This is a genomic window from Luteimonas sp. e5 (genome assembly GCF_054031035.1).
This window is the reverse complement of record NZ_JBSTRX010000001.1, coordinates 760,435-872,461: the sequence shown is the minus strand read 5'-3', so window position 1 is coordinate 872,461 and position 112,027 is coordinate 760,435. Positions and strand designations below refer to the sequence as shown.

The following is a 112,027-nucleotide window of genomic DNA, read 5'->3' as shown; positions in this document are numbered from 1 at the left end:
CGGCGATGTCGTAGTCGATCAGGTTTCCGTCGGCATCGTGAACGTTGCCCGGCACCTGATTGCCGCTGGCATCGCGCGGACCGACGCCGGACAGGAACAGCAGCTCGCCGACCCGGCGCGCATGCGGATAGCGCCCCACCGGTCTGGGGGCGCGTTCGGCCTTGATCGCGTCGTCCTGCGTCATCTCAGCGGTCCTCGTGGTCGGCGCCGATGCGGGTCAGCGCGGCGCTGTATTGCGGCGCGAACTCATCGCCACGGGTCACGTCCATGCCCAGGTCATGCACGCGGCCATCGCGCAGGCTGTACACCCAGCCATGCACCGCGAGTTCCTGGCCGCGTTCCCAGGCATCGCGCACCACCGTGGTCTTGCAGATGTTGGCGACCTGCTCCAGCACGTTCAACTCGCACAGGCGGTCGTGCTTCAGGGTGTGGTTTTCCATCCGCTGCAGGATCGCCTCGTGCTTGAAGGCGACGTCGGTGACGTGGCGGATCCAGTTGTCGACCAGCCCCAGGCGCATCTTGTCGAGGCCGGCGAGCACGCCGCCGCAGCCGTAGTGGCCGACCACCAGGATGTGCTTGACCTTGAGCACGTCCACCGCGAACTGGATCACCGACAGGCAGTTGAGGTCGGTATGCACCACCAGGTTGGCGATATTGCGATGCACGAACACCTCGCCCGGGGCGAGGTCCACCACCTGGTTGGCCGGCACCCGCGAATCCGAGCAGCCGATCCACAGGTATTCCGGCGATTGCTGCGCCGACAGGCGCTCGAAGAAGGTCGGGTCCTCGGCCTGGACGCGCTCGGCCCAGGCACTGTTGTTGCGCAGCAGATCGGCGATGCTGGTCATGGGACTCCTTGCGCGGGCGGCGTGCCCGCCGCGGGCCCGAAGCATACCGGCTCGGGCCGCGGTTGGTGTCGAGCGTTGAGCGACCGGATGGCTCGCCGTGCATCGGATGTCGTCCGCCGGGCAGCGGACAAAGACGTGTGCGGCAGCTTCATCGGTTCACTCCGGTCAGCATGGAAACCCCACCGATTTCGCTTCGGTGAAGAAGCGCATCGCTTCCAGTCCGCCTTCGCGGCCATGGCCGGACTGGCCGGTGCCGCCGAACGGGGTGCGCAGGTCGCGCAGCAGCCAGGTGTTGATCCACACCATGCCGACCCTGAGGCACGCCGCCAGCCGATGCGCGCGGGCGAAGTCGCCGGTCCAGACCGAGGCGGCGAGACCGTAGTCGCCGGCATTGGCGAGCGCGAGGGCATGTGCCTCGTCGTCGAACGGTTGCAGGGTCAGTACCGGGCCGAAGATTTCCTCACGGTTGGTGGCGCAGTCCGGGCCGAGGCCCTCGATGATCGTCGGTGCCACGTACCAGCCCGGCGGCTCCAGCGCGTGGCCGCCGGTGAGTACGCGGCCGCCTTCGGTGCGGGCACGCGCGATCGCCGCCATCACCTTGTCGAAATGTGCCTGCGAAACCAGCGGGCCGACGCGGGTGGCCGGGTCCATCGGGTCGCCGACCGGCAGCGCCTGCGTGGCTTCGACCAGTGCATCGCGCACCTCGGCGTAAATCCGGCGCTCGATCAGCATGCGCGAGCCGCACAGGCAGATCTGGCCACTGTTCTGAAACGCGCTGCGCAGCAGGGTATCGAGTTGTGCGCGCCAATCGCTGTCGGCGAACACCAGCGAGGCGTTCTTGCCGCCCAGCTCCAGCGACACCTTTTTCAACATCGGCGCGGCCTGGCGGTGGATGTGACGACCGACCGAAGTGGAGCCGGTAAACGAGATCGCGCGCACCTCGGGCGCGTTCACCAGTGGCTCGCCGACCTCGGGGCCGAGGCCGTGCACCACGTTGAGCACACCGGCGGGCAGGCCGATTTCGCCGGCGAGCTGCGCCAGCATCGTCGCGGTCAACGGCGTCACTTCGGAGGGCTTGGCTACCACCGTGTTGCCGGCAGCCAGTGCCGGCGCGATCTTCCAGGTGAACAGGTACAGCGGCAGATTCCATGGCGAGATGGTGCCGACCACGCCCAGCGGCTGGCGCAGGGTGTAGTGCAGGCCGGCTTCGCCGTGGTGGAACTCGCTGCTGAACTGGGTCGCGGCGTGAGCGAAGAAGCGCAGATTCTGCACCGCACGCGGAACTTCCGCCTTCGCTGCGAGGCCGATCGGCTTGCCGCCATCGAGCGCCTCGGCCTCGGCGAAGGTTTCGATGCGTGCTTCCAGCGCGCTGGCGAGCTTCTCCAGCCAATGCGCGCGCGTACTCGCCGGCAGGCTCGACCAGGCGGGGAACGCGGCCTGCGCGGCGGCGATCGCGGCCTGCACGTCATCGGCATCGCCGGCGGCGACTTCGGCATGGACATCGCCGCTGGCCGGCGCGTGTACCGGCAGCCAGCGGCCGCCAAGCGGCGCGCGGGCCTCGCCATCGATCCAGTGGGACAGGCGCTTCATCGCCCCAGTTTAGCCACTGCGTGCGGCTGGAGCGTGCTCAGATCGACTGCATGCGCCCGCCATCGACCGCGATCGACTGCCCGGTGATGTAGCCGGCCGCGGGACTGCACAGGAAGCCGATCAGGGCCGCGGTTTCCTCCGGCCTCGCAAAGCGTCCGGCCGGCACCGTGGCCAGCATCGCTGCGCGGACTTGCTCCGGCGTCTTGCCTTCCTTCTGGCTGCGATCGGCGACGATGGCCTCGATGCGACCGGTTTCGGTGAAGCCCGGCAGCACGTTGTTGACGGTGATGCCGTCGGCGGCCAGCTCGCGGGACAGGGTCTTGGCCCAGCTGGCGACCGCGCCACGGGTGGTGTTGGACACGCCGAGGTTGGGGATCGGCTCGTACACCGAAGTCGAGATCACGTTGACGATGCGCCCGTAACCGGCTTCGCGCATGCCCGGTACCAGCGTCTGTGCCAGCACCTGGTTGGCCAGCAGGTGCTGGCGCAGGGCGGCGAGGTAATCGTCGAGCCCGGCATCGATCGCGCGGCCACCGGGTGGGCCGCCGGAGTTGTTGATCAGTACCTGCACCGGCGCGGAGGCCGCCAGTGCGGTGACTGCGTCGCGCAGGGCGTCGCTGTCGCCGGCGTCCACGGCAAGCACGCCGTGCGGCTGGCCGTGCGCGGCCGGCAACGACGCGATCAGTTCGCGCAGCACGGCTTCGCGCCGTGCCAGCACGGTGACGCGTGCGCCGAGCCCGGCCAACTGGATGGCGGCGGCACGCCCGATGCCTTCGGAGGCGCCACAGACCAGTGCGTGCCGGCCGGAAAGATCAAGGTTCATCATTGACGTGCTCCCGGTTTCTGCACCATGCGTGCGAGCAGTTGCGCATCGCTGCCCTCGGGCGGCGCGAGTTCGGCAAGGGAAAAGCCGCGCGCCAGCGCATCGTCTTCGTCAAGGCCGTCAAAAGCCACGAATTCGGCATCCATCAGCGCCGCCCGCGCGCTGTCCGGGCTGTCATAGGGCAGGGTGGCGCCATCGGCATCGAAGACCTCGGCGGTGCCGGCCGGACGCACGCGCAGCCGCGCCCAGATCACGGTGTCGCCAAGCGTGGCCAGCCACCATTCCTCGCGCGGGGCGTCGTTCGCGTATTCGTCATTCATGCGCCAATCTCCGGGAACAGGATCGACCACAGCCACAGCAGGCCAGAGAGCGCCAGCGCGACCAGGATCGTGACCAGCGCCACCCAGGCCGGGCTGGCAAGGCCGGTGAAGGCGCGATCGCGCACTTCGCGATAGCGCAGGCTGAGCAGCCACCAGGTCACCCGCGGATCGAAAAAGGCGGCATCACCCAGGCGTGCGCGCACCTCGGGATGGCGGTCGCGCAGATGCACCAGCGCCAGCGGCCAGAAGATCAGGAACGCGCAGGCACCGGCGATGGCGATACCGACGAAGCAGAGGGCGAGGAACAGGATCATGAGAGCGAGGAACGAGTGGAGAGGAACGAGGAACGAGAGAAGAGCGGATGACGGGCGGTGTCACCATGCAGATGATGGCACGTCGCACTCGTTCCTCGCTTTTCCCCTACTCGTTCCTCGTTCCTCTCCACTCGTTCCTAGAATTCAGCGTTGCCCGGTGCGCGCGGGTAGGCGATGGCGTCGCGGATGTTGGTCAGGCCGCAGACATACACCACCAGGCGCTCGAAGCCGAGACCGAAGCCGGCATGCGGCACCGTGCCGTAGCGGCGGAAATCGCGGTACCAGGCGTACAGTTCGGGGTCGAGGCCGAATTGCGCCATGCGCGTATCGAGCATGTCCAGCCGCTCTTCGCGCTGGCTGCCGCCGATGATCTCGCCGATGCCCGGCGCCAGCACGTCCATCGCCGCCACCGTGCGGCCATCCTCGTTGAGGCGCATGTAGAAGGCCTTGATCGCCTCCGGGTAGTTGACCACCACCACCGGGCGGCCGACGTGCTGCTCGGTCAGCCAGCGCTCGTGCTCGGTCTGCAGGTCCAGGCCCCATTCGGCGGGGAACTCGAACTTGCGCCCGCTGGCCTGCAGCAGACGCACCGCCTCGCCGTAATCGATGCGCTCGAACGGGGCATTGACGAAGTTTTCCAGCCGGCTGATGGCCTGTTTCTCGACGCGCTCGGCGATGAACGCCATGTCGTCGGCGCGCTCGTCCAGCACCGCGCGGAACAGGTACTTGAGGAACTCCTCGGCCAGGGTGGCGATGTCGTCGAGATCGGCGAAGGCCACTTCCGGCTCCACCATCCAGAACTCGGCCAGGTGGCGCGTGGTGTGGCTGTTCTCGGCGCGGAAGGTGGGGCCGAAGGTGTAGACCTTGGACAGTGCCAGCGCATAGGCCTCGACGTTGAGCTGGCCGGACACGGTGAGGAAGGTTTCGCGGCCGAAGAAGTCGCGGCTGAAATCGATCTCGCCATCGGCGCCGCGCGGCAGGTTGGCCATGTCGAGGGTGGAGACGCGGAACATCTGCCCCGCGCCCTCGGCATCACTCGTGGTGATGATCGGGGTCGAGATCCAGTAGAAGCCGCGCTCGTGGAAGAAGCGGTGCACCGCCATCGCCAGACAATGACGAATGCGCGTGACCGCGCCGAACAGATTGGTGCGCGGACGCAGGTGCGCGACCTCGCGCAGGAACTCCGGTGACATCGGCTTGGGCTGGATCGGATAGGTCAGCGGGTCTTCCACCCAGCCGACCACCTCGATCGCGTCGGCTTGGATCTCGAAGCTTTGCCCCTTGCCCTGCGATTTCACCAGTTCCCCGCTGGCGATCACTGCGCAACCGGGAGTCAGGCGCTTGACCTCGTCGAAATTGGCCAGGTCCTTGCCGGCCACCACCTGGATCGGCGCAAAGCCCGAACCGTCGCTGACATTGACGAAGGCCAGTGCCGCCGAACCGCGCACGGTGCGCACCCAGCCCTTGACCGTTACCCGGCCGCCTTCGGGAAAATGGCCGGCCAGAGCGGCGGCCACGGAAGTGGTGGTCATCTTGAATCCTGCGCTTCGCGCATCCATATGGAAGAGCAAGTTTAATCGACCGGGTATCATTCACGAATGGCCGTCACCCTTGCTCCCGCTGCGCTCGAGCGCGTCCGCCACTACCTTGCTGCCGAACCGGACAAGGCCGGCCTGCGCTTCGGCGTGAAACGCACCGGCTGTTCGGGCTGGGGCTATGTCATCGGCTTGGCCGACGACACCGATGAAGGCGACAGCGTGTTCGAGCAGGACGGCGTGCGCGTACTGGTCGATGCCGACAGCCTGTCGCTGGTGGACGGCACCGAGATCGACTTCATCAAGCAGGGCCTCGGCGAGCAGTTCGTGTTCCGCAACCCCAACGTCAAGGGCGAGTGCGGCTGCGGCGAAAGCTTCACCACCGATCCCGAACACGCGGACTGAGCCACCAAAGCGGCAGGACTTCCGGCACAGGCCGGCAGCGGCGCCCAGCGCCGACACTGACCACTGCCCCAATTGCGGAGTGCGGTGATGTCGCGTCGTCTTCTGTCGGGCCTGCGCCTGCCGGCCATGATCCTGTTGCTGGCCACGGCCGGCACGGCCTTGGCGCAAGCCGCCAATCCGGAACGAACCGAACAAACCCGGCGTTTGCATGCGTTCTTCGATGCGCAGTGGGAGCGCGGCCTTGCCGAACGCCCGGAGCGCGCCAGCCTCAATGGTGACCGCCGCTTCAACGACCGCTGGAGCGACCTCAGCGCCGAGGCCATCGCCGCACGCCATCAGGCCAACCAGCAGGCATTGACCGAGCTGGACGCGATCGACCGCGATGCGCTGTCGGCCGCCGACAAGCTCAATTACGACGTGATGCAGTGGCAACTGCAGCGCAGCATCCAGCGGCATCGTTTCGGCGAGCACCTGCAGCCGGTCAGCCATCGCGGCGGGCCGCAGACCCTGGGCCAGATCGCCGAAAGCCTGCAATTCCGGGAGCTTCGCGATTACCAGGACTGGCTGGCGCGGATGCGCGCGGTGCCCACGCGGCTTGAGCAGACCACCGCGCTGATGCGCCAGGGCATGGCCAACGGCCACGTGCCGCCACGGGTGTTGATGCAGCGGGTGCCGGCGCAGCTGGCGCTGCAGGTGGTCGATGATCCGGAGCAAAGCCAGTTCTACCGACCCTTCCAGCGCATGCCCGAATCGATCCCCGCCGCCCAGCAGCAACGCCTGCAGGCCGAGGCGCGGCAGCTCATCGCAGAGTCGATCGTGCCCGCCTACCGCCGCTTCGCCGCATTCTTCAACGACGAATACCTGCCCGCCACCCGTACCGGCACCGCCGCGGCCGAGCTGCCCGAGGGCAAGGCCTATTACGACTTCCTCGCCGAAACCTTCACCACCACCGATCTGGACGCCGAGCAGATCCACCAGATCGGCCTGCGTGAAGTGGCGCGGATTCGCGCGGAGATGGAAAAGATCCGCGAGGAAGTCGGCTTCCAGGGGGATCTGGCGGCGTTCTTCGAACACCTGCGCACCGATCCGAAGTTCTTCCACGACAGTCCCGAAGACCTGCTGCAGGCGTATCTGGCGATTTCCAAGCGGATCGACCCGGAAGTGGTCAAGATCGCCCGCACCCTGCCGCGCATGCCCTACGGCGTGCGCCCGATTCCGGACAACATCGCCCCGGACACCACCACCGCCTACTACCAGTCGCCGGCGCTGGATGGCAGCCGCGCCGGCTTCTATTACGTCAACCTGTACCGGCCCGAGGTGCGGCCGAGCTGGGAAATGATGGCGCTGAGCCTGCACGAGGCGGTGCCCGGCCACCACTTCCAGATCGCCCGCGCGCAGGAGCTGGGCGATCTGCCGAAGTTCCGCCGCATCGGCGGCTTCACCGCCTATGTCGAAGGATGGGGCCTGTACGCCGAGCGTCTGGGCTACGACATGGGCCTGTACGACGATCCCTACGACCGCATGGGCCAGCTGGCCTACGACATGTGGCGCGCGGTGCGGCTGGTGGTGGATACCGGCCTGCATGCCAAGGGCTGGAGCCGGCAGCAGGCGATCGATTTCTTCATGGCCAATGCGCCCAAGACCGAGGCCGACATCACCAACGAGATCGACCGCTACATCGGCAACCCGGGGCAGGCGCTGGCCTACAAGATCGGCCAGCTGAAGATTTCCGAGCTGCGCCAGCGTGCCGAGCAGGCGCTGGGCGAGCGCTTCGACATCCGCGACTTCAACGACGCGGTGCTCGAAACCGGCGCCGTGCCGCTGCAGGTGCTGGAGGCGCATATCGACGCGTGGATTGCCGCGCGTCGAGGCTGAGCCCGCGCCCTGCGCTTGCGGCGCGATCCCCGGCAGGGCATAATTTCCGGCTCCCTGCCGTCCGGTGGGGAGTGCTTGCTCCACGGCGCCGCCTGCGGTGTCCGGGGGCTGTCGGGCCAGGCAATCCCGCCGGGTCGATATCCACAAGGAAAATCCGATGCGTCATTATGAAGTCGTGTTCCTGGTCCACCCGGACCAGAGCGAACAGGTGCCGGGCATGCTCGAGCGCTACCAGGGCCTGATCGAAAATGCCGGTGGCAAGCTGCACCGGGTCGAGGATTGGGGCCGTCGCATGCTGGCCTATCCGATCAATGATCTGGTCAAGGCCCACTACGCCATGTTCAACATGGAGTGCGGCCAGGCCGCGCTGGACGAGCTGGTCGACAGCTTCCGTTTCAACGATGCGATCCTGCGCCACCTGATCATCAAGCGTGACGAGGCGGTCACCGAACAGTCCCTGATCATGAAGAACAAGGACGAGAAGGGCGACAAGCCCGAGCGCAGCGAGCGCCGCCGCCGCGATGACGACGAGTCCGCCGAAGACGCGTCCAGCGACACCACCGACAACGACGCCGGCGACGACAACGCCGAAGCCGCCTGAGGAGCCGCCCCATGTCCAAGTTCTTCCGTCGTCGCAAGTTCTGCAAGTTCACCGCCGAGGGCGTGACCGAGATCGATTACAAGGATCTCAACACCCTGCGCCAGTACATCACCGAGACCGGCAAGATCGTGCCCAGCCGCATCACCGGCACCAAGTCGCGCTACCAGCGCCAGCTGGCGACCGCGGTCAAGCGCGCGCGCTACCTCGCGCTGCTGCCGTACACCGACAACCACGACATCTGATTGCGTCGCTGGCCGGGCGTGGCGCTTCCGCCACGCCTCGCCGGTCATGCAGTCCGCGTCGCGGATCCGATTCCCCGTCCATCCGGACAACTCATCAGCTGCGGGTCCGCCCGCTAACGGAGACACACCATGAAACTGATCCTGCTGCAGAAAGTGCAGAACCTCGGCGGCCTCGGCGACACCGTGACGGTGAAGCCCGGCTACGGTCGCAACTATCTGGTGCCGCAGGGCAAGGCGGTGCCGGCCACCGCCGCCAACCTGGCCGAGTTCGAAGCGCGCCGCGCCGAGTACGAAGCCAAGGCCAAGGCGCTGCATGACGAGGCCGAGGCCCGTCGCGCCAAGCTCGAAGGCGCCAGCGTGACCATCCGCGCGCACGCCTCGGGCGAAGGCAAGCTGTACGGCTCGGTCAGCCCGCGCGACATCGCCGAGGCGTTCACCGCCGCCGGCTTCCCGCTCAACAAGAGCGAGGTGGTGATGGGCGAAGGCCCGCTGCGCAACACCGGCGAGTTCGAGGTGATGGCGCACCTGGCCGCGGAAGTGGAAACCCCGCTCAAGGTGATCATCGAAGCCGAACAGCCCTGATCACGCCGGCGCGGCTTGCCGCGCCCGCCATGGCTGCTGCACGGGCGTCCTTCGGGGCGCCCGTGTCGTTTTCGCGGCCAGTGCGCATTCAGCCGCGTCGCAGGCGGTGAGACGCGCCCGCGGCAGAGTTGTCCACAGGCAATCCCCAGGCTATGCCATCGCGGCTCCACAGGCCGAGGCCGTAGCATGGAACTCGTCCGCCATTCGCGCGCATTGCGCACCCCGCCAAAGGAGGCCACCCGACGATGTCGAGCATCCCCGCCGATTTCCCCGCCCATGCCCGCAGCGCGGAGCGTTTCGGCGACAGCCGGGTGCAGCAGTTGCGCCTGCCGCCGCAGTCGGTGGAGGCCGAACAGGCGGTGCTGGGTGGCCTGATGCTGGCACCGGATGCGTTCGACCTGGTTTCCGACATCGTCAATGAAGGCGATTTCTATCGCCACGACCACCAGCTGATCTTCCGCGCGATCCGTGAACTGGCCGAGCGCAACCGGCCGTTCGATGCGGTGACCCTGGGCGAGTGGTTCGAGTCGCAGGGCAAAGCCGACGAGGTCGCCGGCGGCGCCTATCTGATCGAGCTCGCCAGCACCACGCCCTCGGCCGCCAACATCCGTGCCTATGCCGAGATCGTGCGCGACAAGGCGGTGATGCGGCAGTTGATCGACGTCGGCACCGGCATCGTCAACGATGCCTTCCAGCCCGAGGGGCGCAGTTCCGGCGAATTGCTGCAGAAGGCGGAGAAGGAGGTGTTCGCGATCGCCGAAGCCGGCGCGCGCGGGCGTCAGGACTTCGTCGCCGTGACCGAGGCGATGCGCGAGGCGGTGGCGGTGCTGCAGGATCGCTTCGATGCCGGCGGCACCATCACCGGCCTGCCCACCGGCTACACCGAGTTCGACGAGATGACCGCCGGTCTGCAGCCGACGGATCTGCTGATCCTCGCCGCGCGCCCGTCGATGGGCAAGACCACGCTGGCGGTCAACATGGCCGAATACGCCGCGCTGAAGTCGAAGAAGGCGGTGGCGGTGTTCTCCATGGAAATGTCGGCCAGCCAGCTGGCGCTGCGCCTGATTTCCTCGGTCGGTCGGGTCAATGCCGGGCGCCTGCGCACCGGCCAGCTGGAGGAGGAGGACTGGAGCCGGGTGTCGAGCGCGGTGCGCATGCTGCGCGACGTCAAGATCTTCATCGACGACACGCCGGCGCTCTCGCCCGACGCGCTGCGCTCCAAGTCGCGCCGGCTCAAGCGCGAGCACGACCTTGGCCTCATCGTGATCGACTATCTGCAGCTGATGCAGGTGCCCGGCAACAACGAGAACCGCGCTACCGAGATTTCCGAAATCTCGCGCTCGCTCAAGGCGCTGGCCAAGGAGCTCAACGTGCCGGTGATCGCGCTCTCGCAGCTCAACCGCTCGCTGGAAACGCGCACCGACAAGCGTCCGGTGATGGCCGACCTGCGTGAATCCGGCGCCATCGAGCAGGACGCCGACGTGATCGTGTTCATCTACCGCGACGAGTACTACAACAAGGAGAACTCGCCGGACAAAGGCTTGGCCGAAATCATCATCGGCAAGCAGCGCAACGGCCCCACCGGCAGCTTCAAGCTGAAGTTCTTCGGCGAGTACACCCGCTTCGACAACCTCGCCAATGACAGCCTGGGCAGCTTCGAGTAGCCGCAGGCTGCCCGCGGCGACGTAGAATCGCTGCCGATGACCCGTTCCGCCTGCCTGCGCCCCTCGCATATCGAAGTCGACCTGGATGCCTTCGCCGGCAACCTGGCGGCAATCCGTGCGCATGCCGGCGTGCCGGTGATGGCCATCGTCAAGGCCAATGCCTACGGCCACGGCCTGGTGCCGATGGCCTGGCAGGCGGTGCTGAGCGGCGCCGCGCAATTGGGTGTTGCGTTCGTCGAAGAGGGCGTGGCACTGCGCCAGGCCGGCATCCGCATTCCGATCCTGGTGCTGGGCGGCTTGTTTTCCGACCAGCTGGTGCGCTACTTCGCCAACGACCTCGAAATCACCGTGCCCTCGCTGGACAAGCTGCGCCTGGTGGTGGCTGCGGCCGAAGCGCATGGCAGGCGCGCGGTGGTGCACCTGAAGATCGACACCGGCATGCAGCGCCTGGGCGTGGACAGCGCGCAGGCCGGTGCGCTGATCGAAGCCGCCTGCGCCTCGCCCTGGATCGAGGTCAAGGGCGTGTTCTCGCACCTGGCCTGCGCCGATGAGCCGGATGCACCAATGACCGCGCAGCAGGTGGAGCGCTTCCACCAGGCCTGTGCGCATTTCGAGCGCATCGGTGCACCGATGCCGATCCGGCACCTGGCGAACTCGGCCGGGGTGGTCAACTTCCCTGACACCTGGCTCGACATGGTGCGGCCGGGCATCCTGCTTTATGGCGTGTCGCCGGGCCCGGCGACGCCGCCGTTGCCGGGCGTGCGTCCGGTGCTGTCGCTGAAATCGCGGGTGGTGTTCTTCAAGGTCATTCCCGCCGGGGCCACGGTCAGCTATGGCGCGACCTGGCGCGCCGAACGCGAAACCCGCATCGTCACCGTGCCGATCGGTTATGGCGATGGCTGGTCGCGTGCGCTGTCATCGCGCGGCGAAGTGCTGATCGGCGGACGACGCCATCGCATCGCCGGGCGCGTGTGCATGGACCAGTTCATGGTCGACATCGGCGAAGGCAGTGCCTGGGACGAGGACGAAGTGGTGCTGATCGGCCAACAGGGCGATGACGCCATCCGCGCCGAGGAGGTGGCCGGGCTGGCCGGCACCATCGGCTACGAATTGCTGGTCGGCTTGAGCGCACGCCTGCCGCGGCGTTACATCGGCGGCAGCGCCATCACGCCGCGGTGATTTCCACCGCCGTCGACTGAACGTGGATTCACCCATTCATCTTTCCTGCACCCGTGCGCCGCCAAACTTGGCAGCGTGTCTTCCCCATCACGGAGCAAACAGATGAATCCCGGACTCAAGATCGGCCTTTCCGCAGCCATCGCCGGCGCCATGCTGGCCGGCTGCGCCACCTACACCGGCCAGACCACCGACCCGAATGATCCCAACCGCACCCGTCAGGGCGCGCTGATCGGTGCCGGCATCGGCGCGGTGGCCGGCCTGCTCGCCGGCAAGGACGCCACCGATCGCCGGCAGAAGGCGATGGTGGGCGCCGGCATCGGCGGGCTTGCCGGCGCCGGCATCGGTGCCTACCAGGATCGCCAGGAGGCCGAACTGCGCCGCCAGACCGCCGGCACCGGCGTGGAAGTGGAGCGCGAGGGCGACATCATCAAGCTCAACCTGCCTGATGGCGTGACCTTCGACTTCAACCGTACCGAGGTCAAGCCGCAGTTCTACCCGGCACTCAACAACATCGCCGCGACCATCCGCCAGTACGACCAGACCATCGTCGAGATCAACGGTCATACCGACAACAAGGGCACGCTGGCGGTGAATCAGCGCATCTCCGAGGAGCGTGCGCGCTCGGTCGGCGCCTACCTGCAGGGGCAGGGCGTGCAGGCGGTGCGCATGGAAATGCACGGCTACAACTACCAGTACCCGGTGGCCAGCAATGACACCGAGCAGGGCCGTGCGCTCAACCGCCGCGTGGAGATCCGCCTGATCCCGCTGCGCGCCGAGGGCTGATCCCCGGCCAGCCTGCACTGCTGCGTCAGGCATGCACACGACAAGGGCCGCATATGCGGCCCTTGTTGATTCCGTCAGGTGAGCGAACCGATGGATATCGAGGCCGGAATGGGCGGATGCGGACGCGGCGGCGATGCCCGGCAAAGCCGCATCGGAACACGTGCGGATACGGCTCAATCGTGCGCGTGCCACAGTTCGTGGCTGTCGACCAGCACACGCAGGCGGGCTTCCTCGGCAGCGATGCGCGCCTGCGTCTCGGCCAGCGCAATCGCGGCACGCGTGCGCTCGGCCAGCAGCCAATCCGCCAGTGCGAGTTCGCCCAGTTGCCAGCCGCGATGGATGCGCTGGCTGGCGCGGGTGCTGGCTTCCAGTGCCTCACGTTGTGCCTGCCAATGCGCACGACTGACCTCGGCCTGATGCACCGCGAGCTCGGCTTCCTGGCGTGTCTGGCGCACGATTCCCAACGCCTCGGCATGCAATGCGGCGGCATTGGCCGCTTCGGCATCGGCCAAGGCGGCGCGATGGCGTCCACCCAATGGCAGTTCCACCACCAGGCCGAGCGCCTTTTCCACGCCATCGCGATCACTGATCCAGCGCAGGCCGAAGCTGGGATCGGCGCGGCGCTCGGCCCGCGCGCGCGCGGCGAGGGCGTCGGCCTGCCGTGCATCCGCCCGGGCCGCACCGATTTCGTGGCTGCGCCCTTCGATCAGCCCGATCCACTCCTGTGCCGTGCCCGGCAGCGCTTGCGGTTCGGGCAATGGCGGTGGCGTCTGCGGCAACGGCAGCTCGGGAAAGTCGCGGGCAAGTGCGGCGCGTGCATTCACGGCGGCGCCTTGCGCGGACACGGTGGCAGCCTGTGCCTGCGCCAGCTCCACGTCCAGCAATTCCAGATCCTTGAGCGCGGCATCACCCAGTTGCACGCGCCGCTGCATGGCCTGGCGTTCGCGCGCGTAGGAATCGCCCTGCAGGCGTGCGGCATCGGCCTCGCCGGCAGCACGCAACCAGTCCATCCAGCGCTGCAGCAACAGGCGCGCGGCGGCATGGCGTGCATCGTCGAGCCGCAATTGCGCGGCTTCGATGCCGTGCATGCCGATTTCCCGATCCAGCGCCGCCTTGCCCGGCAAGCGCAGGCCGCGATTGATCTGCATCTCGTATTCGCGGTACCGCTGCGCAAAGCCGGCTTCGTCCATGCGCCGCTGCTGCGCGATGCCCTGCAGCCGCCATTCGTGCGGCCCGGCCTCGCGCGCCGCGGCCTGCGCCTGCGCCAGCTGCAGCCGGCTGCGCGCGGCGGCGACCTGCGGTTGGGCGTTGATCGCGCGCTCCACCGCCTCCGCTGGCGGCAGCCACGCGTCGGCCCGTGCGAAGGGCGTGGCCAGCATCAAGGCCAGCGCGAGCATGCCTGCGCGGATCATCCCATCCTCCCCATTTCAAGCACCGGCTCGGTCCACCAGTGCAGTTCGCGCGAGTCGACCCCGGTGGCGAGCACGTCCAGCACCGCCTGCTTGAGTTCGAGCGGAACCAGCATCCAGATCAGTCGCCGCTCGACCCGGCCGCGTACCTGTTCCCCTGCCGAAGCCAGGGCGAAATCACTGCTGTGGCCCTCGGCCCTGAGCAGGGTGAAGCCGGGCATGCGCGGATCGCTGCTCAGCGCCTCGCATACCGTGGTTTCCAGATGCGCCGGAAAGGACAGATTGATGCGCAGCCAGTCGCTCATTGCCGTGCTCTCCGCGCGGATGGCGCCACGCCCCAGCGCCGGTACAGCAGCGGCATCAGCAGCAGGGTCAGGGCGGTGGCAGTGACCAGCCCGCCGATCACCACGGTAGCCAGCGGGCGCTGGATTTCCGAGCCCGGCCCGCTGGCGAGCAGCAAGGGCAGCAGGCCGAGTGCGGCGATGCTTGCGGTCATCAGCACCGGGCGCATGCGCGCGTGGGCGCCGGCACGCACCACCTGTTCGATGTCCAGCCCCTGGTCATGCAACTGGTTGAACCGGGTGACCAGCACCAGACCGTTGAGCAGGGCGATGCCGAGCAGGGCGATGAAGCCGACCGAGGCCGGCACCGACAGGTACTGCCCGGACAGCCACAGCGCGATGGTGCCGCCGACCAGTGCGAACGGGATGTTGCACAGGATCAGCAGCGCCTGGCGCAGCGAGCCGAAGGTCATGAACAGGACGATGAAGATCAGCGCCAGCGCCACCGGCACCACCAGCGCGAGGCGTGCGGCGGCGCGTTGCTGGTTCTCGAACTGGCCACCCCATTGCAGGCGATAACCGGCTGGCAACGCGATCTCGCGCTCGATCACCTCGCGTGCTTCGGCGACGAAGCCGACCAGATCACGCCCCTCGACATTGGCCTGGATCAGCGCATGACGTGCGCCGTTCTCGCGATCCACCTTGACCGGGCCCTGGCCCGGCTGCAGGCGGGCGATGCTGGCCAGCGGCACCGAACCCCCGTCTGCAAGCGGAATGGAAATGCGCGCGAAGCGCTCCGCGGACAGGCGGATGGCCTCGCCGCCACGCACCAGGATCGGCGTGCGCCGCTCGGCCTCGATCACCAGCCCGGCCTCGATGCCTTCCAGCTGCGCGCGCAACTCGTCCTGCACCTCGGCCACCGACAGGCCATGGCGTCCGGCGGCGACCGCGTTGATGCGTACCTGCAGGTAATCCACGCCTTCCGCGGTCTGCGTCAGCACGTCCTGCGCGCCGTCGATGGCCTCCACGCGCTCGGCGATGCGTTGCGCCAGATCACCCAGTTGCTGCAGGTCGGGGCCGAACAGCTTGATCGCCAGGTCGCCGCGGCTGCCGGTGAGCATTTCATCCACGCGCATCTCGATCGGCTGGGTGAAGCCGTAGTCCAGGCCGGGGAACTGCTGCAGCACCGTGCGCAGTTCGGCCACCAGCCATTCCTTGTCCGCGCGCCGCCATTCGCGCTTGGGCTTGAGCTTGAGGAACATGTCGCTCTCGTTCAGCCCCATCGGATCGAGGCCAAGTTCGTCGGAGCCGACCCGCGACACGATGTGTTCGACTTCCGGCACCTCGCGCAGGATCGCGCGTTCCACCGCCAGATCCGATTGCAGCGATTGATCCAGTGAAATGGAGGGGGATTTCATCAGCTGGATCAGCACGTCGCCCTCGTCCATGGTCGGCATGAAGCTCTTGCCGACGCCGAGGTAGGCGGTGAACCCGAGCACCAGCACGATGCCGGCCGCGACCAGCGCGGTACGCGGGCGGGCCAGCGTGTGTTCCAGCAGCGGCCGGTAGCGCTTGCCGATCTGGCGCAGCAGCCATGGCTCGCCGTGGCTCGACTCCTTCAGCAAATAGGAGCTCGCCACCGGCACGAAGGTCAGCGACAACAGCAGGGACGCGCCAAGTGCGAACACCATGGTCAGCGCCACCGGCGAAAACAGCTTGCCTTCCAGCCCTTCGAGGGTGAGCAGGGGGAGGAAGGTGAGGGCGATGATCAGCATGCCCGAGGCGACCGGGGTCGCCACTTCGCGGGTGGCGGCATAGATCCGGTGCAGGCGCGGCATCTGTGCGCCGGGGGCTTCGGGGTCGAGCCGGGTGACGGCGTTTTCCACCACCACCACCGCGGCATCGACCAGCAGGCCGATGGCGATGGCGAGCCCGCCCAGGCTCATCAGGTTCGCGCTCTGCCCACTGATGCGCATCATCAGGAACGTGGCCAGCACCGCGAACGGCAGCATCAGCGCGACCACCAGCGCCGCGCGCACCTCGCCGAGGAACAGCAGCAACAGCAGCAGCACCAGCACGGTGGCTTCCAGCAGCGCATTGCGCACTGTGCCCACCGCGCGCTCGATCAACTGGCTGCGGTTGTAGAACGGCTCGATGCGCACCCCGGGAGGCAGCGTGGTGGCCAGTTCCTGCAGACGCGCCTCGACCTCGTGCACCAGCCGCGCCGCGTCGGCGCCGCGCAGCGCGACCACGATGCCCTGCACGGCCTCGCCTTCACCGTCGCGACTGACCGCGCCATAGCGGGTCAGGCCTTCGGTGCGCACTTCGGCGACATCGCGGACGCGCAGCGGTGGCATGCCCGGACGGATCACCACCTCGCCGATGTCCGCGGCGGTCGCCAGCGCGCCCTCGACGCGCACGATCAATGCGGATTCGCCGCTGCGCAGGCGGCCGGCACCGTCGTTGCGGTTGTTGCGTTCCAGGGCTTCGGCAAGGTCGTGCAATTGCAGGCCGTTGACGGCCAGGCGCGCGCGGTCGGGGATCACCACCAGGCTGCGCACGTGACCGCCAAGCACGTTGACGTCGGCCACCCCGGGCACGGTGCGCAGTGCCGGGCGCAGGGTCCAGTCGAGCAGGGTGCGGCGTTCGGTCAGGTCCAGGCCGCCGCCTTCGATGGTGAACATGAAGACGTCCGAAAGCGGAGTCGAGATCGGCGCCAGGCCGCCACTGACGCCCTCGGGCAGGTCGGGCATCACCGCGGCGAAGCGCTCGCCGACCTGCTGCCGCGCCCAGTAGATGTCGGTGCCTTCGCTGAAATCCAGGGTGATGTCGGCGATGGCGTATTTGGCGGTGGAGCGCAGCATCACCGCATTCGGCACCCCGAGCAGTTCCATCTCCAGGGGTGCGATCACCCGCGCCTCGACTTCCTCCGGCGTCATGCCCGGCGCCTTGAGGATCATCTTGACCTGGGCCGGGGAAATCTCCGGGTAGGCATCCACCGGCAGGCGGTTGAAGGCGAGCAGGCCGGCGCCGGCGATGCCGATGCTGGCCAGCAGCACCAGCAGGCGCTGGCGCAGGGAAAACTCGATCAGGCGAGCCAGCATCGCTTACTCCACCGGCGGCAGCAGCGTGCGCAGGATGCTGGTGCCGCTGTCCACCACGCGTGTGCCGGCCTGCAGCCCGGGGCCGCGCACCACCGCGTTGTCGGCATCACCGCCGAGGTGCTCGACGCGCACCGCTCGCAGCGCCTCGCCGTCATCAAGGTAGAGCACGCCGTGCCCGTCCTGATTGACCAGTGCGCTGGCCGGCACCGCCACCGCGTCGGCTGGCGCCGGCAGGTGCAGGGTCAGTTCGAACTGCTGCCCGGCGATCAGGCTGGCGTCCTCGCTGCGCGCACGCACGCGCAGGGTCTGGCTGAGAGTGTCGGTGTCGGCGCCCACCGCCACCACCTCGCCGCGCGCACCATCGGGCAATTCGATGGCGAGCCCGGGGCGCAGTTGTGCACGCAGCGCCAACGGCACGTCGAAGCGGATATCCACCGCTTCGCCCTCGACGATCATGAACACCGGCGCCAGCGCGTCCAGTGCCTGCCCGGTGCTGGCCTGGCGGCGCAGGACGCGTCCGCTGCGCGGAGCCAGCAGGTCGAATTCACCCGGTGCACCACCCGGCGCCCGGCGCAGTTGCGACAGCAGGGCCGTGGCCTCGCCCAGACTGGCGCTGGCCGTCGCCGCGCGCGCCGCGCTTTCCTCCTGGCGCGCGCGCGGGATCAACCCCTCGCTCACCAGTTGCCGGTCGCGTCGTGCCTGTTGCTGCGCCGCGCCGGCTTCGGCACGCGCACGCGCCAGCTCGCCCTGCACCGCGATCAGCTCGCGGCTTTGCAAGCGCAGCAACGGCTGGCCACGACGTACCTGCTGGCCTTCATCCACCCACAGGCGGGTGACCACGGCGGGGTAGGGCACGCTGACCTGGCTGCTGGCATCCAGCGGCGCCACCGCTTCGGCGGGCAGGCCGACCAGCGGGATCACCCCGGTGGCCTGCGCTTCGACGCTGCGGATACCCAGTGCACGACGTTGCCCGGCATCCAGCCGCAGGCGTCCCTCGGCATCGGCCACCGGGGTGGGCTCGGCTGTAGTTTCCTCACCACCGTTGCCGCGCAGGAACCACCACGCGGCCAATGCCAAGACCACGGCCGCGAGGCCGCTGATGATGACGGGCTTGGCTCGAATGCTGGACATGCGGATCCTGTGCGCTCCGTGGCGGTATGAACCCATTCTGCCCTGCCAGCCTTGGGGCTGGCTTAAGCCGCGGTTGCAGCGGCATTACAAGGGCACGAATGGCCCCAGCCGCGCATGCAGGCGCTCGTTCGCCAGTTCAAAGCGCAAGTGCAGCCCGAGGGCGTCGGCCAGGGCCAGCGACAGCGCGAGACCGAGACCGGCATGGCGGGCATCGGCATCTTCGCCGCCGGCGCGCCAGTAGCGTTCGCCCAAGCGTGCCACATCGTCATCACGCAGTTGCCCGGCGTGGTTGATGATCTCCAGCCAGACCCCGTCCGCGGCCGTGTCGATGCCGACCTCGATGGGCGTCTCGCGCGGGCTGTATTCGCAGGCGTTGTGCAGCAGGTTGGCGGCGATGCGCTCGAGCATGGCGATGTCCGAATGCACCCACAATGCATCGGGCAACGCGAAGCGGAAGCGTGTTTCGAGCGCGAAGCCCTCGACCTGGGCCAGGCTCATCGCCTGCTGTCGTACAAGTGCCACCAGATCCAGCGGATCGGGCTCGGGGGCGATCTGTCCGGACTCATGGCGTGCCAATGCCAGCAGCGCATGGATGCCGCGCTCCATGCGTGAATTGGCGGCCAATACTGTTTCCAGCCCCGTGCGCAAGGCCGCCGGGTCATCGGCCTGCAAAGCGGATTCCGCGCTCGCGCGCACCTCGCTGACCGGAGTGCGCAACTCGTGGGCGACGTTGCGCGAGAAACGGCGCTCGCGCTCGGCCGCATCCAGCAAACGTTGCAGGGCCTGGCTCACTGCACGCGCATAGGGCTGCAGTTCCAGCGGCAGGTGCGCGGTCGGTGGCGTGGCGTGTGCATCGGGCTGCAGTTGCAACAGGCGCTGGCGCTCGATGCGCATGCGTGCGAACACCTGGCGCAACAGCCACAGGCACAGCAGCACGGCCAGCACGATGGTGAGCAGGATGCCGCCGGCGAGCACGCCGTGCATCACGCGCTCGGTGCGGTCCCAGCTTTCACGCTCGGTGGCCATCACCAGCCAGCCCTCGAACTCGCCCTGCAGGCGCAATGCCACCGCGCGCCCGCGGTGGCCATCGGGCAGGCGCGTGTCATGCAGATCGGGTGAGGCGCCGCCGGGCGGCAAGGGCAATGCGCCGGCCTCGCTGTTGGCGGAGGCCAGGCGCAGGCGGCCATGCCGGTCGTAGAGCGCGAAGAACTCGGTATGCCCGGCCAGGTCATAGGCCGGGAGCAGGGCACGCACGTGCTCATGGTCATGCTCGGCCAACTGCTCGGCAAAAGCCTGGGCGCGTGCCAGCAGGAACTGATCCAGACGCTCGTACATCGCGCGATCCACCAGCACGTCGAGCAGGACGAACAGCGCGCCGAGCAACAGGCCAATGCCGAGCGTCAGGCGCCAGGCCAGGCGCCGCTGCATCGACCAGGCACGGGTGGGCGACTCAGTCGATGACATAGCCGAACCCGCGCCGGGTCTGGATGACATCGTTCGCGCCGGCAGCAGCCAGCTTGCTGCGCAGGGTGCTGACGATGACCTCGACCACCTTGTCCGAAGCCTCGCTTTCGCTGTGGTACAGGCGCGCGAAGATCTGCGGCCGCGACAGCACGCGGCCACGTTCACGCAGCAGCAGTTCGAGCAGGGCGTATTCCTTCGGCGTCAGCATCAGGTCGCGACCCTGCCACAGTGCACGGCGCGCATGCAGATCCACCACCAGTTCGCCATGCTCCAGCCGTGCATCGCCCGAGTCATGCGGACGCCGCGCCAGTGCGCGCAGGCGGGCCAGCAACTCGCTGAGCGCGAACGGCTTGACCAGATAATCGTCGGCGCCGGCATCCAGCGCACTGACGCGATCCTCCACCTGATCGCGGGCCGAGAGCATCAGCACGCGGGCATGTCCGCCGTTGCGGCGCAGCTCGCGCAGCAGATCGATGCCGTCGCGACGCGGCAGCATCCAGTCCAGCACCACCAGGTCATAGTCGTGGTCACGCAGGAACGCGGCGGCATGCAGGCCGTCGGCGGCATGGTCGCAGCTGTAGCCCTCGCGGCTCAGGCTGGCCTTGAGCGCATCGGCCAGTACCGGCGAGTCCTCGACGATCAACAGGCGCATGCCACGCACTCCGTGCTTGCCGCGCAGTCAGCGGCACCGCACAGTGTAGGCAGGAAGGCTTTGCCCAGGCTTGGGATCGCCCGTGCAGCCGGGGCGTGGATGAACGCAGGGCATCGGCCATGCCCGCGCCTGCGCCACGGCGCGCATCAGCGCCTATACTGGGCGCGTCGGATGACAACGAGATTCCCGGGGGTGCACTGGCTTCGACGGGGGTAGCGAAATCGTCTGGCGCATGCCGAGGGGGCAGCTTTCCTCGTTAATCCAGCGGCAAAAACCATAGTTGCCAACGACGACAACTACGCTCTGGCCGCTTAAGGCCTAGCCCCGAAAGCGCTTGTGCCCGTGCTCGCGCCGTAGGGTCATCATCACGGGATCGGCCGTGGCGGCGACCCGCCAACCGCGGCTCAAATCAAGCGGGTGTGTCCTGCGGTGTGCTTCGCACGTCGTGTTGCCGCAGGCCGAGAACGAACGGCGAGCTAAGCATGTAGTGCCGGGCATGGAGCGCCTTCGGACGGCGGTTCGACTCCGCCCACCTCCACCATAATGTGAAATCCCAACCCTTATCCGGTTGGGATTTTTTTTGCCCGTTCCCCCCGTGTTGGCGCGGTTTCGCGCCTCGGCCTCTTGAGCACGTCCCTCCGGAAGTCGCCGTTCCAGGCGCGCTTTCCGTCGTTTTTCTCTCTCTGTTCTCTGCTGCCCTCTTGAGCATTCAAGGCCTGATGTCGAGTGTTGGCGCGGGTTTGCGGGCCATTGGTTTGCTTCTTCGCTTGCTCGGGAGCGCGCGACCGAGACAGCGAAAGGCCCAAAAAAACCGCCTTGCGGCGGCGTGTCGCTGCGCACGGACGTCAGCGCGAGCCTGCCACCAGCGCCTCGCGTTGCGCCTGCCAGGACGCCGACAACTTGCCGCGCAGCAACTGGCTGACGCCCACCTCGAGGCGTCCCAGGGCGATGGCTTCGATCAGGTCGGGGGCCAGTTGCGCCAGTCGGCTCATCTTGCTGGCTTGACCGAGGTCGATGCCTTCGGCCGCTGCGATCTCGGTCATCGAACTGAACCGTCCTTCGTCCAGCAGGCGCTGCCAGTGGTGCGCGAGGCCGAGCGCCCGCATCAGGGACGTGTCCTGCGCCATCTCGCGCACCTGCCGCTCACGGCGGGCCTCGTCCAGGAACTCCTGCGGCGCGTCCAGCGGCGTGATGACCTGCTTCTTCAAACCCCTGCGCACCAACGTCCAGGGCAGGAAGGTTTCCATCTGCACGCCGCCAGCAGGCAGCGGCGTCTGATACGTCACTGGGTCGCCCTTGGCGTGGCCGCGATGCTTCTTGCTCACACATCCTCCTCAAAACTGGCCATGAGCTGGCGCTGGGCCTGCCAGTCGACCATCAGGCGGTTTCGCTGAAACCACATCAGCGTCAACCGCCGTGGCTGCTTGCCCGCCATGAACTGCTCGATGATGTCCGGGGCCAGCAGGGTCAGGCGCAGCAGTTCGTTGACTACCGAGTGGTGCAGCTTTTCGGCGCGAGCGATAGCCGACCCGCTCTGCATCGCGCCGGTGTCCAGCAGGTGCTGCCAGTAGAAGGCCCGTGCCACACCGTCGAGCAGGGTCACGTCGTGGACGCTGCGCTCGTCGGCAGCCACGCGTTGGACGCCTCGGCGGCGAAACGTCAGGGGCACAAAGGTTTCCATCGACTCGTCCATCAGGCTTCGACCTCCAGCAGTTCAGCACCAATGCTGTCCGGGGCGAACTCCGCGATGAGCGCGTTCCAACCTACGTCACGCCACTTCACCTTGATCCCCTGCACCTCGCCCGCGTGGACGAGGTCGATGCGCTCGATCATCAGATTGGCGATGCGGTGGCGCTCGACCGGGAACAGCTGATCCCACACGTTGTTGAGGCGTCCCATCGCCATCACGGTGGTGGCCTCGTCGATCTGGGCCCCGTTGCGTTGGATGTGCCGCACCACCGACGCCACCGTTTCCGGGCTGGTCAGCACCGTTCGGATCTGGGCCACCACCGCCCCCTCGATCTCCGGCGCGGGCAGGCGCTCGTAGCCTTTGCCCGGCGCGCCGAACCGCGCTTCCGACTTGGACACGTAGTAGTGGTACTTGCGCCCGTTCTTGCGCGAGTAGGTCGGGTACATCCGCTCGCCCGATGGCGCGTATAGCAGGCCGCGCAGCAAGGCGTCGGTGCGCGACCTGATCTTGGTTTCGACCGACCGGGTGTGACCGTCCTTGGCCAGCACCTCGTGAACCCGCCCCCACAGACCGGGATCGATGATGGCTTGATGCACGCCGGGGTACCAGCTGCCCTTGTGCGACAACTCCCCGAGGTAGATGCGGTTGCGCAGCAGCTTGTGCAGGTACTTCTTGTCGATGCGCGTGCCCGCCCGCGTCTGGCCGTCCTGCGTCGTCCACGCCTTGGTCGTGATGCCATCCAGCGTCAGGTTGGCGGCAATCTGGGTGGGCGAGCCGATGGTCAGCATCTCCTCGAAGATGCGCCGCACCACCGCAGCCTCGGTTTCGTTGATGACCAGCAGGCGGTTCTCGACGTCGTAGCCCAGGGGTGGTACGCCGCCCATCCACATCCCTTTGCGTTTGCTGGCGGCGATCTTGTCGCGGATGCGCTCGCCGGTGACCTCGCGCTCGAACTGGGCGAAGGACAGCAGCACGTTGAGCATCAGCCGTCCCATTGACGTGGTGGTGTTGAACTGCTGCGTGACCGACACAAACGACACGCCGTGGCGCTCGAACACCTCGACCATCTTGGAGAAGTCGGCGAGGCTGCGCGTCAGGCGGTCGATCTTGTAGACCACCACTATGTCGATCTGGCCGCGCTCGATGTCCGCCATCAGGCGTTTCAGCCCGGGTCGATCCGTGTTGCCGCCGGAGAAGCCGGGGTCGTCGTAGTCGTCGGCCACCGGAATCCAGCCCTCGGCGCGCTGGCTGGCGACGTAGGCGTGGCCAGCCTCCTTCTGGGCATCGATGGAGTTGAACTCCTGGTCAAGGCGCTCGTCCGACGACACCCGGCAGTAGACCGCGCAGCGCTTGCGTGCCTTGGGCGAGGCAATCTGTGCAGCGTCGCTCATTGCGCACCTGCCTTGCCGGTCAGGCCGAAGAACAGCGGGCCCGACCAGTGCGTGCCGGTGATCTGGCGGGCCACGGCGGTCAGGCTCTTGAACGTGCTGCCCTCGTACTCGAACAGGCCGTCGGCGGTCACCGCCACCTTGTGCTCGCGGTCGCCCCATTCGCGCAGCAGCACGGTGCCGGGCGCGAAGTTGATGTCGCGCGGACGGGCCCGCAGCTTGATCTTGGAGTGCTTGGCACCGATGGCCTCCAGTCGCTGGCGGGTGTTGTGTGCCAGACCGCCGAAGACCTCCTCCTGCATCTTGTAGGCGATCCGCGACTCGATGAAGGCGCGGTTGGGGTTGATGGGGCGGCTGCTGAAGTACCGATCCCACACCGGCCACAGCTCGGCGATGGGCAGACTGGACAGCGCCGCGATCTGCGCGGCGACGGATGCTTGTTTCTCGTTCATCACAACTTCTCCTGTGGATAGGGGGTTGGATGAACGCGCTGGTCGGGCAGGAAGCCAAGGCCAACTTCTCTCTGTTTTGGCGCTTCTGCGACGACGGTGCGGACGATGGCGGCCGCAAGGATGGCGGTAATTTCGCCAGCACGGGCGCTGGCGGACATCTCCGAGGGAGATGCGAGTTCGAGGTTCTTCATGACGGCTCCGGGGAATAGCAACCGTCAGGGATAGTGAGCCTCATCTTCCGAAGCGGATGGCAACGTAGGGCAATTCCGTTGCGTTCCACATTTCGCAAGACTTTCTTGCGCACAGGCGTTAGCAAGAGTAGAATGACGTTTTCCGGAGGTGCCAACCCATGCTCGACAAGACCTCGCACAAGCTGATCGGCTTCCGCGTGAAGGCGGCGCGCGAGGCCAAGGGCTGGACGCAGGATCAGCTCACCGAAGGCCTCGGCCTGAACGACCGCCAGTCGGTTTCCGACATCGAAAACGGAAAGCGCATGCTGCGGGCGGAGGAGATGCTCGCCCTGACCGATCTGCTGGATCGGGACATCGAGTTCTTCATCGACCCCTTCGCCGTCGCGGGCGAGGCGCAATTCAACTGGCGAGCCGATCCCGGCGTGTCGGAGGACAGCCTGGACGGCTTCGAACTGAAGGCTGGCCAATGGATCGGGCTGCTGCGCTGGCTGCGCGAACAGCGCGACAGCCGGGCCAGCGTGCTCAAGCGCGCCCTGCGCCTGTCCACCCAGTCGTCCTACGAGGATGCGCAGGAGCGCGCGGAAAGCCTGGCAGCAGAGCTCGACCTGGGCGTCATTCCTGCCGAGACCCTGATCGACAAGGTCGAGCGCGAACTGGACATTCCGGTGCTGTTCGTGGACACGGTCGAGACTGCAGACGGCAAGTCGATCTCCGGTGCGACCTGCCATCTGGAGGAGATGGGCGTCATCCTCATCAACCGCAACGAAAGCGAGGCTCGGCGCTTCTTCGATCTCGCCCACGAACTTTTCCACGCGCTGACGTGGGATGCGATGAAGCCCGAGCATCGGGAGTCGAACTCCTTCGAGGAGCGCACCAAGGGCAAACGCGTCGAGCAGCTAGCCAACAGCTTCGCGGCTGCGCTGCTGATGCCGCGTGCCTCGCTCGACAAACTCATCGACAAGGAACGCGTCAACGACATCGCGCATCTGTGCGAGGTCGCGGCCTTGCTGCGGGTCGCGCCCGTGGCGCTGGCGTGGCGGCTGTTCAACCTCAAGCTCATCGGTGACGACACTCGGCAAAGCCTCTCTCAAGAGAAGCAGCGGCCCTCCGTGTCCGGGCCACCCAAGCGGTTCTCTGCGTCCTTCGTGAAGATGCTTCACGAGGCGCTGGAGAACGGACGGCTTTCGGCGCGCAAGGCCGCCAAAGCCATCGGCATTGGCCTTGGCGGACTGACCGAACTGTTCGGCCAGTACGACCTGCCCGCTCCGTTCGAGCTTTGAGGTGAATACCGTATGCCTCAAGTGCGCGTATTCGCTGACACGAACGTCATCCTCGAAGCATTTCGCTCACGGTGCTGGACAGCCATCACAACGCACTTCGCCGTCGAAACGGTCGAGAAATGCGTCGAGGAAACGCTGACCGGCGACCCCACCGATCCTCGCCATGTGGCGGTTGCGCCCGCTGAACTGCACGCGGGCCTCACCGCCCGGTATCCCGTCACTCGCAAGGAACTGGCCGCGTTGGTCACCAGCCAGCCTGGCTGCATGACGCTGGACGACGGCGAAAAACACCTGTTCGCGTGGCTGCATGCCAGCAAGCTCCTGCCCAGCAACGTCATCGTCGTGACCACTGCCGACAAGGCGGCCCTGGTGGCATCGAATGGACTGGGCTGGCTCAACAGCATGACCTCGCTGGAAGACCTCGCCCGAAAGGCTGGCGTCGGTCGCGTCAACCTCGACGCCTTGGCCTTGCAGTACCGCGAGGACTGGCTGTCCAGCATCAAGACCAAGATCATGTTGGGAATCATCCCGTGAATGTCGAGCCGCGCTGACGGTGCCGACGCAAGGGAGGCCACTCAGCATCAATCCAAGGAGCATCGAGTGGCCCAGAAGTCTCACAAGAACAACAAGCACATCGCCGAACTGATCGAATCGGCAACCGTCACCGCGCTCCAGCTTCTGGCGCAGGTCGACAAGTTCGCCATGCTCGGCGGCATCGATGCGTCTCTGCCTGATGATCAGGCGCGCGCGGCGCTGCGCGAGCACATCCTCAAGATCAGGCGCGAGGACATCACCATTGCCGATCAGGAGGCCGTGCGACTTCTCCAGCTCGTCCGATTCCGTACCGAGGAGATGCTGGAGCACGCCTATCGGGAACTGGAGTTCGAGCAGCACGCGGAGATCGCCACCTTCGACAAGTCGGCGGATGCGATGACCCGGCTGATCTGGTTGCACGTCAAGGCGTCGCGCGTTTTCGACCAGATCGAGACCATCTACCTGACCCACCATTTCCACGGGCACAAGAAGTTCCTGGGGTTCACGGTGCGCGATGGCGACGGGCGTGACTTCCAGTGGACGCCGGAAGTCGAGAAGAAGCTGCACGAAGGCGTGGGCGAAATCCTCGAGCTGGACGACGAGGCCAAGCAGAACTGCGAGCTGATTCACTTCGAGATGGACGAAGGCGATGCGGACGCCAAGCGACGCATGCACTATCTGGTCGTCTATCACCCCGGGAAGATGAAGCTGCTGCGGCAGATGAAGGATCGTCGCCGTGATCTCCTAGTCTTCACACCCGCACTGGAAGCGACGCTGGTGTACGACCCGGCAGCGAACAAGGTGCATGTGCTCTCGGACAAGCGCGGCACGGCGCAACGCCTCGCGGATCGCTTCGTCGCCGTCGGCTTCGACAAACCGCTCTCGAAGCAGCCCGTCGGGGCCATCAGCTACGAGCTGGGTATGTTCAAGAGCTCGGTCAACCTGCGCACCGCAACCGCCAAGGGTGCGGTGATCCTGGACGCATGGATTTCGTCGATCACCGTGACCCTCGGGCATACACGGCACAGCGTCACTTTTGCGATGGCGAACAGCGACAGCGTCTGGAGCGTGTCCGACAGGCATTTCGGCGACCACAACCCCTTGTCCAGCTGCCGTTCCGTGATCGAGGTGAAGCTCTCGTTCTCGATCCGTTTCGACGGCGAGCAGGATTCGCGCGCGCTGGACATCACGGTCGATCACCGGGGCTCGTGCAATCTGCTGAATCTGCCTGATCCACGCCTGCGCCAATGCGGTGAAGACATCCTGACTTCGCTGGGCGTGATGAAGCGAGTCGAACCGGCGAAGGTCGGTGCCGACCTTGCTCTGTTCCGAGCCGAGATGAAGTTGCTCGATCTTGCGGGCCACGAGGCGGATGGACACCTGCTGACAGCGCTTGGTCTGACCGCCACCGATCTGGTGAGCAAGGGTCTGCTCAAGCAGAAGGCTCCGGGCGACTACATCACCGTCCCCGTTGAGGATGCCGACGGCCAGCAGGGGTTCCGCCGACTGAAGGTCATGTTCAACAGCACCAGCACATCGGCAGTTGATGACGTCACCGGCGAACGCTTCGACCTGGCTGAAGGCGACCTTTGCCGATACGACATCAGCAAGGGCTACCTGCGTGAGCGTCTCGACGAGCTGCTCCGTCCCCAACTGGTCGACATGCCGTTGACCGTGGACGAAGAGGAGCCCTATGTGCTCGGCAACTACCGGTTGGGCGATCAGCGCATTCCGGTCGCGCTGGTGTCCCGGCTGTGGGAGCCCAAGCACGCAGACAAACTCGACACAAAGCTGCGGCAGTCGAATCTCGGCCTCACCATCGTGTTGTCGACGACGGCGGGCCAGCCGCGCCGCTACCTTGGGCCCGGCATCGTTGTCTCACTGGACGCGCTCGCCAAGGACGTCAACGGGAAGGTGTCGATTGATCTCGCGCCGGTCGATGCTGAGATTCGTCGTCGGCAATCCGAAGCGTCCGTGATCGACACGCCGCGTTTGATCAAGGACGACGCACGCAGCGGCACGCTGCACGGGCCGTGGCCCGATCCGTGGACGCTGACCAAGAAGGAGTGGCTCGATGTGGTCGAGGTGTTCGTCAATGGCTGGACATCCGGGCGGCGCAAGTGGTCAAAGGCTCAGATCGAGTCTGCGTCGGGCGTTTCATTTCGCACGATGGCCGAACTGTTCCGAGGCGCACCGGAATGGCAGACGTATTTCCGTGGCGCAGATGGCAATGCCAAACCCCGAGTTTGGGAACTGAACATCGGCACGCCCGACTATCTGGGCTCCTCGCAAGCCACTGGCGACCAGCCAGCGGAATCCGAAATGGCTTGAGGGACACGCCCTTGTAATTTCCGCGCGATTTCTGCGTGAAGGCTGCGAAATATCGCAAGCCTTGCGGCAAGAAAGTAGGAGCACCCCAACGAAAGGAGTGCTCCTCATGCAAAACGAAGTCCCTTCCATTCAATCCAGCCGGTATCCCAACCGGCCCAAACCGGACGGTGCCACGCGCATCGCCCTTGACGAAAACGAACTGGCCATCCGCTGGGGACTTTCCGTCAAGACCCTGCGCCGCTGGCGGCAGGAACAGCTCGGCCCGGTCTTCTGCAAGCTCGGTGCCCGCGTCACCTACCTGATCTCCGAGATCGAAGCCTTCGAGCGTCGCGTTTCGCGGCACTCGACCTTCACTCGCGTGTACCAGTGAGGAGGACGGCCATGAGCGATCTGACCATCTTCCCCGCCGATCTGGCGGCCATGAGCATCGCCCAGCTGGTGGCGCTGCCGATCAACGATTTCGTCGCTGCCGAGCGCAATGTCGACGAGGCCACTGCTTACCTCAAGCAGCTGCGCGTCAAGCTGGATGCTGCCAAGCTCCAGCGCTACGGCGAGCAGGCCCGTAGCGCGCTACGGGATTCCGGCCGCGACTTCGGCACCGCCCACGTCAGCGACGGTGCGCTGCACGTCAAGTACGAGCTCCCCAAAAAGGTGACCTGGAGCCAGACCATCCTCAAGGAGATGGCCGAGCGCATTGTCGCCTCGGGCGACAAGGTCGAGGACTACATCGACTTCAAGTTGTCGGTATCCGAGTCCCGCTACACCAATTGGCCCACCGCGCTGCAGGAGCAGTTCGCCGCCGCGCGCACCGTCGAGGAAGGCAAGCCGACCATCACCCTGACGCTCGATGGGGGTGCCGCATGAAAATGCTCCCCATTGTGTCCGCCGTCGAGCGGATGGCCGAGCGCAAGGGCGTGAAGTTGCTGATGCTGGGCAAGTCCGGCATCGGCAAGACCACGCGACTCAAAGACCTCGACCCTGCCACCACGCTGTTCCTCGACATCGAGGCCGGTGACTTGGCGGTGGCCGACTGGCCGGGTGACACCATCCGTCCGGACTCGTGGCCAGAGAGCCGCGACTTCTTCGTGTTCCTTGCGGGCCCGGACAAGTCGCTGCCGCCGGAGAGCGCCTTCTCGCAGGCGCACTACGACCACGTCATCGAGAAGTTTGGCGACCCGGCGCAACTCGACCGCTACCAAACCTTCTTCCTCGACTCGATCACCCAGCTGTCCCGCCAGTGCTTCGCGTGGTGCAAGACGCAGCCGGGTGCCGTCAGCGACCGCTCCGGTAAGCCCGACCTGCGCGCGGCCTATGGCCTGCTCGGCCAGGAAATGATCAGCGCATTGACCCACTTGCAGCACGCACGCGGCAAGAACGTGGTGTTCGTGGCGATCCTCGACGAACGCCTCGATGACTACAACCGCAAGGTGTTCGTCCCGCAGATCGAAGGCAGCAAAACCAGCCTGGAGCTGCCCGGCATCGTGGATGAGGTCGTGACGCTGGCCGAGATCAAGGCCGAGGACGGCAGTACCTACCGCGCCTTCGTCACCCACACCGTCAACCCCTACGGCTTTCCGGCCAAAGACCGCAGCGGTCGTCTCGACCTGCTGGAGCCGCCGCATCTCGGCGCGCTCATCGCCAAGTGCGCGGGCGCATCCGCCGCGCCCACCGCCTCGACCGCCCCCGCACAAACCGAATCTCAGGAGTAATCGCCATGAACAGCCAATCCACCAGCAGCAACTGGAACGACTTCAACGACGCCGAATCGCAGCAGTCCGGCTTTGATCTGATCCCCAAGGGCACTGTTGTTCCGGTGCGCATGACCCTCAAGCCAGGCGGGTATGACGATCCGTCGCAGGGCTGGGGCGGCGGCTACGCCACTGAGTCCTTCGAAACAGGCTCGGTCTACCTCGCCGCCGAATTCGTGGTCACCGCTGGCGACCACGCCAAACGCAAGATGTGGTCGAACATTGGCCTGCACTCCAAGAAGGGCCCGACCTGGGGTCAGATGGGGCGCAGCTTCATCCGCGCCGCGCTCAACAGCGCTCGCAACGTCCACCCACAGGACAACAGCCCGCAGGCTGCGGCAGCGCGCCGCATCCAAGGCTTCCACGAACTGGATGGCCTTGAGTTCCTCGCCCGCGTCGACATCGAGAAGGACGGCAAGGGCCAGGACCGCAACGTGGTCAAAGTGGCGGTCGAGCCCGATCACCCCGACTACGCCAAGTTGATGGGCGTGCCGACCAAGGCTTCAGGCGGCGGCACTTCCGGCGCACCGACGCAGGCAGCACCCGCTTACCAGGCCCCGGCTCAGCAACGCGCACCCGTGACGGGCAAACCGTCGTGGGCGCAGTGAGGGAGGTCGCCATGAATGCATCCATCCTCACTGCCAGCCACTACGGCGTTGTGCGATTCGGCGACCTGCAATGCGAGGCCGTCGTCCTGAATGGCGGCGAGCGCGGCTATGTCCGTCGCCAGCTCATGAAGTTGCTGGGTTTTGCCGAGCGCCAAAGGGGTGACCGTTTTGCCGGTTTTCTGCGGGAAATCGCGCCTAACTCATTGTCATCATTGAATAAACAAGAGGCGACAATTCTGCTGCCGTCGGGCCAAAAGGCTCAGTTCTTCCCCGCCGGCATCATTGCCGACGTCGCATCGGCGGTCGTCAACGCCGCCATCGACGGCACGCTGCACAAAGCACGGCGGGGCATCGTCCCCAACTGCATGAAGATCATGCGGGCGCTGGCTACCACCGGCGAGGTCGCGCTGATCGACGAGGCCACTGGCTACCAGCACCACCGCGCACCGGATGCGCTGCAGGAGCTGATCTCCAAGTTGCTGCGCCAGTCCTGCGCATCGTGGGAGCGCCGTTTCCACCCGGACTACTACCGCGCCATCTATCGGTTGTTCGGCTGGAAGTACCAGGGCCACGACCAGAACCCTCCGCACGTCGTCGGCCAGATCACACTGCGCTGGGTCTACGGGCCGGTGCTGCCAGAAGACTTGCTGGGCGAGATCCGCAATCGCAAGGGCATCTCGCAGAAGCACCACCAGTGGCTGTCCGATCAGGGACTCGCGCATTTGGAATCGCAGATTCACGCGGTCACGGCGATTGCGCGCAGTTCGATGAGCTATCCCGACTTCAAGCGCCGCTGCGAGGCCGCCTTTGCTGGCGCTGCCCTGCAGTTGGGCCTGCTGCTCGATGAACTCGAGGAGGGGGCGTGAAATGCTGGGTCTGCAAACGACAGGCTCGGGGCTACGGCCACACCGACAACCGCCACGGTGTGGGCGATCCCCGGCGTTACCCCATCGACTGGGTGTTCTGTTCGCGTCGCTGCCAGGAGGCGTTTCACGCGCTGTACGGCAACTGGCAACGGGCCAAGGAAGGTCGCATCGACAAGATGGAGGTCGCCATGATCGATCCGTCTGATGTCGAACTGGCCGCAATGCGCCATTGCCTCAAAGCCTTCGGTGAGGCAGCGGGCGAGATCGGTTTCACCAAGCCGCTGGGCTACTACTCAGAAACCGAGGCCCTGCGGGTGATCGATGCCATCGTCACCTGCTGGTCGGACGCGATGGTCGCGCACCACGAGGCTACCAAGTACCCGCCGGTGCGGGGGATGACCCCTGCACCCGATCCGCTGGCACCCGACGTCGCCAATCCGTTCGCGGATCTGGAGGACGACCTGCCCTGGGAAGAGCCGAAGGGGAAGAAGCCATGATGGACTTCAACTCCACTTCAAGCATCTCGGGTCAGATCACTGCGCTGGTCGACGCGGGGATGCACAGGGCTCGCGCCCAGCAGTCCGAGCGCCAGTACCTCGGGGCCTCGCGTCTCGGCGTGGCCTGCGAGCGCGCGCTGCAGTTCGAGTACGCCAAGGCGCCTATCGACTACGGACGGGATATTCCGGGCCGGATGCTGCGCATCTTCGAGCGTGGCCACGTCATGGAGGACTGCATGGTCACGTGGCTTCGGGACGCAGGTTTTGACCTGCGCACCCGAAAGGCCGACGGCGAGCAGTTCGGATTCTCGGTGGCCGATGGTCGCCTGCAGGGCCACGTCGACGGCGTCATTGTAGGGGGTCCGGAGGGCTTCGCTTACCCCGCGCTCTGGGAATGCAAGTGCCTTGGCAACAAGTCCTGGAGCGACCTTGAGAAAAAGGGCTTGGCCATCTCCAAGCCCATCTACGCCGCGCAAGTGGCGATCTACCAAGCCTATCTCGAACTGCACGAGCACCCGGCGATCTTCACGGCGCTCAACGCCGACACGATGGAGATCTACACCGAGCTCGTGCCATTTGACGCGGCGCTTGCCCAGCGCATGTCGGATCGGGCGGTGAAGGTCATCACGGCGACCGAGGCAGGCGAACTGCTACCACGCGCCTTCCACGACTCGACCCACTTCGAATGCCGGATGTGCGCTTGGCAAGACCGCTGCTGGAGGACGACATGAGCAACGACACGCAATTCATCGGATGTGTCGAACCAATGATCGACGCCAAGCAGGCCGCTGCCGCACTACGCCTGCCGTACTACTGGTTCGCCGACCCGCAGATGCGCAGCAAGTACAAGATTCCCCACTACCTGATGGGCGGTCTGGTGCGCTATCGGCCATCCGAACTGTCTGCGTGGGCAGCCCGCAGCACCGCCGCGCAAGGGCGCACCGGTAACGCCGATGGTGAGGAGGCCGAATGACTCTCGACTTCAACGACGTCGCGCCACTGCCCGACCCCAACCGCCGCACCCTCAGCGATGCCGAACGCGAAGAACTGCGTGCTGAACTGCTCGCGCGTCTTGAATCCGTTCTGATCACCTTGTTTCCTGAGGGCAAGAAGCGCCGGGGCAAGTTCCTGATCGGCGACGTGCTGGGCAGTCCCGGCGACAGCCTCGAGGTGGTGCTCGATGGCGAGAAGGCCGGACTGTGGACGGATCGAGCCACTGGCGATGGCGGCGACATCTATGCACTGATCGCCGCGCACCTTGGTATCGACGTGCTGAACGACTTTCCGCGCGTGCTCGACGCCGCAGCCGATCTGCTCGGACGCTCGCGTTCCGCACCAGTACGCAAGGCCAGCAAGAAGGACGTGCCGGTCGACGAACTCGGCCCCGCCACCGCGAAGTGGGACTATCTCGACGCCCAAGGCCATCTCATCGCCGTTGTCTACCGCTATGACCCGCCCGGGCAGAAGAAGCAGTTCCGGCCCTGGGATGCCAAGCGGCGCAAGATGGCACCGCCCGACCCGCGTCCGCTCTACAACCAGCCAGGGATGACCAGTGCCGCGCAGGTGGTGCTGGTCGAGGGCGAGAAATGCGCGCAGGCCCTGATCGACGCGGGCATCGTGGCCACCACGGCAATGCACGGGGCGAACGCTCCGGTCGATAAAACCGACTGGTCACCGCTGTCCGGCAAGGCTGTGCTGATCTGGCCCGACCGCGACAAACCGGGCTGGGAGTACGCCACGCAGGCGGCACAGGCGATCTTGTCGGCGGGAGCCAAATCCTGCCGCGTCCTCTATCCGCCCGAAGAAGCCGCCGAGGGCTGGGACGTGGCGGACGCCATCGCCGAGGGCTTCGATGTCGCCACCTTCCTCACCCACGGCCCACGTTTGCAGATGCACGACGTGGCCGATGACGTTGATCCGGTCGTCAGCAGCGACGAATCCGTCTGGGGTACGGAGGACGCGCTGGCGCTGTCCTTCACGCGCCGCTACCACCGCGACTGGCGCTACGTGGCTGGCTGGGGAAAGTGGCTGGTGTGGGACGGGCAACGCTGGCGCACCGAGGATACGCTGGCGGCCACGGACTTGATCCGTAGCGTCTGCCGCCAGACGGCTGTGCGCGCCGACAACCCCAAGGTTGCTGCCAAATTGGCCAGCGCAGGAACGGTCGGCGGTGTGGAACGCCTGGCGCGCGCTGACCGCAGGCACGCGGCCACCACCGACGAATGGGATGCAGATCCGTGGCTGCTCAACACGCCAGGCGGTGTGGTCGATCTCAAGACAGGCCGGATGCGCCCGCACGAGCGCGCCGACCGGATGACCAAGATCACCACAGCCACGCCCAGCGGCGACTGCCCGACCTGGAGGCAGTTCATCGACGAGGTCACTGGTGGCGACAAGGAGCTGCAGTCCTACCTGCAACGGATGGTCGGTTACGCGCTGACCGGGTCGACGCAAGAGCACGCGCTGTTTTTCCTGTACGGCACAGGCGCTAACGGCAAGTCGGTGTTCGTCAACACGCTGGCCACCATCCTGGGTGATTACGCGACCAACGCGCCGATGGACACGTTCATGGAAACGCGCACCGACCGGCACCCGACCGATATGGCGGCACTGCGCGGCGCGCGCTTCGTGGCGGCCATCGAAACTGAACAGGGAAAACGTTGGGCCGAGTCCAAGCTCAAGAACCTCACCGGTGGCGACAAGATCTCAGCGCGCTTCATGCGCCAGGACTTCTTCGAGTTCTTCCCGCAGTTCAAGTTGTTCGTGGCGGGCAACCACAAGCCCGCCATTCGCAATATCGACGAGGCGATGAAACGCAGGCTGCACCTGATCCCTTTCACGATCACCGTGCCGCCCGAGCGCCGCGACAAGAACCTGCAACAGAAGCTCCAGGCCGAACGTGACGGCATCCTCGCGTGGGCCGTGCAGGGCTGTCTCGACTGGCAGCGCCACGGACGACTCTCTCCACCGCAGCGCGTGGTGGACGCCACCGAGGAGTATTTCGAAGCCGAGGACGCCCTGGGCCGCTGGCTCGATGAGCGCTGCGTGCGCGAGGCCAACGCTAAGTCGCTGACCGCCGAGTTGTTCAACGACTGGAAACAGTGGGCGGAAGCCGCTGGCGAGTTTGTCGGCGCACAACGCCGCTTTTCCGATCTGCTCATCACGCGCGGGTTGGACAAATGGCGCAACGGAATGGGCGTGCGCGGGTTTCAGGGCATTGGCCTCAAGCACCCACCGACCCCTGCCTACACCCCTTACGCGGACGACTGACCCCATGAAAACCACGCGGTCTGACGCAGCTGACGCAGTTTGTCGTAACTCCTACGCGTGCGCGTGTGCGCGCGCCTCATGGGGAGTTTCGTCACGAAGTGTCAGCTGCGTCAGATCTGCACCGGATAAGGACTGACACCATGACCACGAGCATCCTCGCCCTCGATCTGGGCACCACCACCGGCTGGGCACTGCGCGGCAGCGACGGCCATATCACGAGCGGCTCCGAGAGCTTCCGGCCGCAGCGCTTCGAAGGCGGCGGAATGCGCTTCCTGCGCTTCAAACGCTGGCTCACCGAACTGAAGGCCGTCACCAGCGGCATCGACTACCTGCACTTCGAGGAGGTACGTCGCCACGTCTCGACCGATGCTGCCCACGCCTACGGCGGTTTCCTTGCCACGCTCACCGCCTGGTGCGAACACCACCAGATCCCGTACCAAGGCGTGCCCGTCGGCACAATCAAGAAGCACGCCACGGGCAAGGGCAACGCTGGCAAGGACGATGTGATCGCTTCTGTCACCGCGCGCGGGCACGCGCCTGTCGACGACAACGAGGCCGATGCCCTGGCGCTGCTGCACTGGGCGATCCAGCATCACGACGACGTCCAGGAGGTGTGACGTGAAAGTTCCCACACCCCAGTACCGCTGCCCCCTCGGGCGGCTGCAACCCCAGGCCACCGATCTGGACGCCATCAAGGAACGTGGCTGGCGTGATCAGCACATCCTGGTGGTCAACGCATCCGATGAACGTCTGGACTTCATCGAGCGAGAGATCGTGCGCCGCATTGGCGAACGTTTGTACGGAGGGGCTCGTCATGGCTGAATGGACGATTGAGGATGTGGCGGCCCGCTTCGAGGAGGCCGCCAGCACCGGACGACGCCTGCCCCCTGTGCGTGTGCAGGGCTACTTCAACACGTGGCCTGTCATCGTGCGCAAGGAGTGGGAGACGTTCGCAGCCGACGAGCACGTCTATCGACCGTTCCCACCGACACCCGACGCCATCGACCGGATGCTGGAGACTATGAAGTGGGTGCAGTGGTTGGAGATCGAGCAGCGCCACCTTGTGTGGATGCGCGCCAAGCGCTACGGCTGGCGAGACATCACGATCCGCTTTGCCTGCGACCGCACGACGGCGTGGCGTCGCTGGCAGCGGGCGCTGGAAATCGTGGCCGAGAAGCTCAACAGCGAAGGCATCCGTGCGCCTTCCAAAATCGTAGGCCAAGCAGGGTAATGCTTGCCGCGTTTGTCCTTCGTTTCCTGCGTTTGTCCCTTTTGACGCTGGCCGAGGCTGCAACAAATCACCCCGGTCAGGCGTAGTATTTCAGCTATCTTCTGGACAGCGGTGACGGTTGAGGAAGTGGCCCAAGGCAAAAGGGGTCCTTCCTGGCCAAAACCCAATGCGGGGGGCGACAGCGCGACGCTTTTTTAGCGTCAGGGTGCGAACCAAGGTTCGCACGGTTCGCAGTTCGCACCCCGTCAGTTCGCACCAACCACACCAACCCGCCCACGGTTTTCCGTCGGCGGGTTTTCCATTTCTGGGACGCCAATTTTGAACACACTCAACGTCGAGTACCGCAAGGTCGAGGCGCTGATTCCCTACGCCCGCAATCCGCGCACGCATACCGAGGCTCAGGTGGCCAAGATCGCCGCCAGCATCGTCGAGTACGGCTGGACGAACCCGGTACTGGTGGACGGCGACAACGGGATCATCGCGGGTCATGGTCGTCTGGCCGCCGCGCGCAAGCTGGGTCTGGATCAGGTGCCGATCATCGAACTGGCCCATCTGTCGCCGACGCAGAAGCGCGCCTACGTCATCTCCGATAACCGGCTGGCGCTCGACGCGGGTTGGAATGAGGAACTGCTGGCGTTGGAGCTGGCCGAGTTGTCCGAGGCTGGGTACGACCTTGCTCTGACGGGATTCGAGGATGCCGAGATCGATGCATTGCTCGCAGACGGCGTGGTTTCCGATGACGCAGACCAGGGGCAGGATGCAGACGACACGGACACTACTGATGACGTGCCCGATGCGCCGGTCGTCCCGGTGTCGCGCATCGGCGATGTCTGGGCCATTGGTCAGCACCGCCTGATCTGCGGCGATGCTACTGATTCGTCCGTCGTCGCCACGCTGATGCAAGGCGACGCGGCACGGCTCTGCTTCACCTCACCGCCTTACGGCAACCAGCGCGACTACACCTCCGGCGGCGTCAAGGATTGGGATGGCCTGATGCGCGGCGTGTTCGGCCTTGTGCCGATGGCCGACGACGGCCAGGTACTGGTCAACCTCGGGCTGATCCATCGCGACAACGAAGTCATCGCGTATTGGGATGGCTGGCTCGACTGGATGCGCACCCAAGGCTGGCGGCGCTTCGCGTGGTACGTCTGGGATCAGGGGCCGGGGATGCCCGGCGACTGGCAAGGGCGACTGGCTCCGAGCTTCGAGTTTGTTTTTCACTTCAACCGCGCCAGCCTCAAACCCAACAAGATCGTGCCCTGCAAGCACGCGGGGCTGGAATCGCATCTGCGCGCCGATGGCTCGTCCACGGCGATGCGTGGCAAGGACGGTGAAGTCGGCGGCTGGACACACAAGGGCCAGCCGACGCAGGACACACGGATTCCAGACTCGGTGATCCGCGTGATGCGCCACAAGGGCAAGATCGGTCAGGACATCGACCACCCCGCCGTGTTCCCGGTAGCGCTGCCGGAGTTCGTGATCGAGGCCTATACGGACACGGGCGACCTCGTGTTCGAACCTTTCGGCGGCAGCGGTACGACGATGCTGGCCGCGCAGCGCACTGGTCGCGTCTGCCGCACAGTCGAGATCGCACCGGAGTACGTGGACGTCGCCATCAAACGCTTCCAGCAGAACCACCCCGGTGTGCCTGTCACTTTGCTGGCCACGGGTCAGTCCTTCGACGACGTGGCCGACGACCGTCTGGTCACCACGGAGGCTGCGCAATGAACGCCTCGTGGTTTGCCGACAAGATCGAGCAATGGCCGACAGCCAAACTGCTGCCCTATGCTCGCAACGCCCGCACCCACTCGGATGATCAGGTGGCGCAGATTGCAGCATCGATTGCCGAGTTTGGATTCACCAATCCGATCCTGGCCGGTAGCGACGGCATCATCGTCGCCGGACACGGGCGGCTCGCCGCCGCTCAGAAACTCGGGTTGGATGTGGTGCCGGTGGTCGTGCTCGACCATCTGAGCGCCACGCAGCGCCGGGCGCTGGTGATCGCGGACAACCGCATCGCCGAGAACGCGGGCTGGGACGACGCCATGCTGCGCATCGAGATTGCAACCCTGCAGGACGATGACTTCGACGTGTCGCTCACCGGCTTCGATGTCGATGCGCTGGCCGAACTGATGGCGGGCGATGAGCCGGACAACGATGGCCAGAGCGACGAGGATGCGGTGCCGGAGGTTGGTGAGACGCCGATCTCCCGCCCGGGTGATGTCTGGATCATGGGGTCGCACCGCCTACTGTGCGGCGACTCGACCGTGGCCGAGAGCTACGACGTTTTGCTGCAGGGCTCGCCGGTGGACATGGTGTTCACCGATCCGCCGTACAACGTGAACTACGCCAACAGCGCCAAGGACAAGATGCGCGGCAAGGATCGCGCGATCCTCAACGACAACCTGGGCGACGGGTTCTACGACTTCCTGCTGGCGGCATTGACGCCCACCGTGGCGCATTGCCGGGGCGGTATCTACGTGGCGATGTCTTCCAGCGAACTGGATGTGCTGCAGGCCGCCTTCCGCGCAGCCGGTGGCAAGTGGTCGACCTTCATCATCTGGGCCAAGAACACCTTCACGCTGGGCCGCGCCGACTACCAGCGCCAGTACGAGCCGATCCTGTACGGTTGGCCCGAGGGCGCGCAACGCCACTGGTGTGGCGACCGCGATCAGGGCGATGTGTGGGCTATCAAGAAGCCGCAGAAGAACGATCTACATCCGACGATGAAGCCGGTGGAGCTGGTCGAGCGAGCCATCCGCAATTCGAGCCGCCCGGGTAACGTGGTGCTCGATCCGTTCGGTGGTTCTGGCACAACGTTGATTGCGGCCGAAAAGTCGGGGCGCGTCGCGCGGCTGATCGAACTCGATCCAAAGTACGTGGATGTGATCGTGCGCCGGTGGGAGGACTTCACCGGCCAGACGGCTGTCCGCGAGGCAGCAGACCAGGAATTGTGCGCCAGTTGAATGGCTGGCCGGGCTGCTTGGCCTCTTCTTCCTCGGCGATGCGCCGTAGGATTTGCAGGGTGGTGAGATCGCGCGGCAGTGCCATGCACATGACGCGCACAGCCTGCTCGATGGAGATGTCTGGACGCCGGTTGGCAATCAGCCAACGCAGTGCCTGCTCCCGTTCGGTGGCGAGCGCTTTCATCAGGCAGCCATCTCTTCGCAGATTTCGCAGTGGATCACAAAGCCTGTCAGGTAAGGCAGGCCGCGCGGGGTGCCGTACTGCTTACTGGTCTGGCGGCCAATCGTCCAGCCCATCCAACGTTGGGTGGCGGCGTTGATCGCATCCTGCAAGGCTTGGCCTTGGTACAAGCCGTTCTGGACGTCGTCGGCAAAGTGGCGTCCGTGGCGACTGTCGAGGAAGGTCCGCACCGATTCGAGGGGCTGGTGGGTGGCGTCCGAAATGGCGTTCATGGCCAGGGGCCATGCGGCGCTGGCGTGTTCGTTCATCGTGCCCCAAAAACCCCAGGCTTCGTTCTGGGTGGTGGGGATCTGGTTGGTGGTCATGATGTCTTCTCCGGGTTGATCGTTGCGACACCTGTAGTAACGCGCTGTTCGATTGAGAAGCCAAGCTGTTCCTGGCTTCTTTCTCGATCAATTTTGCTTACCCGAGACGGGCTACGTAGCGGGCGTAATCACCGCCCTCGGGATTGACGTAGAGGTAAGGACGTCCGGGAGCAGTGACCTCGACGCAGAGGTAGCCGTCGCCAGTGCCGCCACCCTTGCCACGCAGCCAGTCGCGTGAAACCAGCAGGCTGAGCCCAAAGGCGTCGAATTCGGCAGGGGTGAGCTCCTTGGTCTCGGTGACGTAGACCTTGTGCTGGTCGCTCCCGCCCAGTTCGCCGAGGTCGGCAGGTTTGCGTGCAAACGGCAGGCGGATGCTCAACTCTTCGACCTGGAGGCTTTGGCCTGCGAACTGCAGAGTGCGTGGGGTGCGTTCGATGGTGATGGTCATGGTGCTCATGGCGGTTTTCCTGGTATGGCGTCGTCAATCACGACATCTGTATGAACGCGCTGGTGGGGAGAGAAGCCAAGCTATTCATGGCTCCTCTCGCCATCTTTTCAGGTGATGCGGTACACCCGCTCACCGCCCTGCGGTTTGTCCGACACGATGGTCAGGCCAAGTTTTTTCTTGAAGGCTCCGGCGAAGGTGCCGCGCACCGTGTGCGCCTGCCAACCGGTGGCGGTGCAGATCTGGTCGATGGTTGCGCCCTCGGGGCGTTGCAGCATCCGGATCACTTCGGCCTGCTTGCTGTTCTCGCGGGTACGCGGCTTGACCCACGTGGCTTCGGCGGCGGTTACGGCCGCTTCCAGTTCGGGATCGCTCGCGGCCGCAGGCGCGCCTTCAGCGTTGGCGATGATCCGGTCGAGATTGGCTTCGAACTGACCGATGCCCTTCCTGTTCACGTCGGGACGCGAAATGCCCAGGGCGTCGTAGCCCTCCGCAGCGACAAGCCAGTCGGTGCCATCGGTGGTGATCAGTGCGCGGTTGAAAAGTCCGTCGAGCACCTTCTTGCGTGCGCCGCCTTTGATGTTGTCGGGGAACCAGTCGATCTTGCCGCTGGTGTGTTCAACCGCGTGGGCCAGGATCGCTTGCTGGGCAGGGGTCAGTTGAGTGGTGGTCATGTTTTGCTCCTTCGATGTGGTGGACGGTGATGTGATGAACGCGCTGTTCTCAAGTGAAGCCAAGCGCTTTCTGCTTGGCTTCTTCGCTTCGCAATCAGGTGTTGGCCTTGTCTGACGGGTTGGCATTGCGCCCCTGCTCGAGACCCGCGTTGAAGGCGGCTTCAAGCGCATCGCGTAGGCACCAGACCGCCACATCGTGGAAATCGAGGCTGTCCGAGCGGCGGGTTTCCAGGGTTTCGATGCCCAGCTTGTTTTGCGCGATCTGGGTCAGGAGTTGTTCGAGCTTGCTCATGTCCGTGTCCTTTCATGGTGTTGATGACGAACGTATGAACGCGCTGTTCCAGATGGAAGCCAAGCTCAATCCGCAGGAATGACGAACAAATGATTGAAGGTGCCCCGAAGGGGAAATATGGGTATTTCGATTCGTGCCTACGCACGCCACCGAGGGGTGTCCGATGCGGCGGTGCGCAAGGCCATCGCTGCGGGGCGCGTCACACCGGAGGCAGACGGAACGATTGATGCCGAGCGCGTCGACCGGGAATGGGCACGCAATTCCGATGCGCCGCGCAACGGAACGGCCACCCGCGCCGTCAAGGTCGCCGTCCAGGAATCCAGCGGGGCCACAGGAGACGGGCAAGCAGCCTCATTGGCAACATCCGCAGCAGGTGGCACGTCCTTGCTCCAAGCGCGGACGGTCAACGAAGTGGTCAAGGCGCAAACCAACAAGGTGCGTCTGGCCCGCCTCAAGGGCGAGCTGGTGGATCGGCCACAGGCCATCGCCCATGTTTTCAAGCTGGCGCGCTCCGAACGCGATGCGTGGCTGAACTGGCCCGCACGCATCTCGGCACAAATGGCAGCCAAGCTCGGCGTCGATCCCCACACGATGCACATCGCCTTGGAGGCGGCGGTGCGTGAGCACCTGCAGGAACTGGGCGAGATGCGCCCGAGGGTGGATTGATGGACATGGACTACGAAGGCGCTGCCGAGATTGAACGCGCGTGGCGCGAAGGACTGACTCCCGACCCGCTGCTCACCGTGTCCGAATGGTCAGATCGCCACCGGATGCTCTCCAGCAAAGCCTCTGCCGAACCGGGTCGCTGGCGCACCAGCCGCACGCCTTACCTGAAAGCAATCATGGATTGCCTGTCGCCGACCTCGCCGGTCGAGCGCGTGGTGTTCATGAAAGCGGCACAGCTTGGCGCGACCGAGATGGGATCAAACTGGATCGGCTATGTGATCCATCACGCACCCGGGCCAATGATGGCGGTGTGGCCGACAGTGGAGATGGCTAAGCGCAACTCCAAGCAGCGCATCGATCCGCTGATTGAGGAGTCGTCCGCACTGGCTGAACTGATTGCACCGGCGCGCAGCCGGGATTCCGGCAACACCATCCTGGCCAAGGAGTTCAGGGGTGGCGTGCTGGTGATGACCGGGGCCAACAGCGCGGTCGGACTGCGCTCGATGCCGGTGCGCTACCTGTTTCTCGACGAGGTCGACGGCTACCCGCTGGACGTCGAGGGTGAAGGCGACGCGATCTCGCTGGCCGAGGCGCGCACGCGCACCTTCGCGCGACGCAAGATTTTCATCGTCTCGACGCCGACGATCTCGGGCGCAAGCGCCATCGAGCGCGAGTACGAAGCCAGCGATCAGCGCCGGTACTTCGTGCCGTGCCCACATTGCTCGCATCGGCAGTGGCTGCGCTTCGAGCAGCTGCGTTGGGACAAGGGCCAACCGGAAACCGCCGCCTACATCTGCGAGTCGTGCGATACCGCGATTGCCGAGCACCACAAGACCTGGATGCTGGAGCACGGTGAGTGGCGGGCGATGATCACCGATGGCCAGGGAAAGACGGCGGGGTTTCACCTGTCGTCGCTGTACAGCCCGGTGGGCTGGCGTGCTTGGCGCGAGATTGCCGCTGCGTGGGAGAGCGCAGTCAGCAAGGAATCCGGCTCGGCGGCTGCCATCAAAACCTTCAAGAACACCGAATTGGGCGAGTCTTGGGTCGAGGAAGGCGAAGCACCGGACTGGCAACGGCTGGTCGAGCGCCGCGAGGATTACCGGATTGGCTCCGTGCCACCGGGCGGATTACTGCTGGTGGGCGCAGCCGACGTGCAGAAGGATCGCATCGAGGCGTCGGTCTGGGCCTTCGGGCGCGGCAAGGAATCCTGGTTGGTCGAGCACCGGGTGCTGATGGGCGACACCGCCCGCGACACGGTATGGAAACGCCTCGCTGAAATGGTGGCCGAGAACTGGACGCACGCCTCGGGCGCATCGATGCCGCTGGCGCGCTTTGCGCTGGACACCGGCTTTGCCACGCAGGAGGCCTATGCCTTTGTGCGGGCCTGCCGCGATCCACGCGTGATGGCGGTCAAGGGCGTGGCTCGTGGCGCGGCGCTGATCGGCACGCCAACCGCCATCGATGTCTCACAGGGCGGCAAGAAGCTGCGCCGGGGCATCAAGGTGTTCTCGGTCGCCGGTGGCATCGCCAAGCTGGAGTTCTACAACAACCTGCGCAAGAGCGCGGATGTCGGCGAGGACGGGCTGACCACGGTGTTTCCAGCCGGGTTCGTCCACCTGCCCAAGATCGACGCCGAGTTCATCCAGCAGCTCTGCGCCGAGCAGTTGATCACCCGCCGCGACCGCAACGGCTTTCCGGTGCGCGAGTGGCAAAAGATGCGCGAGCGCAATGAGGCGCTCGACTGTTACGTCTACGCCCGCGCGGCCGCTTCGGCGGCGGGACTGGATCGTTTCGAGGAACGCCACTGGCGGGAACTGGAGCGACAACTGGGGTTGGCAAGTCCGTCACCTCCAGAACAACCAATCGAATCAAGCAACGAGGCCACCCAACGCGGTGGCCTCGCTGTTTCTGGCACCACCCCACGTCGGCGCGTCATCAAGAGCCGCTGGCTGTCCTGACCTTCAAAGGAGATTTTTATGAGTCTTGCTACCCGTATCGAAAGCCTGGTCATTCGCGTCGCGCAGGAGTTCAACGACGTCCGCGCCAAGGCAGGCAACCTTGCCAACCTCACCACCACCGACAAGTCGAATCTGGTCGCGGCCATCAACGAACTGCAGGCTGCTGTGGTGTCCTCTGCGGTAATTGATGATGCGCAGATCGCAACGACCAGCACTTACTCGTCCAACAAGATCGTCTCGCTGCTTGATGCGCTCAAGACTGAAATCTTGGGCGGTGCCGATGCGGCCTACGACACGCTGGTGGAAATCCAACAACTGCTGCAGAACGGCACCAGTGGTCTGGACGCTTTGCTCGCCGCCGTCAACAACCGCGTGCGCTTCGATGCCGCACAGTCGCTGACGGTTGCCGAACAACTTCAGGCCCGCAGCAACATCGGCGCTGTCGCAGCCAGCGATGTCGGCAACACCGACACCGACTTCGTCGCGGTCTTTGTGGGTGCGCTGGTCTGATGAGCCTCGCATCGCGGATCAGTGTGCTGGCCAGCCGTGTCGGAATCGAGGTCAAGACCAAGATCGACGCTACCCATCCCGGCTTGGCCCGCGCGTGGGTGTGCTTCGGCTATGTCGGCTCGCAAATCGTCGTGCGCGCATCGCACAACGTGGCCAGCGTCACCCGATTGGGGTCAGGCCGCTACCGCGTGACCTTCGCCACTGCCATGCCGGACGCCAACTACTGCTGGACGGCGCTCGCCCGCAGCAGCACCAACACCGGCACGCAGCGCATCGCCATCGTGCGATCCACCACCGACCAGAAGACCGCCCAGTACGTCGACATCAGTTGTGCCACCACGTCCGCATCCTTCGACGACTCCTCCGAAATCAACCTCACGGTGTACCGCTGATGGCCTACACACAAGCACACCTTGATGCATTGGAAGCGGCTCTGGTCAAAGGCGAAAAGCGCGTGACCTTTGGTGACAAGACCGTCGAGTACCGCAGCGTCGATGAACTCAAGGCCGCCATCGCGGTGGTCAAGCGCGACATCTTTGAACAGGCCGCCGCCACCGGCCTATGGCCTGGTGCGCCGCGCCAGATCCGTGTCACCACGGGCAAGGGGTTCTGATGGCCTGGTATTCCAAAATCCGCAGCCTGTTCGGCCAATCTCCCATCCACGAAGCAGCAGGTCGCGGACGGCGATCCCTTGCGTGGATGCCGGGCAATCCCGGTGCCGTGGCGGCCATGCTCGCCACATCCAACGAGTTGCGCGTCAAATCCCGCGACCTTGTTCGCCGCAATGCGTGGGCCAATGCCGGTATCGAGGCCTTCGTCTCCAACGCGGTCGGCACCGGCATCAAGCCGCAGGCGATGGCCAAGGACGAAGCCTTTCGTGCTGACGTGCAAGCACTGTGGCGCGACTGGACGGAACAGGCTGACGCCACCGGGCAGACCGATTTCTACGGCTTGCAGGCGTTGGCTGCCCGCGCGATGTGCGAGGGCGGCGAATGTCTGATTCGGTTGCGTCCCCGTCGCCCCGAGGATGGTCTGGTCGTTCCCCTGCAATTGCAGTTGCTCGAGGCCGAACACCTGCCGCTGAATCTAAACACGGAACTGCCGTCCGGCAATGTCGTGCGCTCGGGCATCGAGTTCGATTCGATGGGGCGACGCGTGGCCTACCACCTGTACCGCTCGCACCCCGAGGATGGCCGACTGGCACCGATGTCCGGGCAAGGTGGCATGGACACCGTGCGCATCGACGCGCGGGAGATCATCCATCTGTACCGCGTCCTGCGCCCCGGACAGATTCGCGGCGAGCCGTGGTTGGCCCGTGCCTTGGTCAAGCTAAACGAGCTGGATCAGTACGACGATGCCGAACTGGTGCGCAAGAAAACCGCCGCGATGTTTGCAGGCTTCGTCACGCGACTCTCACCCGAGGACAACCTGCTCGGTGAGGGAATCCCGGATGACGCCGGTGTGGCGATGGCTGGTCTGGAACCCGGCACGATGCAAATCCTGGAGCCCGGCGAGGACGTGAAGTTCTCCGACCCCGCCGATGTCGGCGGCAGCTACGCCGAGTTTCTGCGTGCGCAATTTCGGGCCGTGGCTGCGGCCATCGGAATCACCTACGAGCAGCTGACAGGCGATCTCTCCGGGGTCAATTACTCGTCCATCCGGGCCGGGATGCTGGAGTTTCGCCGTCGCACCGAAGCCATCCAGCACGGTGTGCTGGTGCATCAGCTCTGCCGCCCCGTCTGGAATGCGTGGCTCGATCAGGCAGTGCTGGCCGGTGCGCTGACGGCACCGGGCTATGCCCGCCGCCGCCGCGAGTACGCCGCCTGCAAATGGATTCCGCAGGGTTGGCAATGGGTCGATCCGGAGAAGGAATTCAAGGCGATGTTGCTGGCGATCCGCGCCGGTCTGATGAGCCGTTCTGAAGCGATTTCGGCCTTCGGCTACGACGCCGAGGACGTCGACCGCGAAATCGCCGCCGACAACCAACGAGCCGATGACCTCGGCCTGATTTTCGACTCCGATCCGCGCCGCACTTCCAAGGATGGCGGCAGCGCTGAACCCAACTCGCAGGCCACCGACAGCAACGCTTCGTCCGCCTGAAGGAATCCCAATGACACTGCTACCGCATATGGCGGCGCGCATCTTTGGCGCGCCGCTGCTGATCCATCGGCCAAAACTCGAAGTCATCCTCGCCGTCCTGGGGCCACGCATCGGCTTGTCTGAGAACGGCACGCCGATTCCGTCACCCACCACGCGCCGCCCGCCAGTCGCAGGCGGCAGCATCGCCGTGTTGCCGATCTACGGCACCTTGGTGCGGCGAACCGTGGGGTTGGAGGCGGCATCCGGGCTGACCAGTTACCAGGACATCGCCGCACAGATCGATACCGCCATCGCCGATCCGGCAGTGGCCGCCATCGTGCTCGACATCGACAGCCCGGGCGGCGAGTCCGGTGGTGTGTTCGATCTGGCCGACCGCGTTCGCGCAGCGGCGCAGGTCAAGCCGGTCTGGGCGCTGGCCAATGACATGGCGTATTCGGCGGCTTACGCCATCGGTTCGGCCGCCAGCCGCTTCTTTGTCACCCGCACGGGTGGTGTCGGATCGATTGGCGTCATTGCCATGCACGCCGACCAATCGGTGCGTGATGCGCAGGATGGCGTCCGCTACACGACCGTCTTTGCCGGAGCGCGCAAGAACGATCTCAACCCGCACGAGCCGATCTCGGACGAGGCACACGCCTTTCTCAAAAGCGAGGTGGATCGGATTTACGGACTGTTCGTCGACACGGTCGCCAGCTACCGCAGCCTGAGCAGCGAAGCAGTGCGCGCAACCGAGGCGGGCGTGTTCTTTGGCAATGACGCTGTCGCGGCGGGCCTGGCCGATGCCGTCGGCAATTTCGACGATGTGCTGAACGAGCTCGTCGCATCACTTTCACCACCACCTGCGCTGTCGGCAGCGGCTGCGGCGCTGGGCAATCTTCACCAACCACGACTGGAGCATTTCATGAATGAACCCGGAACCACTGCTGACCCTGGGGTTGGCGCTGATCCTGATCGCGATCCTGTGTCGCCCGCGCCAATGACCATCGACGACGCGCAAGAAGTCGCCGAGCTTTGCGCTCTGGCGGGCTGCCCCGACCGCATTGCCGGTTTTCTGGCGGCACGCACTCCGGCCACCAAGGTGCGCAGCCAGCTGCTGGTCGCTCGCGCCAGCGGTCAGGAGATCAGCAGCCTGATCACTCCGAGCGCCGCCACGTCGGCAACGCAATCCCTCAACGACAACCCCTTGGTGCTGGCGGCTCGCGCCCGCGCCGGACAGGAGAAATGACATGCCCGCTATGACTGAAGGCCTCAATCTCGGCGACCTCTTGAAGTACGAAGCACCGAATCTCTACTCGCGTGATCAGGTCACGGTCGGCGCAGGCCAGAGCCTCCTGCTCGGTACGGTGGTCGGTCTTGTGACGGCCACCGCGAAGCTCAAGCAGATCGATCCGTCGGCCACCGACGGCAGCCAGTACGCCGCTGGTGTGCTGATGCAAGGCGTGGACGCCACCCTCATTGACCGCGATGACGGACTGATGCTGGCCCGCCACGCCATCGTCGCCGATCACGCGCTGGCGTGGCCCGCCGCCATCACCACCGCCGAGAAGCAAGCTGCCATCGCGCAGCTCAAGAGCCTCGGCATCCTCGTTCGCAAAGGAGTCTGACCATGAACAATGTTTTCGAGAATCCCGCTTTCTCGATGTCGGCGCTGACCGCTGCCATCAACATCCTGCCCAACAACTACGGGCTGATGGAGAGCATGGGGCTGTTTCCGCCCAAGCCGGTGCGCTTCCGTTCGGTGGCCGTAGAAGAAAAGAACGGCATCCTGACGCTGCTGCCAACGATGCCGGTCGGCTCTCCCGGTACGGTAGGTGTACGCGGCAAACGCAAGCTGCGCTCCTTTGCCATTCCGCACATTCCGCACGACGACGTGGTGCTGCCAGAGGAAGTGCAAGGCATCCGCGCCTTCGGTTCGGAAACCGAAGTGCAGACTGTTGCAGCGGTCATGGCCGAGCACCTGCAAACCATGCGCAACAAGCACGCCATCACGCTGGAGCATTTGCGTGTTGGTGCGCTCAAGGGCGTCATCCTCGATGCTGACGGATCGGATCTCTACAACCTGTTCGATCTGTTCGAAATTACACCGAAGGTCGTCAATTTCCAGCTCGGAAGCGCGGGCACCGATATCAAGAAGAAGTGTCTCGACCTCAAGCGCTACCTGGAGAAGAACCTCAAGGGCGAGCGGATGACAGGGGTTCACTGTCTGGTATCGCCAGAGTTCTTCGACGCGTTCACCAGCCACGAGAAGGTCATCGAGGCTTATCACCGCTGGCAGGACGGTCAGGTCTTGCGCACCGATATGCGCTCGGGCTTCCCGTTCGCAGGCATCACCTTCGAGGAGTACGCGGGCGAAGCCAGTGATGGCGACGACAACGTGCGTCGCTTCATCGAGGCAGGCGAAGGCCACGCCTTCCCACTGGGTACGGTGGACACCTTCGCCACCTACTTTGCGCCCGCCGATTTCAATGAAACGGCGAACACGCTGGGACAACCCTTGTACGCCAAGCAGGAGCCGCGCAAGTTCGACCGGGGCACCGATGTCCACACCCAATCCAACCCGCTGCCGATGTGCCATCGGCCTGCCGTGCTGGTGAAGGTTCTGGCGACCTGATGCTGGCCATCGAGTCGTTCTACGAAGCGGCGCGACGATCTGGACTGCTGACGGCGGTCACGGTGGGCACTGCCACCGTGTATTGCGCCTTCCGCGCCCCGGACGAAACCGTGCTCGATGGCTTTGCGCTGTCACGCGACTACCAGATCGACTACCCGGCGGTGTGGCTGACGCTCGCTGCGGGTGACACCGTCGAAATTGCGGGCAGCAGCTATCAGGTGCGCGACGTGCGTGCCATCGGCGACGGCACCGAGCGGCGCGCCTCACTCTCCCAACTCTAAGGACATCGCCATGAACTCCGTCCGCGAGCGCGTCTTGCGGGAGGTCGTCGCACGCCTGTCATCTGCGATTGCACCCGTTCCAGTGCTACGCATGCCAGCCGTGCCGGTCACCCGCGAGGCCAGTCCTGCGCTGCTGCTATTCGTCGATGGCGACAGCATCACCGCCCACGCCAACCACCTCGTCGACCGGCTGTTGATCGTCCGAGTCGCTGTGGTGGCGCGCGGTGCGGACGCCTTCGACGTTGCCGACCTCGCGCTGGTGGCGGCGCACGCAGCCTTGCTGGCCGACCCGAATCTGGGCGGTCTGGCCATCGCCGTGCGCGAGATCGACTGCGAGTGGGAGTTCGACGACGCCGACGCCGGGGCCGTCGCACTCCCAGCCCGCTACGAAATCCGCTACCGCACCCACGCCATTGATCTAACCCAAACAGGATGAACCCATGCACATCGAACTACTGAAACCCCACACCCATGCAGGCAAGCGCCTCGCCGTGGGTGATCGCCTTGATCTTCCCGATGCCAGTGGACGCTGGCTGATCGCGCAGGGCGTGGCCAAGGCTGCTACGGCGTCCGCCACACCCGCCACTGATGCCAAACCCACCCGCCGTGATGCCACGTCCGGCACCACCATCCAAGGAGACTGAACATGGCTTACTTTTCCGGACAAGGCCGCGTCTACATCGGCGCACGTGATGAACTCGGCAACCCGGCCGGACTGACCTTCGTCGGTAACGTGCCCGAGCTGAAGGTGTCGCTGTCGGTGGACACCATCGAGCACCAGGAAGCGCAGTCGGGCCAGCGCCTGACCGACCTGCAACTCATCAAGACCAAGAAGGGCGAGTTCGCCTGCACGCTGGAAGAACTGATCGCCACCAATCTGGCGCTCGCGCTCTACGGCACCACGACCACCATCACCCCTGGCACCGTCACTGGCGAGTTGCTGCCCAACCCGGTCACGCCGGGCAGTCTGTACCCGCTGGCCATGCAAAACGTGTCCGCCGTGCAGGTGCAGGACTCCGATGCCACGCCCCAGACGCTGCCTGCGAGCCAGTACAGCGTCAACGCCAAGCACGGCTCGCTGGTGGTGCTGGATGCCACGTCGGGTGGCCCGTACACCGAGCCGTTCACCGTCGATTACGCCTATGGCGCAGCGCAGAGCACGGCGATGTTCACTCAGCCGCTGCCCGAGCGCTGGATTCGCTTCGAGGGGCTCAACACCGCCGATGGCAACCGCGAGGTGGTGATCGACCTCTACCGCGTGGCCATCAACCCGGCCAAGGAACTGTCGATCATCACCGACGAACTGCTGAAGTTTGAGCTATCGGGCCAAGTGCTGGCGGATCTGACCAAGCCGGTCGGTGGTGATCTCGGTCAATTCGGCCGTCTGGTGCTGCTGTGATGGATGACTTCAAAACCTTCCCACCCGCACCGGTGGTCGTGACGCTGTCCGGTGTCGCGCTGGAACTGACGCCGATCCGGCTGGGCGAGTTGCCACGGCTGCTGGCCGTGGTGCGCCCGCTGGCCGAGGAGATCACCATCGATCCGGACTGGATGGCGCTGCTGGGGCGGCACGGTGATGCCGTGCTCGATCTGCTGGCGATCACTACCCGGCGTGAGCGCGCGTGGATCAACGACTTGTCGCTGGAGGACGCCGTTCTTCTGGCCGCTGCCGTGTTCGAGGTGAACGCGGATTTTTTCGTGGCGCACGTCGTTCCGGCGGTTCAGGGCGCGGCCGAGCGCCTCTCCCCGACGCTGCGCTCGCTGACGAACTCGGATGGGACTGTGCCGTCGCCCGCCTGATCCGCGCCGGTCACCGCCTGGGCGACGTGATGGCCTACACGCTCACGCAGGCGCAAGCCTTTCTGGATGCCGACGGACAGATCGAACGGCAGCAACTTGCCCAGCTGCTCGGCATTCATGCCGTGGCAGCCCAGGGCGAGAAGCGTGGCATCGAACAACTGCAACGCGATCTGCTCAAGGACTGATCCATGCGTCTCTCGCTCACCACCACCGGTCTGCTGGACCCCCGCCAGTTGGCGGCGTGGAGCGCCGAGCGGCGTCGCGCCATCCACACCGCCGTCGCCAAAGGCATGCAATCGGGTGGGCGCGAGGTACGTGATGCGGCGCGATCCGAGGTGCGCAGCGCCTTCACCGTCAAGCGCAATAGCTTCATCTCCTCGATGGGTGTGAAGGTGTTCGACAAGAAGCCCGAGCAACTGCCCGCCTTGCTGGTGGGCAGCAAGATTCCGTGGCTTGGCATGCACGAAAAAGGCGGCACGGTGAGCGGCAATCTGCTGATTCCGCTGCTGCCCGGTCGCATCGGCCCCAAACGCTTCAAGGCGGTCATCGATGGCCTGATGCGCTCGGGCAATGCCTTCTTTATCGAGAAGAACGGCCGCGTGCTGCTGATGGCCGAGAACATCAAAGAGAACGCCGGGCAACTGGGCCGCTTCAAGCGCGCCGAGCGTGGACGTACCGGGGCCAAGCAGATCAAGCGCGGCCAGGAAATTCCGATTGCCGTGCTGGTTAAGCGCGTCGATCTCAAGCGCCGACTCAATCTGGCCGGTGGCGTGCAACGCGCGCTGCCTGCCCTGGCTCGGGCGATTCAACAAGAACTGGACAAAGTCTGATGGCAAGCAATCGTGCCCAAATCCTGATCAGCGCTGTCGACCAGACCAAGACCGCATTCGACTCGATCAAGCGGGGCTTGGGCGGCCTCACTGACACCGCCAAGAGTGTCAACGGCGTGCTGGCCAACCTTGGCGTTGGCGTTTCGTTGGCGGGCATCGGCGCCATGATCAAGTCCAGCATCGACTCAGCCGATGCACTGGACGAGATGGCGCAGCGTACTGGCATCGCCGTCGAATCGCTGTCGCTGCTGGTGCCTGCCGCCGAGTTGTCGGCGGTTTCCACCGAAAAGTTCGAAGCCGCGCTCAAGAGGTTGGCCACCGGCATGCTGGAGGCCGCCACCGGCTCGGAAACGTCCGCGCAGAAGTTCGGTGCGCTGGGCGTGGCGGTCCAGAACCAGGATGGCACCTTGCGCGACAGCGAACAGGTACTGCTGGATCTGGCCGATCGCTTCAAGGCCATGCCGGATGGCGCGGAGAAGGCGGCGCTGGCGGTCGATATCTTCGGCAAGGCCGGTGCCGAAATGATCCCCTTCCTCAACCAAGGACGGGATGGCATCGGTGCGCTGAAGCAGGAAGCCGCTGAACTCGGGCTGCAGTTGTCTGCGGACACCGCCGCGCAGGCAGGCAACTTCAACGACGCGCTCGACAAGCTGAAACTGGCGACCCAGAGCATTGGCAACCAGATCATCGCGTCCTTGCTGCCCGCCCTGAACGACATGGCCGGTGGCATGGTCGAGTCAGCCAAGCAAGGCGGCACATTGCGCACGATTCTGGATGGCGTGGTGCTGGTGCTCAAGACCCTGGCGCTCGGTGTCGCCACGGTTGGCAAGGCCTTCGTCGCCTTGGGTGAAGCGATTGGTGGCGGTGTCGCTGCGGCGGTCGAAGCGCTCAAGGGCAACACCGACGGGGCCAAGGCCATCATTGCCGACCTCAAAGGCAGCCTGATCCAGCGGCTCGATGAGCTGGCGTCCTTCCGCGACAGCCTGTTCGACCCCAAACCCATCGAGGTCAAGGCACCCCGAATTCAGGCCGATCCGGAACTGTTGCAGCGGCTGACCAAACCCAAAGCGGGCAAGGCTGCGCAGGACTCCACTGGCGCGCAGACCACGCTGATGAAAGCGCAGCTGGACGCCGAGTTCGCGCTGCTCAAGGACGGACTGGCGCGGCAACAAACCGCGCTGGATGCAGCGCTTGAGGATCGTCTGATCTCGGTGCGCGACTACTACACGCAGAAAACGGCCATCGAGCAGCGCGAGGTCGACGCCGAGATCGCCCGCAAGCAGCAGGAGCTGGCCCGCAGTCAGCAGATCGCCACCAACGGCAAGTCGGAAAACGACCGCCTGCGTGCCAAGGCCGAAGTGGCCAAGGCGGAAGCGGACCTCATCACGCTCAATAACCGGCGCACGGACATTGAGCAGGCCAATGCGCGCAAGGCCGCGCAAGCCGAGCGTGAGCTGGCCGATGCCTTGGCGCAGGCGCGTGAGGAACTGGCACAGATCACAGGCACGGCTACAGATGCCGACCGGCAAGCTGCCATCGAGCGCAGTTACCGGGATCTGCGGGCACGTCTCGCTGCAGAAAGTGATGCCGACGGCGTGTCGCTCGTTGACCGACTGATCAACGTGAAGGCGGCGCAAGCGAACCTATCCGCACTGGAAACCCAATGGCGGCAGGTCACCGAGCGTCTGCGCAATGCGCAGGAGGCCCTTCAGACCCAGCAGCAGGCCGGGCTGCTAACCGAAGCACAGGCGCGCCAACAGATCGTGACCTTGCAGCAGCAATCGGCCACCGAGATGGAGCGCCTGCTGCCGACCATGCAACAGGCGGCGCAGGCCATCGGGCCGGATGCTGTGATCCGCGTGCAGGCGTGGCGCAATGAACTGGAGCGCACCCGGCTCACGGTCGATGAAATGACCCCGCTGTGGAACCGCATCGGCGAGAGTTTTGGAGGCGCGCTCAACGGGATGATCACCGGCGCGCAGACCTGGCGCAGCGCGATGGCCAGCCTGTTCCAGCAGGTGGCCGACGCCTTCCTGCAGCAGATCGTGATTCAGCCTTTCCAGCAATGGATCGCCATGCAGGCGCGGATGCTGGCGCTCAAGCTCGGTTTCATCCAGCAGGAGCAAACCGTCGATGCGGCGGCCAGCGCGGCCAAAGTCGCGCAAAAGACCACCGAAACCACCGCCGTGGTGTCGATGGATGCCGCCAAGGCCGGTGCTGGTGCCGCAGCGTCGCAAGCCTCCGTGCCCATCGTTGGCCCGGGGCTGGCCATTGCCGCAATGGTGGCGATGGTGGCCGCTGTAATGGCGCTGCTGGGCGGTATCAAGAAATTCGCGGGTGGTGGCTTGGTCTCCGGCCCGGGTAGTGCCACCTCGGACTCGATCCCGGCGCGCCTGTCCGCAGGTGAATACGTGGTGCGGGCGGCCGCCGTGCGCCAGGTCGGCGTGGCCTTCCTCGACTCGCTCAACGGTTTGTCCGTCGGCCCGCGTTTTAAAGGCGGCGAGCTGGCCTTTGCTGCCGGTGGTCTGGTGCCGGAGGTCAAAGTGCCACCCGCACAGCCCCAGATGAATCAAGCGGTGCGCATCGTCAACGCCATCGATCCCGGCGTGACCCACGACCACCTGCAGTCGCCTGCCGGAGAGCGGGTCATCGTCAACATCATCGGGCGCAACGCGCGGGCCATCCGCTCGGCGCTCCAAAGCTGAATTTTGAGGGGAAAGTCCACATGGCACTTTTGTTCATCGATGGTTTCGACCACTACGACCCGCAGGCTGTGGACAGCTTTGGCGACCCGTGGCTGGCGCGAGGCAAGGCGGCGTATCTGTCGCCGCAGGCCACCCGCATCAATGGCCGTCGCCCGTCCTCCTATGCCCTGCGTTTGCCGGAAGGCTCGGGCGGTGGCTACGTCAAGAACCTCGACGCCACCAAGACCAGCCTGATCGTGGGGGCGTCCATTCGCGTGGTGCCGTACCAGAACACCTACACCGAGCCCTTGCTGCTGGGCGTGCGCGATGCCAACGCGCAGGTCGCCCACCTCGTCAAAATCGGCGAGGACGGGCGGCTCAAGCTCTACCGCTGGCAATACGGCTACGACCAGTTGATCTCGACCTCGGTCGCCAGCGCCCCGGCGCGCGGCTGGCACTACATCGAGCTGCAGGTCACGCAAGGCACCAGCAACGGCGTGCTGTCGGTGCGCATCAACGGCATCCTGGCCATTCAGATGACCGCGCAGAACACCCTCCAGGGTGGTGGCCAACTGGTCACCGCATTCGTGGGTGCGGTTCCGGGCCAGTCGTGCCCGCTGACCATCGACGTCGATGACTTCTACATCGCCGACACCACCGGCACGATCAACAACACCTTCCTGGGCGATGTGCGTGTCGATGCTTTGCAGGCACAGGCCGATGGCAGCCTGAACCAGTGGACAGCCAGTCCGGTTGGTACTGCCGCATGGGAAGCCGTGAGCGACGAGGACGAGGACACGGCGATCAGCGCGTCCAGTGCAGGACTGCGCCAGTCCTTTGATGTCGAGCCGCTGCCGGCGATGGCCACGCCCGCCATCTACGGCGTGCAACTCACGATGCTGGCGCGCAAGACCGATGGGGGTCTGGGCAAGGTCAAAGGCTTCGTGGTCAGTGGCGCGCAAACCGCCACCAGCGCCGACATCATCCTGCAGGAGCAACTGGCGTGGCAGAGCACGCTTTTCGAACGCAACCCGAACGGCAACGTGCAATGGACGGAGGCCGCCTTCAATGCCGCTGAGTTCGGCGTGGAGTCGGCATGACGGATCGCGTCATCGCTCGAAACCTCGCGGAGGTCTCCAGCAGGCCGACGCCCGGAAGTGAACTGCCGGAATTTCAGGGCGAAGTGCTGTCGCGTGCATCGTTCGGAGCCCGTGCGGCTACCTTCACGCCCGAAACCGCCATTGCACCGGTTCCGCCCAACTTGGCTGCGACTTGGCTTGCTGAGTCTCTGGCGCACCCGTGGCCGCCCATCGATGCCCCGGTATTCCTCGTCGAGGTGCTGCGCCGGGACACCGCATCCAGCGCCATCGTCGCCACTGGCATGGACGCCTTCGGGGATCAACCCTGGCCGGATGCGCAACGCGGTGTGTTTGCCTTCCGCCACGACTGGACCGAGCCCTTGGTCGAACGGCTGGAGTGGCAGACCAGCGTCACACGGCTGGCCAGCGGCAACGAATCCCGGCAAGCACGCCGCCGCGTTCCTCGGCGCTGGCTCACCTACAAGGTGGGCAATGCCCGCCCGACCGACGCACTGGTCGCCGACTGGCTGGCCGATCATCAGGGCCAAACCGCATGGTGGCCGCTATCACAGTACGCCGTCCACCTCGTCGAAAACGCTGAGGAGGGCGCGCTGACCCTGGCGGTATCGGAGGCCGCCTGGCGGCGCTTTGCCCCTCCGGCTGCTGCGCTGCGCTTGACCTACGACGGCGTGCAAGGCTGGGAGGGCAGCGAACGCTGGGCTTTGATCATTGCGCCCGAGGGCTGGCAAGTTGCCCAACTCAGCGACGTGGAAGCCGATCTGCTATGGCTGGCCGATCCGCTGGCCCGCAAAGCGGCGGCTGGTAGCGCCGTGCTGCCGCTGGTGTGGGGCAAGGCCATTGATCCGGCCGATCTCACCCAATGGGTGCCGGGGATGGTCGGCGGCAGCGTCACCGCGAGCGTCACGCCCGAACAAACGCCGGACATGGATGTCCTTGATGACCCGTGGCTGGACGAGATCCCGGTCTGGCCCGATGGCAACTGGCGCGACGATCCCACGGCCAGCGCGCAGGCGACGATCACGCGCCAGGATTTCTCACCCGCAGATCCGTGGGTGCGGCGTGACGATCCGTGGGCGACGACGACTTACCAGCGCCGCTATCTGGCCAGCTCGCTTGATGAAGTCGACATCTGGCGGGCGCGGCTGTGGCGCACTCAAGGCCGTCTGGAAGCCTTCTGGCTGCCCGATGGCTTGGCCCCGATCCTGTGGGTGAGCGTCGAAGCTGATCCCGATGACGGTTTCCTGCGCGTCGATGGCCAAGACCTCTCGGCATTCTGGCATCGCCCCGCCGCCTGTTTGATCGTGCATCCGGACGGCTATCGGCAGTACGCCCTGACCGCTACCTGCCATCTGGATCAGGGCGGTGTGCTGGTGCTGCGCTCGGGCCTCGACGACTGGGTGCCCGCAGGCAGCCGGATTGTTCGCCTTGCGCGCTGCCGCCTCGACCACGACGCCATCGACGTGTACTGGCACAGCCCGCAGTTGGCGGAGATCACCCTGACCGCGCGCCAGTTGCCCGAGCCACGCGGCAACGGCCGAGAAACGTATGGAGAGTACGCCGTATGAGCCAGCAAGCGCTGATGGAAGTCGAGCTCTACGCCTTCGCCAGCAGCAGCGCGAATTTCTACCTGACCCCGCACGAATTCGACGTCGATCTCGACGGCACGCTGTACACCAGCCTGTCCATCGAGCGCAACGAACTGGCGCTGGGGGCCGAAGCGGCCAAGTCAGCGCTGGATCTCAAGCTGCCACCCGACTGTGAACTTGTGCGCCACCTGCTGGCCACGTCGCTCACCGGCGACACCACCTCAGTCACCTTGCGCATCGGGCGGCGCGATACCTGGGGCGATTACTGGTGGTTGTCGGGCACCCGCTGGATGGGCCGGGTGCTGGGTGTGGAAATCGACGCCGATGCCGCCCGCATCCGCTGCGAATCGGCACAGGTCAGTTTGAAGCGCATCGGCCTGCGCAGGCTCTACAGCCGCAACTGTTCCCACGTTCTGTACTCCAGTGCCTGTGGGGCGTCGCCCATTTCCGAGAGTGCCTTCGTCTATGAAGCTTATGGCCGCAGTGTCGATCTCGATGGCGGTGTACCGGGTGGCGTCAGCGGTAGCTTGGCCGGTGGCTGGCTGCAAACGCCGGATGGAGCACGCCACATGATCATCCGCGACTACGGCAGTGGCGTCGAGCTGCTCTATCCAGCGGCCATTGAGCCGGGCACGCAAGTGTTGTTGACGGTCGGCTGCGATCACAGCACGCAAACGTGCGCCTCGCGCTTCGGCAACCTCGACAACTACGGCGGCTTTCCCGCCATCCCGAGCAAAAACCCGTTTTCGACGGGCGTGTTCTGACCCTTCCGGAGAATTTCCATGTGGTACCTCGTCGTCATCGTGGTGGCGGCGCTGGTTTCGGTCGCGCTCGCACCAAAACCGCCCGAGCCCAAACCCGCATCGCTGTCCGACGTCGATGCACCCACAGCAGAAGAAGGCCGACCGATTCCAGTCGTGTTCGGCACCGTGCTGCTGCGCGGGGCCAACGTCGTCTGGTACGGCGATCTGGAAGCCGAACCGATCCGCAAAAAAGGAGGCAAGAAATGAGCACGGATGTAACCGTCACCATCGACGATGTGCGCGCCGTTGGCCTGTGCGTGAACGGCACGCGGGTCTGGTTCGCGCGCCACGACCTGGACTTCCGCGCGTTTCTGCGTGACGGCTGCGCTGCCGACACCTTGCTGGACACCGGCGACGCGATGGCCTTGCGGGTGGTCGAGCACGCCCGTGCGCACACCCGGCAGGAGCAGCACTGATGGGTGGCAGCAGCAAAAAGCAAACCGTCGGCTACCGCTACCGGATGGGACTGCACCTGGTGCTGTGCCAAGGGCCTGTGGATGCCGTGCAGGAAATCCAGATGGGCGACCGTACCGCGTGGGGCGATGCCGACCGGGGGCCGCTGTCCAGCGGGCACGGCCTGACCACCCTCGGTATCCACAAGCCCACGCTGTTTGGCGGTGACGAGCGTGAAGGTGGTGTGGTCGGCAACATCGATGTGCTGCCCGGAGGCCCCGGCCAGGGGCGCAACGACTACCTGATGAGCCGCCTTGGACCAGCCATTCCAGCCTTCCGGGGCGTGCTGTCACTGGTGGCGCGCAAGATTCTGTTTGCGGCCAACAACCCTTACATCAAGCCGTGGGCCGTGCGCGTGCGTCGTTTCACGGCGGGCTGGCACGGTTATCCGTGGATGGAGTGGAACGCTGAAGTCCGCGCCTGGGATGACAGCCAAGGCCGCGAGATCAGTGTCGGCATGAACCCGGCTCACATCCTGGTGCAATGCCTGACCGACCCGCACTGGGGCATGGGCTACCCGCAGGACAGCATCGGCTGGAGCTTCTGGAATGCGGCGTGGGCCCTGTCGGATGAGGGCTTCGGCCTGAATCTGATCTGGACGCGCCAGCAGCCCATCGAGAGCTTCATCAGTCAGGTCATCGACCACATCGGCGGCATTCTCTACACCGATCCGGAGCAAGGCACCTTCGAGCTGAAGCTGCTGCGCGACGACTACTGGGTCAATGACCTGCCGCAACTGGGGCCGGACGAGATCGTGCGGCTGGAGCGTTTCGAGCGCGCGCAGTGGGGTGAGCTGCCCAACGAGCTGACCGTGGTCTACGCCGACTGGCAAACCGGCGGCGACACCACCGTCACTGTGGAAAACCTTGCCGCAATTCAGTTGCAAGGCGGCGTAATCAACCAGCGCCGTGACTACCCGGGCGTCAACTACGGGCCGCTGGCCGCGCGTCTGGCGCTGCGGGATCTGCGCGCCCTGGGTTCGCCCCTGGCACGGATGAGCCTGACCGTGGCACGCGACACGCTGGAACGCGCACCGCTGCCCGGTGACGTATTCCTGCTCAACTGGCCGCGTTTGGGTATCGACCAGATGATGGTGCGCGTGACCGGCATCGATACCGGCACCTTGGGCGCGGCCGAGTGGCGCATCGAAGCGATGGAGGATGTGTTCGGGCTGGACAACGCCGTGCTGGCACCGACGCCGCCCATCATCGACGAGCCAACCCTGGAGCCGTTGCCACCTGCATTGGTGCTGGCGATGGAAATTCCGTACTGGGAACTGGCGCGCAGCTTGTCGCGTGCCGAACTGGATTACCTGACCGACACCGATGCAGCGGTGGGTGCATTGGCCGCTGTGGGCGGTGCGGGCCAGCTCAACTGGCAGCTCGCCACCGGTGCCTCGGCAGGCGAGATCGGCAGCGTTGCCAGCGAGGACTACGCGCCACTGCTCACGCTTGATGCGGGCTTGCCAGCCAGCGAGGCCGATGCCATGAGCGTGCCGGTGACCGCCGTCAGCCAGCCGGAAAGGCTGACCGTGGGCGACTACGCCTATCTGGTCGATGCCAGCGGGGAGATCTGTGAAGCCGTCGCCGTCCTGGGCTTCAATACCGCTGCGCCCACGGTTGACCTTGCACGCGGCGTGCTCGACACCACACCGCAATCGCACCGGGTCGGAACCCGCCTCATTGGCGTGGGCGAGTGGCTGGCATCGGAAGGCGCGGAGCGCGCCCCGGGTGAATCGGTGTTCGTGGGAGCCATCCCGCGCACCTCAACCGATCAAGGCGAAGCGGAACTGGCCAGCAATGGCCAGCCGATGGTACTGACCGGGCGACAGGCCTTGCCGTATCCACCGGGGCGCATCCGCCTCAATGGCCAGACCGAGCCTGCCGTGGTCGCCGGTGACCTCAGCATCGCGTGGGCCCATCGCGACCGCACCCAGCAGACCGCCTACCTCGTGCAGCAGGGCGAAGCCGACATCGGGCCAGAACCGGGGGTGAGCTACACGGTGCGCATCCGAGATCGCAACGACGCGCTGGTGCATACGGCGTCCGGCATCACCGGAGCGAATTTCGTGTGGGATGTGGCGACGGCTGCGGCTGATGCCGGTGCGCTGGGCGACCGCATCACGTTGGAGCTCAACGCCGTGCGTGACGGGCTGGAAAGCTGGCAACCGCAGGTGCGCGCTGCGGATCGTGCGGGATACGGCCTGCGCTGGGGTCAGTATTGGGGAGGTGTTTGATGGAGCCGCGCATCGATGTTCATCTGCTCACCTTGAACGAACCTGCCGAATGGCGCGAGACCTGCATCGCCAGTCTCGAAGGCGCACCGATCCAGTTGCACATGCTGCCGGGCATCCCGGGCCGCATCGGCGAAGCGCGCGCTGCCGGTTACGCGCAGGGCAATTTGCCGCTGGTGTCCTTCGTCGATCCCGACGATCTGTACGAAGCCAGTGCCTTCACGCAACTGGCCGATGCGCTGGATGCCTGCCCGCAGGCCGTGATGGCGTACACCGACGAAGCGTTGACCGACGAAAACGGCCGCGACATCGCGGTGCGGCGTCTGGCCTACAGCCGCTGGCAGCACGCCAACAGCGCCAGCCATGTGCATGGCTTGATCGTGATGCGCCGGTCTGCCGTGGAAGTCGCGCTTGCGGAAACCACCGACCTCAACAACTTCGCCGACTGGCTGCTGACCCTGCTCGTGGCCAAGCGTGGCGGCGTGCTGTACCTGCCCATCGTTGGGCGTCATTGGCGACAGCACCCGCAGCAAAGCCATCGCATCGGCGACCCCGGCGCTGTCCGACGCATACGTCAGACCATCGGCCAAGCATCGAATCCTTGGAGATAAACCATGTCATCAACCGATCCGAACCTTGGACTCAACTACGGCTGGACGCTCGGCGAGAGCGGCTGGGACACCGGCATGGACGCCAACCTCAAACGCCTCGGCGTAGTGGTCGGCCTGTCCGTGAAAGACCGCGACCTGACCACGCCACCGACCAGCCCCGCCAATGGCGACCGCTACATCGTCCCCACCGCTGCCACCGGCGTGTGGGCAGGCAAGACCAACCAGATCGCCGTGCGCATCGATGGCACGTGGGAGTTCCATCCGCCCAAGGTGGGCTGGCTTTGCTACATCGAAGACGAGGCCAAGCTCTCAGCCTACAAGTCCACCGGCTGGAGCGCAGGCATCGCCATCTGATTTCCCATCTTCGTACCCACCAGAAACCCGCCCACGAGGCGGGTTTCGCATTTCTGGAGACTGCTATGACCGAACCCGAACAACAGCCTGCGCTCGTCGAGAACATGCTCCTGCTGCGACGCGAGGACTTCGACGAACTACTCGACCGCGCCGCAGAACGCGGAGCCGAGCGTGTGCTGGCGCACCTTGGCCTCGAAAACGGCCACGCAGCCCGCGACATCCGTGAACTGCGCGACCTGCTGGAAGCGTGGCGCGATGCCCGCCGCACGGCGTGGCAGACCACCATCAAGGTCGTGACCACCGGCATCCTGGCCGCGCTGCTGGTGGGGGCCGCCATCAAGTTGAAGCTGATGGGAGGCGTGCAATGACCGCCAAGCCGAAGATCTGCCTTCTGGACGACTGGCGGCGCGTGCTGCGACGGGCCTGGAGCATTCGCTTCTCGCTGCTGGCCGCTGCCTTCACGGCAGCGGAAGTGGTGGTGCCGCTGTTCGGGGACGTACTGCCGCGCGGCGCGTTTATGCTGCTGGCCTTTGCCGCCAGCATCGGCGCGACCGTCGCGCGCATCGTGGCGCAGCCGGAGATGCACCGATGACCCGGCCACCATCACCAGCGATGCGCAGGACGGTGGCCGGACTGACGCTGTCCGCCGCCGCCCTGGTCGGTATCGTGCTGCACGAGGGCTACACCGACCGCGCAGTGATCCCCGTCAAGGGCGATGTGCCAACCATCGGCTTCGGCACCACCACCGGGGTGAAGCTGGGCGACACCACCACGCCGCCGAAGGCGCTGGCCCGCGCGCTCACCGATGTGCAGCAGTTCGAGGGGGCGCTCAAGCAATGCGTGACCGTGCCCCTGGCGCAGCACGAGTATGACGCGCTGGTGAGCTTCTCCTACAACGTCGGCAGCCGGGCGTTCTGCCAGTCCACGCTGGTCAGGAAACTCAATGCCGGTGACTACGCCGGGGCGTGCTCCGAACTGCGGCGCTGGCGCTTCTTCCAGGGCAAGGACTGCGCGCTGCCTGCCAACGCACGGCTGTGCGGCGGGCTGGCTACACGGCGTGAATCCGAATACCAGCAGTGCATCGGGGAGGCGTCGTGAGCGTGATTCCCTGGCCGTACCGGCTGCTGGCCCTCGCGGCGCTCGGCGCAGCCCTGATCGGATCTGGCTGGATCAAGGGCGCGAGTCAAGTTCAAGCGCAGTGGGATGCCGCCGTCCAGCAACAAACCCTGCAGGCCGCAGTCGCCCGCGAGCGGCAGGCGCAAACCACCGTCAAGGTCGTCACCGAGTACGTCGACCGCGTCCGCGTCGTCCGCGAGAAGGGCGACACCATCATCAAGGAGGTTCCCGTCTATGTGCCCGTTCAAGCCGATGCTGCTTGCACTATCAACCGTGGCTTTGTGCGCCTGCACGACGCTGCCGCCGCCGGTGAACTGCCCGAGCCCGCCCGAGATGCTGATGCGGCGGCCGCAGGCATTGCGCTCTCTGCCATCGCCGGAACCCTTGCCGCCAACTACCAGACCTGCCACGAAAACGCCGAGCAACTGAGGGCGTTGCAGACGTGGATCGTCGAAATGACACCGAACGTCAGGTAAGGATCGAGTGCCAGCTACCAGCCCGGTGGTGGATCGCAGCTACCGTGGACTGCACGTCCAACCTCGGGGCCGGGCGGCTGCAGACGTCGACGCTGCGACGGCGGATTAATCAGCGGGACTGGGTCGCAGCCGCGTCAGAGCTACGCCGATGGGTCTATGGCGGCAGAAGAGTGCAGCCTGGTCTAGTCACGCGTAGGAAAGCTGAGATCACACTAATGCTTTCATGCTAGTCGGGCAGGCCAGCTTGATTGACCATCTGACACGCTGCTTGTATAAAGAGTGATTGTCAAGCCCATCTGGGCTTTTTCTGTTCAAGCTCGGGATCCTATGGCCAAGAAAAAACCAAAATATGGCGACGCAACATTTTTGGAATATGCGCAAAAAATAGTCAACCACCCAAATTATGCCGGCATGCCTGACACGATTGGCGAGCGCGGCGAAATTCAGTGGGAAGCTCCATCAAATCGAAAATCCGGAAAATTCAAAGACACCCATCACAAACGGCGCGAGTGGTGGAGGCTAAAAGCACTTTCCATCGGAATTGATCCGAATACCGATAGCACGTGGATTAGCAAAACAGCAAAAGCAATTCACCCTTTCGGGGTAAAGCCCTGTAAGACTTGCGGAAAAGAGCTTCAGATCGCGTACGCATATCCGAATGAGCACCTATTTGCCAGGATTCGCAAGCTGCCCTACATAGACGATACGTTTGAGCTATCTGAAGTGGAGCACGTCTGCGATCTTTTAGCGCGTCTAGATGAGCGCTTTGGGTCGAAATTGTACGATGATCTTCCAAAGCTCTTCGCAACAACATCTATTAACATCCCACCTCTGGCAAAGACGTTTGATGCTTGGGAGCAATTCTTACGGGAAACGTACATCCCACAAGAACCACGAATGCTCAGCCCTGGTGCGATGTCAAACCCTCCTGACCGGCTCGACGGATTTCACTCATTTAACCGCTGCTGTCGTTCTACAGCTGATACAGGCCGGTCCAAGGAAAATTTAAAGTCGTATGTAACTGATCGGCGGGTTTTTGAATATTGGGTAGATGGGGATTGGGTTGCCGCAGATCGCCTGATGGGCCAAGTGAGATCCAACCCAATTTTCGAGCAAGAAAATTGCTTTAATGCGGTGCAAGGCGGCGTTCATCCCAAGCCATGCCAAGCTGACCACATCGGTCCGATATCACTCGGATTCACGCATCGCCCACAATTTCAACTTCTGTGCAAAACCTGCAACAGCGGAAAAAACAATCGCATGTACGCCAGTGATGTGAGATTGCTGATTGGCGTCGAGGCGGCTGGAGAGAGTGTCATCTCGTGGTTTGCCAAAGAGATCTGGGATCGCCGAAAGAATTCTGTTGGCGATGCTGAAACCGCGCTGCGCCTCAGCAAACTGCTTCGGGACAACCGCCATACATATATGTCCCTCCTGAAAGCACTCTTGGATCGTGGCTATTACACATTCCTCGCTAGCCTTTTGCATCTGGAAGCAGCGGATTTCGACCCTGAATTCGTTGGATTAAGTGCTATCAATCACCTTACGCATTTCAATTCCATAACAAGAAATCCACGAACCACAAAGTACGCGACAGAACAGAAAGCTAGGCGGATTCGAATCGCATTCACATCTCTGATCGACTACCACAGAAAGGAGAATCGAAGCGCATTTGTTATATCAAACGATCGCTCCGAAGCGGAGTTCTCGGCAGGGTTTACGGATTTAGAGAGACTGAAATCCCTGACAAACGATCTCGATAAAAAAATTGCCGAAATCGTGGGTGAATCCAAGGTGTCCGAGGCGGATCTTCGGGCGTTGGCAAACTCACTTCCCGATATTCTTTCAGATAACAATGCCGCATTTGCAGCGGTTCGAGAACACTTCGCACGAGGCATGTATGAGGTTGGCAAGGAACTAGACAGCATGTGGGGTGCCGACCGTTATGTGCGGTCGGCTCCTGGCGAAGTTATCGAGTGACCTTCTCCAAATATTGCGCGGCTGAAATTTCGCCGCGCATTAGTGCCTGATATGGCGTGGTGGGCGCGTGGCGATAACCAAGGTCACCGCCATCCTGTCCGGGTTTTAGGGCGGGCAGGTCGTCTAGCGCTTCCTTTACCGACGGCGGTTGCGGCAAATCGCAAATCAAGTCTCTTGCAGACAGAGTCGAAATCATTGGCGGGGGAGACTCAGGAACTTTTCCAGTGTTATCGCCAACGATGATCACTCTGCTGCGCCGCTGTGGAATTGCATAGTTTTCGGAGTGCAGCTTCCACACGATAAGTCTCTTCGCGTGCTTTGACAATTCGTCTTTAACCATTTCGAAAACGCGCCCGCCCTCCATATTGAGTAGGCCTGTGACGTTTTCAAATACAAAGACATCGGGCTTAAGTGCTGCAAGCAGCCCGCAGTAATCTCTAAAGAGCCAGTTTCTCTCGTCCTCCATAGAGCGTTTGTTACCTGCGGTCGAAAATCCTTGACATGGCGGACCTCCAAGAACACAAAGAGGCAAATCTTTATTTCTGGCCCCCTTCGCCTCCGTCAGAATCTGCTTTTTAATGCTGTCATCTGTGACGTCCCCCACTACGATGTTCGAGTGAACATTCGTTCGATAAGTCTCGGCGAAACTTGCCTCTAATTCATTTCCGACAAGCGTTTCCCATCCTGCCCATCCAAATCCTAAGCCAAGTCCGCCAGCACCGGCAAAAAGGTCTACGGCTTGTCCGACGATGTTCAAATGCCGAGCGACCTGATATGCCAGCAAGGGAGGGACGGCATTTCCAATTTGCGTAGTGACCGAACCTTTGTTGCCTTTGAATATAAAGTTGTCAGGAAAGGATTGCAGTCGAGCGGCCTCTCGATGAGAAAGGGTTCTATGCTGCTCGTTGCTGTAATCGTAGTGGATATGGCACCCATTTCCTGGCCTGGTGAAGTAGGTGTTGATCGTGTACGAAGGCCTGTCCGGGTGCAATCGTCCATAGTATGTTGATCGGCTTCCTTCTCCTTTGGCGAAACTGATTCTGATGTTCTTTATTCGCTCGGAAGGAATGTCCTCAGGGATATCTTTCCAGTTCCCTCCGGGTGGAACGGAACGACAGATGCGCAAATCAAGCTCACTAAGTGTCGCGGCGTAATGATTTTCAATGCGTATCGTTTCATTTTTTGATTTCTGCTGGCGAACTGCCATTGTTCTTTTAATCTCCGAAACGTCATTGGGGGAGTGCCGTTCGAGCATTGTCAATAAGTCCAAATAGATGTCATCGGGCAACCCATACCAGCTCGCCACCTCAACATCTATCTGGGCGGAGTACGACTCGGAGGGTTCTCGTAGCTGTTTCTCAACCAGTTTTGATACTCGTTCTACATGCGTTCTGGATGATAAATCTGGCACCCTTATCCGTCGGATCGCACCTACTGATAAGTGATTTGTGCTGATTGATGCCCGCACTTGCGCTTCAAATATGACTGAGTTAAATACGCCAAGGACAGCAAGCAACGCTTCATAGGGCATTCTCTTTGGTATAAGGACATTGAGTGAGTTCCCTGTCACTACACCAGGAGGAATGATTGTCGCTATTACTCGACGAGCTGAGCTTTGTCTTGCAACGTCTCTCCAAACTAGGCGATGCAAATCTGAAGATGATGGAGGTGTGATCGTCCCTTTCAAAAATGCCGCTTCGCCACCGACCGCAGAGTAGCGAGTGATCTGCCTACCTTTGGCAAATCGATAACTACCTGTGTCCGATAGCTTGCTCGCAATCCCTGTTTCGTCTAGCTCTCGCCCCAATTTGAAAAGGATATCCGCTCCGGTTTCGTAGTCACCTAGCTTTGGCAGATCAGCGAGAAAAGGCATCGCTTTTGCGATTTCTGGCGAGCTACTAAACCCAATCGCATAGTGATTTTCTACTAGAGAAGAAATCGATATTTCCAAGATGGGTGGCTGCGCCTCCTGCTCTTTCTCAAAGTGCTGTATCACCTCGAGTGGCCTTTTATTTTTTTGACCTATGCCCCTGTGGCCAACAAAATATACTGCTGACTGGTCAACGCCTTCAAAAAGCCTTGCTTCTGCAGGATAGTGATGAACTGTATCTACGGTATTTTGTGAAAATAACCAAGAACGCAAAGGCGCAGAAATTTGATCACCGAGAATAGTGGCGGGCGCAACAATGGCAAAGTATCCTCCCGGCGCGATCAATCGCACAGAAGCTTCGATGCCGCAACGAGCCAAGTTGGCGCCCCAACCAGAAAACTTCCTAGTTGGCTTGGAGTATGGATAAGCCTTTTCGAGTCGAAATACTTTCTCTTTTAAGAGTGAAACGTATGCTTCTTTGTCTTCTTGCTCAAGCTCGGCTAGTTCTCTGCTATCGGGCTTAATCGTTTCCCAGGGTGGGTTTGTTACACAGATATCAAAGGACTGCTGATTTTTTAACGCATACTCGAATGAATCAATTGTTTGTGCGTCTACGCGTGCGACAGAGATATCAAGGGTTTCAATTCTCTGTGAGATTGCCTTTTGGGCGGTTTTGATCGCCGATTGGTCGCAATCCCAGGCAGCGATTTCAAGAGATTTCGACGGAATTTTTCCTTGTTCGTGCAGGGCGTCAATGAGCCAGCACAGCAGTCTTCCATCACCACAAAACGGGTCAATAATCTTTAGGCTTTCAGAAGCCTCAAGGCGCTTGGCGACATCAATCGCCATTGCCTTTCCAATTCTGGCATGCGTATAGAACCTGCCGGTTAATCGCTGCTCCAAGCTTTTTCCAACTTTGTATGTAGTTTCCACTCCTGAGGTGGCTTCAAGGAGCTGATTTAAATTCGAAGCAAACATATTCATGCCTAAGGTGTGTTCTTCGTCTGATCAGCCGACTTGACGTCGGAAGTCAAATCTAGAGGCATTTGTGCCGTGGTTTTCATGTAGTTTTGCGCTTCACGCAAGAACCAATCCTTCAGGGTCATACCTTCCCGTGCGAGGGTTGAGTAGAGCTGTCTTTTGACCTCGGGCTCAACCTCGATGACTATCCTGCCGCTGCTGCCGATGCTCATAGGGAACTCGTGACAATGTAATGTGATGGATGTTACATTACATCAGGGAGAGGCGAAAGCCAAGGCCAATCTTGGCTGTTGCTGGCGATGGAGCTTGGCAACCTACGCTTGGGAAGTGCATCGGTCAGCGCTTTCTGCCTACGAACGTCAATTGAGGATGCTATGGCCCGCTATTCAGAACACGACACAACCAAAATCTACCAAGCGGCTGATGCATTCCGGACCAACTGCCTCCTGAACGACGGCTCACTGCTGTTCGCCGACGCTTCCGTTTGGCGGCCTGACGTTCTGGATCGCATCCACAAGGCCTTCGTTGCAACTCCTGACGAAGGCGATCGCACGTTTATCGACAAGTTCCGAGATCAGGTTGGCAAGGCCGGGCAGGATGTGTCACGCCTTGCAGCAGAGATCTTGAGCGTGTACTTCCTGTTCCCCTCCAGTGTCGGAGGCGTACGCAAGCGACAGGTCGTGAGCGAGGTGCTCGGGTGGGGCGGTGACAGCCTGCCGGAGTCACACCCTGTGTCAGCAGCCTTCGCCAACGGGATCGGCAGTGGCGGCCAGGGCTACAACACCCGTCGTCCCTTCGAAATCGCCTTTCTGATCGAGCTCGCCATCGCATGGAAAAAGTTACCGCAGGACCGGCAGGCACAGGTGGCCGCCGATCCGTGGCTCTTTCAAGAGATTGTTGACAGCATAGAAGATGCCGAGTCGAAGCAGCTTCGGCACATGCTCCTCCACCTCCTGTTTCCCGAGCACTTCGAGCGCATAGCAAGTGGCAATCACAAGCGCAGAGTCATCAAGGCTTTCTCGGGACTGGTCACTGCCGAAGCAGAGGATGATGACCGGGCGATCTTGGCCATTCGCCAGGAGCTCGAAAAGCTGCTTCCCAACCAGGAGCTGGACTTTTACTGGTCGCCGCTTGTCGAGGCTTGGTACGACGACAGCGAGGGCGCATCTGAAGGTGCGCCGCTGGAGATCATCCAGCACAAGAAGCAGATCGTCCTCTACGGACCGCCGGGTACTGGCAAGACTTTTCGCGCCAAGAAGCTGGCTGAGCGTGTCATCCGATCTGCGGCACTGAGCCAAATGGGCCCGGCTCGCTACTTCCAGTCGCAATCTGCTATCGAATCCGCGATCCGCGACAACGTGCATCGACTGCAGCTGCACCCGGCCTACAGCTACGAGGACTTCATTCGCGCACTCCACATTTCGAATGGCGGTGGCACGGAATATCGATCTGGCTACCTTCCAAAGCTGATTGAGGACATCGAGCAGAAGCCACGCGCTGAACGTCTGCCGCACATCCTGATCCTGGATGAAATGAATCGGACGGACCTGAGTCGGATGCTCGGCGAGTGCTTTTCCTTGCTTGAGGATCGCAATCAGACGATTGAGCTTCCGGCACGCAATGGTGACGGGGCGGCAATGAAGCTGCGCATCCCCGACGATCTGTACGTGATCGGCACCATGAACCTGATTGACCAGTCCATCGAGCAGATCGACTTCGCGCTGCGCCGCCGTTTCCTGTGGCTACTTTGCCCGTTTGACGCCGAGGCTCTGGTGGGTGCCGCCGAATCGAAGTGGAAGGATCTGGAATCGGGCTTGGAGTGGGATCGTATCGAACCGGACTTCCGCAAATTGGCGGCAGCTGCGGCGGCGTTGAACAAGCAGATCCACGACAGCCCGCTGCTTGGCTCGCAGTACGAGATCGGGCACACCTATCTGCTTGACGTGGTCGTGTTCCTGCGCAATTTCCTCGGTGCTCGACCTTCGCGTAAACAGAACTACCTTTGGAACAAGAAGGGTGAAGCGCTGGAGCCCGTTGTGCAGGTGTGGAACCTATCTCTTCGCCCACTATTGGAGCAGTACCTCGCTGGGCTGGACGCTAACGCACGCAATACCGAGCTCGACCGGCTATCCAAGGTCTTGCTCAAGCCGTCGGTGGCAGAGTGAAACTAGTTGCGCGTGACTGCTCGCCGCTTGTCCCGCCACCGACAGCGGCGGAGGCGAACTGGCTCCGTAAGCTTGCAACCAATGTCCAAGCCTCGAGCCTTGTCGTGCCCATTTCCGGCGAAAGGGACGAGGACGAACCAATCGTCTACTGCGCATGGGACGGCACTTGGTGGGCTGGCCGGTACGTTGGCTCAATTTCCTTCGAGGGGCACAGCCTGACCATCGAGCCACGTTTTGGCCTGGCCACGCTTCGGAATTGGCTTTTTGAAGCAACGTCGGTCGTGCTGACCGACGCGCCCGGGAAGCTCAGGGAGGACGAATCGTTTATTGCCCAACTCCTCGCGTCCGTTTGGGCCCATGGTTTCATCGAGGCGGCACGGCATGGGCTGCCTGCGCTTCGCCGTGAAGTGGCTACGAAAGGCGCGACTGTCAGGGGACGGCTTGATGTCCCTGCATCTCTGCGCTTGATCGCCGCTGGTGGTGGGCAGGTTGTTTCCATCCGTTCAGAGCGAACGCTAGATCACGCTGCATCTGACGCCATCGTCGCTGCCTACGAAGTGCTGCGGCGGTGGCTTGGGGTGCCGGGCGAAAAATGGCTTCCGAAGCGTGCCAAGGAACTCCTGCCCCATCTGATGGCTGTCACCGGGGCGCGACCACGCGTACCGACGAAGGCTGAACTGGATCGGATTCGATATACGCCGATGACCGCAGGCTTTGCGCCTATCGCTGAGTTGTCGCGGCAGATTGCAAACCGAAGGGGGCTTGCTGCTGATATTGATGCCAGTGGCGAAACGAAAGGTGTGCTGCTCGACGTTGCCGAGCTGTGGGAAATGTATGTGCTCAGTATTTTGCGGAAAGCTGCTGCACCGTTGACCGTGACTCACGGCACCCGAGATAAGTCTGCCACCAAGAAGCTGCTCCACAGCGAAGTCTCGGGCCGAGGTTTGGGCACATTGATACCCGACGCCATCCTGCTTTCAGGCTCCACCATCAGGGGCGTTGTTGACGCCAAATACAAGTCCCTTCATCCGTCTGCCAGCTCACCAAATGGGCCGCAGCGCGACGACCTGTACCAGATGGCCGCCTATCTGGGACGCTTTCAAGCTCCTGAAGGACTGTTGACCTGGGGACTCTTGGCATATCCCTTCGACCCATCCAAACCTGACACCCCCCATGCCGAGCAGAACAGCCCATGGCACCTTGATGGCGTAAAAAAAATCAGCTTCGCCACGCTGCCCCATGATCCCGTCGATGCAGTGGCCAAGTTGCGCTCCTTAGTCGCCCATGTCGCCACGCCTACCCCTTGGGTAGAACGAGCTTGAAGTTCCGGTTGTCATGGGTTTGCTCTATGCCCACGCGCATTTGGCCAAGTCGTCGAATCGAAGGACTCAGGAGCCATGCGTTACTATCTGGTTCTGAAAGCGGACGCGGGTTCAGTTCCGTGTTCCACCACCAATGACAAAACCCCGACCGCAAGGCCGGGGTTTTTTCTTGCTTTCGCGCCTTGGTCACCTGGGCGACGACGCGAACACGCATGCCCGCCATCGGAGCGCCTCTCGCTGCCGATAAACTGGGTGCATGAGCGAGATCGATTACGCGCGGTATGACCAGGTGCGCCCGTTGCGCTGGAGTGGCGAGGCGCTGGAGTTGCTGGATCAGCGGCAACTGCCGTTCGTGCAGGCGTACCTGCAGGCTGGCGACAGCGATGCAGTGGCGGCGGCCATTCGTGATCTGGTGGTGCGCGGGGCGCCGGCGATCGGCATCGCGGCGGCCTGGGGTGTGGTGCTGGCCACGCGCGGAATCAAGGCGCACGATGGTGACGAGGCCTTGGTCGCGCTTGCGCCGGCGATGGCGCGACTGGAGGCGGCGCGACCGACCGCGGTCAATCTGTCCTGGGCACTGGCGCGGATGCGCGCGGTGCTGGCGAAGGCAGGGGGTGACTGGCGCCAGCGGCTGGAGGCCGAGGCACGCGCGATTCAGGATGAGGACCTGGCCGCCAACCGCCACATGGGCTCGTCGGGGGCGGCCTTGATCGAGCCTGGCAGCGGCGTGCTGACGCATTGCAATACCGGCTCGCTGGCCACTGCCGGCTTCGGTACCGCGCTCGGGGTGATCCGTGCAGGCGTGGCCGAAGGCCGCATCGCGCGGGTGTTCGCCGGGGAAACCCGGCCGTGGAACCAGGGCGCGCGGTTGACGGTGTGGGAATTGCAGCGCGACGGCATCGAAGCGACATTGATCGCCGATGCCGCCGCGGCGCATCTGATGAAGAACGGGCAGGTGCAGTGGGTCATCGTCGGTGCCGACCGCATCTGCGCCAACGGCGATACCGCCAACAAGATCGGCACCTATGCGCTGGCCATCGCCGCGCGCCACCACGGCGTGCGCTTCATGGTGGTCGCACCGTCGTCCACCGTGGACATGGCCACGGCGAGCGGGGAGGGCATCGAAATCGAGGAGCGCGACGCGGCGGAGCTGCTCAGCCATCGCGGCACGCGCACGGTGGCCGAAGGTGTCAAGGCGTGGAATCCGGTGTTCGATGTCACTCCGCATGAGCTGATCGACGCGATCGTCACCGAACGCGGCGTGGTGCTGCACCCGGACGCCGATGCGATGCGTGCGCTGTTCCCTGTCGACCGAGCCGCCGACACTGTGGCGCCATAGCGCGTCGTGATGCGCAAGTAGTTGTTTTGACGCTGGTTTCCGGCTGTCTTTCAGTGCCCGGAAATGCTAGAATTGTTCGTCTTTCCGATGCGGCCTGAACGGGCGCGCAAGGCGCCTGCGTGGCGCCGCGCGCGGCCTGCGAAGAGGCCGTCCTTGCGAACCCGAATCACGGAAACCTGATGTCCCCAACGACCGATCCTGCCAGCGAAATCATCCCGGTCAACCTCGAAGACGAAATGCGCCGCAGCTACCTCGATTACGCGATGAGCGTGATCGTGGGGCGTGCGCTGCCGGATGTGCGAGATGGCCTGAAGCCGGTGCATCGCCGCGTGCTGTTCGCCATGAACGAGCTGGGCGCGCACAGCAACAAGCCGTACTACAAGTCCGCGCGCATCGTCGGTGACGTGATCGGCAAATACCATCCGCATGGCGATGTCTCGGTGTACGACACCCTGGTGCGCATGGCGCAGCCGTTCTCGCTGCGTTACATGCTGGTGGACGGGCAGGGCAACTTCGGTTCGGTCGACGGCGACCCGGCCGCGGCGATGCGCTACACCGAAGCGCGCATGTCGAAGATGGCGCACGAGTTGATGGCCGACATCGACAAGGAAACCGTCGACTTCCAGCCCAACTACGACGAGAAGGAAATGGAACCGAGGGTCATGCCGACCCGGTTCCCCAACCTGCTGGTCAACGGCTCGGCCGGCATCGCCGTGGGCATGGCCACCAACATCCCGCCGCACAACCTTGATGAGGTGGTGGATGCGCTGCTGGCGATGATCGAACAGCCGCAGATCGACATCGACGGCTTGATGGAACACATCCCCGGCCCGGACTTCCCCACCGGCGGCATCATCAATGGCGTCGGCGGCATCCACCTGGCCTATCGCACCGGCAAGGGCCGCGTGCGCATGCGCGCCAAGGCCGAGATCGAAGTGGCCGACAACGGCCGCGAGGCGATCGTGGTCAGCGAGATCCCGTATCAGGTCAACAAGGCCAAGCTGATCGAGAAGATCGCCGAGCTGGTCAAGGAAAAGAAGCTCGAGGGCATCAGCGAGCTGCGCGACGAGTCCGACAAGGACGGCATGCGCATCTACATCGAGATCAAGCGCGGCGATTCGGCCGAAGTGGTGCTCAACAACCTCTATCTGCAGACGCCGATGGAGTCGGTGTTCGGCATCAACATGGTGGCGCTGGTCGATGGCCGCCCGCAGCTGCTCAATCTCAAGCAGATCCTCGAAGCCTTCCTGCGCCACCGCCGCGAGGTGGTCACCCGACGCACCATCTTCGAGCTGCGCAAGGCGCGCAACCGCGCACACATCCTGGAAGGCCTGACCGTCGCGCTGGCCAACATCGACGAGATGATCGAGCTGATCAAGTCGTCGGCCAACCCCGAGGAAGCGCGGCTGAAGATGCTGGCGCGGCGCTGGCAGCCGGGCATGGTCGGCGCCTTGCTCGCCGCCGCCGGTGCCGAGGCCTCACGCCCCGAGGGGCTGCCCAAGGGCGTGGGCCTGATCGACGGCCAGTATCAGCTCACCGAAACCCAGGCTCAGCAGATCCTGGAGATGCGCCTGCACCGCCTGACCGGGCTGGAGCAGGAAAAGCTGACCGAGGAATACCGCGACCTGCTCGACGCGATCCGCGGCCTGATCGAGATCCTGCAGGATCCGGACGTGCTGATGCAGGTGATCCGCACCGAGCTGGAAAACCTCAAGGCCGAATACGGCGATGCGCGGCGCAGCGAAATCCGTGTCAGCGAGGAAGACCTCGACATCCTCGACCTGATCGCGCCCGAGGACGTGGTGGTCACGCTCTCGCACGCGGGCTATGCCAAGCGCCAGCCGGCCACCAGCTACCGTGCGCAGCGCCGCGGCGGCAAGGGGCGCAACGCGGCGGCGACCAAGGACGAGGATTTCATCGACAAGCTGTGGCTGGTCAATACCCATGACACGCTGTTGACCTTCACCAGCGCCGGTCGCGTGTTCTGGCTGCCGGTGCACCAGTTGCCGGACGCCGGCCCGCATGCCCGCGGCCGCCCGATCGTCAACTGGATTCAGCTGGAGGAAGGCGAAAAGGTGCAGGCCGTATTGCCGGTACGCGAATACGAGGAAGACAAGTTCGTGTTCTTCGCCACCCGCAACGGCACGGTGAAGAAGACGCCGCTGCCGGACTTCGCCTTCCGCTTGGCGCGCGGCAAGATCGCGATCAATCTGGACGAGGGCGATGCGCTGGTCAACGCCGAACTGACCGATGGCAGCCGCGACATCATGCTGTTCGCTTCCAATGGCAAGGCCGTGCGCTTCCACGAATCGGCGGTGCGCGCGATGGGCCGCACCGCGACCGGCGTGCGCGGCATGCGCCTGGCCGAAGGCGAGTGCGTGTGCAGCCTGATCGTGATCGATGGTGATGGCGACATCCTCACCGCCAGCGAAAACGGCTTCGGCAAGCGTACCGAAGTGGGCGAATTCGCCACCAAGGGCCGCGGCATCCAGGGCGTGATCGCGCTGCGCACCAGTGAGCGCAATGGCGCGCTGGTCGGCGCCATCCAGCTCACCGACCACCACGACGTGCTGCTGATTTCCGATGGCGGCACCTTGGTGCGCACCCCGGCCGCGGACATCGCCCAGGTCGGCCGCGCCGCGCAGGGCGTGACTCTGATGCGGGTCGCCGCCGGCGAGAAGCTGCAGGCCATCGAGCGTCTGGACGTGTCGCTGGAAGACGCTGCCGAGGACGCGGATGCCGACATGTCCGAAGCAGGCGGGGGCGCATCGCCGCCGGAAGCGAGCGCGCAAGCCGAGGCCTGATCCGCGGCGGGATGGCATAACGCGGTGATGATTCCGTTCTAGACTGGGGCATCGTCGAAGCGGATTCGTCCATGACCCTGCGCGTGCGGTTTGCCTCTTTCGTCCTGCTCCTGATGCTTGCCGCGTTGGCGGGTTGCGGAGGCAGGAACGGTGTGCCGGCGTTGTCGGGTGAGCCGATCAAGGCCGAGGGCGAGCGTGTGCAGGGCTTCACGCTGCTGCGCGCGTGGCCGGAAACCCGCCAGGGCCAGGTGGTGCTGTCGCTGGAGTTCAGCCAGCCACTGGCGCCCACGCAGGATTTCGACCAGCTGATCCGCTTCAAGGACAGGTTGACCAACGATGGCGGTTGGGTATTGGCCGATGATGGCGAGGGCCGCACCCTGCGCTACCAGTTCGTCGAGCCGGATACCGAATACACCTTGCTGCTGTCGGGCCGGCTGGCCGCGGCCGATGGCCGCCTGCTGGGCAAGGATCGCGAGGAAAACGTCTACAGCGGCGACATGCAGCCATCGGTCGGCTTCGCCTCGCAGGGCAGCGTGTTGCCGGCGCGCGACAGTCGCGGCCTGCCGGTGGTGGCGCTCAATGTCAGCGAGGTGGATGTCGAATTCTTCCGCATCGGCGAAAAGCAGTTGCCGGCGTTCTTCGCCAGCTATCGCCGACCAGGGAATCGCAGCGTGTGGAACCTCGGCAGTGATTACAGCGATTCGGGCATCGGCAAGTTCGGCGAGTCGGTCTATGCCAACCGCTTCCTGCTCGAGGGCAAGCGCAACCAGCGCGCGGTCAGCTACCTGCCGATCCATGACATCAAGGAACTGCGCGAGCCGGGCCTGTATTTCGCGGTGATGAAGCGCGCCGGCAGCTTCGGCGACGAGTTCCCCACCACCTTCTTCACCGTCAGCGACATCGGCCTGCATGCGCGCGCCTACCGCGAACGCATGTTCGTGCATACCGCTTCGCTGGCCGATGGCTCGGCAATCGGCGGCGTCGAACTGCGCGTGCTCGATGGCAAGGGCAATGCCGTGCTTGCCGCGCGTACCGACAGCCGCGGCAGTGCGCTGATGCCTTATGCATTGGATGCCGCGCACGTGCTGGTCGCTTCCAAGGGCGGCAACGTGTCCCTGCTGCCGTTCAACCAGCCGGCACTGGACCTGTCCGAATTCGATGTCGGCGGGCGCGGCCAGGGCGCGTTCGAGGTGTTCCCGTGGTCCGGGCGCGACCTGTACCGGCCCGGCGAGAGCGTGCGCATCTCCGCGCTGTTGCGCGATGCCGATGGCAAGCCGCTGGCAGCTGCGGGCGAAGGCGCACAGCCGCTGTTCGTGCGCTTCCTGCAGCCCGATGGCAAAACCTTCCTCGACACCCGCATGGACAGCGGCGCGCTCGGTTATCACGTCCTCGTGCGCGAGATTCCGGTGGATGCACCCACCGGCGAATGGTCGATCGAGTTCCGCCTCGATCCCGAGTCTAAGGATGCGGTGCAGGGCATGAAGCTGCACATCGAGGAGTTCCTGCCCGAGCGGATGAGGCTGGAGCTGGATACCGCGCGCGCGGACGCACGCTTCGGCGAGCCGCTGGCGCTGCGGGTGACCGGCCGCTATCTATATGGTGCGCCGGCGGCGGACAACCGCTTCAGTGCCAGCGTGCAGTACCGCGTCGAGCAGCATCCGTTGCCGAAGCTGAGCGGCTGGTACTTCGGCGATCCCACGCTCAAGCTGCCCGACACCGAGGAGGAAGTGATCGATGCGCGCCTGGATGCGGACGGGCGCTTGAGCCAGGACATCGCGCTGCCTGAAGGGCTCGAGGCCAGCAGCCCGGTCAGCGTCAATGTGCGCGGCAGTCTGTACGAAAGCGGCGGGCGCAGCGTCGATCGCCAGTTGCAGCGCGTGCTGTGGCCGGCGCCGGCACTGGTCGGGGTGCGTCCGCTGTTCGATCTCGAGGACGGCAGTGAGGCCAATCAGGAGATCGGCTTCGAAATCCAGCGTTTCGCCCGTGACGGACAGCCGCAGCCGCAGGCCGGCTTGCAGCTCAAGCTGGTACGCGAGCATCGCGATTACCACTGGAGCCATGACGAGGAATCGGGCTGGAACTACCGTTACACCAGCCGCTTCGAGACCGTGGCCGAGCGCATGCTCGATGCCGGCGCGTCACCGGCCAAGGTCAGCCTGCCGGTGGAGTGGGGCGAGTACCGGTTGGAGGTGTTCGATCCTTCCACCAAACTGACCACGCGCCTGCCGTTCCGCGCCGGCTGGAGCTGGAGCGACGACAATCGCGGGCTAGATGCGCGCCCGGACAAGGTCAAGCTGGCGCTGGACAAGACCGCTTACGCCGCGGGCGACAAGCTCAAGGTCACGGTCACCCCGCCGACCGCCGGCAAGGGCCTGTTGATCGTCGAATCCGACCAGCTGCTGCACGTGCAGCCGATCGACGCCAGGCCCGGTAGCACGTTCACCATCCCGGTGACCGCGGAATGGGAGCGGCATGACGTCTACATCACCGCCCTGGTGTTCCGTGGCGGCAGCGCGCGCAGCCAGGTCACTCCGGCGCGTGCGGTGGGCGAAGTGCACGTGCCGATGGGGCGTGCGGCGCGCCGCGTCGCGGTCGGGCTGGTCGCGCCGGAGCTGGCAAGGCCGCAGACCCGGGTGCCGGTGAGCGTGGCGGTGCCGGAACTGGCCGGCGAGGAGGCCTATGTGGTGCTGAGCGCGGTGGACGTGGGCATCACCAACATCACCGAGTATCCGGTGCCCGACCCGTGGCGCTGGTTCTTCGCCCAGCGCCGTCTCGGCGTGGATGCCTGGGATGTGTACGGGCGGGTGATCGAGAGCTTCGAAGGCGGCATGGCACGCCTGCGTTACGGCGGTGATGCGGAGGCCTCCAAACCGGCGCGCGCGCTGCGCCCGGTGGCACACCTGCGCATGGCCGACCTGCATGCCGGGCCGCTGCGGCTGGATGCCAAGGGGCAGGCGCGCATCATGCTCGAGCTGCCGGACTTCAACGGCAGCCTGCGCCTGTCCGCGGTGGTGTATGCCGCCGAGCGTTACGGCGCGCGCGCACGCGAGATGACGGTGCGCGCGCCGCTGGTGGTCGAAGCCGGCATGCCGCGCGTGCTGGCGCCGGGTGATGCCAGCCAGGTCAGCATCGATCTGACCAATTTCACCGGCCGCCGCGGCGAGTTCAGGGTGTCGATCGCGACGCAGGGGCCGCTGCAGGCCAGCGGCGCAGCGCAGAGCGTGAGTCTGGATCAGGGCGCGCGGCGCAGTGTCAGCTTCCCGGTCAGTGCCACGGCAGGTCATGCCGTGGGCAAGGTGATCGTCACGGCCGAAGGCGGCGGGCAGCGTCTGCGCCGCGAATACGAGTTGCCGGTACGTGCGGCGTGGCCGGCGGTGCTGCGCCAGCGCAATGCCAGCGCCAGCGGCGGTGCCAGCCTGCGCTTTGATCCGGCGCTGGCCGAAGGCCTGATGCCGGGCTCGGTGGATGCGCGCATGGTGGTCGGCGTGTTGCCGCCGCTGCCATTCGCCGCCTCGCTGCAGGGCGCGCTGGAGTATCCCTATGGCTGCACCGAACAGACCGTGAGCCGGGGCTACGCCGCCCTGCAACTGGATGCCGCGACCGCGCAGGCACTGGGGGTCAAGCCGCTTGCCGATGCCGAGCGCCGGCGTTACATGGAAGGCAGTTTCGGTCGTCTGGCATCGATGCAGTCCGCGTCGGGCGCGTTTACCCAATGGGCCGGCCCGGATTCGCGCAGCAGCCCATTCCTCACCGCCTACACCGCCGAATTCCTGCTGGACGCGCGTGAAGCGGGCTTCGCGATCCCCGAGTCGATGCTGCAGAAGTCGCTGGAACGGATGAGCGAGGACCTGCTTTCCGGTGGTGCCGGCAATTTCTACCAGTACGATCGCGAAGAACGCGACCACATGCGTTTCGCCTACCACGCCTACGCCGGTTACGTGCTGGCGCGGCTCAATCGCGCGCCGCTCGGCGTGTTGCGCACGCTGTACGACAACCGGCGTGGCGAGAGCCTGACCGGACTGCCGCTGGTGCGGCTGGGCATCGCGCTGCAGCTGCAGGGCGACCGCGCGCGGGCACAGAAGGCGATCGCCGAGGGACTGGCCAAGCCGTACCCGGACAAGCGCTGGTTCAGCGATTACGGCAGTGCGATCCGCGACCAGGCGATGATGCTGGCGATCCTGCGCGAACGCGGCATCACCCGCAGCGGCGAGGAGGCACGCTTTTCCCGTCTGGGCGAGTTGATCGACCAGCGTCGTGCACAGGGCGGCTGGCTGTGGCTTTCCACCCAGGAACAGAATGCGCTGGCGCGCATGGGCAAGGCGCTGCTGGATGGCGAAGACGGGCGCGTCTCCGGCCACTGGCGCTTCGGCAGCGAGCGCGATGCGGTGGCGCCCCGGGTCAGTACCGCACGGCGCTTCGATCTTGCCGCGTTGCGTGCCGGCGACGGCTTCGACATCGCCGCCGGCGATGGCCGCTTCCACGTCAGCTACGAAGTCGCCGGCGTACCCATGCAGGCGCCAGCCGGCAACAACCCGGATCTCGAGGTGACGCGGCGCTACTTCCGCACCGACGGCCGCGAATGGAACGCCGATACCCTCAAGGAAGGCGACGCGTTGCTGGTGATGGTGGAGATCCGCAGCAAGGTGCAGATGCCCAATGCCCTGTTGACCGAATTGCTGCCGGCCGGGCTGGAAGTCGAGAACCTCAACCTTGGCGACAACCGCACCTGGGCCGATGTGGCGATCGACGGCGTCAGCCTGAACGAGCGGGGACGCGCGGCGCAGATCGAGCACGAGGAGTTCCGCGACGATCGCTACGTGGCGGCGCTGCGCGTGCCGCCGGGCGATCGCGCCCGCGTGTTCTACCTGGTACGCGCGGTCAGCCCGGGACGCTTCGCGGTGCCGCCGCCGCTGGTCGAGGACATGTATCGGCCCACGTTGCGCGGAATTGGCAGGTCCAGTCTGTCCAGCCTGCGCGTGGTGCAGCCATGAGGCGCGGAGGGCCGGCGTGATGGCCGGGATCGACTGAGCCGGCATGCCGCCCGTATGGCCTGATCCGGGATGCCGCGCCCGACGTGGATTCGCAGGGGCGTGATGGGTTGGCGGGAACTGCGCGGGCCGCGGCTGGCTGCCTTGCGCCAGCGCCCGCCACTCACGCCGGGTGCGGCGCTGCGTGCACTGGGCATCGTGCTGTGCTTGATGCTGCTCGGCCTGTTGACTCTGGATCGGCTGTTCCCGCCGCCTTTGCCGGCACGCGACGACCTCAGCGTGCTGGTCACCGCGCGCGACGGGCGTCCGTTGCGCGCGTTTCCCGATGGCAGCGGCATCTGGCGCCATCTGGCGACGCCGCACAGCGTATCGCCGCTCTATCTGGAGGCGCTGCTCACATACGAGGACCGCTGGTTCCGCCACCATCCCGGCGTCAATCCGCTGGCGCTGGCCCGCGCCGGCTGGCAATGGCTGCGCAGTGGGCGCATCGTCTCCGGTGGCTCCACTCTGACCATGCAGGTGGCACGCATCATCGATCCGCATTCGCGCAGCCTGCCCGGCAAGCTCAAGCAGATCCTGCGCGCGTTGCAGCTCGAAGCGCATCTGTCGAAAGACGAAATCCTCACCCTCTATCTCGAGCGCGCGCCCTATGGTGGAGTGATCGAAGGGGTCGAAGCGGCCAGCTGGGCCTACCTCGGCAAGCCGGCCAGTGAACTGACCCATGCCGAAGCCGCCTTGCTGGCGGTGCTGCCGCAATCACCCAGCCGGCTGCGCCCCGATCGCGAGCCGGAGGCGGCGCGGGTGGCGCGCGACAAGGTGCTCGCGCGGATGGCCAGGCGCGGGGTGTGGAGCGCGGATGCCGTCGCCGATGCGCGCATCGAGCCGGTGGTCGCGCGCAGCCTGCGCACGCCGATGCTGGCAGCGCTGCTGGCCGAACGCCTGCGCCGCGAACATCCGGGGCAGGAACGCATCGTCTCGACCATCGACCTGGAACTGCAGCGCGTGCTGGAGGCGCGGGTGGAGGCGTATTTCGCGCGGCTGCCACCGCGCACCTCGGCCGCACTGCTGGTGGTGGACAACCGCAGCATGCAGGCGCTGGCCTACGTCGGTTCGGTGGCCTATGGCGACAAGGCGCGGCTCGGGCATATCGACATGGTGCAGGCGGTGCGCTCGCCGGGCTCCACGCTCAAGCCGTTCCTGTACGCGCAGGCACTGGATGATGGCCTGATCCATTCCGAAAGCCTGCTGGTCGATGCACCGCAGTCCTTCGGCGGCTATCGGCCGGGGAATTTCGGCGAGGACTTCCACGGCCCGGTGTCCGCCGCCGATGCCCTGCGCCGGTCACTGAACGTGCCGGCGGTGGAGGTGTTGCAGGAAGTCGGCCCGGCGCGCTTTGCCGCAAGGCTGGGCAATGCCGGGCTGGAACTGCGCCTGCCGGCGGGGGCGCGCCCGAACCTCGCCATCATCCTCGGCGGCGTCGGCGCGCAGCTCGATGAGCTGGTCGGTGCGTGGGCGGGGTTCCAGCGCGGCGGCATCGCCGCGCGCGTGCGCTATACCGACGAAGCCCCCTTGCGCGAGCGGCGCATGGCTTCGCCCGGCGCGGCCTGGATCGTGCGTGAAATCCTGCGCACCCATCCACGTCCGGGATCGGTGCCGGGCGCGTCGGCCCGTCGCGAGCCGGTGGCATGGAAAACCGGCACCAGTTACGGCTACCGCGATGCCTGGGCGCTGGGTTCGACCGCCGATCACAGTGTCGGGGTGTGGGTCGGCCGTCCCGATGGCACGCCCTTGCCCGGGCAATACGGCGCGGTGACCGCCTTGCCGCTGATGTTCGAGGTGATCGACAGCCTGCCGCGCGGCACGCAGCCCGATCCCATGCCACGGCCGCCGGAAGTGGAGCGCGCGCGCATCTGCTGGCCGCTGGGCACGCCACCCGAAGCCGGGGCCGAGGCCCTGTGCCGGCAACAACGCGACGCCTGGATTCTGGACGGCGCGATTCCACCCACCTTTGCCGAGCGCGAGGCGCGCAGCTGGAATGCATTGCGCCAGCGCCTGCGCGTGGATGCACGCAGCGGGGCGCGGCTTGGCGCGGTGTGCCGGCAGTCGCACGAGGAAAAGGTCATCCAGATCGCGCGCTGGCCGGTGTTGGCCGAGCCGTGGCTGGACCCTGCGACCCGTGCCGCCGCCCGATTGCCACCCCTCGCTGCCGACTGCGAGGACGACGGTCGCGAGCGTGCGCTGGGCCTGCGCATCGAAGGCATCGTCGCCGGCAGCCGCATCGCAGCACCACCGGGCACGCAATCCGCCCAAGCCCATGTCGGCCTCACCACGCCGGGGACGCAGGGTCAGGTGCACTGGTTGCTGGACGGGCGCTGGATCGGCAGCAGCCGCGGCGATGGCGAATTCCGCCTCAGGCTGGACATGCCGCCGGGGCGGCACAGCCTGACCGCGCTGGCCGACAACGGCGCGTGGACGCGGCTGGAATTCGAGCGCATCGAACTGGCGCCCTGAAAACGCGGCCGCCTGCACACGCGAGGGCGAGCAGGCGGCAGCGGGACACGAAAACGAGGCTGGTGCTCAGTCGCCGATCCAGCCGTTGAGCAGGTCGGCGAAATCGTCGGCGTGGTGCTCTTCCTCGGCGAGGATTTCCATCAGCATGCGCTTGGTGGTGGTGTCCTTGTCGCCGATGTAGTCGATCAGTTCGCGGTAGGCATCGATCGCGATGCGCTCGGCGATCAGGTTCTCGCGCACCATGTCCTTCAGGTTCTTGCCCGGCTTGTATTCGGCATGCGAACGCGGCGCGAGGTTGACCGGGTCGAGGTCGGGCTCGCCACCGAGCTGCACGATGCGCTCGGCGATCATGTCGGCATGCGCCTGCTCCTGCTGCGCATGTTCGAGGAACTCGGCCTTGACTGCATCCGAGAGCATGCCTTCGGCCATGAAGTAATGGCGCATGTAACGCAGCACGCAGACCCACTCGGTGGCCAGCGCCTGGTTGAGCTTCTCGATCACCTGCTCGCGGTCGAGCTGGTAGCTCTCGGTCACCGCGCCGTCCTCGATGTTGCGCCGCGCGCGCTCGCGCAGGGCCTTGGTCGAGGTGAACGCGGCCTTGGAGGATTTCTTCTGGCTGGCGGCTTTCTTGCTGGCGGATTTCGGGCTCTTGGCTGTGGCCATTGGCATGCTCCAGGGTTCCGGGGGAGGGGGAAGCGAAGCGGAAGTCAGTCGGTGATGCGCGAGAGCATGTGCTCGGCACTGGACACCTTGAACTCACCCGGCGCCTCGACCTGCACGTCGCGCACCACGCCATCGTCGATCAGCAGGGCGAAGCGCTTGCAGCGCACGCCCATGCCGTAGCTGCTGGCGTCCATCTCCAGGCCCAGTGCGCGGGTGAAGTCGGCGTTGCCATCGGCCAGCATCATCAGGCCTTCCGGTGCATTCTGCGATTCGGCCCATGCCTGCATCACGAACGGGTCGTTCACCGACAGGCACATCACTTCCAGGCCACGGCGGTGGAATTCGGCGAGGTGCTCGATGTAGCCGGGCAGGTGGCGTTCGGAGCAGGTCGGGGTGAACGCCCCGGGCACCGCGAACAGCAGCACGCGCTTGCCCTCGAACAGGTGCGGGGTATCGATCTTGTGCACACCGTCGCGGATGTATTGCAGAACCGCTTCGGGGACGCGTTGCCCGGATTGGATGCTCATCGGGGGACTTCCGCAGGAAACGGATTGCAGTGTAGGCCGGCAAATGGAAAAAGCGCGTCAATGCCGTGCGTACTTGAACCCGGGGCTTTGCGCCACCATCCTGTGCGAATGGCGCGGTGATGCGCGCGAATGCGAGCGGTCGATGCAGTTCAAGGATTACTACCAGACCCTGGGCGTGGAGCCGGGGGCGGGCGAGGCGGAAATCAAGACCGCCTACCGCCGCCTGGCGCGCAAATACCATCCCGATGTCAGCAAGGAAGCCGGCGCCGAGGAAAAATTCAAGGCGGTCAACGAAGCCTACGAGGCGCTGCGCGATCCGCAGAAGCGCGCCGCCTATGACCAGTTGCGTGCACGTGGCTTCCGACCCGGCGACGAGATCCCGCCGCAAGGCGGTTTCGGCGCTGGCCATGGCCCGGCCGGTTTCGAGGAGGAAATCTTCGCCGGCGGCGGGGCAGGGGGCGGCTTCAGTGACTTCTTCGAGCAGATCTTCGGGCGCGGTCGTGGCGGCTTCCACAGCGCTCCGGGTGGCCCGCGACAGGCGCCACGCGGTGATACCCGCGCCCGCCTGAGCGTGCCGCTGGAGGCGGTCTACAGCGGCGACTCGGTGCGCATCGGCGTCGGCGGCAAGACGCTCGACGTGAAGATTCCCAAGGGCATCCGCCCCGGGCAGGCGATCCGGCTGAAGAACCAGGGCGCGCATGGCGACCTGCTGCTGGAGATCGAATATGCCGCGCACCCGCAGTTCGAAGTCGATGGCCGCAACCTGATCCACGTGCTGCCGGTGATGCCGTGGCAGGCGGCACTGGGCGACAGCGTCACCGTGCCGACCCTGGGCGGCGCGGTCGAGCTGAAGATCCCGCCGGGTTCGGAAGCCGGGCGCAAGCTGCGCCTGCGTGGTCGCGGCCTGCCCGGCGCGCAGCCGGGGGACCAGATCGTGGAGTTGGAAGTGCTCGCGCCGGTGCCGCGCAACGAGCGGCAGAAGAGCGCCTACGAAGACCTGCGCGAAGCGTTTTCAGGGGAGGCCTGAGTCGTCAGGCCGCGCTGATCAGGCCGCGGTATCGGGTTCGGGCTGCGGTGCCAGCAACTCGTCGATCACGCTGGCCAGTTCGGCTTCGCTGAAGGGCTTGGTGATGTAGGCCCTGGCGCCCTGGCGCAGGCCCCAGACCCTGTCGGTTTCCTGATCCTTGGTGGTCACCAGCACCACCGGGATATGTGCCGTCTCCTTGCCGCGCGTGATCGAGCGCGTGGCCTGGAAACCGTTGAGGTTGGGCATCACCACATCCATCAGGATCAGGTCGGGCAACTCGGCTTTGGCCAACTCCACGCCTGCCGCGCCGTCTTCGGCGGTGAGGCATTCGTGTTCCAGTTTTTCCACGATGCGGCGGATGCCCATCAATTGCGAAGGTGAGTCGTCGACGACCAGGATGCGTGCCATGTTGTCCCCCCGGGGTTGTCGTGATTCTAGCCGTTTCCCGCACGCGCAGGGGTGATCACAGTCTCACCACGGTGCGGCCGAGCGACTGGCCTTGCAGCATGCGCGCGAACACCGCGGGCAGGCCCTCGAGCGTCACCTCGTCGGTGCAGATGGCATCGAGCATGGCCGGTTTCCAGTCGCTGGCCAGGTGTGCCCATACCTGTTCGCGGATGTCGCGCGCGGTGCCGGCCGAAGCCACGCCGAGCAGCGACACGCCGCGGATGATGAAGGGCATCACGCTGCCATCGAACTCGGCACTGGCGGCAAGCCCGGCGCTGGCCACGTTGCCGTAGGGCACGGTCTGCGCCAGCAGGCTGGCGAGCATCGCGCCGCCGACATTGTCCTGCGCACCGCCGAAACGCGCCGATTCCATCGGCCGCGTGGTCGCCAGCACCTCGCGGCCGAGTACCTCGCGCGCACCCAGCGAGCGCAGGTAGCCGGCCTGTTCGGCCTTGCCGCTGATCGCGTGCACCTCGTAGCCGGCGCGCGAGAAAATCGCCACCGCCAGCGAGCCCACGCCGCCGCTGGCGCCGGTCACCGCGATCGGCCCCAGTGCCGGGTGCTGGCGGTTCTCCTGCATGCGGAACAGCGCCAGCGCCGCGGTGAAGCCGGCGGTGCCGAGGATCATCGCTTCGCGCAGCTCAAGCGCCGCCGGCAGCGGGATCACCCATTTCGACTCGAGCCGGGCATATTCGGCATAGCCGCCGTCGCGGGTTTCGGACAGTCCGCAGCCGGTGACGAGGACGGCATCGCCCTCCTTGAACGCCGGGTCCGAGGACTGCACCACGTGCCCGGCCACGTCGATCCCGCCGTTGAGCGGGAAGCGGCGCAGGATCTTGCCCTTGCCGGTGCCGGCCAGTGCGTCCTTGTAATTGACCGACGACCATGCAGTGCGGATCAGCACTTCACCGGGCGACAGCGCGTCCAAACCGAGGCGTTCGATGCCGCTGCGGTAGCCCTGTTCGTCGTTGTGGATGCGGAAGGCGGCGAAATCGGCGGGCGTGGACATGGTCGTGCTCATCGGGCGAAAGGGGGGGGCACCAGCATAGCCGGGCACGCGCACGGCGGCCTGCAGCGTGCGCGTTCTCAGCGTGGCAGGCTGTGCGGACGCTTGTCGCGCTGCCAGGTGTCGGCGGCGGCAGGCACGTAGTCCGCGATCCACGCGAACAAGGCGTCGATGTCGTTGCCGAGCCAGAAGTCCTCGCGCTGTGCCGGGTGGATGAAGCCTTCGGCCAACATGTTGTCGAGCATCGCCGCCAGCGGGCGCCAGAAGCCGGCGCTGTCGAGGAAGGCACAGGGCTTGTTGCCGAGCCCGATCTGCCGCCAGGTCAGCATCTCGAACATTTCTTCCAGCGTGCCGAAGCCGCCGGGCAGGGCGATGAAGGCGTCGGCCAACTCGAACATGCGCGCCTTGCGCAGATGCATGGATTCGACCACTTCCAGCCGCGAAACACCCGGGTGCGCCATTTCCGCGCCGAGCAGGGACTGCGGGATGATGCCGATCACCTCGCCCCCGGCGGCGAGTGCGGCATCGGCCAGCACGCCCATCAGGCCGACGTTGCCGCCGCCATAGACCAGCGTCTGCCCGTTGCCAGCGATGCGCCGGCCCAGCTGCACCGCCAGTTGCGCGTACTCGGCGCGCACACCGCTGCGCGAGCCGCAGTAGACGCAGATCGAGGCGGGTGGGGTCGGGTGCGTGGACATCGAGCTGTGCGGGAACGGAAACGCCGGGCTTGCGGCCCGGCGTTGCCTGCGTGCAAGGCGTCAGTTGGCCTTGTGGATGGCGCGCTTGTCGACCGCCATCGCCGCGTCGTGCACCGCCTCGGCGAGGCTCGGATGGGCGTGGCAGATGCGTGCCAGGTCGTCGGCGGCACCCTTGAACTCCATCGAGATCACGCCTTCGTGCACCAGCTCGGAGACGTTCGGGCCGACCAGGTGCATGCCGAGGATGCGGTCGGTTTCGGCATCGGCCAGCACCTTGACGAAGCCGATCGGCTCGGCCATCGCCACCGCACGGCCAACCGCGGCGAACGGGAAGCTGCCGGCCTTGTACTCGATGCCCTCATCCTTGAGCTGCTCCTCGGTCTTGCCGACCCAGGCGATTTCCGGTTCGGTGTAGATGACCCAGGGGATGGTGTCGTAATTGACGTGGCCGGGCAGGCCGGCGATCAGCTCGGCCACGGCGATGCCTTCCTCGAAGCCCTTGTGCGCCAGCATCGGGCCGCGCACGCAGTCACCGACTGCCCACACGCCGTCGACGCCGGTGTGACAATGCTCGTCGACCTCGATGCGGCCGCGATCATCCAGTTTCACACCAGTGCCATCGGCCAGCAGGCCCTTGGTCGCGGCGCGGCGGCCCACCGCCACCAGCAGCTTGTCAACGACCAGCGACTGCTCTTCGCCCTTGACGTCGGTGTAGGCGACGTGGACCTTGCCGTCCTTGACCTCGACATTGGTGCACTTGGTGCCGAGGCGGATGTCCAGACCCTGCTTCTTGAACTCGCGGGCGGCGACCTTGGCCACTTCCTTGTCGGCCGCAGCGAGGAAGTCGGGCATGCCTTCGAGCACGGTGACCTTGGCGCCGAGGCGGTTCCACACGCTGCCCAGTTCCAGGCCGATCACGCCGGCGCCGATCACGCCCAAAGTCTCGGGCGTTTGTTCGAAGTCCAGCGCGCCGACATTATCGACCACGTGCTTGCCGTCGTACTTGGCGAACGGCAGTTCGATGGAATCCGAGCCGGCGGCCAGGATCACGTTGCTGCCTTTCAGTTCCACGGTGCTGCCGTCGTGCTGCTTGACCTTGACCACATTGCCCGGCTGCAGCTGGCCAAAGCCGTAGAACGGGGTGATCTTGTTGGCCTTGAACAGCGCGGCGATGCCGCCGGTGAACTGCTTCACGATCTTGTCCTTGCGACCGATCATGGTCGGCACGTCGATCTTCGCGTTGTCGAAGCCGATGCCGTGCTGGTCGAAGATGTGGCCCATGTTCCAGAACTGGCGCGACGAATCCAGCAGCGCCTTGGACGGAATGCAGCCCACGCGCAGGCAGGTGCCACCAAGCGCCGGCTTGTCATCCTTGTCCAGGCCGGCATCCACGCAGGCCACCTTCAGCCCCAGTTGCGCGGCACGGATCGCAGCGTGGTAACCGGCGGGGCCACCGCCGATGACGACGACGTCGTAGTTATGTTGTTCTGCCATTTTCAGTTGCTCGCGAGAGGAGTGAGTGGAGAGAAGTGAGGAGTGAGAGAAAGCCCGTGGCTCTCACTTCTCACTCCTGTTGACTCACTTCTCGCTCTTACATGCCAAGCAGCATGCGGTTGGGGTTTTCCAGCTGGTTCTTGATGTCGACCAGGAACAGCACCGCGTCCTTGCCGTCGATGATGCGGTGGTCGTAGGACAGGGCGATGTACATCATCGGGGCGGCGATGACCTGGCCGTTCTCGACGATGGCGCGTTCCTTGATCGCGTGCATGCCGAGGATCGCGGACTGCGGCGGGTTGACGATCGGGGTGGAGAACAGCGAGCCGAAGGTGCCGCCGTTGGTGATGGTGAAGGTGCCACCCTGCAGGTCTTCCAGCTTCAGCCCGCCCTCGCGTGCGGCCTTGGCGAAATCGGCGATGCCGGTTTCGATCTCGGCGAAGTTCATGCGCTCGACGTTGCGCAGCACCGGGGTCACCAGGCCGCGATCGGTGGAGATGGCCACCGAGATGTCCGCATAGCCGTGGTAGATGATGTCTTCGCCATCGACCGAGGCGTTGATCACCGGGTACTTCTGCAGCGCGTTGGCCGCAGCCTTGGCGAAGAAGCTCATGAAGCCGAGCTTGATGCCGTTGGCCTTGACGAAGTCGTCCTGCAGCTGCTTGCGCATCTCCATGACCTTGGACAGGTTGACCTCGTTGAACGAGGTCAGCATGGCGATGGAGTTCTTCGACTCCATCAGGCGCTCGGCAATGCGCTTGCGGATGCGGGTCATCGGCACGCGCTCTTCCGGACGCGCGCCGCCGGAGACGCCGGCGCTGCGGCCGGCGGCATAGTTGACCAGGTCTTCCTTGGTCACCGCGCCGCGGCGGCCGGTGCCCTCGACCTGTGACGGGTCGATGCCTTCCTTCTTCGCGGTGAACGCGGCACCGGGCGGCAGTTCGCTGGTGACCGGCTGCGGGGTGGTGCTGGTCGGTGCCTTCGCTCGCTCGGCCTTGTCCTCGGCCCTGGGCTGGACTTCCTGCGCACCGGCGGCGGGGCCTTCGGCCTTGTCCGCGGAGTCCTTGGCCTTCTCGTCCTTCGGCGCATCGGCGACCGCGCCTTCCTCGATCACCGCGATCACCTGCTGGCTGGTCACGGTATCGCCTTCGGCATGCTTGATTTCCTTGAGCACGCCGTCGGCCGGGGAGGGCACTTCCAGCACGACCTTGTCGGTCTCCAGATCGACCAAGTTCTCGTCGCGACGGACGCTGTCGCCGACCTTCTTGTGCCAGCCGGCGATGGTGGCGTCGGAGACGGATTCGGGAAGAACCGGGACTTTGATTTCGGTGGCCATGTCAGAAAGGGTCCAGTTGAAATTGCGAAGACTTGGGAGTGAGCTTACTCGACGCCGGGTTCCAGACCCGGCGGGTTGACCAGCGCGTCGGCGACCAGCTTCTGCTGCTCGACGACGTGGTCGTTGAAGTGGCCGGTGGCCGGGGAGGGCGAGCGCACGCGACCGGCGTAGAACAGCGATTGTCCGGTGGACAGGCAGGCGACCAGGTGATGACGGATCTGGAACCAGGCACCCTGGTTCTGCGGCTCTTCCTGGCACCAGATGACGTCGCGGGCCTTCGGATAGCGCGCCAGCTCCTTCGCCAGCTGCTTGCGCGGGAACGGATACAGCTGCTCGACACGCACCAGGGCGACGTTCTCGATGCCCTGCTTGGTCTGCTCCTCAAGCAGGTCGTAGTAGACCTTGCCCGAGCACACCACCACGCGGTCGACCTTCTTCACGTCGACATTGCCGTCCGGAATCAGGTGCTGGAACTCGCCCTCGGCCAGTTCCTCCAGGCTGGACACCGCCAGCTTGTGGCGCAGCAGCGACTTGGGCGACATCACCACCAGCGGCTTGCGCGTGGTCATCAGCATCTGCCGGCGCAGCATGTGGTAGGCCTGTGCCGGGGTGGTCGGCACGCAGACCATGATGTTGTCGAGTGCGCACAGTTGCAGGAAGCGCTCCAGGCGCGCCGAGCTGTGCTCCGGCCCCTGGCCCTCGTAGCCATGCGGCAGCAGCAGGGTGAGGCCGGAGATACGGCCCCACTTGGATTCGCCCGAGGTCACGAACTGGTCGATCACCACCTGCGCGCCGTTGGCGAAGTCGCCGAACTGGCCTTCCCAGATGCACAGCGTGTTGGGGTCGGTGGTGGAGAAGCCGTATTCGAACGCCATCACCGCCTCCTCGCTGAGCAGCGAGTCGATCACGGTGGCCTTGGACGGCTCGTCGACCAGCTGACGCAGCGGCATGAAGTAGCTGTCGTCCTTCTGGTCGTGCAGGATCGCGTGGCGATGGGTGAAGGTGCCGCGGCCCACGTCCTGGCCGACCAGGCGCAGGCCGTAGCCCTGCTCCAGCAGGCTGGCGTAGGCGAGGTTCTCGGCGAAGCCCCAGTCACCGGGCAGCTCGCCACGGCCCATCTTCAGACGATCCTGATAGACCTTGGCCACGCGCGAGTGCAGCTGCACGTCCTCGGGCACGCTGTTGATGCGCTCGGCCAGAGCCTTGAGGCCGGCCAGTGGCAGGCGCGTATCGACCGGGTCGTTGATGTCGCCGGCGAGGAACTTCGGCCAGTTGACATACATCGGGCTGGTTGCCGGGGTCTTTTCCAGTTCGGCCAGCTCGGTGGTGATCTGGCCCTGGTCGAGCTTGTCGCGGTAGGCCTCGGCCAGTGCCTTGCCGCCACCGGTCTCGATCACGCCGGCGGCTTCCAGTTGCTCGGCGTACAGCTCGCGCGTGGTCTTGCGCTGGCGGATCACCTGGTACATCAGCGGCTGGGTGATGGACGGCTCGTCGGCCTCGTTGTGGCCGTGGCGGCGGTAGCAGACCAGGTCGATGACCACGTCCTTGGAGAAGCGCTGGCGGAAATCCAGCGCCAGCTCGGCACAGAACGCGACCGCCTCGGGGTCGTCGCCGTTCACGTGCAGGATCGGTGCGCCGACCATCTTGGCGACGTCGGTGCAGTACAGCGTGGAACGCGCATCCTGGCGCTCGCTGGTGGTGAAGCCGACCTGGTTGTTGATGACGATGTGCACGGTGCCGCCGACGGTGAAGCCGCGTGCCTGCGACATCTGGAACAGTTCCATCACCACGCCCTGGCCGGCGAAGGCGGCATCGCCATGGATCAGGATCGGCAGTACCTGCTTGCGCGCCTCGTCGCGACGGCGCTCCTGGCGCGAGCGCACCGAACCGGCGACCACCGGGTCGACGATCTCGAGGTGGGACGGGTTGAAGGCCAGTGCCAGGTGCACCGGGCCGCCGCCGGTGACGACGTCGGCGGAGAAGCCCATGTGATACTTCACGTCACCCTCGTGGGCGCGCGAGTCGGCTTCGATCTTGCCTTCGAACTCGTCGAACAGCATGCGCGGCGGCTTGCCGAGGGTGTTGACCAGCACGTTCAGGCGGCCACGGTGGGCCATGCCGATGACCACGTCCTTGACGCCGTCGCGGCCGGCACGGTCGATCACCGTGTCCATCATCGGGATCAGCGAATCGCCGCCTTCCAGCGAGAAGCGCTTCTGGCCCACGTACTTGGTGCCGAGGTAGCGCTCCAGGCCCTCGGCCGCGGTCAGGCGCTCGAGGATGCGCTGCTTCTGCTCGGGGGTGCGCTGGTAGTCGCCGGCCGCGGCCTCAAGGCGCTCGTACATGAAGCGGCGCTGCTCGGCATCGGCGATGTGCATGAACTCCGCGCCGATGGAGCCGGTGTAGGTGGCCTTGAGCCGGGCCAGCAGGTCGCCGAGCTTCATCCGCTCGCTGCCACCGACACCGCCGGTGGAGAACTCGCTGGAGAGGTCGGCGTCGGACAGGCGGTGGAAGCCGAGCGTCAGGTCGGGCGCGTCGTGCGGCTCGAGCATGCCCAGCGGATCGATCTTCGCGGCGAGATGGCCGCGCGAGCGGTAGGCGGTGATCAGCCGGCCGACATTGCGTTCGCGCTCGTCGCCGGCACCGCTGGTGGCAGCATCGAGTTGGCCGCGGGCGGCACGACGGCCGGCGCTGGCGACGGCTTCGGCGATCGCCGAGTGCGGCACGTCGCCGCTTTCGCGGCCCTTGAACTCATCGAAGTACCGCTTCCACTTCGCATCCACGCTGTCGGGTGCGACCAGGTACTGCTCGTAGAGGTCTTCGATGTACGCGGCATTGGCGCCGAGTTGCGAAGTCCGCGCAAACTGCTTCAGGAGGCTGTCCGCCATGATGGAAGTACGCTCGCTCTGGGCTTGATGTCGGTGGGTGTTTTTTCGGGATTTCGTGGCTGCCGGGCGGTTTTTCGACAAACCGTGGCGACAACTGCAGAATTATAGGCCGGCGCGGTGAGAAGGGGTACCGCGGGCCGAGGGTCCAGGCCGGATCAGATGCCCAGCGCGCGCAATTCGTGCAGCCCGCGTGCGCGCTCCCAGCTTTCGGCGAAGCGGGCAGCCAGCGGCCGCGCGCGCTCGGCGGCGTCGGTGAGCGTGGCGCCGCCGGAGGTGCCGCTGTCGAACAGCAGCAGCCCGCCGCGGTCGTTGACCACGAAGGCCTGATTCGCCGGTGGGCTGAAATCGGCATCGGCCTGGCGCAGCAGCACATGGCTGGGCAGGCGCTGGGCAAGTGCGATCAGCGTGCCGTGGTCGCGGGCCAGGCCGTCGACATCGATGAACAGGCATTGCGCCTCACGCTGCGCACGTGCGGTGGTGAACTCGCGCAGGGCCTGCACCAGCGCCGGCGACGACCACAGGGTGGATTCGGCGCGCGGCACGAACAGCATCAGGCGCCGGCCGGCGGCATCGGCCAGTGCCTTGATCGCCGCGTTCTGTGCTTCGATGCCCTCGGCGCGTCCAGTATTCATGCCGGCTCCCCGTCCTCGTCTGCGTCATCATCCAGTGGATGGTAATGCCCGGCATCGGCCAGCGTCTGCAGCAGCTCGCGGCCACGCGCGCTCAGCGCCTGCAGCAGGTCGGCATCCGGCGCTTCGCAGGCGCTGATCAGGCGTGCATCGGCCGCGCTCGCCGGCCAGGCGCTGCCGTTGGCGAACAGCAGTGCGTCCTTGCCCTCGGCGTTGCGGCGCCAGGCCATGCGGCTGTAGGGGTGGCGCTGCCAGTGCGTACCCGCGGCGATGCTCTCGGCGATGTCGATGCCGGCGGCGTCCTCGGGACCGGGCGCCTGGCCTTCGGCGACCCGGTAGGCGCTGATGAAGCGACCGAACCACTCGCCGAGCTGGTCGCGGCCGCCAAGTTGCAGGCGGGCGAGTGCGGCCAGTGCGCGATCCACAGCCGTCTCGTCGATCTCGTTCGGGTCGCGTGGCTCGGCCAGATCCGGATCGGCGTAGCGCACGCGCTCGTCGGCGTCGAACGCCAGCGTGTCGGCGTAATGTTCCAGCAGCTCCGCGCTGGAGGGCGCGCGCAGGCCGACGGAGATGGTCAGGCAAGCGTCCTCGGCGACGCCATGGTGCGGCACGCCCGGGGGCAGGTACAGCATGTCGCCCGGGGCCAGCACCCAATCGTGGTTGGGGTCGAAGTGCCGCAGCAGGCGCAGCGGCACGTCGTCGCGCCAGCGCTCATCCGGATTGGCGCGGGTATCGATCTGCCAGCGGCGGTGGCCGACGCCCTGCAGCAGGAACACGTCATAGTTGTCGATGTGCGCGCCCACCGAACCGCCAGGCGCGGCGAAGCTGACCATGATGTCGTCCATGCGCCAGCGCGGCAGGAAGCGGAAATGTTCGAGCAGGGCGCGCACGTCCGCATCCCATTTGTCCACGTCCTGCACCAGCAACGTCCAGTCCTGGTGCGGCATGGCGGGGAACTTTTCCTCGGGGAAGGGCCCGCTTTCGAGCTGCCAGCTGTCGTTGACGGGGTCGTGGCGCACGATGCGTGCCAGCGCCCCGTCCTCGCAGGCCAGCCCGGCCAGATCCTCGGGCTGGATCGGCGAGGTGAAGTCGGTGAACGCATTGCGCACCAGCAGTGGCTTCTTCTGCCAGTACTCACGCAGGAACTGCGCCGGCGGCATGCCGAGCAGGCCCTTGCCGGTGGCATCGACTTCAATGGGAACGATGGTGTTCATGGCGCCGGCTCCGGGTGGCGTGTCGCACAAGGGTGTTGGCATGTGTCCGCGGGCACGCGCGCAGGCGCGGGTTCGACCCGCGCGCTCAGATCGAACGTGCCAGCGATTCGGCAAGACCGGTGTAGCGCGCCGGAGTCAATGCCAGCAACTCCGTCCGTACCTGCGGCGGCAGTTCCAGTTCTTGGATGAAGGCGCGCAGCGATTCGGGGGTGATGCCCTGGCCGCGGGTCAGCGCCTTCAGTTGCTCGTAGGGCTCGGGCAGGCCATGCCGACGCATCACCGTTTGCACCGCCTCGGCCAGCACTTCCCAGCTGGCATCGAGATCGGCGGCGAGGCGCTCGGGGTTCACTTCCAGCTTGCCGAGGCCGCGGGCCAGCGCGTCGAAGCCGATCAGGGCATGGCCGAACGCGCTGCCCAGCGCACGCAGCACGGTGGAATCGGTGAGGTCGCGTTGCCAGCGGCTGATCGGCAGCTTGGCGGCAAAATGCTCGAACAGGGCGTTGGCGATGCCGAAATTGCCCTCGGCATTCTCGAAATCGATCGGATTGACCTTGTGCGGCATGGTGCTGCTGCCGACTTCACCGGCTTTCAGCTTCTGCTTGAAATAGCCCAGCGAGATGTAGCCCCAGATGTCGCGGGCCAGATCGATCAGGATGGTGTCGATGCGCTTCATCACATCGCACAGCTCGGCCACGCCGTCATGCGGTTCGATCTGCGTGGTGTACGGCTGCCAGTCCAGGCCCAGCGATTCGACGAAACGACGCGAAAACGCCGGCCAGTCGACGTCCGGATAGCTGGCCAGGTGGGCGTTGTAGTTGCCGACCGCGCCATTGATCTTGCCCGGCATCGGCAGTGCGGCCAGCACCTCGCGCTGGCGTTGCAGGCGTGCGACCACGTTGGCGATCTCCTTGCCGACGGTGGTCGGCGAGGCGGTCTGGCCGTGGGTGCGCGAAAGCATCGGCAGCGCCGCGTGCTGGTGCGCCATGCCGCGCAGGGTGTCGATCAGGCCATCCAGGCGCGGCAGCATCACTTCATCGCGCGCCTCGCGCAGCATCAGCGCGTAGCTGAGGTTGTTGATGTCCTCGCTGGTGCAGGCGAAGTGCACGAACTCCATCGCGCCGGCCAGAGCTGACTCTTCCTGCATGCGCTGCTTGATCCAGTATTCCACCGCCTTGACGTCGTGGTTGGTGGTGGCTTCGATCTGCTTGACCTGGGCCGCATCCTCGACCCCGAAGCCAGCGGCCAGTGCGCGCAGGCGCTCGATGGCGTCGCCCGGGAACGGCGACAGCTCGCCGATGCCGGCCTCGGCCGCCAGCGCCAGCAGCCATTCCACCTCCACCTGCACGCGTGCCTTGATCAGCCCGTATTCGGAAAAGATCGGGCGCAATGCGTCGACCTTGCCGGCATAGCGGCCATCCAGTGGCGAGAGGGCGGTCAGGGCATGAGACATGGCGGATCCGTGGACGATGGAGCAACGGGTCATTTTAGTGCAGCCGCCGCATCGGGCGCGGCGCTGGCGCCGCCTGCACATCCGGCGACGTAGAGTGGGGCTTTCCGCATCAGCAGGGAGCCGCCATGAGCCAGCATCGCATCGAACACGACAGCATGGGCGAGTTGCAGGTACCCGCCGATGCCCTGTGGGGCGCGCAAACCCAGCGTGCGCTGGAGAACTTCCCGGTTTCCGGGCTGGGCATGCATGCCGGCTTCGTGCATGCGCTGGGCGTGCTCAAGGCCGCCGCCGCCGAGGTCAACGGCCGCCTCGGCCTGCTCGACGAGAAGCGCGCCGCGGCCATCGTGCGCGCGGCCGAACTGGTCGCCGCGGGCGATTTCGACGAGCACTTCCCGCTGGATCGCTTCCAGACCGGTTCGGGCACATCGACCAACATGAATGCCAACGAGGTGATCGCGCATCTGGCTTCGGCGAAGCGACTTGCCGTGCACCCGAACGATCATGTCAACCTCGGGCAAAGCTCCAATGACGTGATCCCGAGCACCATGCGCGTGGCCGCGGTGCTGGCGGCGCGCAACGAGCTGCTGCCGGCGATCAAGCACCTGCGCACGCAGATCCGGCGGCGCGGCAGGCGCCTGGGCAAGGTGGTCAAGACCGGGCGCACGCATCTGATGGACGCGATGCCGCTGACCTTCGCGCAGGAGTTCGGTGCCTGGGCGGCGCAGCTGGACTCGGCGCAGGCGCGCATCGAGGACAGCCTGGTGCGGGTGCGCCGCCTGCCGCTGGGCGGCACCGCCATCGGCAGCGGCGTCAATGCACACTCCAAGTTCGGTGCGATGACCGCGCAGGCATTGTCACGCCGCCTGGGTGTGAAGTTCGAATCCGCCGCGGACAAGTTCGAAGGCATTGCCGCGCAGGATGATCTGGTGGAGCTGTCGGGTCAGCTGAACGCGCTGGCGGTGGCGCTGACCAAGATCGCCAACGACCTGCGCTGGATGAACTCCGGGCCGCTGGCGGGGCTGGGCGAGATCGAGTTGCCGTCGCTGCAGCCCGGCAGCTCGATCATGCCGGGCAAGGTCAACCCGGTGATCTGCGAATCGCTGCTGATGGTCTGTGCGCAGGTCATCGGCCTGCACGGCGCCAACAGCGTGGCCGGGGCCAGTGGCAACTTCCAGCTCAACGTGATGCTGCCGCTGCTCGCCAACAACCTGCTCGATGCCATGGGCTGGCTGGCCAGCGGCATGCACCTGCTGGCCGACCGGGTGATCGCCGGGCTCGAGGTGCGCAAGGATGTGGTCGAACGCGCCTTGGCGCGCAATCCGATCCTGGTGACCGCGCTCAACCCGGTGATCGGTTACGAAAAGGCCGCGGCAATCGCCAAGCGCGCCTATGCGGAAGGGCGCGCGGTGCTGGAAGTGGCGATCGAGGACAGCGGGCTGGATGAAGCCGAGCTGCGCCGGCTGCTCGACCCGATGCGGCTCACCGAAGGCGGCATCTGAGCCTCCGTCGCGGCGTGGGCCGATGGTTCAGGGCAGCGGCGCGGCGATGGCACCGTCGATGCGCACCTCGTCGCGCACGCGCAGATCGACCTGGCTGCCACGCGGCGGGCGTGGATAAGGACGCGCGTCGATGCGCATCTGCCTCGCGTCGAGCTCCACCGTGCGCGCCTCGCCGTGGATGCGGGTGGCGTCGTTTTCACTCTCCAGCGATACCGAGCCTGCAGGCAGCAGGAACTCGATGCCGTCGACCTTGACCGAGCCGCCGCTGCCCATGTGAGTGGTGATACCGCGCGCGGTGGCTGCCTGCACGGCGCTGCGCACGGTTTCGCGCACATTGCCTTCGATCGACTCGCCGACCTGGTCGGCGATCCCGCCAAGTTCGGTGCCACCTTGCTCCATGCATTCGTCGATGTCGGCCTGGGTGAGGCTGGCGTAGGGCTTGAATTCCTGCAGGGTATCCGCCAGCGCCTGCTGGGTGGCCAGCAAAGGTTGCAGGCGCTTGCATACCGCCTTGGCTTCGATCTTGATCTTTTCCGCCTCCGCTTCGTATTGCTTGCCGATTTCTTCGGCATTGCCGGTCACCAGGCCCTTCAACACGTCGCCGATCGCCTGCATCCCCAGGTCGGCCCCGCGTGCGCCCAGGGCCATGCCATGGCTGGCGATGTCGATCACATGGCCGCGGTACTCGAGCAGCAGGCGACGCTGTGCCGGGGTGACTGCAACCGTCTCGCCATCGATCAGGAAATCTCCCTGCGGGGTGATTTCGCCCTTGGGCAGGGTGGACGGGCCCGGGCTGCGGGCACCCGGGATGTCGAAGCCTTTGCCCAGCTCCAGGTTTTCGCTGAGCATTTTCCCGCGGGCTTCCTCCATCGCCGCCTGCACCTTGCGCCCGAGCGCGGTCTGCGCGGGCATGGAGGTGCTGTCGCTCGCCGGCGCTGGCGACTCGTCATGGCAGGCCATCAGCCCGAGGGCCAGAAGGGCGGGCAAGAGGATGCGTGTGTTCATGGCAGGCTCCCGGCAGGATTGGGCAAGGTCAGGCGTCGTCGCGCCAGCGGCGCAGGCGCACGGCGAGCAGGATCATGGCGCTGCCGGCGAGCACGCCGATCCACAGGCTGGGGCGCGTGATCACGCCGCGGCCGGCGCTGAGCGGCAGCGATTGCGTCAGCCAGTGCTGTGCGTCCTCCAGCGGTATCTCGGGCCGGACAAAGGCATCGAACATGTGGCTGTAGGGCAGGGCGCTGGTCAGGATGCGCGCCACCACGTGTTCCCAGAACGCACGCGGCTCGACGCCGAACAGACCGAACCAGCTGATCAGGATGCCGATCAACAGCGGCAGGATGACCGCCCACAGGAACGGTTTGCTGCGTGCCCAGGCCGAGCACAGCAGCAGCCAGCCGGCGGTCGGCAATGCCCACAGCGCGTAGATCGGGATCCACACCAGTTGGCCGCCGAACACCACGTCGGGCCTGAGGTTGGCCCAGTACAGGGTGAACGGATTGCCGCCATTGATGGCGATGAACACGCTGACGATGAGTCCGAAGGCGAGCATCACCGCGATGCACACCAGACTGGCGATCAGTGGTGCGACCACCAGTGCGGTCAGCAGCTTGCTCAGCACGGTCAGCCCGTCGGAGAGGGGCATCGATTTCCAGAACAGGATGCTGCGGTCGCGGCGTTCGTCGTGCAGCGCGCCCAGCAGGTAAAAGAACACCACCACCGCGAATACCACAAGCGGCCAGAAACTGGACATCGCGGTCAGCCCGGGCACCAGCTGCCCCAGTTCCTGCAGGTCTTCGGGTGAGGCGTGCTTCAGCCAGGTGCGGATATCCAGTTCCGAGGAGGAGATGCTCTGGCCGTTGATGATGGTGACGTTGGCCGGATCCTGCTTGAGTTTGCCCAGCATCCACTGCCCGCTGCCGGCGGCGAGGATGAAGAACAGCAGCGAGATCGCACCGGCGATCAGCGGTGCCCACAGGAAGCTGCCGCGATGCTCCCAGTATTCGCGGCGCAGCAGCCACAGCAGCTTTTGTCCGCTGCCGATGGTGCGGGCGGGATCAGTGGGGTTGGCGTGGACAACGGCATTCATGCGTAGGTCCCCTTCATGGTGGCGACGAACAGATCGGCCAGCCCGGGAACGCGGGTTTCGCCGAATTCGCGCAATTGCGCCTCGGGCACGCCGTCGAACAGCATCACGGTCTTGCCGAAAGCCAGTGCGCGCTGGTCGATCGGCGCCAGTGCCTGTGCGGCGTCCAGCTTGCCGGCATCGACCAGCACTTCGGTAAAGCGCTCGCCGATGGCGTCCATGCCGGCATCGAGCACGATGCGGCCGTCGCGGATGAACATCACGTCACTGAGGATGTGTTCGACCTCCTCGACCTGGTGCGTGGTGATGAGGATGGTCTTGTCTTCATCGAAATAGTCCTCCAGCAGGCGCTGGTAGAACTGCTTGCGATAGAGGATGTCCAGACCGAGGGTCGGCTCGTCCAGCACCAGCAGGCGCGCGTCGATCGCCATCACCAGTGCCAGGTGCAGCTGCACGATCATGCCCTTGGACATCTGCTTCACCTTCAGTTCCGGGGCGAGCCGGGTGCCGTGAATGAAGCGCTCGAAGCGTTCGCGCGAGAAACGCGGGTGCACGCCTTCGACGAAGGCGGCCACTTCGCGCACGCGGATCCAGCGTGGCAGCACGGCGACATCGGCGATGAAGCAGACATCGTTCATCAGCGCATCGCGCTGGCGGCGCGGGTCCAGGCCCAGCACCCGCAACTCGCCCTGGAACGGGATCAGGCCGAGGATGGCTTTCAACGCCGTGGTCTTGCCCGCCCCGTTGGGGCCGATCAGACCGACGATGCGCCCGGCGGGGATGTCGAAGCTGGCGCCGTCGAGTGCGCGGGTCTGCTTGTACGCCTTGACCAGCTCGCGCGCCTGGATCACGACGGGATGGGTGGTGTTCATCGGGCTCCCCATTTCTTCGCAGGGTCGATCAGTTCATCGAGGTCGAGGCCGAGGCGCGCGATGCGTTCGAGCACCAATGGCCATTCCTTTTCCAGAAACAGCCGGCGTTCGCTGGCCAGCAGTTTCTGCGGTGCGCCCTCGATCACGAACATGCCGAGGCCACGGCGCTTCTCCACCAGTTCCTCGTCGGCCAGTTCCTGGAAGGCGCGCGAGACGGTGATCGGGTTGAGCTGGTACTCGGCGGCGACCGTGCGTACCGAGGGCAGGGCATCACCCGGGCCCAGCTCGCCGTCGATGATCTTGGCGATCACCAGCTCCTTGAGCTGGCGATAGATGGGAATCCCATCCGTCCAGGGGTAGTCGCTCATGGCAGCAGGTTTCGCGGCAGCAGGTGGAACTGGCTGGCGGCGGCGCCGCGCGGCAGGTGGGGAACGTGGCCGCCCTCGCCCGATGCACCGCGCGTGGCGGGCAGCAGCAGTGCGGCAATGCCGATGAACAGCAGAGGCAGGGCCAGCATCGACAGGATCACGTGCAGTGGCTTGAGGCGTCGCATGGCATCACTCCATGGCAAGGAGTCTGGTGTTGTATTCAACTATAACACTACATCGGATGCTGTCAACCACCTTCCTGCCCGGCTCCGGTGCGGGCATGCAGGCGGGCGAACCGCAACTGAAGCCGCTGCCGGCGGCGATTGCCCCGCGGCGGCACAGGCCCGACAATGGCGCGCTTTGCCGTGCGGAAAACGCAGGGGAATCCATGATCCGAATCGTGCTTGCAGTCCTCTTCTTGCTGTCGTGCCTGGCTCCGGCCACGGCGACGGCCGCTGCCCAGACCGCGCCGCTGGATGGCGAACGCGAGAAAATCAGCTATCTGGTCGGCAGCGAAATCGGCCAGTCCCTGCGCCCGGCGGTGGCGGACCTCGATCTTGCGGCACTGCGCCGCGCGCTCGAGCACGGCCTGGCCGCTGGCGAGCCGTTGCTCGACGCGGAGAAGGTGCAGGCCACCCGCATCGCGCTGTCCCGACGCATGCAGGCCCGCGCAGCGGGCAGTGTGGCCGACGCACCGGCGGTATCGGCGCAGGATGTCGGCCTGATGGTCGGTGGCGATCTTGCCCGCAGCCTCAAACCGCAGGCGGAGCAGATCGAACTCGACGCGCTGATGCGTGGCGTGCAGGACGTGTTGCAGCAGCGGCCTTCGCAGCTGTCAGCCGAAGAAACCGCGGCCGTGCGGCAGCGGCTGGTCGAACGCCAGCAGCAGCAGGCGCGCGACGCGGCCGAGCGCAACGCCGCCGAAGGCGAGCGCTTCCTTGCCGCCAACCGCGGAGAGAAGGGCGTGGTCAGCACCCGCTCCGGCCTGCAGTACCTGGTGCTGCGCCCGGGCAAGGGCGCGCGACCGTTGCCAACCAGCCAGGTACGCGTGGATTACGAAGGCAGGCTGCTCGATGGCACCGTGTTCGACAGCTCGTATGCACGTGGTGAACCGGCCGAATTCGCGCTCAACAGGGTGATAGCGGGTTGGACCGAGGGCCTTGGACTGATGGCGCCGGGCGCGAAATACCGCTTCTGGATTCCCTCGGGACTGGGTTACGGCACCCGCGGCTCACCGCCGAACATCGGCCCGAACCAGACCCTGGTGTTCGATGTCGAATTGCACGATATCCTGAACTGATTGCCCGCGACCTGCAGTTGCGACTGCCCATTCCACATTCCGGCCCGGCCGGAGCCACCGAACATCCACGGGAGTTCCCTGATGAAACTGCGTTCCACCATCGCCATTTCCACTCTGGCCGTCGCGCTCAGCCTGGCCGCCTGCGACAAGACCGCCGACAAGCCGGCTGCCAAGGCCGAGGGCGAGGCCACGGCGGAAGCCGCCAACGGCGACAGCAAGAAGATCCCGGGCCTGCCCGATGACAAGCAGCAGGCGAGTTACGTCGTCGGCATGACCATGGGGCGGCAGATGGCGGACATCAAGGACGAGCTTGATCTCGATACCGTGATCCGCGGCCTGAAGGACGAGTTCGGCGACGGCAAGAAGCTGGTCGACGAGGATCAGGCACGCGACATCCTGGCCGGTTTCATGGAGCGCATGCAGGCCAAGCAACTGGCCGAACAGATGGCGGCGGCGCGCAAGAATGCCGAGGAAGGCAAGAAGTTCCTCGAGGAGAATGGCAAGAAGGAGGGCGTCAAGACCACCGCCTCCGGCCTGCAGTACCAGGTCGTCACCGAGGGCAAGGGTGCCAAGCCCGGCGAGAAGGACGCGGTCAAGGTCAAGTACACCGGCACCCTGCTCGATGGCACCGAATTCGACAGCACCGAAGCCCATGGCGGCGAGCCGGCGATCCTCGCGCTGGACCGGGTGATCCCGGGCTGGTCCGAGGGCCTGCGCCTGATGCCGGTCGGCAGCACATACAAGTTCTGGATCCCGTCCGAGCTCGGCTATGGCGAGCAGGTTCCGCCGGGCGCTCCGTTCCCGCCCAACGCGACCCTGGTGTTCGAGGTCGAACTGCTCGACATCGTCAAGCCGCCGCAGGGCTGAGCGCCGATGATGACGCCTGTCACCCGGGCGTCACCGGACTGAAGCACACTTCGACTGCCGCCTGCGCGGCAGTCGTCGTATGGAAGGAAGCAGATGCGCGTTGCTATCTTCGGCACCGGATACGTGGGCCTTGTCACCGGCACCTGCCTGGCGGAGGTTGGCCACCAGGTCACGTGCATCGACGTGGATGCGGACAAGATCGCCGGACTCGAACGCGGCGTGGTGCCGATCTACGAACCGGGCCTTGCGCCAATGGTGAAGGCGAACCACGCCGCCGGGCGACTGGCTTTCACCACCGATGCCGCCACGGCGATTGCCGGGGCCGAAATCATCTTCATCGCGGTGGGCACGCCTTCGGACGAGGATGGCAGTGCCGATCTGCAATACGTGCTCGCGGTCGCGCGCAGCATCGGCCAGTACCTGGATGCTCCGGCACTGGTGGTCAACAAATCGACCGTGCCGGTGGGCACCGCCGATCGGGTGCGCGTCGAAATCGCCGCGGTGCTGGCCGCGCGTGGCGCCGACGTCGCGTTCAGCGTGGTCTCCAATCCCGAGTTTCTCAAGGAAGGCGATGCGGTCAATGACTGCATGCGACCGGACCGCATCATCATCGGTGCCGACGACGCCGAGGCGGTCGACACCTTGCGCCGGCTGTATGCACCGTTCAACCGCAACCGTGACCGGACGGTGGTGATGGACGTGCGCTCGGCGGAGCTGACCAAGTACGCGGCGAACGCGATGCTGGCGACCAAGATCTCGTTCATGAACGAGGTCGCGAACATTGCCGAACAGGTAGGCGCCGATGTCGAGATGGTGCGCAAGGGCATCGGTTCGGATCCGCGCATCGGCTGGCACTTCATCTATCCCGGTGCCGGCTACGGCGGGTCGTGCTTCCCCAAGGACGTGCGCGCACTGGCCAGCACCGCGCAGGCGCATGGCGTCGAGCCGCGCATCCTCGCCGCGGTGGAGGCGGTCAACGAGGCGCAGAAGGGGCATCTGTTCGAGCTGATGCTGCGCCATTACGGCGATCGGGCGGCGCTTGCCGGCAAGACCATCGCGCTGTGGGGGCTGGCCTTCAAACCCGAAACCGACGACATGCGCGAAGCGGCCAGTCGCCGCCTGCTGCAGCAGCTGTGGCAGGCGGGTGCACGGGTGCGCGCGTTCGATCCCGAAGCGATGGACGAAGCACGGCGCCTGTTCGGCGAGCGTGACGACCTGGTGTTGTGCGCCAGCGCGGCCGATGCGTTGGCCGGGGCCGATGCGCTGGCGGTGGTGACCGAATGGAAGTCGTTCCGCAGTCCGGACTTCGCCGCGCTGGCAGCCACGCTGGCCGATGCGGTGATGTTCGACGGGCGCAACCTGTACGACCCGGCCGAGGTCGAGGCGGCCGGCCTCGCCTATTGGGGCATCGGGCGTGGCCGTTCTGTCACAATGTCGGCATGAGCGAGAACGACCGCATTGCCGAGCTGGAAACCCGCATCAGTTTCCAGGAGCAGGCCCTGATCCAGTTGAGTGACGGCCTGGCTGCCGCACGCAACGACCTGGCCCATCACGAGCGCCTGCTGATGCGTTTGGTCGACGAGATCCGCAGCGCGCGCGGGGCCGGGGTCAGCGTGGATCCGGGCGATGAGCCGCCACCGCCGCATTATTGAAATCCGCCAACCCCGGGAGCGGTGAGGCCATGGCCCGGGCCGATCAGCACAAGCATTCGTCGCCATGTCATCCCTGCGTGAGCAATTGATGGGGCTGGGCTTCAAGCCCGCCGCCAAGCCTGAAACCAGCCGTGGCAAGCCGCGCGCGGAGCGTGCCGGGCATCCCGCGGGCAAGGGCGCCAAGGGCAAGCCCGGCAATCCCGGGAAGCCGGCCAAACCCGCGAACCGTGCCGGCAAGGGCCGCGAACGCGGCGAGATGGACCTGGCCAAGGCCTACGCGATCCGCGCGCAGAAGGAAAAGGAAGAACGCATCCAGGCCGAGCGCGAGAAGCAGGAAGCCGCGCGCCTGCGCCGCGAGGCACGTGCGCGGCTGGCCGAGTTCATCGACGGCAAGGCGCTCAACCGCGAGGACGCCGACATCGCGCGGCACTTCGAATACGGCGGCAAGATCAAGCGCATCCACGTCACCGCCGATCAGCTCAAGGCACTCAACGCCGGCGAACTGGGCGTGATCCAGCACAACGGACGTTATCTGCTGGTGGACGCGGCGACGCTCGCCGAAGCCGAAGCGATCTTCGCCGACGCCGTGGCACTCAAGGTCGATCCGGAGGCGCCGGTGCCGGACGACCCGTACGACGACCCGAAATACCAGGTGCCGGATGATCTGGTCTGGTAGGGGAGCCAGGAACGAGTGGAGAGGAACGAGAAACGAGTAAAGGCGGGGTGGCTTGGCTTCTGCTCCTGCTCGTTCCTGTGCCATTGCTGGTGCCGAGTGACGATGTTCGGCGGTAGATCGAGAAGCGAGTAACGAGGAACGAGAAACGAGAAACGAGAAACGAGAAACGAGAAACGAGAAACGAGAAACGAGTAAAGGCGGCGCTACGCTCCGGCTTCTGCCTTTGCTCTTACTGGTTCCTCGTTCCTCTCCACTCGTTCCTGCGGCATTACCGGTGCCGAGCGACGAAGTTCGGCAGCAGATCAAGAAACGAATAGGAACGCCGGCTCCGCTTCTGCCTTTGCTCTTACTCGTTCCTCGTTCCTCTCCACTCGTTCCTGCACCATTACTGCTACCGGGCGACGATCTTCGGCAGCAGATCGAGGAACGAGAAACGAGTAACGAGGAACGAGTAAAGGCGGGGGCGGCTTGGCTTCTGCTCCTGCTCGTTCCCGCGCCATTGCTGGTGCCGAGTGACGATGTTTGGCGGTAGATCAAGAAACGAGTAACGAGAAACGAGTAACGAGTAAAGGCGGGGGTCCACTTCTGCTTTTGCCTTTGCTCTTACTGGTTCCTCGTTTCTCTCCACTCGTTCCTGCGGCATTACCGGTGCCGAGCGATGAAGTTCGGCAGCAGATCAAGAAACGAGTGGGAACGCCGGCTCCGCTTCTGCTTTTGCTCCTACTCGTTCCTCGTTCCTCTCCACTCGTTTCCTCGGCACTTCCTCGGCACTGCTGCTGCCGGGCGACGATCTTCGGCAGCAGATCAAGAAACGAATAGGAACGCCGGCTCCGCTTCTGCCTTTGCTCTTACTCGTTCCTCGTTCCTCTCCACTCGTTCCTCGCTCTTACTCAGGGTCGTAATCAAGATTCGGGGCAAGCAGGCGCTCGGCAGCCGCCCGGCTCACGCCCTTGCGTCGCGCGTAGTCCTCGACCTGTTCGCGGCTGAGCCGGCCGAGCACGAAATACTGGCTGCCCGGGTGGCTGAAGTACCAGCCGGATACGGCAGCAGCCGGCAGCATCGCGTAGTTGTCGGTCAGCTGCATGCCGGTGTTTTGCTCGACGTCCAGCAGGCGGAACAGCGTGGCTTTCTCGCTGTGCTCGGGGCAGGCGGGATAGCCGGGCGCGGGGCGGATGCCGCGGTACTGTTCGTCGATGATCGCCTCGACCGACAAGGCCTCATCGGCGGCATAGCCCCAGAACTCGGTGCGCACGCGCTGGTGCAGACGCTCGGCGAGGGTTTCGGCAAGGCGGTCGGCCAGCGATTTGAGCAGGATGGCGTTGTAATCGTCATGCGCCGCTTCGTAGCGCGCCACGTGTGCATCGATGCCGATGCCGGCGGTGCAGGCGAACGCACCGATCCAGTCCTGCCTGCCGCTGTCGGCCGGGGCGATGAAGTCGGCCAGGCACAGGTTGGGCCGCTCCACCGGCTTGTCCGCCTGCTGGCGCAGGTGATGGAGCATCACCGTGCCGTTGTCGGTCTGCACCTGGATGTCGTCACCGATGGAATTGGCCGGCCACAGGCCGATCACCGCCTTGGCGGTCAGCCACTTCTCGGCAAGAATGCGCTTGAGCATCGCCTGTGCGTCGGCGAACAGCTCGCGCGCCTGCGTACCGACCACCGCGTCATCGAGGATCTGCGGGTATTTGCCCATCAACTCCCAGGCGTTGAAGAACGGACCCCAGTCGATCAGGTCGACCAGTTCGTCCAGCGGATAGTCATCGAATACATGGATGCCAGGCTGCGCCGGCGTGGGCGGCGTGTAATCGTCCCAGCCACCGTCGAAGGCGCGGCTGCGCGCATGCGCCAGCGACACCAGCGGCTTGCCGCTGCCCTTGCGCCGGTGGCGCTCGCGCACGTCGGCGTAGTCGCTGTCGTTGGCGGCGACGAATGCCGGGCGCAGTTCGGGCGAGACCAGCGACTGCGCCACGTTGACCGCGCGGCTGGCGTCCTTCACCCAGATGGTCGGGGCGTCGTAATGCGGGTCGATCTTCAGCGCGGTATGCGCGCGCGAGGTGGTTGCGCCGCCGATCAACAGCGGCATGGTGAAGCCCTGGCGCTGCATTTCGCGGGCGACATGGCTCATTTCCTCCAGCGAAGGCGTGATCAGGCCGGACAGGCCGATCATGTCGGCGTTCTGCGCGATCGCGGTGTCGAGGATCTTCTGCGCCGGCACCATCACGCCCAGGTCCACCACCTCGAAGTTGTTGCAGGCCAGCACCACGCCGACGATGTTCTTGCCGATGTCGTGCACATCGCCCTTGACCGTGGCCATCACGATCTTGCCGTTGGACTTGCCGACATCACCGGTCTTGAGTTTCTCCGCCTCGATGAACGGCAGCAGGTGCGCCACTGCCTTCTTCATCACCCGTGCCGATTTGACCACCTGCGGCAGGAACATCTTGCCGGCGCCGAACAGGTCGCCAACCACGTTCATGCCGTCCATCAGCGGGCCTTCGATCACGTCCAGCGGGCGTGCGGCAGCCAGCCGTGCCTCCTCGGTGTCCTCCACCACGTACTGGTCGATGCCGTGGACCAGCGCGTGGCTCAGCCGCGCCTCCACCGCCTGCTCGCGCCAGCGCAGGTCCTCGACCTTCTTCTGGCCCTTCTTGCCCTTGTAGTTGTCGGCGATCTCCAGCAGCCGTTCGGTGGCATCGGCGCGGCGGTTGAGGACCACGTCCTCCACGCGTTCACGCAACTCCGGGTCCAGATCGTCATACAGCGGCAGCGCGCCGGCGTTGACGATGCCCATGTCCATGCCGGCGCGGATCGCGTGATACAGGAACACCACGTGAATCGCCTGGCGCACCGGCTCGTTGCCGCGGAAGCTGAAGCTCACGTTGGAGACGCCGCCGGAGATGTGGCTGTGCGGGAAGCGCTTGCGCAGCTCGCGGGCGGCTTCGATGAAGTCCACCGCGTAGTTGTCGTGTTCCTCGATGCCGGTGGCGATGGCGAAGCAGTTGGGGTCGAAGATGATGTCCTCGGGCGGGAAGCCGACCTCTTCCGTCAGCAGCTGGTAGGCACGCGAACAGATCTCGATCTTGCGCTGCGCGGTATCGGCCTGACCGACCTCGTCGAAGGCCATCACCACCACCGCGGCACCGTAACGCCGCACCAGCTTCGCCTGGCGCAGGAACTCGTCCTCGCCTTCCTTCATCGAGATCGAGTTGACGATGCCCTTGCCCTGCAGGCATTTCAGCCCGGCCTCGATCACGCTCCACTTGGAGGAATCCACCATCACCGGAATGCGCGCGATGTCCGGTTCGGCCGCCATCAGGTTGAGGAAGGTGACCATCGCCGCTTCGGAATCCAGCAGGCCCTCGTCCATGTTGACGTCGATCACCTGCGCACCGTTCTCGACCTGCTGCCGCGCCACGGCCAGCGCGTCGTCGAAGCGGCCTTCCAGGATCATCTTCTTGAACTGCGCGCTGCCGGTGACGTTGGTGCGCTCGCCGACGTTGACGAAGTTGGTCTGCGGGGTGATGACCAGCGGCTCCAGGCCGCACAGCCGGGTGTGGCGGGGCAGGGTGTTCATGCTGCATCTTCCATGACAGGCACCGCGCGCGGGGCGACGCCCGCCACCGCGGCGGCGATCGCGGTGATGTGTGCCGGAGTGCTGCCGCAGCAGCCGCCGAGGATGTTGACCAGCCCGGATGCGGCGAACTCGCCGACGATGGCGGCCATTTCCTCCGGCGTCTGGTCATAACCGCCGAAGGCGTTGGGCAAGCCGGCGTTGGGGTGGGCGCTGATGTAGGTGTCGGCGATCAGTGACAGCGCCTCCACGTGCGGGCGCAGCTCCTTCGCCCCGAGTGCGCAGTTGAGCCCGATCGCCAGCGGCCGTGCATGCCGCAGCGAGTACCAGAACGCCTCGGCGGTCTGCCCGGACAGGGTGCGGCCGGAGGCGTCGGTGATGGTGCCGGAGATCATCACCGGCAGCCGTGCACCGAGTGCGTCGAAGGCTTCCTCGATGGCGAACAACGCAGCCTTGGCGTTGAGCGTGTCGAACACGGTTTCGATCATCAGGATGTCGGCACCGCCCTCGATCAGCCCGTCGGCGGCCTCGCGGTAGGCCTCGCGCAGCGCGTCGAAGGAAGTGGCGCGAAAGCCCGGCCGGTTGACGTCCGGTGACAGCGAGGCGGTCTTGCTGGTCGGCCCCAGCACGCCGATGACGAAGCGCGGCTTGTCCGGTGTTGCCGCTTCCGCCTGGTCGCAGGCGGCGCGGGCCAGTCGTGCACCTTCGCAATTCAACTCGCGCACCAGATGCTGCAGGTGGTAGTCGGCCAGCGAAATGGCGGTCGAGTTGAAGGTGTTGGTTTCGATCAGGTCCGCGCCGGCGGCCAGGTACTCGGCATGGATGGCGCCGATGATGTCCGGCCGGGTCAGGGTGAGCAGGTCGTTGTTGCCGCGCTGGTCATGGCCCTCGCAGCCACAGCCGGGACCGTGCGCATGGCCTTCCTGCGGCGTGAACAGGGCGTCGTAACCGTCGCGGAAACGCTCGCCGCGGTAGTCGGCCTCGTCCAGCCCATGGCGCTGGATCATGGTGCCCATCGCGCCATCGAGGATCAGGATGCGCTGCTCGAGGGCCTCCAGCAGGGCGGTGGTACGGGTCGGGTTGTGCCAGGGAAGGGACATGGATCAGTTACCGGAATGGAGTGGGCGTATCGCCGCACGGGATGTCCGCGCGCGACGCGCGCGTCATGAACGCGTTCAGTCGGGCTTGTTCGCGATCAACGAGATGACTTCGAAATGCGGCGGGCGGCGTTCGCGGGTGACGCTGCCGGCATCGGCCAGTTGCAGACCGGCCTTGCTCAGAAAACGCTGCAGTTCCTTGTGCGTGAAGCCGAGATTGACGTGGCCGAAGGGCTGCACCGCCGCGGCGTGCGCGTGCTTGCCGAGGCTCGACAGCAGCAGCCGGCCACCGGGCCGCAGTACCCGCGCCGCTTCGGCCACGGCCTGCGCCGGCTGCTGTGCGTAAGTCAGCGCATGCATCATCACCACCAGGTCGAAGCTCGCATCGGGGAAGTCGAGCGCATGCATGTCGCCCTCGAGCACTTCCACGTTGGACAGGCCGCGCAGGCGTTCCGAGGCCGCGCTGACCACGCGGCGGCTGGCGTCCAGGCACACGTAGCGGCCGGCATGCGGCGCGAGCAACTCGGCCAGCACGCCGTCGCCGGAGGCGATGTCGAGCACGTCGCCGGCATCGAGCAGGGGCAGCGCACTGCGTGCCAGCGCCTCCCAGGTGCGGCCGGGCGAATAGTGGCGCTCCATGTCGCCGGCGACGCTGTCGGCCCAGTTCTGTTCGCGCTCGCGCGCGGCCAGCACCTCGGGCAGGCGCGCGGCGTCCTGCTC

At 65.1% G+C, this 112,027-nt stretch carries 113 protein-coding genes and 1 other RNA gene (2 of these 114 running past the window's edge); 70 read left to right on the top strand and 44 right to left on the bottom strand.

Annotated elements, in window-relative coordinates; translation table 11 throughout:
* The 7 genes from ACW11F_RS04125 to asnS form a co-directional block, all read right to left on the bottom strand.
* Positions 1-184, bottom strand: the start of a protein-coding gene (locus tag ACW11F_RS04125; RefSeq protein ID WP_456995602.1) for a RidA family protein. Its footprint begins 254 nt before the window's first position; only the first 184 of its 438 coding nucleotides appear in the window; it begins with the start codon at positions 182-184; its stop codon lies off the left edge, out of view.
* Position 185: 1 nt separating this feature from the next.
* Positions 186-848, bottom strand: a complete 663-nt coding sequence (gene can, locus ACW11F_RS04120) for a carbonate dehydratase (protein ID WP_456995601.1) — start codon at positions 846-848, stop codon at positions 186-188.
* 165 nt (positions 849-1,013) lie between these two features.
* Complete coding sequence (locus tag ACW11F_RS04115; RefSeq protein ID WP_456995600.1) at positions 1,014-2,438, bottom strand: aldehyde dehydrogenase; 1,425 nt, start codon at positions 2,436-2,438, stop codon at positions 1,014-1,016.
* A 37-nt stretch (positions 2,439-2,475) separates the two neighbouring features.
* Positions 2,476-3,261 carry an SDR family oxidoreductase gene (locus ACW11F_RS04110; RefSeq protein WP_456995599.1) on the bottom strand — a complete coding sequence of 262 codons (786 nt, stop codon included), beginning with the start codon at positions 3,259-3,261 and terminating at the stop codon, positions 2,476-2,478.
* Positions 3,261-3,581, bottom strand: coding sequence for a hypothetical protein (locus ACW11F_RS04105; RefSeq protein ID WP_456995598.1), 321 nt, complete (start codon positions 3,579-3,581; stop codon positions 3,261-3,263). The genes ACW11F_RS04110 and ACW11F_RS04105 overlap by 1 nt, the downstream gene beginning before the upstream one ends.
* Positions 3,578-3,895 (bottom strand): hypothetical protein, encoded by a 318-nt coding sequence (locus ACW11F_RS04100; protein ID WP_456995597.1) that lies wholly within the window; start codon positions 3,893-3,895, stop codon positions 3,578-3,580. The genes ACW11F_RS04105 and ACW11F_RS04100 overlap by 4 nt, the downstream gene beginning before the upstream one ends.
* 137 nt (positions 3,896-4,032) lie before the next feature.
* Positions 4,033-5,427, bottom strand: a complete 1,395-nt coding sequence (asnS, locus tag ACW11F_RS04095; RefSeq protein WP_456995596.1) for an asparagine--tRNA ligase — start codon at positions 5,425-5,427, stop codon at positions 4,033-4,035.
* A 66-nt stretch (positions 5,428-5,493) separates the two neighbouring features.
* Between asnS and ACW11F_RS04090 the strand changes: the two genes are divergently transcribed.
* From ACW11F_RS04090 to ACW11F_RS04055, 8 genes are all read left to right on the top strand, one after another.
* Entirely contained in the window at positions 5,494-5,835 is a 342-nt protein-coding gene (locus tag ACW11F_RS04090) for a HesB/IscA family protein (protein WP_456995595.1), read from the top strand.
* Positions 5,836-5,922: 87 nt separating this feature from the next.
* Positions 5,923-7,710: a DUF885 domain-containing protein gene (locus ACW11F_RS04085; protein WP_456995594.1), complete on the top strand. Its 1,788-nt coding sequence runs from the start codon at positions 5,923-5,925 to the stop codon at positions 7,708-7,710.
* A 157-nt stretch (positions 7,711-7,867) separates the two neighbouring features.
* Entirely contained in the window at positions 7,868-8,311 is a 444-nt protein-coding gene (gene rpsF, locus ACW11F_RS04080; protein ID WP_456995593.1) for a 30S ribosomal protein S6, read from the top strand.
* Between the two features lie 11 nt (positions 8,312-8,322).
* Positions 8,323-8,553 (top strand): 30S ribosomal protein S18, encoded by a 231-nt coding sequence (gene rpsR / locus ACW11F_RS04075; RefSeq protein WP_456995592.1) that lies wholly within the window; start codon positions 8,323-8,325, stop codon positions 8,551-8,553.
* Positions 8,554-8,682: 129 nt separating this feature from the next.
* Entirely contained in the window at positions 8,683-9,135 is a 453-nt protein-coding gene (gene rplI / locus ACW11F_RS04070) for a 50S ribosomal protein L9 (RefSeq protein ID WP_456995591.1), read from the top strand.
* Positions 9,136-9,380: 245 nt separating this feature from the next.
* The gene (locus ACW11F_RS04065; protein WP_456995590.1) at positions 9,381-10,799 is read left to right on the top strand and encodes a replicative DNA helicase; all 1,419 of its coding nucleotides are present in this window, start codon (positions 9,381-9,383) and stop codon (positions 10,797-10,799) included.
* A 36-nt stretch (positions 10,800-10,835) separates the two neighbouring features.
* Complete coding sequence (gene alr, locus ACW11F_RS04060) at positions 10,836-11,978, top strand: alanine racemase (RefSeq protein WP_456995589.1); 1,143 nt, start codon at positions 10,836-10,838, stop codon at positions 11,976-11,978.
* Positions 11,979-12,080: 102 nt separating this feature from the next.
* A complete protein-coding gene (locus ACW11F_RS04055; RefSeq protein WP_456995588.1) occupies positions 12,081-12,761 on the top strand; it encodes an OmpA family protein in 681 nt (226 codons plus the stop codon).
* 173 nt (positions 12,762-12,934) lie between these two features.
* On the opposite strand, the gene ACW11F_RS04050 is transcribed toward ACW11F_RS04055, so the two are convergent.
* From ACW11F_RS04050 to ACW11F_RS04025, 6 genes are all read right to left on the bottom strand, one after another.
* Positions 12,935-14,173, bottom strand: coding sequence for a TolC family protein (locus ACW11F_RS04050; protein ID WP_456995587.1), 1,239 nt, complete (start codon positions 14,171-14,173; stop codon positions 12,935-12,937).
* Entirely contained in the window at positions 14,170-14,475 is a 306-nt protein-coding gene (locus ACW11F_RS04045) for a DUF3240 family protein (protein WP_456995586.1), read from the bottom strand. Before ACW11F_RS04045 ends, ACW11F_RS04050 begins: the two co-directional genes overlap by 4 nt.
* Entirely contained in the window at positions 14,472-17,555 is a 3,084-nt protein-coding gene (locus tag ACW11F_RS04040) for an efflux RND transporter permease subunit (protein ID WP_456995585.1), read from the bottom strand. The genes ACW11F_RS04045 and ACW11F_RS04040 overlap by 4 nt, the downstream gene beginning before the upstream one ends.
* Positions 17,556-17,558: 3 nt before the next feature.
* Positions 17,559-18,686 (bottom strand): efflux RND transporter periplasmic adaptor subunit, encoded by a 1,128-nt coding sequence (locus ACW11F_RS04035; RefSeq protein WP_456995584.1) that lies wholly within the window; start codon positions 18,684-18,686, stop codon positions 17,559-17,561.
* Positions 18,687-18,770: 84 nt separating this feature from the next.
* Positions 18,771-20,150 carry a sensor histidine kinase gene (locus ACW11F_RS04030; RefSeq protein ID WP_456995583.1) on the bottom strand — a complete coding sequence of 460 codons (1,380 nt, stop codon included), beginning with the start codon at positions 20,148-20,150 and terminating at the stop codon, positions 18,771-18,773.
* A complete protein-coding gene (locus tag ACW11F_RS04025; RefSeq protein ID WP_456995582.1) occupies positions 20,137-20,802 on the bottom strand; it encodes a response regulator transcription factor in 666 nt (221 codons plus the stop codon). The genes ACW11F_RS04030 and ACW11F_RS04025 overlap by 14 nt, the downstream gene beginning before the upstream one ends.
* A 188-nt stretch (positions 20,803-20,990) precedes the next feature.
* Here ACW11F_RS04025 and ssrA point away from each other — a divergent pair.
* Positions 20,991-21,343: a transfer-messenger RNA gene (gene ssrA, locus ACW11F_RS04020) on the top strand.
* A 304-nt stretch (positions 21,344-21,647) separates the two neighbouring features.
* Here the strand turns inward: ssrA and ACW11F_RS04015 are convergent.
* From ACW11F_RS04015 to ACW11F_RS03995, 5 genes are read right to left on the bottom strand one after another with little or no spacing between them, the layout of a single operon-like run.
* Positions 21,648-22,127, bottom strand: coding sequence for a LacI family transcriptional regulator (locus tag ACW11F_RS04015; protein WP_120966959.1), 480 nt, complete (start codon positions 22,125-22,127; stop codon positions 21,648-21,650).
* Positions 22,124-22,495, bottom strand: coding sequence for a site-specific recombinase resolvase (locus ACW11F_RS04010; protein ID WP_120966960.1), 372 nt, complete (start codon positions 22,493-22,495; stop codon positions 22,124-22,126). Before ACW11F_RS04010 ends, ACW11F_RS04015 begins: the two co-directional genes overlap by 4 nt.
* Positions 22,495-23,883, bottom strand: a complete 1,389-nt coding sequence (locus ACW11F_RS04005; protein ID WP_120966961.1) for a recombinase family protein — start codon at positions 23,881-23,883, stop codon at positions 22,495-22,497. Before ACW11F_RS04005 ends, ACW11F_RS04010 begins: the two co-directional genes overlap by 1 nt.
* Positions 23,880-24,332, bottom strand: a complete 453-nt coding sequence (locus ACW11F_RS04000; RefSeq protein ID WP_039731096.1) for a DUF2924 domain-containing protein — start codon at positions 24,330-24,332, stop codon at positions 23,880-23,882. Before ACW11F_RS04000 ends, ACW11F_RS04005 begins: the two co-directional genes overlap by 4 nt.
* Entirely contained in the window at positions 24,332-24,523 is a 192-nt protein-coding gene (locus ACW11F_RS03995) for a hypothetical protein (RefSeq protein WP_120966962.1), read from the bottom strand. Before ACW11F_RS03995 ends, ACW11F_RS04000 begins: the two co-directional genes overlap by 1 nt.
* 158 nt (positions 24,524-24,681) lie before the next feature.
* Here ACW11F_RS03995 and ACW11F_RS03990 point away from each other — a divergent pair, with 158 nt between their 5' ends.
* The 17 genes from ACW11F_RS03990 to ACW11F_RS03910 all read left to right on the top strand — a co-directional run bounded on the left by ACW11F_RS03990 (position 24,682) and on the right by ACW11F_RS03910 (position 39,854).
* Positions 24,682-25,803 carry an XRE family transcriptional regulator gene (locus tag ACW11F_RS03990; protein ID WP_120966963.1) on the top strand — a complete coding sequence of 374 codons (1,122 nt, stop codon included), beginning with the start codon at positions 24,682-24,684 and terminating at the stop codon, positions 25,801-25,803.
* Between the two features lie 12 nt (positions 25,804-25,815).
* Positions 25,816-26,337 carry a hypothetical protein gene (locus ACW11F_RS03985; protein ID WP_120966964.1) on the top strand — a complete coding sequence of 174 codons (522 nt, stop codon included), beginning with the start codon at positions 25,816-25,818 and terminating at the stop codon, positions 26,335-26,337.
* Between the two features lie 66 nt (positions 26,338-26,403).
* Entirely contained in the window at positions 26,404-28,668 is a 2,265-nt protein-coding gene (locus ACW11F_RS03980; protein ID WP_162989499.1) for a hypothetical protein, read from the top strand.
* A gap of 106 nt (positions 28,669-28,774) precedes the next feature.
* Positions 28,775-29,038 carry a helix-turn-helix transcriptional regulator gene (locus tag ACW11F_RS03975; RefSeq protein WP_120966966.1) on the top strand — a complete coding sequence of 88 codons (264 nt, stop codon included), beginning with the start codon at positions 28,775-28,777 and terminating at the stop codon, positions 29,036-29,038.
* Positions 29,039-29,049: 11 nt separating this feature from the next.
* Positions 29,050-29,532, top strand: a complete 483-nt coding sequence (locus ACW11F_RS03970; protein WP_456995581.1) for a hypothetical protein — start codon at positions 29,050-29,052, stop codon at positions 29,530-29,532.
* Entirely contained in the window at positions 29,529-30,377 is an 849-nt protein-coding gene (locus ACW11F_RS03965; RefSeq protein ID WP_120966968.1) for an ATP-binding protein, read from the top strand. The genes ACW11F_RS03970 and ACW11F_RS03965 overlap by 4 nt, the downstream gene beginning before the upstream one ends.
* Before the next feature lie 5 nt (positions 30,378-30,382).
* Positions 30,383-31,024, top strand: a complete 642-nt coding sequence (locus tag ACW11F_RS03960; protein ID WP_120966969.1) for a hypothetical protein — start codon at positions 30,383-30,385, stop codon at positions 31,022-31,024.
* Positions 31,025-31,035: 11 nt separating this feature from the next.
* The gene (locus tag ACW11F_RS03955; RefSeq protein ID WP_120966970.1) at positions 31,036-31,890 is read left to right on the top strand and encodes a P63C domain-containing protein; all 855 of its coding nucleotides are present in this window, start codon (positions 31,036-31,038) and stop codon (positions 31,888-31,890) included.
* Positions 31,887-32,387 (top strand): DUF6511 domain-containing protein, encoded by a 501-nt coding sequence (locus ACW11F_RS03950; RefSeq protein WP_456995580.1) that lies wholly within the window; start codon positions 31,887-31,889, stop codon positions 32,385-32,387. Before ACW11F_RS03955 ends, ACW11F_RS03950 begins: the two co-directional genes overlap by 4 nt.
* Positions 32,384-33,118: a hypothetical protein gene (locus ACW11F_RS03945; RefSeq protein WP_120966972.1), complete on the top strand. Its 735-nt coding sequence runs from the start codon at positions 32,384-32,386 to the stop codon at positions 33,116-33,118. The genes ACW11F_RS03950 and ACW11F_RS03945 overlap by 4 nt, the downstream gene beginning before the upstream one ends.
* Positions 33,115-33,360 carry a hypothetical protein gene (locus ACW11F_RS03940; protein ID WP_120966973.1) on the top strand — a complete coding sequence of 82 codons (246 nt, stop codon included), beginning with the start codon at positions 33,115-33,117 and terminating at the stop codon, positions 33,358-33,360. The genes ACW11F_RS03945 and ACW11F_RS03940 overlap by 4 nt, the downstream gene beginning before the upstream one ends.
* Complete coding sequence (locus ACW11F_RS03935) at positions 33,357-35,657, top strand: phage/plasmid primase, P4 family (protein WP_456995579.1); 2,301 nt, start codon at positions 33,357-33,359, stop codon at positions 35,655-35,657. The genes ACW11F_RS03940 and ACW11F_RS03935 overlap by 4 nt, the downstream gene beginning before the upstream one ends.
* A gap of 140 nt (positions 35,658-35,797) precedes the next feature.
* Entirely contained in the window at positions 35,798-36,274 is a 477-nt protein-coding gene (locus tag ACW11F_RS03930) for a crossover junction endodeoxyribonuclease RuvC (RefSeq protein ID WP_456995578.1), read from the top strand.
* A gap of 1 nt (position 36,275) precedes the next feature.
* Positions 36,276-36,479, top strand: coding sequence for a hypothetical protein (locus ACW11F_RS03925; RefSeq protein WP_009238689.1), 204 nt, complete (start codon positions 36,276-36,278; stop codon positions 36,477-36,479).
* Entirely contained in the window at positions 36,472-36,888 is a 417-nt protein-coding gene (locus ACW11F_RS03920) for a DUF6362 family protein (protein WP_120966976.1), read from the top strand. Before ACW11F_RS03925 ends, ACW11F_RS03920 begins: the two co-directional genes overlap by 8 nt.
* 318 nt (positions 36,889-37,206) lie before the next feature.
* Positions 37,207-38,616: a site-specific DNA-methyltransferase gene (locus ACW11F_RS03915; RefSeq protein WP_456995577.1), complete on the top strand. Its 1,410-nt coding sequence runs from the start codon at positions 37,207-37,209 to the stop codon at positions 38,614-38,616.
* Complete coding sequence (locus ACW11F_RS03910; RefSeq protein WP_120966978.1) at positions 38,613-39,854, top strand: site-specific DNA-methyltransferase; 1,242 nt, start codon at positions 38,613-38,615, stop codon at positions 39,852-39,854. The genes ACW11F_RS03915 and ACW11F_RS03910 overlap by 4 nt, the downstream gene beginning before the upstream one ends.
* On the opposite strand, the gene ACW11F_RS03905 is transcribed toward ACW11F_RS03910, so the two are convergent.
* From ACW11F_RS03905 to ACW11F_RS03885, 5 genes are all read right to left on the bottom strand, one after another.
* On the bottom strand, positions 39,799-40,038 hold the full coding sequence (locus ACW11F_RS03905) for a hypothetical protein (RefSeq protein WP_055451280.1): 240 nt from the start codon (positions 40,036-40,038) through the stop codon (positions 39,799-39,801). The genes ACW11F_RS03910 and ACW11F_RS03905 overlap by 56 nt on opposite strands.
* On the bottom strand, positions 40,038-40,400 hold the full coding sequence (locus tag ACW11F_RS03900; RefSeq protein ID WP_456995576.1) for a hypothetical protein: 363 nt from the start codon (positions 40,398-40,400) through the stop codon (positions 40,038-40,040). Before ACW11F_RS03900 ends, ACW11F_RS03905 begins: the two co-directional genes overlap by 1 nt.
* Positions 40,401-40,497: 97 nt before the next feature.
* A complete protein-coding gene (locus ACW11F_RS03895) occupies positions 40,498-40,857 on the bottom strand; it encodes a hypothetical protein (RefSeq protein ID WP_055451282.1) in 360 nt (119 codons plus the stop codon).
* A 98-nt stretch (positions 40,858-40,955) separates the two neighbouring features.
* Complete coding sequence (locus ACW11F_RS03890; protein ID WP_456995575.1) at positions 40,956-41,582, bottom strand: DUF3489 domain-containing protein; 627 nt, start codon at positions 41,580-41,582, stop codon at positions 40,956-40,958.
* Positions 41,583-41,613: 31 nt separating this feature from the next.
* Positions 41,614-41,811, bottom strand: a complete 198-nt coding sequence (locus tag ACW11F_RS03885) for a DUF6900 domain-containing protein (protein ID WP_055451284.1) — start codon at positions 41,809-41,811, stop codon at positions 41,614-41,616.
* 117 nt (positions 41,812-41,928) lie between these two features.
* On the opposite strand from ACW11F_RS03885, the gene ACW11F_RS03880 reads away from it, so the two are divergent.
* From ACW11F_RS03880 to ACW11F_RS03730, 31 genes are all read left to right on the top strand, one after another.
* Positions 41,929-42,477, top strand: a complete 549-nt coding sequence (locus ACW11F_RS03880; RefSeq protein ID WP_120966981.1) for an elements of external origin — start codon at positions 41,929-41,931, stop codon at positions 42,475-42,477.
* Entirely contained in the window at positions 42,477-44,435 is a 1,959-nt protein-coding gene (locus ACW11F_RS03875; protein ID WP_120966982.1) for a phage terminase large subunit family protein, read from the top strand. The genes ACW11F_RS03880 and ACW11F_RS03875 overlap by 1 nt, the downstream gene beginning before the upstream one ends.
* 18 nt (positions 44,436-44,453) lie before the next feature.
* Complete coding sequence (locus ACW11F_RS03870) at positions 44,454-44,945, top strand: hypothetical protein (RefSeq protein WP_120966983.1); 492 nt, start codon at positions 44,454-44,456, stop codon at positions 44,943-44,945.
* Positions 44,945-45,337: a hypothetical protein gene (locus ACW11F_RS03865; protein ID WP_120966984.1), complete on the top strand. Its 393-nt coding sequence runs from the start codon at positions 44,945-44,947 to the stop codon at positions 45,335-45,337. Before ACW11F_RS03870 ends, ACW11F_RS03865 begins: the two co-directional genes overlap by 1 nt.
* Entirely contained in the window at positions 45,337-45,558 is a 222-nt protein-coding gene (locus ACW11F_RS03860; RefSeq protein WP_013246715.1) for a phage head-tail joining protein, read from the top strand. Before ACW11F_RS03865 ends, ACW11F_RS03860 begins: the two co-directional genes overlap by 1 nt.
* On the top strand, positions 45,507-47,045 hold the full coding sequence (locus tag ACW11F_RS03855; RefSeq protein WP_456995574.1) for a phage portal protein: 1,539 nt from the start codon (positions 45,507-45,509) through the stop codon (positions 47,043-47,045). Before ACW11F_RS03860 ends, ACW11F_RS03855 begins: the two co-directional genes overlap by 52 nt.
* Positions 47,046-47,055: 10 nt before the next feature.
* The gene (locus ACW11F_RS03850; RefSeq protein WP_456995573.1) at positions 47,056-48,270 is read left to right on the top strand and encodes a S49 family peptidase; all 1,215 of its coding nucleotides are present in this window, start codon (positions 47,056-47,058) and stop codon (positions 48,268-48,270) included.
* A 1-nt stretch (position 48,271) separates the two neighbouring features.
* Complete coding sequence (locus ACW11F_RS03845; protein WP_013246718.1) at positions 48,272-48,649, top strand: head decoration protein; 378 nt, start codon at positions 48,272-48,274, stop codon at positions 48,647-48,649.
* A 2-nt stretch (positions 48,650-48,651) separates the two neighbouring features.
* A complete protein-coding gene (locus tag ACW11F_RS03840) occupies positions 48,652-49,656 on the top strand; it encodes a major capsid protein (RefSeq protein WP_013246719.1) in 1,005 nt (334 codons plus the stop codon).
* Positions 49,656-49,937 (top strand): head-tail joining protein, encoded by a 282-nt coding sequence (locus ACW11F_RS03835; RefSeq protein WP_013246720.1) that lies wholly within the window; start codon positions 49,656-49,658, stop codon positions 49,935-49,937. Before ACW11F_RS03840 ends, ACW11F_RS03835 begins: the two co-directional genes overlap by 1 nt.
* A 10-nt stretch (positions 49,938-49,947) precedes the next feature.
* Positions 49,948-50,373, top strand: a complete 426-nt coding sequence (locus ACW11F_RS03830; RefSeq protein WP_120966989.1) for a hypothetical protein — start codon at positions 49,948-49,950, stop codon at positions 50,371-50,373.
* A 4-nt stretch (positions 50,374-50,377) separates the two neighbouring features.
* Positions 50,378-50,581: a DUF7210 family protein gene (locus ACW11F_RS03825; RefSeq protein WP_456995572.1), complete on the top strand. Its 204-nt coding sequence runs from the start codon at positions 50,378-50,380 to the stop codon at positions 50,579-50,581.
* Between the two features lie 2 nt (positions 50,582-50,583).
* Positions 50,584-51,336, top strand: coding sequence for a phage tail tube protein (locus ACW11F_RS03820; RefSeq protein ID WP_120966991.1), 753 nt, complete (start codon positions 50,584-50,586; stop codon positions 51,334-51,336).
* The gene (locus ACW11F_RS03815; RefSeq protein ID WP_120966992.1) at positions 51,336-51,737 is read left to right on the top strand and encodes a hypothetical protein; all 402 of its coding nucleotides are present in this window, start codon (positions 51,336-51,338) and stop codon (positions 51,735-51,737) included. The genes ACW11F_RS03820 and ACW11F_RS03815 overlap by 1 nt, the downstream gene beginning before the upstream one ends.
* A 29-nt stretch (positions 51,738-51,766) precedes the next feature.
* On the top strand, positions 51,767-51,922 hold the full coding sequence (locus tag ACW11F_RS03810; RefSeq protein WP_009521710.1) for a hypothetical protein: 156 nt from the start codon (positions 51,767-51,769) through the stop codon (positions 51,920-51,922).
* Positions 51,923-51,925: 3 nt separating this feature from the next.
* The gene (locus tag ACW11F_RS03805) at positions 51,926-52,567 is read left to right on the top strand and encodes a DUF6441 family protein (protein ID WP_120966993.1); all 642 of its coding nucleotides are present in this window, start codon (positions 51,926-51,928) and stop codon (positions 52,565-52,567) included.
* A gap of 146 nt (positions 52,568-52,713) precedes the next feature.
* The gene (locus ACW11F_RS03800; protein ID WP_456995571.1) at positions 52,714-55,272 is read left to right on the top strand and encodes a phage tail protein; all 2,559 of its coding nucleotides are present in this window, start codon (positions 52,714-52,716) and stop codon (positions 55,270-55,272) included.
* 20 nt (positions 55,273-55,292) lie between these two features.
* On the top strand, positions 55,293-56,351 hold the full coding sequence (locus ACW11F_RS03795) for a hypothetical protein (protein ID WP_120966995.1): 1,059 nt from the start codon (positions 55,293-55,295) through the stop codon (positions 56,349-56,351).
* Positions 56,348-57,916: a hypothetical protein gene (locus tag ACW11F_RS03790; RefSeq protein ID WP_456995570.1), complete on the top strand. Its 1,569-nt coding sequence runs from the start codon at positions 56,348-56,350 to the stop codon at positions 57,914-57,916. The genes ACW11F_RS03795 and ACW11F_RS03790 overlap by 4 nt, the downstream gene beginning before the upstream one ends.
* A complete protein-coding gene (locus tag ACW11F_RS03785; protein WP_120966997.1) occupies positions 57,913-58,701 on the top strand; it encodes a DUF2163 domain-containing protein in 789 nt (262 codons plus the stop codon). The genes ACW11F_RS03790 and ACW11F_RS03785 overlap by 4 nt, the downstream gene beginning before the upstream one ends.
* Before the next feature lie 18 nt (positions 58,702-58,719).
* Complete coding sequence (locus ACW11F_RS03780) at positions 58,720-58,947, top strand: hypothetical protein (protein ID WP_013246730.1); 228 nt, start codon at positions 58,720-58,722, stop codon at positions 58,945-58,947.
* Positions 58,944-59,156: a hypothetical protein gene (locus ACW11F_RS03775; protein ID WP_120966998.1), complete on the top strand. Its 213-nt coding sequence runs from the start codon at positions 58,944-58,946 to the stop codon at positions 59,154-59,156. The genes ACW11F_RS03780 and ACW11F_RS03775 overlap by 4 nt, the downstream gene beginning before the upstream one ends.
* Positions 59,156-61,429: a phage tail protein gene (locus ACW11F_RS03770; RefSeq protein ID WP_456995569.1), complete on the top strand. Its 2,274-nt coding sequence runs from the start codon at positions 59,156-59,158 to the stop codon at positions 61,427-61,429. Before ACW11F_RS03775 ends, ACW11F_RS03770 begins: the two co-directional genes overlap by 1 nt.
* 32 nt (positions 61,430-61,461) lie before the next feature.
* Positions 61,462-62,037, top strand: a complete 576-nt coding sequence (locus tag ACW11F_RS03765) for a hypothetical protein (protein ID WP_456995568.1) — start codon at positions 61,462-61,464, stop codon at positions 62,035-62,037.
* 3 nt (positions 62,038-62,040) lie between these two features.
* Positions 62,041-62,391: a DUF2793 domain-containing protein gene (locus ACW11F_RS03760; RefSeq protein WP_013246733.1), complete on the top strand. Its 351-nt coding sequence runs from the start codon at positions 62,041-62,043 to the stop codon at positions 62,389-62,391.
* 65 nt (positions 62,392-62,456) lie between these two features.
* Positions 62,457-62,759 (top strand): DUF6127 family protein, encoded by a 303-nt coding sequence (locus tag ACW11F_RS03755; protein WP_045667466.1) that lies wholly within the window; start codon positions 62,457-62,459, stop codon positions 62,757-62,759.
* The gene (locus tag ACW11F_RS03750) at positions 62,756-62,983 is read left to right on the top strand and encodes a DUF7940 domain-containing protein (RefSeq protein WP_120967002.1); all 228 of its coding nucleotides are present in this window, start codon (positions 62,756-62,758) and stop codon (positions 62,981-62,983) included. Before ACW11F_RS03755 ends, ACW11F_RS03750 begins: the two co-directional genes overlap by 4 nt.
* The gene (locus ACW11F_RS03745) at positions 62,980-63,489 is read left to right on the top strand and encodes a lysozyme (RefSeq protein ID WP_120967003.1); all 510 of its coding nucleotides are present in this window, start codon (positions 62,980-62,982) and stop codon (positions 63,487-63,489) included. Before ACW11F_RS03750 ends, ACW11F_RS03745 begins: the two co-directional genes overlap by 4 nt.
* Positions 63,486-63,983, top strand: coding sequence for a hypothetical protein (locus ACW11F_RS03740; RefSeq protein WP_120967004.1), 498 nt, complete (start codon positions 63,486-63,488; stop codon positions 63,981-63,983). Before ACW11F_RS03745 ends, ACW11F_RS03740 begins: the two co-directional genes overlap by 4 nt.
* On the top strand, positions 63,950-64,213 hold the full coding sequence (locus ACW11F_RS03735; RefSeq protein ID WP_456995567.1) for a glycoside hydrolase family protein: 264 nt from the start codon (positions 63,950-63,952) through the stop codon (positions 64,211-64,213). The genes ACW11F_RS03740 and ACW11F_RS03735 overlap by 34 nt, the downstream gene beginning before the upstream one ends.
* A gap of 97 nt (positions 64,214-64,310) precedes the next feature.
* Positions 64,311-65,963, top strand: coding sequence for an Alw26I/Eco31I/Esp3I family type II restriction endonuclease (locus tag ACW11F_RS03730; RefSeq protein ID WP_120967005.1), 1,653 nt, complete (start codon positions 64,311-64,313; stop codon positions 65,961-65,963).
* Here ACW11F_RS03730 and ACW11F_RS03725 read toward each other — a convergent pair.
* Entirely contained in the window at positions 65,953-68,817 is a 2,865-nt protein-coding gene (locus tag ACW11F_RS03725; protein ID WP_456995566.1) for an Alw26I/Eco31I/Esp3I family type II restriction adenine-specific DNA-methyltransferase, read from the bottom strand. The genes ACW11F_RS03730 and ACW11F_RS03725 overlap by 11 nt on opposite strands.
* Positions 68,818-68,819: 2 nt before the next feature.
* Positions 68,820-69,026: a hypothetical protein gene (locus tag ACW11F_RS03720; protein ID WP_456995565.1), complete on the bottom strand. Its 207-nt coding sequence runs from the start codon at positions 69,024-69,026 to the stop codon at positions 68,820-68,822.
* A 162-nt stretch (positions 69,027-69,188) separates the two neighbouring features.
* Between ACW11F_RS03720 and ACW11F_RS03715 the strand changes: the two genes are divergently transcribed.
* From ACW11F_RS03715 to pbpC, 6 genes are all read left to right on the top strand, one after another.
* Positions 69,189-70,979, top strand: coding sequence for an AAA family ATPase (locus ACW11F_RS03715; RefSeq protein WP_456995564.1), 1,791 nt, complete (start codon positions 69,189-69,191; stop codon positions 70,977-70,979).
* Positions 70,980-71,083: 104 nt separating this feature from the next.
* Positions 71,084-72,301, top strand: coding sequence for a 5-methylcytosine restriction system specificity protein McrC (locus ACW11F_RS03710; protein WP_456995563.1), 1,218 nt, complete (start codon positions 71,084-71,086; stop codon positions 72,299-72,301).
* A 256-nt stretch (positions 72,302-72,557) separates the two neighbouring features.
* The gene (mtnA, locus tag ACW11F_RS03705) at positions 72,558-73,640 is read left to right on the top strand and encodes an S-methyl-5-thioribose-1-phosphate isomerase (protein ID WP_456995562.1); all 1,083 of its coding nucleotides are present in this window, start codon (positions 72,558-72,560) and stop codon (positions 73,638-73,640) included.
* Between the two features lie 179 nt (positions 73,641-73,819).
* On the top strand, positions 73,820-76,444 hold the full coding sequence (gene gyrA / locus ACW11F_RS03700; RefSeq protein ID WP_456995561.1) for a DNA gyrase subunit A: 2,625 nt from the start codon (positions 73,820-73,822) through the stop codon (positions 76,442-76,444).
* A 71-nt stretch (positions 76,445-76,515) separates the two neighbouring features.
* Positions 76,516-81,435 (top strand): alpha-2-macroglobulin family protein, encoded by a 4,920-nt coding sequence (locus ACW11F_RS03695; RefSeq protein ID WP_456995560.1) that lies wholly within the window; start codon positions 76,516-76,518, stop codon positions 81,433-81,435.
* Between the two features lie 102 nt (positions 81,436-81,537).
* On the top strand, positions 81,538-83,943 hold the full coding sequence (gene pbpC, locus ACW11F_RS03690; protein WP_456995559.1) for a penicillin-binding protein 1C: 2,406 nt from the start codon (positions 81,538-81,540) through the stop codon (positions 83,941-83,943).
* Between the two features lie 66 nt (positions 83,944-84,009).
* Here the strand turns inward: pbpC and ACW11F_RS03685 are convergent, their stop codons facing one another.
* Together ACW11F_RS03685 and ACW11F_RS03680 are read right to left on the bottom strand one after the other, a co-directional pair.
* On the bottom strand, positions 84,010-84,606 hold the full coding sequence (locus tag ACW11F_RS03685; protein ID WP_456995558.1) for a ferritin-like domain-containing protein: 597 nt from the start codon (positions 84,604-84,606) through the stop codon (positions 84,010-84,012).
* 44 nt (positions 84,607-84,650) lie between these two features.
* The gene (locus ACW11F_RS03680) at positions 84,651-85,133 is read right to left on the bottom strand and encodes a redoxin family protein (RefSeq protein WP_456995557.1); all 483 of its coding nucleotides are present in this window, start codon (positions 85,131-85,133) and stop codon (positions 84,651-84,653) included.
* A gap of 142 nt (positions 85,134-85,275) precedes the next feature.
* Here ACW11F_RS03680 and ACW11F_RS03675 point away from each other — a divergent pair, with 142 nt between their 5' ends.
* The gene (locus ACW11F_RS03675) at positions 85,276-86,160 is read left to right on the top strand and encodes a DnaJ C-terminal domain-containing protein (protein ID WP_456995556.1); all 885 of its coding nucleotides are present in this window, start codon (positions 85,276-85,278) and stop codon (positions 86,158-86,160) included.
* A gap of 18 nt (positions 86,161-86,178) precedes the next feature.
* Here ACW11F_RS03675 and pilH read toward each other — a convergent pair whose 3' ends face one another.
* The 9 genes from pilH to purB form a co-directional block, all read right to left on the bottom strand.
* On the bottom strand, positions 86,179-86,568 hold the full coding sequence (gene pilH, locus ACW11F_RS03670; RefSeq protein ID WP_456995555.1) for a twitching motility response regulator PilH: 390 nt from the start codon (positions 86,566-86,568) through the stop codon (positions 86,179-86,181).
* A 55-nt stretch (positions 86,569-86,623) separates the two neighbouring features.
* Positions 86,624-87,616, bottom strand: a complete 993-nt coding sequence (locus ACW11F_RS03665) for a YhdH/YhfP family quinone oxidoreductase (RefSeq protein WP_456995554.1) — start codon at positions 87,614-87,616, stop codon at positions 86,624-86,626.
* Between the two features lie 77 nt (positions 87,617-87,693).
* A complete protein-coding gene (locus ACW11F_RS03660; RefSeq protein WP_456995553.1) occupies positions 87,694-88,311 on the bottom strand; it encodes an LOG family protein in 618 nt (205 codons plus the stop codon).
* A gap of 60 nt (positions 88,312-88,371) precedes the next feature.
* Positions 88,372-89,805, bottom strand: coding sequence for a dihydrolipoyl dehydrogenase (gene lpdA / locus ACW11F_RS03655; RefSeq protein WP_456995552.1), 1,434 nt, complete (start codon positions 89,803-89,805; stop codon positions 88,372-88,374).
* A 97-nt stretch (positions 89,806-89,902) separates the two neighbouring features.
* Positions 89,903-91,141, bottom strand: a complete 1,239-nt coding sequence (gene sucB, locus ACW11F_RS03650) for a dihydrolipoyllysine-residue succinyltransferase (RefSeq protein ID WP_456995551.1) — start codon at positions 91,139-91,141, stop codon at positions 89,903-89,905.
* 44 nt (positions 91,142-91,185) lie between these two features.
* Positions 91,186-94,029, bottom strand: coding sequence for a 2-oxoglutarate dehydrogenase E1 component (locus ACW11F_RS03645; RefSeq protein ID WP_456995550.1), 2,844 nt, complete (start codon positions 94,027-94,029; stop codon positions 91,186-91,188).
* Positions 94,030-94,184: 155 nt separating this feature from the next.
* On the bottom strand, positions 94,185-94,661 hold the full coding sequence (locus ACW11F_RS03640) for a DUF7931 domain-containing protein (protein ID WP_456995549.1): 477 nt from the start codon (positions 94,659-94,661) through the stop codon (positions 94,185-94,187).
* On the bottom strand, positions 94,658-95,872 hold the full coding sequence (locus ACW11F_RS03635; RefSeq protein ID WP_456995548.1) for a JmjC domain-containing protein: 1,215 nt from the start codon (positions 95,870-95,872) through the stop codon (positions 94,658-94,660). The genes ACW11F_RS03640 and ACW11F_RS03635 overlap by 4 nt, the downstream gene beginning before the upstream one ends.
* An 85-nt stretch (positions 95,873-95,957) precedes the next feature.
* The gene (gene purB, locus ACW11F_RS03630) at positions 95,958-97,322 is read right to left on the bottom strand and encodes an adenylosuccinate lyase (protein ID WP_456995547.1); all 1,365 of its coding nucleotides are present in this window, start codon (positions 97,320-97,322) and stop codon (positions 95,958-95,960) included.
* A gap of 125 nt (positions 97,323-97,447) precedes the next feature.
* Here purB and ACW11F_RS03625 point away from each other — a divergent pair, with 125 nt between their 5' ends.
* The gene (locus ACW11F_RS03625; protein WP_456995546.1) at positions 97,448-98,821 is read left to right on the top strand and encodes a class II fumarate hydratase; all 1,374 of its coding nucleotides are present in this window, start codon (positions 97,448-97,450) and stop codon (positions 98,819-98,821) included.
* 27 nt (positions 98,822-98,848) lie between these two features.
* Here ACW11F_RS03625 and ACW11F_RS03620 read toward each other — a convergent pair whose 3' ends face one another.
* Genes ACW11F_RS03620 through ACW11F_RS03600 form a run of 5 tightly spaced genes read right to left on the bottom strand, consistent with a single transcriptional unit; the run spans position 98,849 to position 102,329 of the window.
* Positions 98,849-99,826, bottom strand: coding sequence for a hypothetical protein (locus ACW11F_RS03620; RefSeq protein WP_456995545.1), 978 nt, complete (start codon positions 99,824-99,826; stop codon positions 98,849-98,851).
* A 28-nt stretch (positions 99,827-99,854) separates the two neighbouring features.
* Positions 99,855-100,907, bottom strand: a complete 1,053-nt coding sequence (locus ACW11F_RS03615) for a hypothetical protein (protein ID WP_456995544.1) — start codon at positions 100,905-100,907, stop codon at positions 99,855-99,857.
* A complete protein-coding gene (locus tag ACW11F_RS03610) occupies positions 100,904-101,776 on the bottom strand; it encodes an ABC transporter ATP-binding protein (RefSeq protein ID WP_456995543.1) in 873 nt (290 codons plus the stop codon). The genes ACW11F_RS03615 and ACW11F_RS03610 overlap by 4 nt, the downstream gene beginning before the upstream one ends.
* Positions 101,773-102,144 (bottom strand): GntR family transcriptional regulator, encoded by a 372-nt coding sequence (locus tag ACW11F_RS03605; protein WP_456995542.1) that lies wholly within the window; start codon positions 102,142-102,144, stop codon positions 101,773-101,775. The genes ACW11F_RS03610 and ACW11F_RS03605 overlap by 4 nt, the downstream gene beginning before the upstream one ends.
* Entirely contained in the window at positions 102,141-102,329 is a 189-nt protein-coding gene (locus ACW11F_RS03600) for a hypothetical protein (RefSeq protein ID WP_456995541.1), read from the bottom strand. The genes ACW11F_RS03605 and ACW11F_RS03600 overlap by 4 nt, the downstream gene beginning before the upstream one ends.
* Before the next feature lie 215 nt (positions 102,330-102,544).
* Between ACW11F_RS03600 and ACW11F_RS03595 the strand changes: the two genes are divergently transcribed.
* The 5 genes from ACW11F_RS03595 to ACW11F_RS03575 all read left to right on the top strand — a co-directional run bounded on the left by ACW11F_RS03595 (position 102,545) and on the right by ACW11F_RS03575 (position 106,639).
* The gene (locus ACW11F_RS03595; protein WP_456995540.1) at positions 102,545-103,444 is read left to right on the top strand and encodes an FKBP-type peptidyl-prolyl cis-trans isomerase N-terminal domain-containing protein; all 900 of its coding nucleotides are present in this window, start codon (positions 102,545-102,547) and stop codon (positions 103,442-103,444) included.
* Between the two features lie 81 nt (positions 103,445-103,525).
* On the top strand, positions 103,526-104,311 hold the full coding sequence (locus ACW11F_RS03590) for an FKBP-type peptidyl-prolyl cis-trans isomerase N-terminal domain-containing protein (RefSeq protein WP_456995539.1): 786 nt from the start codon (positions 103,526-103,528) through the stop codon (positions 104,309-104,311).
* A 93-nt stretch (positions 104,312-104,404) separates the two neighbouring features.
* On the top strand, positions 104,405-105,754 hold the full coding sequence (locus tag ACW11F_RS03585; protein ID WP_456995538.1) for a UDP-glucose dehydrogenase family protein: 1,350 nt from the start codon (positions 104,405-104,407) through the stop codon (positions 105,752-105,754).
* A complete protein-coding gene (locus ACW11F_RS03580) occupies positions 105,751-105,963 on the top strand; it encodes a SlyX family protein (RefSeq protein ID WP_456995537.1) in 213 nt (70 codons plus the stop codon). The genes ACW11F_RS03585 and ACW11F_RS03580 overlap by 4 nt, the downstream gene beginning before the upstream one ends.
* 64 nt (positions 105,964-106,027) lie before the next feature.
* A complete protein-coding gene (locus ACW11F_RS03575; RefSeq protein WP_456995536.1) occupies positions 106,028-106,639 on the top strand; it encodes a DUF2058 domain-containing protein in 612 nt (203 codons plus the stop codon).
* 886 nt (positions 106,640-107,525) lie between these two features.
* On the opposite strand, the gene metH is transcribed toward ACW11F_RS03575, so the two are convergent.
* The 3 genes from metH to ACW11F_RS03560 form a co-directional block, all read right to left on the bottom strand.
* On the bottom strand, positions 107,526-110,213 hold the full coding sequence (metH, locus tag ACW11F_RS03570; protein ID WP_456995535.1) for a methionine synthase: 2,688 nt from the start codon (positions 110,211-110,213) through the stop codon (positions 107,526-107,528).
* Positions 110,210-111,310: a homocysteine S-methyltransferase family protein gene (locus ACW11F_RS03565; protein WP_456995534.1), complete on the bottom strand. Its 1,101-nt coding sequence runs from the start codon at positions 111,308-111,310 to the stop codon at positions 110,210-110,212. Before ACW11F_RS03565 ends, metH begins: the two co-directional genes overlap by 4 nt.
* A gap of 75 nt (positions 111,311-111,385) precedes the next feature.
* Positions 111,386-112,027, bottom strand: the 3' portion of a protein-coding gene (locus ACW11F_RS03560) for an ArsR/SmtB family transcription factor (protein ID WP_456995533.1). The gene runs 291 nt beyond the window's last position; only the last 642 of its 933 coding nucleotides appear in the window; its start codon lies beyond the right edge, outside the window — the gene reads right to left on this strand; it ends in the stop codon at positions 111,386-111,388.

Excerpts from the sequence above, each read along its gene's own strand:
- ACW11F_RS04040 (WP_456995585.1), bottom strand. The coding sequence starts at position 17,555 with ATGCTGGCTCGCCTGATCGAGTTTTCCCTGCGCCAGCGCCTGCTGGTG.
- ACW11F_RS04085 (WP_456995594.1), top strand. The coding sequence starts at position 5,923 with ATGTCGCGTCGTCTTCTGTCGGGCCTGCGCCTGCCGGCCATGATCCTG.
- ACW11F_RS03830 (WP_120966989.1), top strand. The coding sequence starts at position 49,948 with ATGAACTCCGTCCGCGAGCGCGTCTTGCGGGAGGTCGTCGCACGCCTG.
- rpsF (WP_456995593.1), top strand. The coding sequence starts at position 7,868 with ATGCGTCATTATGAAGTCGTGTTCCTGGTCCACCCGGACCAGAGCGAA.
- pbpC (WP_456995559.1), top strand. The coding sequence starts at position 81,538 with ATGGGTTGGCGGGAACTGCGCGGGCCGCGGCTGGCTGCCTTGCGCCAG.
- ACW11F_RS03810 (WP_009521710.1), top strand. The coding sequence starts at position 51,767 with ATGGCCTACACGCTCACGCAGGCGCAAGCCTTTCTGGATGCCGACGGA.
- ACW11F_RS03665 (WP_456995554.1), bottom strand. The coding sequence starts at position 87,616 with ATGTCCACGCCCGCCGATTTCGCCGCCTTCCGCATCCACAACGACGAA.
- rpsR (WP_456995592.1), top strand. The coding sequence starts at position 8,323 with ATGTCCAAGTTCTTCCGTCGTCGCAAGTTCTGCAAGTTCACCGCCGAG.
- ACW11F_RS04055 (WP_456995588.1), top strand. The coding sequence starts at position 12,081 with ATGAATCCCGGACTCAAGATCGGCCTTTCCGCAGCCATCGCCGGCGCC.
- ACW11F_RS03580 (WP_456995537.1), top strand. The coding sequence starts at position 105,751 with ATGAGCGAGAACGACCGCATTGCCGAGCTGGAAACCCGCATCAGTTTC.
- ACW11F_RS03760 (WP_013246733.1), top strand. The coding sequence starts at position 62,041 with ATGTCATCAACCGATCCGAACCTTGGACTCAACTACGGCTGGACGCTC.
- ACW11F_RS03625 (WP_456995546.1), top strand. The coding sequence starts at position 97,448 with ATGAGCCAGCATCGCATCGAACACGACAGCATGGGCGAGTTGCAGGTA.
- ACW11F_RS03995 (WP_120966962.1), bottom strand. The coding sequence starts at position 24,523 with ATGAAGAACCTCGAACTCGCATCTCCCTCGGAGATGTCCGCCAGCGCC.
- ACW11F_RS03885 (WP_055451284.1), bottom strand. The coding sequence starts at position 41,811 with ATGAGCAAGCTCGAACAACTCCTGACCCAGATCGCGCAAAACAAGCTG.
- ACW11F_RS03855 (WP_456995574.1), top strand. The coding sequence starts at position 45,507 with ATGGCCTGGTGCGCCGCGCCAGATCCGTGTCACCACGGGCAAGGGGTT.
- ACW11F_RS03620 (WP_456995545.1), bottom strand. The coding sequence starts at position 99,826 with ATGAACACACGCATCCTCTTGCCCGCCCTTCTGGCCCTCGGGCTGATG.
- ACW11F_RS03675 (WP_456995556.1), top strand. The coding sequence starts at position 85,276 with ATGCAGTTCAAGGATTACTACCAGACCCTGGGCGTGGAGCCGGGGGCG.
- ACW11F_RS04115 (WP_456995600.1), bottom strand. The coding sequence starts at position 2,438 with ATGAAGCGCCTGTCCCACTGGATCGATGGCGAGGCCCGCGCGCCGCTT.
- metH (WP_456995535.1), bottom strand. The coding sequence starts at position 110,213 with ATGAACACCCTGCCCCGCCACACCCGGCTGTGCGGCCTGGAGCCGCTG.
- sucB (WP_456995551.1), bottom strand. The coding sequence starts at position 91,141 with ATGGCCACCGAAATCAAAGTCCCGGTTCTTCCCGAATCCGTCTCCGAC.
- ACW11F_RS04100 (WP_456995597.1), bottom strand. The coding sequence starts at position 3,895 with ATGATCCTGTTCCTCGCCCTCTGCTTCGTCGGTATCGCCATCGCCGGT.
- ACW11F_RS03600 (WP_456995541.1), bottom strand. The coding sequence starts at position 102,329 with ATGCGACGCCTCAAGCCACTGCACGTGATCCTGTCGATGCTGGCCCTG.
- ACW11F_RS03785 (WP_120966997.1), top strand. The coding sequence starts at position 57,913 with ATGAGCCAGCAAGCGCTGATGGAAGTCGAGCTCTACGCCTTCGCCAGC.
- ACW11F_RS03720 (WP_456995565.1), bottom strand. The coding sequence starts at position 69,026 with ATGAGCATCGGCAGCAGCGGCAGGATAGTCATCGAGGTTGAGCCCGAG.
- ACW11F_RS04005 (WP_120966961.1), bottom strand. The coding sequence starts at position 23,883 with ATGAGCGACGCTGCACAGATTGCCTCGCCCAAGGCACGCAAGCGCTGC.
- ACW11F_RS03695 (WP_456995560.1), top strand. The coding sequence starts at position 76,516 with ATGACCCTGCGCGTGCGGTTTGCCTCTTTCGTCCTGCTCCTGATGCTT.
- ACW11F_RS03975 (WP_120966966.1), top strand. The coding sequence starts at position 28,775 with ATGCAAAACGAAGTCCCTTCCATTCAATCCAGCCGGTATCCCAACCGG.
- rplI (WP_456995591.1), top strand. The coding sequence starts at position 8,683 with ATGAAACTGATCCTGCTGCAGAAAGTGCAGAACCTCGGCGGCCTCGGC.
- ACW11F_RS03930 (WP_456995578.1), top strand. The coding sequence starts at position 35,798 with ATGACCACGAGCATCCTCGCCCTCGATCTGGGCACCACCACCGGCTGG.
- ACW11F_RS03565 (WP_456995534.1), bottom strand. The coding sequence starts at position 111,310 with ATGTCCCTTCCCTGGCACAACCCGACCCGTACCACCGCCCTGCTGGAG.
- ACW11F_RS03905 (WP_055451280.1), bottom strand. The coding sequence starts at position 40,038 with ATGAAAGCGCTCGCCACCGAACGGGAGCAGGCACTGCGTTGGCTGATT.
- ACW11F_RS03945 (WP_120966972.1), top strand. The coding sequence starts at position 32,384 with ATGATGGACTTCAACTCCACTTCAAGCATCTCGGGTCAGATCACTGCG.
- mtnA (WP_456995562.1), top strand. The coding sequence starts at position 72,558 with ATGAGCGAGATCGATTACGCGCGGTATGACCAGGTGCGCCCGTTGCGC.
- ACW11F_RS03805 (WP_120966993.1), top strand. The coding sequence starts at position 51,926 with ATGCGTCTCTCGCTCACCACCACCGGTCTGCTGGACCCCCGCCAGTTG.
- ACW11F_RS03610 (WP_456995543.1), bottom strand. The coding sequence starts at position 101,776 with ATGAACACCACCCATCCCGTCGTGATCCAGGCGCGCGAGCTGGTCAAG.
- ACW11F_RS03790 (WP_456995570.1), top strand. The coding sequence starts at position 56,348 with ATGACGGATCGCGTCATCGCTCGAAACCTCGCGGAGGTCTCCAGCAGG.
- ACW11F_RS04050 (WP_456995587.1), bottom strand. The coding sequence starts at position 14,173 with ATGATCCGCGCAGGCATGCTCGCGCTGGCCTTGATGCTGGCCACGCCC.
- ACW11F_RS04000 (WP_039731096.1), bottom strand. The coding sequence starts at position 24,332 with ATGAACGAGAAACAAGCATCCGTCGCCGCGCAGATCGCGGCGCTGTCC.
- ACW11F_RS03985 (WP_120966964.1), top strand. The coding sequence starts at position 25,816 with ATGCCTCAAGTGCGCGTATTCGCTGACACGAACGTCATCCTCGAAGCA.
- ACW11F_RS03920 (WP_120966976.1), top strand. The coding sequence starts at position 36,472 with ATGGCTGAATGGACGATTGAGGATGTGGCGGCCCGCTTCGAGGAGGCC.
- ACW11F_RS03840 (WP_013246719.1), top strand. The coding sequence starts at position 48,652 with ATGAACAATGTTTTCGAGAATCCCGCTTTCTCGATGTCGGCGCTGACC.
- ACW11F_RS03990 (WP_120966963.1), top strand. The coding sequence starts at position 24,682 with ATGCTCGACAAGACCTCGCACAAGCTGATCGGCTTCCGCGTGAAGGCG.
- ACW11F_RS03770 (WP_456995569.1), top strand. The coding sequence starts at position 59,156 with ATGGGTGGCAGCAGCAAAAAGCAAACCGTCGGCTACCGCTACCGGATG.
- ACW11F_RS03940 (WP_120966973.1), top strand. The coding sequence starts at position 33,115 with ATGAGCAACGACACGCAATTCATCGGATGTGTCGAACCAATGATCGAC.
- ACW11F_RS04045 (WP_456995586.1), bottom strand. The coding sequence starts at position 14,475 with ATGAGCGACTGGCTGCGCATCAATCTGTCCTTTCCGGCGCATCTGGAA.
- ACW11F_RS04065 (WP_456995590.1), top strand. The coding sequence starts at position 9,381 with ATGTCGAGCATCCCCGCCGATTTCCCCGCCCATGCCCGCAGCGCGGAG.
- asnS (WP_456995596.1), bottom strand. The coding sequence starts at position 5,427 with ATGACCACCACTTCCGTGGCCGCCGCTCTGGCCGGCCATTTTCCCGAA.
- alr (WP_456995589.1), top strand. The coding sequence starts at position 10,836 with ATGACCCGTTCCGCCTGCCTGCGCCCCTCGCATATCGAAGTCGACCTG.
- ACW11F_RS03825 (WP_456995572.1), top strand. The coding sequence starts at position 50,378 with ATGCACATCGAACTACTGAAACCCCACACCCATGCAGGCAAGCGCCTC.
- ACW11F_RS03590 (WP_456995539.1), top strand. The coding sequence starts at position 103,526 with ATGAAACTGCGTTCCACCATCGCCATTTCCACTCTGGCCGTCGCGCTC.
- ACW11F_RS03685 (WP_456995558.1), bottom strand. The coding sequence starts at position 84,606 with ATGGCCACAGCCAAGAGCCCGAAATCCGCCAGCAAGAAAGCCGCCAGC.
- ACW11F_RS03865 (WP_120966984.1), top strand. The coding sequence starts at position 44,945 with ATGAGCCTCGCATCGCGGATCAGTGTGCTGGCCAGCCGTGTCGGAATC.
- ACW11F_RS03755 (WP_045667466.1), top strand. The coding sequence starts at position 62,457 with ATGACCGAACCCGAACAACAGCCTGCGCTCGTCGAGAACATGCTCCTG.
- ACW11F_RS03725 (WP_456995566.1), bottom strand. The coding sequence starts at position 68,817 with ATGAATATGTTTGCTTCGAATTTAAATCAGCTCCTTGAAGCCACCTCA.
- ACW11F_RS03585 (WP_456995538.1), top strand. The coding sequence starts at position 104,405 with ATGCGCGTTGCTATCTTCGGCACCGGATACGTGGGCCTTGTCACCGGC.
- lpdA (WP_456995552.1), bottom strand. The coding sequence starts at position 89,805 with ATGGCAGAACAACATAACTACGACGTCGTCGTCATCGGCGGTGGCCCC.
- ACW11F_RS03845 (WP_013246718.1), top strand. The coding sequence starts at position 48,272 with ATGCCCGCTATGACTGAAGGCCTCAATCTCGGCGACCTCTTGAAGTAC.
- ACW11F_RS03900 (WP_456995576.1), bottom strand. The coding sequence starts at position 40,400 with ATGACCACCAACCAGATCCCCACCACCCAGAACGAAGCCTGGGGTTTT.
- ACW11F_RS03775 (WP_120966998.1), top strand. The coding sequence starts at position 58,944 with ATGAGCACGGATGTAACCGTCACCATCGACGATGTGCGCGCCGTTGGC.
- ACW11F_RS04010 (WP_120966960.1), bottom strand. The coding sequence starts at position 22,495 with ATGGACGAGTCGATGGAAACCTTTGTGCCCCTGACGTTTCGCCGCCGA.
- ACW11F_RS03875 (WP_120966982.1), top strand. The coding sequence starts at position 42,477 with ATGGACATGGACTACGAAGGCGCTGCCGAGATTGAACGCGCGTGGCGC.
- ACW11F_RS03910 (WP_120966978.1), top strand. The coding sequence starts at position 38,613 with ATGAACGCCTCGTGGTTTGCCGACAAGATCGAGCAATGGCCGACAGCC.
- ACW11F_RS03680 (WP_456995557.1), bottom strand. The coding sequence starts at position 85,133 with ATGAGCATCCAATCCGGGCAACGCGTCCCCGAAGCGGTTCTGCAATAC.
- ACW11F_RS03635 (WP_456995548.1), bottom strand. The coding sequence starts at position 95,872 with ATGAACACCATCGTTCCCATTGAAGTCGATGCCACCGGCAAGGGCCTG.
- ACW11F_RS03965 (WP_120966968.1), top strand. The coding sequence starts at position 29,529 with ATGAAAATGCTCCCCATTGTGTCCGCCGTCGAGCGGATGGCCGAGCGC.
- pilH (WP_456995555.1), bottom strand. The coding sequence starts at position 86,568 with ATGGCACGCATCCTGGTCGTCGACGACTCACCTTCGCAATTGATGGGC.
- ACW11F_RS04110 (WP_456995599.1), bottom strand. The coding sequence starts at position 3,261 with ATGAACCTTGATCTTTCCGGCCGGCACGCACTGGTCTGTGGCGCCTCC.
- ACW11F_RS04030 (WP_456995583.1), bottom strand. The coding sequence starts at position 20,150 with ATGTCATCGACTGAGTCGCCCACCCGTGCCTGGTCGATGCAGCGGCGC.
- gyrA (WP_456995561.1), top strand. The coding sequence starts at position 73,820 with ATGTCCCCAACGACCGATCCTGCCAGCGAAATCATCCCGGTCAACCTC.
- ACW11F_RS03895 (WP_055451282.1), bottom strand. The coding sequence starts at position 40,857 with ATGAGCACCATGACCATCACCATCGAACGCACCCCACGCACTCTGCAG.
- ACW11F_RS03745 (WP_120967003.1), top strand. The coding sequence starts at position 62,980 with ATGACCCGGCCACCATCACCAGCGATGCGCAGGACGGTGGCCGGACTG.
- purB (WP_456995547.1), bottom strand. The coding sequence starts at position 97,322 with ATGTCTCATGCCCTGACCGCCCTCTCGCCACTGGATGGCCGCTATGCC.
- ACW11F_RS03795 (WP_120966995.1), top strand. The coding sequence starts at position 55,293 with ATGGCACTTTTGTTCATCGATGGTTTCGACCACTACGACCCGCAGGCT.
- ACW11F_RS03820 (WP_120966991.1), top strand. The coding sequence starts at position 50,584 with ATGGCTTACTTTTCCGGACAAGGCCGCGTCTACATCGGCGCACGTGAT.
- ACW11F_RS04025 (WP_456995582.1), bottom strand. The coding sequence starts at position 20,802 with ATGCGCCTGTTGATCGTCGAGGACTCGCCGGTACTGGCCGATGCGCTC.
- ACW11F_RS03835 (WP_013246720.1), top strand. The coding sequence starts at position 49,656 with ATGCTGGCCATCGAGTCGTTCTACGAAGCGGCGCGACGATCTGGACTG.
- ACW11F_RS03660 (WP_456995553.1), bottom strand. The coding sequence starts at position 88,311 with ATGTCCACGCACCCGACCCCACCCGCCTCGATCTGCGTCTACTGCGGC.
- ACW11F_RS03955 (WP_120966970.1), top strand. The coding sequence starts at position 31,036 with ATGAATGCATCCATCCTCACTGCCAGCCACTACGGCGTTGTGCGATTC.
- ACW11F_RS03750 (WP_120967002.1), top strand. The coding sequence starts at position 62,756 with ATGACCGCCAAGCCGAAGATCTGCCTTCTGGACGACTGGCGGCGCGTG.
- ACW11F_RS03715 (WP_456995564.1), top strand. The coding sequence starts at position 69,189 with ATGGCCCGCTATTCAGAACACGACACAACCAAAATCTACCAAGCGGCT.
- ACW11F_RS03645 (WP_456995550.1), bottom strand. The coding sequence starts at position 94,029 with ATGGCGGACAGCCTCCTGAAGCAGTTTGCGCGGACTTCGCAACTCGGC.
- ACW11F_RS04035 (WP_456995584.1), bottom strand. The coding sequence starts at position 18,686 with ATGTCCAGCATTCGAGCCAAGCCCGTCATCATCAGCGGCCTCGCGGCC.
- ACW11F_RS03575 (WP_456995536.1), top strand. The coding sequence starts at position 106,028 with ATGTCATCCCTGCGTGAGCAATTGATGGGGCTGGGCTTCAAGCCCGCC.
- ACW11F_RS03880 (WP_120966981.1), top strand. The coding sequence starts at position 41,929 with ATGGGTATTTCGATTCGTGCCTACGCACGCCACCGAGGGGTGTCCGAT.
- ACW11F_RS03850 (WP_456995573.1), top strand. The coding sequence starts at position 47,056 with ATGACACTGCTACCGCATATGGCGGCGCGCATCTTTGGCGCGCCGCTG.
- ACW11F_RS03815 (WP_120966992.1), top strand. The coding sequence starts at position 51,336 with ATGGATGACTTCAAAACCTTCCCACCCGCACCGGTGGTCGTGACGCTG.
- can (WP_456995601.1), bottom strand. The coding sequence starts at position 848 with ATGACCAGCATCGCCGATCTGCTGCGCAACAACAGTGCCTGGGCCGAG.
- ACW11F_RS03960 (WP_120966969.1), top strand. The coding sequence starts at position 30,383 with ATGAACAGCCAATCCACCAGCAGCAACTGGAACGACTTCAACGACGCC.
- ACW11F_RS03860 (WP_013246715.1), top strand. The coding sequence starts at position 45,337 with ATGGCCTACACACAAGCACACCTTGATGCATTGGAAGCGGCTCTGGTC.
- ACW11F_RS03870 (WP_120966983.1), top strand. The coding sequence starts at position 44,454 with ATGAGTCTTGCTACCCGTATCGAAAGCCTGGTCATTCGCGTCGCGCAG.
- ACW11F_RS03605 (WP_456995542.1), bottom strand. The coding sequence starts at position 102,144 with ATGAGCGACTACCCCTGGACGGATGGGATTCCCATCTATCGCCAGCTC.
- ACW11F_RS04105 (WP_456995598.1), bottom strand. The coding sequence starts at position 3,581 with ATGAATGACGAATACGCGAACGACGCCCCGCGCGAGGAATGGTGGCTG.
- ACW11F_RS03780 (WP_013246730.1), top strand. The coding sequence starts at position 58,720 with ATGTGGTACCTCGTCGTCATCGTGGTGGCGGCGCTGGTTTCGGTCGCG.
- ACW11F_RS04090 (WP_456995595.1), top strand. The coding sequence starts at position 5,494 with ATGGCCGTCACCCTTGCTCCCGCTGCGCTCGAGCGCGTCCGCCACTAC.
- ACW11F_RS03935 (WP_456995579.1), top strand. The coding sequence starts at position 33,357 with ATGACTCTCGACTTCAACGACGTCGCGCCACTGCCCGACCCCAACCGC.
- ACW11F_RS03640 (WP_456995549.1), bottom strand. The coding sequence starts at position 94,661 with ATGAATACTGGACGCGCCGAGGGCATCGAAGCACAGAACGCGGCGATC.
- ACW11F_RS03615 (WP_456995544.1), bottom strand. The coding sequence starts at position 100,907 with ATGAATGCCGTTGTCCACGCCAACCCCACTGATCCCGCCCGCACCATC.
- ACW11F_RS03730 (WP_120967005.1), top strand. The coding sequence starts at position 64,311 with ATGGCCAAGAAAAAACCAAAATATGGCGACGCAACATTTTTGGAATAT.
- ACW11F_RS03970 (WP_456995581.1), top strand. The coding sequence starts at position 29,050 with ATGAGCGATCTGACCATCTTCCCCGCCGATCTGGCGGCCATGAGCATC.